Origin of the sequence: Pandoraea sp. B-6 (assembly GCF_000282835.1) — a bacterium.
In the GTDB taxonomy this organism is placed as follows: Bacteria; Pseudomonadota; Gammaproteobacteria; order Burkholderiales; family Burkholderiaceae; genus Pandoraea; species Pandoraea cepalis.
This window is the reverse complement of the sequence record NZ_KB290559.1, coordinates 349-110,059: the sequence shown is the minus strand read 5'-3', so window position 1 is coordinate 110,059 and position 109,711 is coordinate 349. Positions and strand designations below refer to the sequence as shown.

At 63.6% G+C, this 109,711-nt stretch carries 90 protein-coding genes and 1 tRNA gene; 28 read left to right on the top strand and 63 right to left on the bottom strand.

Going from position 1 to position 109,711, the window contains the following annotated elements:
- Window positions 1-1,101, bottom strand: a 1,101-nt coding sequence (locus A985_RS29555) for an AMP-binding protein (protein WP_232424705.1), incomplete at its 3' end; no start/stop codon positions are given.
- Complete coding sequence (locus A985_RS0121535; RefSeq protein ID WP_017235449.1) at window positions 1,098-2,561, bottom strand: aldehyde dehydrogenase family protein; 1,464 nt, start codon at window positions 2,559-2,561, stop codon at window positions 1,098-1,100. The genes A985_RS0121535 and A985_RS29555, both read right to left, overlap by 4 nt.
- A 287-nt stretch (window positions 2,562-2,848) precedes the next feature.
- Here A985_RS0121535 and A985_RS0121530 point away from each other — a divergent pair, with 287 nt between their 5' ends.
- Entirely contained in the window at window positions 2,849-3,613 is a 765-nt protein-coding gene (locus tag A985_RS0121530; RefSeq protein WP_017235448.1) for an IclR family transcriptional regulator, read from the top strand.
- Here A985_RS0121530 and A985_RS0121525 read toward each other — a convergent pair.
- From A985_RS0121525 to A985_RS0121500, 6 genes are all read right to left on the bottom strand, one after another.
- Complete coding sequence (locus A985_RS0121525; protein WP_017235447.1) at window positions 3,603-4,991, bottom strand: four-carbon acid sugar kinase family protein; 1,389 nt, start codon at window positions 4,989-4,991, stop codon at window positions 3,603-3,605. The two genes, A985_RS0121530 and A985_RS0121525, sit on opposite strands and share 11 nt — an antisense overlap.
- 35 nt (window positions 4,992-5,026) lie before the next feature.
- The gene (locus tag A985_RS0121520; RefSeq protein WP_017235446.1) at window positions 5,027-6,307 is read right to left on the bottom strand and encodes a ribulose-bisphosphate carboxylase large subunit family protein; all 1,281 of its coding nucleotides are present in this window, start codon (window positions 6,305-6,307) and stop codon (window positions 5,027-5,029) included.
- A complete protein-coding gene (locus A985_RS0121515) occupies window positions 6,304-6,858 on the bottom strand; it encodes a VOC family protein (protein ID WP_026132269.1) in 555 nt (184 codons plus the stop codon). Before A985_RS0121515 ends, A985_RS0121520 begins: the two co-directional genes overlap by 4 nt.
- Before the next feature lie 172 nt (window positions 6,859-7,030).
- Entirely contained in the window at window positions 7,031-8,950 is a 1,920-nt protein-coding gene (locus A985_RS0121510) for a TRAP transporter large permease subunit (RefSeq protein WP_017235444.1), read from the bottom strand.
- 1 nt (window position 8,951) lies between these two features.
- On the bottom strand, window positions 8,952-10,004 hold the full coding sequence (locus tag A985_RS0121505; RefSeq protein WP_017235443.1) for a TRAP transporter substrate-binding protein: 1,053 nt from the start codon (window positions 10,002-10,004) through the stop codon (window positions 8,952-8,954).
- Window positions 10,005-10,116: 112 nt separating this feature from the next.
- Entirely contained in the window at window positions 10,117-10,932 is an 816-nt protein-coding gene (locus A985_RS0121500; RefSeq protein WP_017235442.1) for an SDR family NAD(P)-dependent oxidoreductase, read from the bottom strand.
- Window positions 10,933-11,147: 215 nt separating this feature from the next.
- Between A985_RS0121500 and A985_RS0121495 the strand changes: the two genes are divergently transcribed.
- Window positions 11,148-12,170 (top strand): LacI family DNA-binding transcriptional regulator, encoded by a 1,023-nt coding sequence (locus tag A985_RS0121495; RefSeq protein WP_017235441.1) that lies wholly within the window; start codon window positions 11,148-11,150, stop codon window positions 12,168-12,170.
- 126 nt (window positions 12,171-12,296) lie between these two features.
- Here the strand turns inward: A985_RS0121495 and galE are convergent, their stop codons facing one another.
- The 11 genes from galE to A985_RS26575 form a co-directional block, all read right to left on the bottom strand.
- Window positions 12,297-13,319: a UDP-glucose 4-epimerase GalE gene (gene galE / locus A985_RS0121490; protein ID WP_017235440.1), complete on the bottom strand. Its 1,023-nt coding sequence runs from the start codon at window positions 13,317-13,319 to the stop codon at window positions 12,297-12,299.
- 30 nt (window positions 13,320-13,349) lie between these two features.
- Window positions 13,350-15,182: a glutamine--fructose-6-phosphate transaminase (isomerizing) gene (glmS, locus tag A985_RS0121485; RefSeq protein WP_017235439.1), complete on the bottom strand. Its 1,833-nt coding sequence runs from the start codon at window positions 15,180-15,182 to the stop codon at window positions 13,350-13,352.
- A 162-nt stretch (window positions 15,183-15,344) separates the two neighbouring features.
- Window positions 15,345-16,244, bottom strand: coding sequence for an endo alpha-1,4 polygalactosaminidase (locus A985_RS0121480; protein WP_157211550.1), 900 nt, complete (start codon window positions 16,242-16,244; stop codon window positions 15,345-15,347).
- Between the two features lie 20 nt (window positions 16,245-16,264).
- Window positions 16,265-17,644 (bottom strand): exopolysaccharide Pel transporter PelG, encoded by a 1,380-nt coding sequence (gene pelG / locus A985_RS0121475; RefSeq protein ID WP_017235437.1) that lies wholly within the window; start codon window positions 17,642-17,644, stop codon window positions 16,265-16,267.
- Window positions 17,644-19,191, bottom strand: coding sequence for a GT4 family glycosyltransferase PelF (gene pelF / locus A985_RS0121470; protein WP_017235436.1), 1,548 nt, complete (start codon window positions 19,189-19,191; stop codon window positions 17,644-17,646). Before pelF ends, pelG begins: the two co-directional genes overlap by 1 nt.
- Window positions 19,191-20,192, bottom strand: a complete 1,002-nt coding sequence (locus A985_RS0121465; RefSeq protein WP_017235435.1) for a lipopolysaccharide assembly protein LapB — start codon at window positions 20,190-20,192, stop codon at window positions 19,191-19,193. Before A985_RS0121465 ends, pelF begins: the two co-directional genes overlap by 1 nt.
- On the bottom strand, window positions 20,185-21,597 hold the full coding sequence (locus tag A985_RS0121460; protein ID WP_017235434.1) for a PelD GGDEF domain-containing protein: 1,413 nt from the start codon (window positions 21,595-21,597) through the stop codon (window positions 20,185-20,187). The genes A985_RS0121465 and A985_RS0121460 overlap by 8 nt, the downstream gene beginning before the upstream one ends.
- Before the next feature lie 11 nt (window positions 21,598-21,608).
- The gene (locus A985_RS0121455; RefSeq protein WP_017235433.1) at window positions 21,609-22,154 is read right to left on the bottom strand and encodes a hypothetical protein; all 546 of its coding nucleotides are present in this window, start codon (window positions 22,152-22,154) and stop codon (window positions 21,609-21,611) included.
- A 30-nt stretch (window positions 22,155-22,184) separates the two neighbouring features.
- Window positions 22,185-26,303 (bottom strand): tetratricopeptide repeat protein, encoded by a 4,119-nt coding sequence (locus A985_RS26580; protein ID WP_017235432.1) that lies wholly within the window; start codon window positions 26,301-26,303, stop codon window positions 22,185-22,187.
- Between the two features lie 37 nt (window positions 26,304-26,340).
- Complete coding sequence (locus A985_RS28370) at window positions 26,341-29,175, bottom strand: sugar ABC transporter (protein WP_157211549.1); 2,835 nt, start codon at window positions 29,173-29,175, stop codon at window positions 26,341-26,343.
- Window positions 29,176-29,770: 595 nt separating this feature from the next.
- Window positions 29,771-30,790: a LysR substrate-binding domain-containing protein gene (locus A985_RS26575; protein WP_017235430.1), complete on the bottom strand. Its 1,020-nt coding sequence runs from the start codon at window positions 30,788-30,790 to the stop codon at window positions 29,771-29,773.
- Between the two features lie 228 nt (window positions 30,791-31,018).
- Here A985_RS26575 and A985_RS0121435 point away from each other — a divergent pair, with 228 nt between their 5' ends.
- Together A985_RS0121435 and A985_RS0121430 are read left to right on the top strand one after the other, a co-directional pair.
- A complete protein-coding gene (locus A985_RS0121435) occupies window positions 31,019-32,242 on the top strand; it encodes an amidohydrolase (protein WP_017235429.1) in 1,224 nt (407 codons plus the stop codon).
- Window positions 32,239-33,555 (top strand): MFS transporter, encoded by a 1,317-nt coding sequence (locus tag A985_RS0121430; RefSeq protein WP_017235428.1) that lies wholly within the window; start codon window positions 32,239-32,241, stop codon window positions 33,553-33,555. Before A985_RS0121435 ends, A985_RS0121430 begins: the two co-directional genes overlap by 4 nt.
- Window positions 33,556-33,582: 27 nt before the next feature.
- Here the strand turns inward: A985_RS0121430 and A985_RS0121425 are convergent, their stop codons facing one another.
- The 9 genes from A985_RS0121425 to A985_RS0121385 form a co-directional block, all read right to left on the bottom strand.
- Complete coding sequence (locus A985_RS0121425) at window positions 33,583-35,163, bottom strand: aldehyde dehydrogenase (NADP(+)) (RefSeq protein WP_026132264.1); 1,581 nt, start codon at window positions 35,161-35,163, stop codon at window positions 33,583-33,585.
- Between the two features lie 17 nt (window positions 35,164-35,180).
- Window positions 35,181-36,161, bottom strand: coding sequence for an amidohydrolase (locus tag A985_RS0121420; protein ID WP_017235426.1), 981 nt, complete (start codon window positions 36,159-36,161; stop codon window positions 35,181-35,183).
- A gap of 94 nt (window positions 36,162-36,255) precedes the next feature.
- Entirely contained in the window at window positions 36,256-37,197 is a 942-nt protein-coding gene (locus A985_RS0121415; protein WP_017235425.1) for an amidohydrolase, read from the bottom strand.
- Between the two features lie 43 nt (window positions 37,198-37,240).
- Window positions 37,241-37,657 (bottom strand): thioesterase family protein, encoded by a 417-nt coding sequence (locus tag A985_RS0121410; protein ID WP_017235424.1) that lies wholly within the window; start codon window positions 37,655-37,657, stop codon window positions 37,241-37,243.
- 45 nt (window positions 37,658-37,702) lie between these two features.
- Entirely contained in the window at window positions 37,703-39,583 is a 1,881-nt protein-coding gene (locus A985_RS0121405) for a TRAP transporter large permease subunit (protein ID WP_026132261.1), read from the bottom strand.
- 31 nt (window positions 39,584-39,614) lie between these two features.
- A complete protein-coding gene (locus A985_RS0121400; RefSeq protein WP_017235422.1) occupies window positions 39,615-40,646 on the bottom strand; it encodes a TRAP transporter substrate-binding protein in 1,032 nt (343 codons plus the stop codon).
- Window positions 40,647-40,731: 85 nt separating this feature from the next.
- Entirely contained in the window at window positions 40,732-41,913 is a 1,182-nt protein-coding gene (locus A985_RS0121395; RefSeq protein ID WP_017235421.1) for a CaiB/BaiF CoA-transferase family protein, read from the bottom strand.
- A 19-nt stretch (window positions 41,914-41,932) separates the two neighbouring features.
- A complete protein-coding gene (locus A985_RS0121390; RefSeq protein ID WP_017235420.1) occupies window positions 41,933-42,712 on the bottom strand; it encodes an enoyl-CoA hydratase/isomerase family protein in 780 nt (259 codons plus the stop codon).
- A 99-nt stretch (window positions 42,713-42,811) separates the two neighbouring features.
- The gene (locus tag A985_RS0121385; protein WP_017235419.1) at window positions 42,812-43,951 is read right to left on the bottom strand and encodes an iron-containing alcohol dehydrogenase; all 1,140 of its coding nucleotides are present in this window, start codon (window positions 43,949-43,951) and stop codon (window positions 42,812-42,814) included.
- 178 nt (window positions 43,952-44,129) lie between these two features.
- Here A985_RS0121385 and A985_RS0121380 point away from each other — a divergent pair, with 178 nt between their 5' ends.
- From A985_RS0121380 to A985_RS29900, 9 genes are all read left to right on the top strand, one after another.
- A complete protein-coding gene (locus A985_RS0121380) occupies window positions 44,130-45,080 on the top strand; it encodes a LysR family transcriptional regulator (RefSeq protein ID WP_017235418.1) in 951 nt (316 codons plus the stop codon).
- A 137-nt stretch (window positions 45,081-45,217) separates the two neighbouring features.
- Window positions 45,218-45,796: a PPC domain-containing DNA-binding protein gene (locus tag A985_RS0121375; protein ID WP_017235417.1), complete on the top strand. Its 579-nt coding sequence runs from the start codon at window positions 45,218-45,220 to the stop codon at window positions 45,794-45,796.
- 235 nt (window positions 45,797-46,031) lie between these two features.
- Window positions 46,032-46,448, top strand: a complete 417-nt coding sequence (locus A985_RS26570; protein WP_017235416.1) for a DUF2946 domain-containing protein — start codon at window positions 46,032-46,034, stop codon at window positions 46,446-46,448.
- 82 nt (window positions 46,449-46,530) lie between these two features.
- Entirely contained in the window at window positions 46,531-48,831 is a 2,301-nt protein-coding gene (locus A985_RS0121365) for a TonB-dependent receptor (RefSeq protein WP_017235415.1), read from the top strand.
- Between the two features lie 26 nt (window positions 48,832-48,857).
- On the top strand, window positions 48,858-50,417 hold the full coding sequence (locus A985_RS0121360; RefSeq protein ID WP_157211548.1) for a PepSY domain-containing protein: 1,560 nt from the start codon (window positions 48,858-48,860) through the stop codon (window positions 50,415-50,417).
- A 309-nt stretch (window positions 50,418-50,726) separates the two neighbouring features.
- Window positions 50,727-52,145: an outer membrane beta-barrel protein gene (locus A985_RS0121355; protein ID WP_026132259.1), complete on the top strand. Its 1,419-nt coding sequence runs from the start codon at window positions 50,727-50,729 to the stop codon at window positions 52,143-52,145.
- Window positions 52,146-52,409: 264 nt separating this feature from the next.
- Window positions 52,410-53,255: a hypothetical protein gene (locus tag A985_RS26565; RefSeq protein ID WP_157211547.1), complete on the top strand. Its 846-nt coding sequence runs from the start codon at window positions 52,410-52,412 to the stop codon at window positions 53,253-53,255.
- 57 nt (window positions 53,256-53,312) lie between these two features.
- On the top strand, window positions 53,313-54,338 hold the full coding sequence (locus tag A985_RS27240) for a hypothetical protein (RefSeq protein WP_017235411.1): 1,026 nt from the start codon (window positions 53,313-53,315) through the stop codon (window positions 54,336-54,338).
- A gap of 205 nt (window positions 54,339-54,543) precedes the next feature.
- On the top strand, window positions 54,544-55,077 hold the full coding sequence (locus A985_RS29900; RefSeq protein ID WP_017235410.1) for a hypothetical protein: 534 nt from the start codon (window positions 54,544-54,546) through the stop codon (window positions 55,075-55,077).
- Window positions 55,078-55,280: 203 nt separating this feature from the next.
- Here A985_RS29900 and A985_RS0121335 read toward each other — a convergent pair whose 3' ends face one another.
- Both A985_RS0121335 and A985_RS0121330 read right to left on the bottom strand, forming a co-directional pair.
- Window positions 55,281-55,730 (bottom strand): DoxX family protein, encoded by a 450-nt coding sequence (locus A985_RS0121335; RefSeq protein WP_026132258.1) that lies wholly within the window; start codon window positions 55,728-55,730, stop codon window positions 55,281-55,283.
- Window positions 55,731-55,774: 44 nt separating this feature from the next.
- Window positions 55,775-56,596: an alpha/beta fold hydrolase gene (locus A985_RS0121330; protein ID WP_017235408.1), complete on the bottom strand. Its 822-nt coding sequence runs from the start codon at window positions 56,594-56,596 to the stop codon at window positions 55,775-55,777.
- Window positions 56,597-57,168: 572 nt separating this feature from the next.
- Between A985_RS0121330 and A985_RS0121325 the strand changes: the two genes are divergently transcribed.
- Window positions 57,169-57,720: an antibiotic biosynthesis monooxygenase gene (locus A985_RS0121325; RefSeq protein WP_017235406.1), complete on the top strand. Its 552-nt coding sequence runs from the start codon at window positions 57,169-57,171 to the stop codon at window positions 57,718-57,720.
- Window positions 57,721-57,829: 109 nt separating this feature from the next.
- Here A985_RS0121325 and A985_RS26550 read toward each other — a convergent pair whose 3' ends face one another.
- A complete protein-coding gene (locus A985_RS26550; protein ID WP_039830649.1) occupies window positions 57,830-58,645 on the bottom strand; it encodes a DNA-binding transcriptional regulator in 816 nt (271 codons plus the stop codon).
- A 287-nt stretch (window positions 58,646-58,932) separates the two neighbouring features.
- Here A985_RS26550 and A985_RS0121315 point away from each other — a divergent pair, with 287 nt between their 5' ends.
- The 5 genes from A985_RS0121315 to A985_RS0121295 all read left to right on the top strand — a co-directional run bounded on the left by A985_RS0121315 (window position 58,933) and on the right by A985_RS0121295 (window position 64,936).
- Window positions 58,933-60,786, top strand: a complete 1,854-nt coding sequence (locus tag A985_RS0121315) for a bifunctional 3-(3-hydroxy-phenyl)propionate/3-hydroxycinnamic acid hydroxylase (RefSeq protein WP_017235404.1) — start codon at window positions 58,933-58,935, stop codon at window positions 60,784-60,786.
- A 3-nt stretch (window positions 60,787-60,789) separates the two neighbouring features.
- Window positions 60,790-61,749 (top strand): 3-carboxyethylcatechol 2,3-dioxygenase, encoded by a 960-nt coding sequence (locus tag A985_RS0121310; RefSeq protein ID WP_017235403.1) that lies wholly within the window; start codon window positions 60,790-60,792, stop codon window positions 61,747-61,749.
- Window positions 61,750-61,764: 15 nt separating this feature from the next.
- Window positions 61,765-62,550, top strand: a complete 786-nt coding sequence (mhpD, locus tag A985_RS0121305) for a 2-keto-4-pentenoate hydratase (protein ID WP_017235402.1) — start codon at window positions 61,765-61,767, stop codon at window positions 62,548-62,550.
- A 109-nt stretch (window positions 62,551-62,659) separates the two neighbouring features.
- On the top strand, window positions 62,660-63,946 hold the full coding sequence (gene mhpT / locus A985_RS0121300; protein ID WP_017235401.1) for a 3-(3-hydroxy-phenyl)propionate transporter MhpT: 1,287 nt from the start codon (window positions 62,660-62,662) through the stop codon (window positions 63,944-63,946).
- 111 nt (window positions 63,947-64,057) lie between these two features.
- The gene (locus A985_RS0121295; RefSeq protein WP_026132256.1) at window positions 64,058-64,936 is read left to right on the top strand and encodes an alpha/beta fold hydrolase; all 879 of its coding nucleotides are present in this window, start codon (window positions 64,058-64,060) and stop codon (window positions 64,934-64,936) included.
- A gap of 270 nt (window positions 64,937-65,206) precedes the next feature.
- On the opposite strand, the gene A985_RS0121290 is transcribed toward A985_RS0121295, so the two are convergent.
- Window positions 65,207-65,497, bottom strand: coding sequence for a YciI family protein (locus A985_RS0121290; protein ID WP_017235399.1), 291 nt, complete (start codon window positions 65,495-65,497; stop codon window positions 65,207-65,209).
- A gap of 21 nt (window positions 65,498-65,518) precedes the next feature.
- Entirely contained in the window at window positions 65,519-66,526 is a 1,008-nt protein-coding gene (locus A985_RS0121285) for a quinone oxidoreductase (protein ID WP_026132254.1), read from the bottom strand.
- A 72-nt stretch (window positions 66,527-66,598) separates the two neighbouring features.
- Here A985_RS0121285 and A985_RS0121280 point away from each other — a divergent pair, with 72 nt between their 5' ends.
- Entirely contained in the window at window positions 66,599-67,525 is a 927-nt protein-coding gene (locus A985_RS0121280) for a LysR family transcriptional regulator (RefSeq protein WP_232424703.1), read from the top strand.
- A gap of 179 nt (window positions 67,526-67,704) precedes the next feature.
- Here A985_RS0121280 and A985_RS0121275 read toward each other — a convergent pair whose 3' ends face one another.
- From A985_RS0121275 to A985_RS26545, 13 genes are all read right to left on the bottom strand, one after another.
- Window positions 67,705-68,766: a pilus assembly protein TadG-related protein gene (locus tag A985_RS0121275; protein WP_083902398.1), complete on the bottom strand. Its 1,062-nt coding sequence runs from the start codon at window positions 68,764-68,766 to the stop codon at window positions 67,705-67,707.
- Window positions 68,766-69,224, bottom strand: a complete 459-nt coding sequence (locus A985_RS0121270) for a TadE/TadG family type IV pilus assembly protein (protein ID WP_017235395.1) — start codon at window positions 69,222-69,224, stop codon at window positions 68,766-68,768. The genes A985_RS0121275 and A985_RS0121270 overlap by 1 nt, the downstream gene beginning before the upstream one ends.
- Window positions 69,221-70,087: a lipopolysaccharide assembly protein LapB gene (locus A985_RS0121265; RefSeq protein ID WP_017235394.1), complete on the bottom strand. Its 867-nt coding sequence runs from the start codon at window positions 70,085-70,087 to the stop codon at window positions 69,221-69,223. The genes A985_RS0121270 and A985_RS0121265 overlap by 4 nt, the downstream gene beginning before the upstream one ends.
- A complete protein-coding gene (locus tag A985_RS0121260; protein ID WP_017235393.1) occupies window positions 70,084-71,034 on the bottom strand; it encodes a type II secretion system F family protein in 951 nt (316 codons plus the stop codon). The genes A985_RS0121265 and A985_RS0121260 overlap by 4 nt, the downstream gene beginning before the upstream one ends.
- Window positions 71,031-72,008: a type II secretion system F family protein gene (locus tag A985_RS0121255; protein WP_017235392.1), complete on the bottom strand. Its 978-nt coding sequence runs from the start codon at window positions 72,006-72,008 to the stop codon at window positions 71,031-71,033. Before A985_RS0121255 ends, A985_RS0121260 begins: the two co-directional genes overlap by 4 nt.
- Window positions 72,005-73,381, bottom strand: coding sequence for a CpaF family protein (locus A985_RS0121250; RefSeq protein WP_039830647.1), 1,377 nt, complete (start codon window positions 73,379-73,381; stop codon window positions 72,005-72,007). Before A985_RS0121250 ends, A985_RS0121255 begins: the two co-directional genes overlap by 4 nt.
- Entirely contained in the window at window positions 73,381-74,598 is a 1,218-nt protein-coding gene (locus A985_RS0121245) for an AAA family ATPase (protein WP_026132251.1), read from the bottom strand. Before A985_RS0121245 ends, A985_RS0121250 begins: the two co-directional genes overlap by 1 nt.
- Window positions 74,599-74,613: 15 nt before the next feature.
- On the bottom strand, window positions 74,614-74,988 hold the full coding sequence (locus tag A985_RS27795) for a CpaD family pilus assembly lipoprotein (protein ID WP_083902397.1): 375 nt from the start codon (window positions 74,986-74,988) through the stop codon (window positions 74,614-74,616).
- Between the two features lie 18 nt (window positions 74,989-75,006).
- Window positions 75,007-76,371: a type II and III secretion system protein family protein gene (locus tag A985_RS0121240; protein ID WP_083902396.1), complete on the bottom strand. Its 1,365-nt coding sequence runs from the start codon at window positions 76,369-76,371 to the stop codon at window positions 75,007-75,009.
- A gap of 49 nt (window positions 76,372-76,420) precedes the next feature.
- Window positions 76,421-77,431 carry a Flp pilus assembly protein CpaB gene (cpaB, locus tag A985_RS0121235; protein WP_026132249.1) on the bottom strand — a complete coding sequence of 337 codons (1,011 nt, stop codon included), beginning with the start codon at window positions 77,429-77,431 and terminating at the stop codon, window positions 76,421-76,423.
- A gap of 25 nt (window positions 77,432-77,456) precedes the next feature.
- Complete coding sequence (locus tag A985_RS0121230; RefSeq protein ID WP_232424707.1) at window positions 77,457-77,921, bottom strand: prepilin peptidase; 465 nt, start codon at window positions 77,919-77,921, stop codon at window positions 77,457-77,459.
- A gap of 93 nt (window positions 77,922-78,014) precedes the next feature.
- Entirely contained in the window at window positions 78,015-78,200 is a 186-nt protein-coding gene (locus tag A985_RS0121225) for a Flp family type IVb pilin (RefSeq protein WP_017235384.1), read from the bottom strand.
- A gap of 321 nt (window positions 78,201-78,521) precedes the next feature.
- Window positions 78,522-78,938 carry a 5,6-dimethylbenzimidazole synthase gene (locus tag A985_RS26545; protein WP_157211546.1) on the bottom strand — a complete coding sequence of 139 codons (417 nt, stop codon included), beginning with the start codon at window positions 78,936-78,938 and terminating at the stop codon, window positions 78,522-78,524.
- 246 nt (window positions 78,939-79,184) lie between these two features.
- Between A985_RS26545 and A985_RS27790 the strand changes: the two genes are divergently transcribed.
- Complete coding sequence (locus A985_RS27790; protein ID WP_157211545.1) at window positions 79,185-79,700, top strand: tyrosine-type recombinase/integrase; 516 nt, start codon at window positions 79,185-79,187, stop codon at window positions 79,698-79,700.
- Here the strand turns inward: A985_RS27790 and A985_RS0121215 are convergent.
- The 5 genes from A985_RS0121215 to A985_RS0121195 all read right to left on the bottom strand — a co-directional run bounded on the left by A985_RS0121215 (window position 79,661) and on the right by A985_RS0121195 (window position 85,860).
- Window positions 79,661-79,751: transfer RNA gene (locus A985_RS0121215), tRNA-Ser, on the bottom strand. The two genes, A985_RS27790 and A985_RS0121215, sit on opposite strands and share 40 nt — an antisense overlap.
- A gap of 103 nt (window positions 79,752-79,854) precedes the next feature.
- Complete coding sequence (serS, locus tag A985_RS0121210) at window positions 79,855-81,159, bottom strand: serine--tRNA ligase (RefSeq protein ID WP_017235382.1); 1,305 nt, start codon at window positions 81,157-81,159, stop codon at window positions 79,855-79,857.
- Window positions 81,160-81,324: 165 nt separating this feature from the next.
- A complete protein-coding gene (locus A985_RS26540; protein ID WP_083902402.1) occupies window positions 81,325-82,731 on the bottom strand; it encodes a replication-associated recombination protein A in 1,407 nt (468 codons plus the stop codon).
- 142 nt (window positions 82,732-82,873) lie between these two features.
- Window positions 82,874-83,524, bottom strand: coding sequence for an outer membrane lipoprotein chaperone LolA (gene lolA / locus A985_RS0121200; protein WP_017235380.1), 651 nt, complete (start codon window positions 83,522-83,524; stop codon window positions 82,874-82,876).
- 5 nt (window positions 83,525-83,529) lie between these two features.
- Complete coding sequence (locus tag A985_RS0121195; protein ID WP_039830646.1) at window positions 83,530-85,860, bottom strand: DNA translocase FtsK; 2,331 nt, start codon at window positions 85,858-85,860, stop codon at window positions 83,530-83,532.
- Window positions 85,861-86,184: 324 nt separating this feature from the next.
- Here A985_RS0121195 and trxB point away from each other — a divergent pair, with 324 nt between their 5' ends.
- The gene (gene trxB / locus A985_RS0121190) at window positions 86,185-87,141 is read left to right on the top strand and encodes a thioredoxin-disulfide reductase (RefSeq protein WP_026132246.1); all 957 of its coding nucleotides are present in this window, start codon (window positions 86,185-86,187) and stop codon (window positions 87,139-87,141) included.
- Between the two features lie 98 nt (window positions 87,142-87,239).
- Window positions 87,240-87,917, top strand: coding sequence for a Smr/MutS family protein (locus A985_RS26535; protein WP_017235377.1), 678 nt, complete (start codon window positions 87,240-87,242; stop codon window positions 87,915-87,917).
- 262 nt (window positions 87,918-88,179) lie between these two features.
- Here A985_RS26535 and A985_RS0121180 read toward each other — a convergent pair whose 3' ends face one another.
- The 5 genes from A985_RS0121180 to A985_RS0121160 all read right to left on the bottom strand — a co-directional run bounded on the left by A985_RS0121180 (window position 88,180) and on the right by A985_RS0121160 (window position 93,987).
- Window positions 88,180-88,518: a P-II family nitrogen regulator gene (locus A985_RS0121180; RefSeq protein ID WP_017235376.1), complete on the bottom strand. Its 339-nt coding sequence runs from the start codon at window positions 88,516-88,518 to the stop codon at window positions 88,180-88,182.
- Between the two features lie 87 nt (window positions 88,519-88,605).
- Window positions 88,606-90,708 (bottom strand): NAD(+) synthase, encoded by a 2,103-nt coding sequence (locus A985_RS0121175; RefSeq protein WP_017235375.1) that lies wholly within the window; start codon window positions 90,706-90,708, stop codon window positions 88,606-88,608.
- A gap of 155 nt (window positions 90,709-90,863) precedes the next feature.
- Window positions 90,864-92,000 (bottom strand): GNAT family N-acetyltransferase, encoded by a 1,137-nt coding sequence (locus A985_RS0121170; RefSeq protein ID WP_026132245.1) that lies wholly within the window; start codon window positions 91,998-92,000, stop codon window positions 90,864-90,866.
- A gap of 172 nt (window positions 92,001-92,172) precedes the next feature.
- Window positions 92,173-92,700: an inorganic diphosphatase gene (gene ppa, locus A985_RS0121165; protein ID WP_017235373.1), complete on the bottom strand. Its 528-nt coding sequence runs from the start codon at window positions 92,698-92,700 to the stop codon at window positions 92,173-92,175.
- 102 nt (window positions 92,701-92,802) lie between these two features.
- Window positions 92,803-93,987: an alpha-hydroxy acid oxidase gene (locus A985_RS0121160; protein ID WP_017235372.1), complete on the bottom strand. Its 1,185-nt coding sequence runs from the start codon at window positions 93,985-93,987 to the stop codon at window positions 92,803-92,805.
- Window positions 93,988-94,137: 150 nt separating this feature from the next.
- Between A985_RS0121160 and A985_RS0121155 the strand changes: the two genes are divergently transcribed.
- Entirely contained in the window at window positions 94,138-95,013 is an 876-nt protein-coding gene (locus A985_RS0121155; protein ID WP_017235371.1) for an IclR family transcriptional regulator, read from the top strand.
- A 38-nt stretch (window positions 95,014-95,051) separates the two neighbouring features.
- On the opposite strand, the gene A985_RS0121150 is transcribed toward A985_RS0121155, so the two are convergent.
- The 5 genes from A985_RS0121150 to A985_RS0121130 all read right to left on the bottom strand — a co-directional run bounded on the left by A985_RS0121150 (window position 95,052) and on the right by A985_RS0121130 (window position 101,702).
- Window positions 95,052-95,963, bottom strand: a complete 912-nt coding sequence (locus A985_RS0121150; protein WP_017235370.1) for a dihydrodipicolinate synthase family protein — start codon at window positions 95,961-95,963, stop codon at window positions 95,052-95,054.
- A gap of 47 nt (window positions 95,964-96,010) precedes the next feature.
- On the bottom strand, window positions 96,011-97,717 hold the full coding sequence (locus tag A985_RS0121145) for an ABC transporter permease subunit (RefSeq protein WP_017235369.1): 1,707 nt from the start codon (window positions 97,715-97,717) through the stop codon (window positions 96,011-96,013).
- Between the two features lie 99 nt (window positions 97,718-97,816).
- Window positions 97,817-98,962, bottom strand: coding sequence for an ABC transporter ATP-binding protein (locus A985_RS0121140; protein WP_017235368.1), 1,146 nt, complete (start codon window positions 98,960-98,962; stop codon window positions 97,817-97,819).
- 45 nt (window positions 98,963-99,007) lie between these two features.
- The gene (locus A985_RS0121135) at window positions 99,008-100,051 is read right to left on the bottom strand and encodes an ABC transporter substrate-binding protein (protein WP_130027752.1); all 1,044 of its coding nucleotides are present in this window, start codon (window positions 100,049-100,051) and stop codon (window positions 99,008-99,010) included.
- A gap of 214 nt (window positions 100,052-100,265) precedes the next feature.
- Window positions 100,266-101,702 (bottom strand): FAD-binding oxidoreductase, encoded by a 1,437-nt coding sequence (locus tag A985_RS0121130; RefSeq protein ID WP_017235366.1) that lies wholly within the window; start codon window positions 101,700-101,702, stop codon window positions 100,266-100,268.
- Between the two features lie 260 nt (window positions 101,703-101,962).
- On the opposite strand from A985_RS0121130, the gene A985_RS0121125 reads away from it, so the two are divergent.
- The 4 genes from A985_RS0121125 (at window position 101,963) to A985_RS0121110 (ending at window position 107,354) form a co-directional block, all read left to right on the top strand.
- Window positions 101,963-103,402 carry an aldehyde dehydrogenase family protein gene (locus tag A985_RS0121125; protein ID WP_017235365.1) on the top strand — a complete coding sequence of 480 codons (1,440 nt, stop codon included), beginning with the start codon at window positions 101,963-101,965 and terminating at the stop codon, window positions 103,400-103,402.
- A gap of 106 nt (window positions 103,403-103,508) precedes the next feature.
- Window positions 103,509-104,267 (top strand): SDR family oxidoreductase, encoded by a 759-nt coding sequence (locus tag A985_RS0121120; RefSeq protein ID WP_017235364.1) that lies wholly within the window; start codon window positions 103,509-103,511, stop codon window positions 104,265-104,267.
- Between the two features lie 93 nt (window positions 104,268-104,360).
- Window positions 104,361-105,677, top strand: a complete 1,317-nt coding sequence (locus A985_RS0121115) for an MFS transporter (RefSeq protein ID WP_039830645.1) — start codon at window positions 104,361-104,363, stop codon at window positions 105,675-105,677.
- Window positions 105,678-105,845: 168 nt separating this feature from the next.
- Complete coding sequence (locus tag A985_RS0121110) at window positions 105,846-107,354, top strand: MDR family MFS transporter (RefSeq protein ID WP_017235362.1); 1,509 nt, start codon at window positions 105,846-105,848, stop codon at window positions 107,352-107,354.
- A 33-nt stretch (window positions 107,355-107,387) separates the two neighbouring features.
- Here the strand turns inward: A985_RS0121110 and A985_RS0121105 are convergent, their stop codons facing one another.
- Together A985_RS0121105 and A985_RS26530 are read right to left on the bottom strand one after the other, a co-directional pair.
- The gene (locus tag A985_RS0121105; protein WP_017235361.1) at window positions 107,388-108,560 is read right to left on the bottom strand and encodes a heme biosynthesis HemY N-terminal domain-containing protein; all 1,173 of its coding nucleotides are present in this window, start codon (window positions 108,558-108,560) and stop codon (window positions 107,388-107,390) included.
- A gap of 9 nt (window positions 108,561-108,569) precedes the next feature.
- Window positions 108,570-109,711 (bottom strand): uroporphyrinogen-III C-methyltransferase (locus A985_RS26530; protein ID WP_017235360.1); only part of this gene is annotated, 1,142 nt, incomplete at its 5' end.

Below are 109,711 nucleotides of genomic sequence, written 5' to 3'. Positions count from 1 at the left end.
CCCCCCCCCCCCCCCCCCAAAAAAAAAGCCGATGCTGCCCACGCGTCGCCGGGTCGCGTCGAGCGGATTGCTGAACACTGGGGCCGCCGTCTCGGTCATGCCCATCGTCTCGATGATGCCGATACCGAAGCGCGCCTCGAAGGCTCGATGGTGATCCGCCGGTAGCGCCGCCGAGGCGCTTCGGCAAAAGCGCAGCGCCGCCAGCGCGGTGCGGTCCGGCACCTCGCCTTCGAGCAGATAGGCCACGATGGTCGGCACCACGTTGATCCACGAGCATTGCGCGGCCGTCACGTCGCGCCAGAACGTGCGCGCCGAAAAGCGCGGCGCCATCGCGACCGAGCCGCCGTGAAACAACGGCGCGAGCAGTGTGACCACGAGTCCGTTGATGTGATAGAGCGGCAGCGACGCGAGCACACGGTCGTGCGGCGTCAGACAATGCTCCGCGCTGATGAACCCCGCATTGGCCAGCAGGTTCCCGTGCGTGAGCATCACCCCTTTCGGCACGCCTGTCGTGCCCGACGTGTACATGAGCAACGCGACGCCGTGCATCTCCGCCGGTACCGGCGCGGCAAGTTGCGTCAGCGGGGCAATCTCGGGCAACGTTGTCGCCTCGGGCGAAGTGCAGACGAGCGCCACGGGTCGCGTCATGCCTTGCGCGCGCAACGCGTCCACCGCTTGCGCGACGGCGGGCAGCATCGCCTCGGACACGAAGATCAGCCGTGTGTCCGAGTGCTCTACGATGTACTCCATCTGCGCAGGCTGGCACAGCAGGTTGATCGGGTTGACGATCAGGCCGCTGTACATCGCCGCGAGAATCAACCGTGCCGTCTGAAGGCCGTTGCCCATGCAGACCGACACGATGTCCCCCTGGCGCAGTCCGGCGGCGGCAAATCGTCGGGCGAGTTCGCGGCAATCGTCGCGCAAGCCGGTAAAGGTGAGCGTGACGGTGTCGTCGCCCGTCTCGCGGGTCGTCAGCAGGTAGGTCTTTTGGCCGAACGCGTCGGCTTGGGTGTCGATGAGCTCGCGCAGCGTGCGCGGCGTCCTCTGGGTTTCGTGGGCTGTGACGTCGGCGACCGACGCCGGATTCATGGGCGCGTTCATCGTCCGACCCTCGCGAAATAGTCGCCCAGCAGATCGTCGACGTCGGGCACGGCCGATGCGATGGGGAACGCCACGCGTGTCACGTTCAGGTACTGACGAAAGCCGAGGTTGTCGGTGAAATTGTTCTTCCCCCAGGTGCCGCAGCCCATCGACAACGAGAACGGCAGGCCGTTGTCGAAATTACCACCCGTTGCGAAGCAATGCGCCTGGTTGACGATCACGCGTGCGACCGGCAACGTCTCGGCCAACGTCACCGCCTGCGCCGGATCCGACCCATGCAGTCCAACGGAATGGCCCGCGCCCATGTAGGCGTAGATCCGCTCGACGAGCGATGCCGCCTCGGCAAAGTTCCCGGCACGATAGACCGTGAGTACCGGCGAGAGTTTTTCGCCCGAGAACGGATGATCGGCGCCCACGCCCGACTCCTCGACCATCAGGAACGCCGGTTGCTGTGCCGCCACGTCGTCGAGCCCGGCCAACTGCGCGATCGTTTGCGCCGCTTTCGCCGTACAGCCGCCCGCCAGCTTGCCATCCACCCACATGACGTCCTGAAGTGCGCGCTTCTGGCTGGCGCTCAGCAGCACGCCGCCGGCGGCACGCAGCGCGTCGATCATGGCGTCGTAGACCGGGCTTTCGATCACGACACTGTTCTCCGACGAACAACTCGTCGCGTTATCGAAGGTCTTGGAGCGCGCAATCTTGCCCGCCGCATCGGTCAAATCGGCGCTGGCCGTCACGATCGACGCCACGTTGCCCGCTCCGACGCCGAACGCCGGCGTGCCGCTCGTATAGGCCATGCGCACGTTCGCCTGCGAGCCGGTGGCGACGATCAGGTCCGCCTGACGCATCAGCGCCGCCGTGGCGGCCTTGGTGATCGGCGCAGGCAGCATCTGCACGAGGTCCGGCGACAACCCGGCCTTGGCGAGTTCCGCGTGAATGAATTCGAGCAATAACGCGCACGCCGAATGTCCCTTGGGCGACGGCGCGACGATCACCGCATTGCCACACTTGAGCGCGTTGACAATCTTGTTCGCGGGGGTGGCCGCGGGGTTGGTGGACGGCGTGATCGCCGCGACGACGCCCACCGGACGCGCAATCTCTACGATGCCTTTCTCTGTGTCCCGCGCGATGACGCCATGCGTCTTGCGCCCGTGCAGATCGCGCAGCAGGCCGAGTGTCTTGCGGAAGTTCTTCTGGAACTTGTCGTCGACGTTGCCGAGTCCGGTGTCGCGCACCGCGAGTTCGGCGAGTTGGCGATTGCGCGACGGCTCCATGATCGCCCACGCCGCCGCGCTGGCCGCCATGTCGAGCGTCTGTTGCCCCGCGCTCGCGAAGTCGCGCTGCGCCGCCTGCGCGCGGGCGACGAGTGCCGCGACCTGAGCGTCGACGTCCTGCTGCGCAAGCGCGTCTGCGCGGGTGCCGGTTGGAGGAACGATGGCTCCGAAGGCCCGTGAATTCATGTGATGTCTCCTGATGCGCAAGGCGCCGGTTGTGGCTTGGGTTCGCGACTCCAATCTAGCCAACCGGGTGGTGTCGCAGGTCTCAAATTCCCGGACAAACCGGACACATTGGACAGGTGTATCGATCGTCTCGATATTCGGGACCGATGCGGTCCGCAAAAGTGATGAAAACGATGCAAAATCACGTTAAACAGCGAAGCCGGAATGAGGGAGTCGCAGGTGCGGCGAGTCGGAACCCGTCGCAGCGGCAGACCGGGACTGCGCGAGGCATGGCATCAGGAGACAACATGACGGCATCGAATCAATCGAACGCAGCCGCGGTGCGGGCGTTCCGCGTGCTCGAGACCCTGGCGACGGCTGGCGGACCGCTCTCGATGATGGATCTCGTCAACGCGCTGGATTTGCCGAAGCAGACGGTGCATCGCATCCTCACCCAGCTCAAGGACGCCTGGCTCATCACGCGCAGCGCCAACGACCGCCGCTACGAATGCTCGCCGCGCGTTCGTGCGCTGGCGATCAACGTGCTGATGCAGACCGGCGCCGCCGCCGCGCGGCATGGCTTGCTCGAGCAACTGGTCACGCGTATCGGCGAGACGTGCAACCTCACGATGCTCTCGGGCAACGACGTGATTTATGTGGATCGTGTGGAGACGGAATGGCCGCTGCGCATGCACCTGCAGCCGGGTTCGCACGTGCCGATGCACTGCTCGGCCAGCGGCAAGCTGCTACTGAGTTTCCTGCCGAAGGAACGGCGCGAACGGTTGATCGAAACCCTGCCGCTGCGCAAATTCTCGGAGCAGACGTTGACCGACCGCGGTGAATTTCGCACCGAACTCGAGCGCACGCGCCGGCGCAAGATGGGTATCAACAATCAGGAACACTTGCAGGGCTTGATTGCGATTGCGGTGCCGGTCATGCTCAACCGCAATCGCGCCTGCGCGGCCATTGCGGTGCAGGCCCCCATCGGACGGCTGACGCTCGACGATCTCCTCGCCTTCGAGCCGGAGCTGAGATTCGCCGCCGAGGAGACGGCGAAAACCTTCAAGAACTGAGTGACTCGGTGCGTGACAATGTGCCGCGCACCAGACGTTCGAACAGATCGACCCCGCCCATCTGCCCGCCTTTGAGCAGGATCTCCATGCCGTCGAGCGCTGGCGCATCGCTGCGAAGGCGGCACAAGGGCGCCCCCGGCGACACCATGCCCGCGTAAGCCAGCCCCCAGGCATCGAGCGCGCGCACGCCGTGGCTCGACGTGTCACCGCCGGCAATCGCCATGCGGGAGACGGGCACCTCCTCCAACACCAGCCTGAGCAGCCGCCCGCCCGCTTGCGCCAATGCCAGCGCAGGGACCGCCCGATTCTGCGTCGACGGTTGGGGGGGTGATTCAGTCGATGCGTCGGCGAACGGCACGGTGCAGGCGAGCGTGTGGCGTCCGGCGCGAAGGTGCGTGGCCAGTTGCGCGGCGGCCTCGCGGCAGTAGCGCCCATCCGGCTCGATCAGTCGGGCGGCGTCGAGGCGCACGACCTCGAACGAGACAGCGGCCGTCACCTGGGCCGCCGTCACCGGCGACAGGCTTCCCGCCAGCACCAGCACTGGACCCTTCGCCGGCGGGACATCGTCATCCACTGCCTCGCCGCTTCGCGACATCGCGCTCGCCAGCGCCTGCGTCACGCTGCTCGGCCCTACGGCCAGCAGCGGTGAGCGCCGCGCCGCGCCCCAGAGCTGCGCGCCGATCTGCGGCAAGTCGCCCTGCCGGGCCACGTCCCAGAGCACGTTGACCACACCCTCGGCCCGTAACGCGTCGACACGCGCCGACACGACATTCGTCGCAGCGGTCTCCCCAGCGTCGTCCCCCGGCGGCGTGTCGTAGCATGTCCAAGGCACGAGACCGATATCGTTCAGGCCCTGCTGCGCCAGATGACGCCGCAGATCGGCTTCATGCATCGGCGTCACCGGATGACGGCTCATCGTCGGATGCCGGTCGATGCGTACGACTTCACCGCCCACGCCGGCCGCAGCGAAGAGATTGCCGAAAAGGCAGTAGCGGCCAAGATTGGGCTGTCCCCCGACGATCGCGACCCATGGGCTCGGCATCGACGACGACAACACACTCACGGCCTCGCCAATACTTCCGACCTCCGGCGCGCTATCGAACGTCGAGCAGGTCTTGTAATGCAGCACCGTGGGTTGCAAGTGCCGGGCCAGCGCCGCAATCGGCGCCAGCTCTTCACGCATGCGGTCCGGCGCGAGCGAGCGCGACACGCCGGCGATTCCCAGGCAATCGAGCGGCCCGAGCGTCGTGAGACGCGCCGCATCCGGGGGCGCGAACAGCAGAATGCTGCGCAAGCCTGCGCGTGCCGCACTCGCCAGGGTATCCGTCGCACCGGTGAAGTCATCGCCGTAATAAAGCAGTTGGGGACGATGTGTCATATCCGCCGGAGATTCGATAGGCATGGCAGCACCGGTCAATGGCCAAAGAATCGCAACGCGGCCGCCAACGCGGGCGCATCGCGAGACGCCTCTTCAAGCGACTGGCCGGCACGCACCGCCGCCCAAGCGTCGCGCAGACTCCGCACGCCCGCCGCCGGGCCATCGGGATGCGCCAGAATGCCGCCGCCCGCCATGAAGAGCAGATCGTCGCGGCCGACGGCGCGCCAGGTCGCCGGCACCGTGCCGGCCCATTGCCCCGACGAGAACGCCGGCATCACCTGGTCTCGCTCGATGTCCTGCTCGGCAGCATCGACGGCCAGCGGCGCATAGCAGTCGTGCGCCGACTCGATCACCTCCTCGTCGGCCTGTGCGAACTTGCCTTGCAGGCCATGCACATGCATGTGATCGACACCGGCCAGTCGCCAGAGGGTTTGATAGGCCTGAAAGCCCATGCCCAGCATCGGATCGCGCGACATCGCACCGTAGCCGTTCCGATGCGCGTGGATTGCCAGATCGGTGTGACGGCGCAGCGTCTGCACGGCAGAGAATCCGCACCAGTTCAGGCTCACCATGACGCAATTGCCGCCTTCGCGCGTCACAAGATCGGCATGGCGTCGCATCGCATCCGTTTCGTCGGTGATATTGAAGGCCACCATCACCTGCTTGCCGGTGCGCGCCCGATGCTCGCGTACGGCAGCCATCACCGCGGGCACCCGCTGCGCGAGCGGCGCGTGCACGGGGTTGGCACACACTTCGTCATCCTTGATGAAGTCCACGCCCGCCGCGCACAGCCGCGCGACCAGCGCCGCCGTTTCCGTGGCGCTCATGCCGACGTTCGGCTTGAGGATCGTGCCGACCAGCGCGCCTTCGCTCACGCCCGTCGCTTCGCGCGTGCCTGCGATGCCATAGCGCGGAAAGTCGAACTGCTGTCGGTAGCTCGCCGGCAACGCAATGCGCTCCAGCCGCATGCCCGTCACTTCGCCAAGGTCATACAGATTGCCCGCAAGCGTGGCGGCAAGCGTTGGCAGATTGACGCCGACGTTGTCATACGGAAACGCTATCCGAACACGGGCCCGATGCCACGGGCCACGGATGCCCTTGCGCTCGAGAAAGGCGTTCGGCAACGACGGCTGCGCAACGTCGCCCACGAGGTCGACCGCTTCGACCACGGCGCGCGCGCGCTCACGCAGCGCATCCGTCTCTCCCGCCACGCGGGTAAATGTGCCGCAGGACTGCTCGCCGGCCATGACTTCGGCGACCTTGCGCGGATCGAGCGGCGTCTCGATCAGATAGGTGGCAGACAGGGTCGCGCTCATAGCGTCGTGAGGTCCGGAAAGGCGCGCACGGGGTCGGTGCCGTCCCAGGCGGCCGCAGCCTCGCGAATCATCGTGAAGAGCTTGCCCTTCGGGCCGGCGACTTCGGACAGCTCGATCGTCGTCCCGGGATGACAGCCGGGGTCGGCGCTGCGGTCCTCGAAATAGACGAAGCGGCCGTTCTCGCCGACTTCACCGCTCATGCAGACTTCGAACCCGGCGTCGCGCGCGCGCGCCAGATCGGCGTCGAAGTCCTCGGTCCAGTACGCCACGTGCTGCGCCCCGCTGCGCCCGGCATTGAGGAAGTCGCGGTACATCGACGGCACGTCGTTGCGGATCTGCAGCAATTCGATCTGCAACCCGCCCGCGTTCGCCAGCGCCACGGCGTTGTGCGGTTCGAAGCGCTCGCCGCGGTAGGTGTAGTTGCGGATCGGCACCTTGGGGTTGTAGTACCACGGCCCGACACCGAGTACATTCGACCAATAGGTCATTGCCGCCTCGATGTCCGGCACAAGGTATGCCACCTGGCGAATCTCGCCGAAGAATCTGCTCATGGTCTTCTCTGTAATCGTCTTTTGCGTAAGGTCCGGATGGGCGGCGCCACGCGAGGCGAATCGACCGCGCCCTCCGCCATCCTTGAATGTGGTGATGCATACCACTGCATGGTTCACTTGCCGCGCCGTGGTGTCGTCGGTGTCGTCGGTGTCGTCGGTGTCGGCGGCTTCGTCAATGAAGGAAGCCGATCGAGATCCAGGGAATTGCCGCCACGCAGATCAAACCGACGATGAGCGCCGCGAGATAGCCCCAGATCGCCCGCATGCCTTTCGCGGGATCGACCTTGCCGATGGCACAGGCGGCGTAATACCCCACGCCGAACGGCGGTGCGAACAGCCCCAGCCCCATCGAGAGCACCACGATCATCGCGTAATGCACCTCGTGCACGCCAACCGCGCGGGCGATCGGAAACATCAGCGGTCCGAACAGCACGATGGCCGGAATGCCCTCGAGCACGCTGCCCAGCACGATGAACGCGACGATGGACACCACGATGAAACCCGCACTTCCACCGGGCACGCGTTCCATCGCAGCCGCGAAGTCCTGCGCGAAGCCCGATTGCGTGAGTCCCCACGCCATGCCGGTCGCCGCACCAATGATGAAGATGATCGCGCCCGACAAGGCTGCCGTCTCGATCAGCATCGGCAGCAGCCGCCGCGTGTCGAACCTGCGATAGAGCAGCAAGCCCGCCACGACCGAATATGCGATGCCGATGGTCGATACCTCGGTGGCCGTTGCAATGCCCTCGACGACCGCCGCACGAATCACGAACGGCAGCGCCACCGCCGGCAATGCGTACACGAAGGCGCGCCACACATCACCCTTCTTCGCCTTCTCCACACCGGACAGATCCTCGTGGCGATAACGCCACCACACCACGCTGCACAGCGCAATGCCGAGCACCACGCCGGGCAGCAAGCCCCCGGTGAACAGCGCCGAAATCGACACCCCCGTCACCGACCCGATGGTGATCAGCACGATCGAGGGCGGAATGGTCTCGGTCTGTGCGCCCGTCGTCGAGAGCAACGCCACGAGATCGCCGGGATCCGCCCCGCGCTTCTTCATCTCGGGGAACAGCACGGGCGCGATGGCCGCCATATCGGCCGCCTTGGAGCCGGAGATGCCCGACACCAGGTACATCCCGCCGATGAGCACATAGCTCAGGCCGCCACGCACATGACCGAGCAGGCTTGCGAGAAACTGCACCATCGCCCGCGCCATGCCCGTCATCTCGATCAGCAACCCGAGGAAGACGAACAGCGGCACCGCCAGCAGGATCAGGTGCGACATGCCTTCGTCCATCCGGCCCACGAGCACGACCATCGGCGTGTGCGTTGTCAGCGCGAGAAAGCCGAAGGTCGCCAGGGCGAACGAGAACGCGATCGGCACGCCCGCGAACACGCACGCCCCGACGACACCCGCGAAGAAGATGACCAGATTCCAGCGCCCGAGCGGCGCCAGCACCGGTCCGAGCAGCCAGAAGCCGACGCACACCACGCCCACCAGCGCTACGGCCTGGATCACCCGCGCGGCGGGTGCGGTGCGCAGCAGCCGCAATACGCTCACCACGAGCATCAAGGCCACGCCAACCGGCAACGCCGCCGCGCGCCAGACGTTGCTGATCTCCATCGCGGGCGTGATCACGAACGCCTCCTCCGACGCGTACTCGTACGCCGGATGCACGATGAGCAGCAGGAACGCGAGCGCGGCGGCGATCGCCAACACGTCGAGGAATGCCCGCGTCGACGGCGATGCCTTGCCGACGAACGCCGTCATGCGCATATGCTCGCCGCGCCGCAACGCGACCACGGCGCCGAGCATCGACATCCAGAGAAAGAGAATGCCGGCGAGTTCGTCGCCCCAGACCAGCGGGGCATGGAACACATAGCGCGCGATGACCCCGGCGAGCATCACGAGGATGTCCGCGAGCACGAGCAGCGCCGCGGGAATCTCCGTGAGCCAACCGATGGCGCGATCAAGGCTGCCGACGAACGCCCGCCAGCCACGCAACGGCAGGTCGGCGGCAGCGCTCGCCGGCAGCGAGTCCCCGGCGGGCGCGCCGTGCGGGGAATGCGCAGGACGGGGAGTCATCTCAGGCCACCTTGCCGGCCGTCGCTTCGAGAAGCGCCCACGCTTCCGGGCCGAATTTCTTCTTCCACTCGGCGTAGTAGCCCGACTTCTGCAACTGGGCGCGGAACGTCTCCGGCGCTGCGGCATTGAACGCGAGCCCCTTGCTCGAGAGCGCGTTCTGCAGGCCCGTGTTGAGCTTGTAGACGTCTTCGCGCTGCTGGATCGCGGCCTCGTTGAAGGCCCGCGCGGCGATGACCTTGAGGTCGTCCGGCAGCGCGCGCCACGAACGGCCATTCACCACGAGGTGATAGCCGTCCCAGCTATGGTTAGTGACCGAGCAGAACTTCTGCACTTCGTAGAGCTTCGCCGTTTCCACAATGGCGAGCGGGTTCTCCTGCGCGTCGACAACATGCGTCTGCAGTGCTGAGTAGACCTCGCTGAACTGAAGGCTCGTCGGCGACGCCTGCAGCGACTTGAACAGCGAAATGCCCATCGGGCTCACCGGCACGCGAATCTTCATGCCGGCAAGATCGGTCGCCTTCGTGATGGGCTTGTTGCCGCTCGTGATCTGACGGAAGCCGTTGTCCCACATCTTCTCAAAGGTGTAGAGCCCCGTCTTCGCGAAGGTCTCGCGAATGCTGTTGCCGAGCTTGCCGTCGACCGCGTGCCACACCTGGTCGTAGTTGGAGAACGCAAAGCCCACCGCCGTAATGGCACTGATCGGCGCGAGCGTCGCAATCACCATCGTGCCGGCGTTGAAAATGTCGATACCGCCGTTGCGCACTTGCGCGAGCATGTCGGTGTCGCCGCCGAGCTGATTGTTCGGGAAGATGCGCAGTTCCATGCGCCCCTTGCTCTCCGAAGCGATGCGCGCCGCGACCTCCTGTGCCCGCACGTTCAGCGGGTGGCTGACCGGCAGATTGTTGCCGTACTTGAATACGTATGCCGGCGCCGCGGCACGCGCCATGCGCGGCAGCGCGCCCGTCACACCGGCAACGCCCGCGACACCCAGTGCGGGCAAGGCGGAAAGCGCGCGCAGAATGTTGCGTCGGCCCTGAGAAGTTGAGTCGGTCATGCGCATGTCTCCTGATTTATGGTTTTTTACACAAGCGTCGGCGCGGCGTTAAGCGCGACGGCGCGAAATGCCGACACCCCGTTCGCCGATTGATCCGCCCGGCGGCGTGGCGTCAGTTGCAGCGAACGTGCATGCCGCCGTCGACGAGCAATTCCACGCCGTTGATGTAGCGCGCCTCGTCCGACGCCAGAAAGACGGCCGCATTTGCCACATCCCAACCATCCCCCATGCGACCGGTCGGGGACAGACGGTTGCGCGCCTCCACCATCGCCTGCGCACTCGGGTAAAAGCCGGAAATTTGTTGATAGATGTGCGGCGTGTCCATCACGCCCGGCAGAATGCAATTCGCCCGGATGCCCTTGGCCGCATACTGCAATGCCACGCTCTGGGTGAGCGAATTCACCGCCCCCTTCGATGCCGCATAGGCGCAATAGGCATAGCCAGTCCAGCGCACGCCGCCGAGCGCGCCGATGTTCACGATCGCGCCGCTGCCCTGGGCCTCCATGAGCGGCAGCACGGCCTTGCACGTGAGGAACATGCTCTTGACGTTGACCGTCATCACGCGATCCCAGACGTCCTCGGTGGTTTCCACGGGCCCGCCCTGGGAGGTAATGCCGACATTGTTGTGCAGAATGTCGACGCGACCGTAGGTCTCGATGGCGGACGCCACGGCACGCTGGACGTCGTCCCAGCGCGTAACATCGGCGGCCAGCGCAACGGCGTCGTTGCCTTCGTCGGCGATCACACGGCGTGTGACGTCAGCCGCTTCCTGCGCTCGGTCCACGGCGACGACCTTGGCGCCGCTGCGGGCATAGGCCACGGCAGCCGCCTTGCCATTGCCCCACCCATCGCCGACCGATCCCGCGCCGAACACCAACGCCACGCGTCCCGCCAACCGACGCGGCGCCGACTCACCGACTGCTGCCATCACAATGTCTCCTGTGCATTCGCGTACCGGCCTGGCGGTACGTTCGTGGATGTCTTGAAGACGTACGATAGGTCGCAACGCCATGATCGACCAACTCTGAATCGTGATGTGATTTGATGTGTTTTGATGAAGTATGCTGTGATCGTCGACGCGACGGCACGTCAAGCAAGACCGCCGCCGCACATCACATCGAGGGGAAGCGAATGAGACGAAACATGCCCAATCTGGCCGACATCGCACGTCTGGCGGGCGTTTCCACGGCAACGGTCGATCGCGTGCTGCATCGCCGCGAGGGCGTGCGGCAGACGACCGTGCAGCGCGTGCTACATGCGGCCGGTGAGCTGCAATACCTGCCTGAGCCGGCACTGGAAGCGGTTCGGGCGGTGCCGCCCACGCAGGTGCTGTTCGTCCTGCCCGGTCGCAGCAGCAAGTTCCTTCGCATGCTGGGCGAATGGGTACAGTGCTCGCAAAACCAATGGGCGCCGTATCACGTGAACTGTCGCGTCCAGTTCATCCAGGGGTTCGATCCGGACGCACTGTCAGCCGCATTGCTGCGACGTGGACGCGGCTGCAACGGGGTGGCCTTCATGCCGCTGGAGCACCCGAAGGTGCGCGAAGCCGTCGACACGCTGGCCGACGAGGGCGTGGCGGCCGTGACTTTGGTGTCCGACCTGTCGCACTCGCGGCGCATTGCCTACGTGGGGCTGGACAACGGATCGGCCGGGCGAACCGCGGCGTATCTGATCGCACGCTTTGTCGGGGCAAAGCGGCACGCGAAAGTCGCGCTCATCGCGGGCTCGCTCAGCTACAAGGCGCACGTCGAACGCGAGGCGGGGTTTCTGCAGCTCTTCTCCGAGCAGTATCCGCAGATGCAGGTCGTGGGGCTTCGCGAAGGCTATGACGACGAGGCGGTCAACTATCGGCAAACGCGCGCGTTGCTCGAGCAGCATCCGGATCTCGCGGCGATCTACAACATCGGTGGCGGATCGGAAGGCGTCGGCCAGGCGCTCAAGGAAGCGGGAATGCAACACAAGGTGGTCTTCATCGGGCACGGTCTGACGCCGGATACCCGCGCACTGCTCATCGACGGATCGATGGATGCCGTCATCACGCAAAGCCCGCAAAGCGCCATCATGAACTGTGTGCGCATCTTCGCCAATCTGCGCGAAAAACGCGATCTGTCCGCCGGCATCGAGGCGAATCGCAGCCAGGTGATCTTTCGCGAGAATCTGCCGTAAGCCATCGCACGGCGGCGAGGCGTTGCGCGCCGTGCCCGCAGGTTTGCGTGAAGCGTACCGACGCGTCGAACCCGTGCCCCTTTCCCCGTGCTCGACACGCCGACCGACCAAGACAAAACACCAGGCTCAGCGATAACCGTTCGGGTTGCGCATCTGCCAGCGCCAGTGATCGGCGCACATGCGATCGATACCGTATTCGGCTTCCCAGCCGATGAGATCGCGCGCCATCGCGGTCGCCGCGTAGCAGCTACCGATGTCGCCGGCGCGTCGCTCGACGATTTCGTACGGCACCGGCTGGCCGCTCGCGGCTTCGAACGCCTTCACAACCTGCAGCACGGTGTAACCGTGCCCGGTGCCCAGGTTGACCGTGAAGCCGCCATCGCGTTGCTTGAGCGCATCGAGTGCGGCCAGGTGCCCGCGCGCGAGATCGACCACGTGAATGTAGTCGCGCATGCCCGTGCCGTCCGGCGTCGGCCAGTCGCCGCCGAACACCCGCAGGCGCTGGAGCTTGCCGACCGCCACTTGCGCCACGAACGGCATCAGGTTGTTCGGCACGCCGGCGGGATCCTCGCCGATGCGCCCGCTCTCGTGTGCGCCCACCGGATTGAAGTAACGCAACAGCGCGATACGCCAGCTCGGGTCCGCCTTGGCCACGTCGTTCAGGATCGTCTCGGCCATGAGCTTGGTCTGACCGTAGGGATTCGTCGCCGACAGCGGGAACGATTCGTCGATGGGTACCGTTGCCGGATTGCCGTACACGGTCGCCGACGAGCTGAACACGAGATCCTTGACGCCATGCGACTGCATGGTCTCGACCAGCGTGAGCAAGCTGTCGATGTTGTTGCGATAGTAGGCGAGCGGCATCTCGACCGACTCCCCCACCGCCTTGAGCGCGGCGAAGTGAATTGCGCCGGTAATGCCGAAGCGCGTGAACAGGTCGTCGAGGTCGGGCTTCGAGCATGCGTCGCCTTCGATAAAGACCGGGGCGCGCCCGGCAATTTCACCGATGCGCCGCACCGCCTCCCGATGGCTGTTGACCAGATTGTCGAGAATGACCACGTCATAGCCGTGCGCGAGCAACTCGACACAGGTATGCGAGCCGATGTAACCGGCACCGCCGGTCACGAGAATGGTTCCGAGTGTATTCATGCTTTGCCCTTGAGGCATCTCATCCGTTGGCTATTCGACGGTCACCGATTTCGCCAGATTGCGGGGCTTGTCGACGTCGGCGCCCCGGGCACACGCCGTATGATAAGCCAGCAATTGCAGAGGCACCACGTGGAGCACCGGCGACAGCTCACCGTAATGCTCGGGCATGCGGATGACACGAATACCGTCCGCGCTGGCAATGCGCATATCGCCGTCGGCCAGCACGTAGAGTTCGCCGCCACGCGCGCGCACTTCCTGCATGTTCGACTTGAGCTTCTCCACCAGCACGTCGTTCGGCGCAACGGTCACCACCGGCATCTGCTCGCTGACCAGCGCGAGCGGGCCGTGCTTGAGTTCCCCTGCGGGGTACGCCTCGGCGTGGATGTACGAAATCTCCTTGAGCTTCAGCGCCCCTTCGAGGGCGATCGGATAGTGCAGCCCGCGCCCGAGAAACAGCGCGCTCGGCACGTCGGCAAATTGCGCCGCCCAGGCAATGAGCTGAGGCTCGAGCGCGAGCACGCTCGTGAGCGCCGCCGGCAGGTGACGCAACTGCGCGAGGTGGCGCGCCGCTTCGTTCGCATCGATGCGCTTGCGCTCGACACCGAGCGTGACGGCCAGCATGAACAGCGACACGAGTTGCGTGGTGAACGCCTTGGTCGACGCCACGCCGATTTCCGTGCCCGCGCGCGTGATGAACGACATCGCCGTCTGCCGCACGAGCGCGCTGGTCGCCACGTTGCAGATCGCCAGCGTGCGATCGTGTCCCAGGCTCTGGGCATGCTTGAGCGCGGCAAGCGTGTCGGCCGTCTCTCCCGACTGCGAGATGGTCACGACGAGCGCTTGCGGATTGGGCACCGACTCGCGATAGCGGTACTCGCTAGCGATCTCGACCTGCGTGGGAATGCCGGCGAGCGCTTCAAGCCAGTATTTAGCGGTGAGCCCCGCGTAGTAGCTGGTGCCGCAAGCGAGAATCAGCACACCGTTCACCTGCGGCAAGACGTCGGCGGCGCCTTCGCCGAACAAGGCCGGAGAAAACTCGGTGATATCGGCAATCGTGTCCGCAATCGCCCGCGGCTGCTCGAAGATTTCCTTCTGCATGTAATGCTGATACGGTCCCAGCGAGACTTCAGACTGGTACGCCGCCATCGCGCGCACCGAACGCTCGACCTCCACGCCCTGCGCGTCGAGCACCGACACGCGCGCGGGTGTGAGCAACGCCACGTCGCCTTCCTCGAGATACATGAACCGGTCGCAGTGACCGGCGAGCGCCATGGCGTCGGAAGCGAGGAAATGCCCATCCGCCGCAAAGCCGATCACGAGCGGCGAACCTTGACGCGCGCACACCATGCGCTCCGGTTCGTCCTTGCTGATGACGGCGATGGCATAGGCGCCCCGCAATTGCGCTACGGCCGAGCGCACGGCGTGCACGAGCGTGCCACCGTCGTTCGCCGCGAAATGCGCATCGACCAGATGGGCGATGACTTCGGTGTCGGTCTGGCTCGTGAACTCGTAGCCCTTGGCCCGCAGCGCTTCGCGCAGCGCCTCATGGTTCTCGATGATGCCGTTGTGCACCAGCCCGATCCTTTCGCGCGAGAAGATCGGATGCGCGTTCTCGGTCGCCGGCGCGCCGTGCGTCGCCCACCGCGTGTGCGCGATGCCCAGTCCCGCGCCCATGGCCGCGTCGGCCAGTTGCGCCTGGAGTTGCGCCACGCGCGACACGCTGCGCACGCGCGTGAGCCGATGCGCTGCGTCGAGTACGGCCACGCCGCACGAATCATAGCCACGATATTCGAGACGGCGCAGTCCTTCGACCAGCACCGGTACCACGTCACGGCGTGCCACGCCGCCCACGATTCCACACATGACTTCCCCTCAACAATCAATTGGATGAGCGCAGCACGACGCCACCGCCCGAATGGCCGGTTGCGTTCGCCTGCGTGTTGACCTGTCTGATGTCCGGCGTGGTGATGACGGCTCGCCGGGATTGTCTTCCGCCTTCTTCGTTGTCTCGCGCGGTGCGCTGCGTCAGTTCTGCGCCGCGGCGGGATTGACCTGCATGAGGTGACCGTCGCCCACGTAAGGAATGAGGCCCTGCGCACGAATCTGCGCCACGGCTTGCCTGGCGCACTCGGTATCCGAGGGGGCGCAGTAATCGATAGCGATCACCGGCAGGTCGTAGCGCTCGCGCACTTCGCGCGCCCGCGCGAGCAACCACGCGCGATCGTCTTCCGGCACCGCCACGTAGCGCTGATTCCCCTCGTCCCAACCGCGATAGAGCGATTCGAACGCCACGGCCGCCACGTCGCCGTGCACCTCGGGCATCAGCACGAAACCGCGATTCAGAATCAGTTCGGCGCGCGGGAAACGGCGCCGAATTCGCTTGATGACCGCGACCAGCCCGGCTTGCTGACGCGCACGCTCGGCATCGGTCTTGGCGACCAGTTCGTACGAATCGAGCGTGTCGAGGAAAAAGCCGCGATAGCCCTTGGCCCATAACGGCGCGATGACCTTCTCCACGAAAAACTGAGGCCAGCCCGGGGCGGCCTGATCGATCACTTCCGATTTCCAGTCGCCATTGCGGCCAATACGCCACGCTTTCGGGATCGCGGCGTAGTAGTCGCGCGTGGACAAGACTTCGCCCACGCTGACGTAAGCGATCCAGCGCCGGCCCTTGGGCTCGGTGGCCGGGTCGACGGCCTTCGGCACGAAGCCGTTGTCGGGCTCGATCACCACCTGATCGTAGCCGGCAAGCGCCTTCGGGTCGAGCGTCGCGCCATAGAAAAACGCAATGCGCCCGAAGACAGGCGGCTGCGCCGATGCGGTGTTGAGGAAGAAGCCGGCAAAGACCCCCACCACGCCGCCCATGAATCGAGCCAGTGGGCGACGCCACCAAGTGGCGTGCGGTTGCGTCGTGATGTCAGACATGGCGATCGGCAGCGGCAGTGTCAGCGCTGCTGTTGCAGCATGTAGGTTTCATATTCGAGCGCATCGAGCCGGCGATCGAGCAAGTGCATCGCCACCATCACGACGACCAGCAGCGCCAGCGCGAAACCGTAGCCGTAGGCATTCGGTCCGAGCATCAGCGTGGCCCACGTGAACAGGCCGTTGGCGACGACCATCGCGGCAGTGAGCGCCAGCACCGTGCCACGCCGGTCCAGATAAAAGAAGATGTTCAGAATTCCGAGGAAAAGCACTTGCAGGCTCGCGGAAATGACGTCGATGTGCAGCAGCGGCAGATACAGCACCGAAATGCCGATCAGCCGCAACAGCTTGTCGCCGAACGCGAAGATCAGCAGCGTAACGACCGCCTGGATCTTCAGGATTTCGTACAGACCGGTGCGGACCGAGCGCACCATCATGTCGCGCGATTCTTCGATGTACTTGAGCGTACCGCCGGTACGCACCGCGTTGAAGAACTGATCGTAGTACTCGACGAAATCCGTCTCGATACGCAGCAGAAACACCGCCATGCCCGGAATCACGCACAGGTACGAGAGGAACACCGGCAGATCGTAGATCACCGACGCGCGCAGCGGGCCGATCACGTCCTGCCCGGTGACCGGATAGAACCAGAACATCAGCTTGTCGAGCCAGATGCCCAGATTGAACAGCAAACCCACGAACATCAACGACGGATACGAGAAGCGACGCGCAAAGACCTGCCAAAGCAGATATTCGTCCGTGCGGTAGTTGCGGTGAATCAGACAGACCATGCCGAGCAACAGGATCAGGTGACCGATGACGAAACCGCCGAGCAGCCCTTCGAGTCCGTAGCGGTTGAGCAGCACCGCACTCACCACCGTCACCGTGTAGCCGACGAAGAAGATCGCCAGCACGGCACGGTATTGCTTCACGCTCGTGAGAAACAACACGCCGATCCAGATATTGCTCACGATCACGAAGCCCGTGAGCATCAACAGCCGATAGCCCGTCGACTGGCCGCGGAACACGGTCAGCGCGAGGATGAGACCGATGATGCCCGTGCCGACCGTCGTGACCAGTGCGACCGCGTTGTAGTTCGGCAGCACCAGATCGGGACGCCGCTCGAACAGCCGGTCGCTCAGAAAACGCGTGAACGAGAGTTGAAGTATGCCCGTGATGATGAGGCTGAACGCGATCAGATACGTCACCGACACCTGGAACTGCACGATGAGGCCCGGCGGTTGCACGACCGCGAGGCTCATCAGGCCGATGAGCAGAATACCGAGAATCGAGAGAATCAGCGGGCCCGCGCTGATGACCCCGGCGTAGCCATAGGCCGCCAGCGTGCTGGTCAGCGTGTCGCGCCGGAGAATCTTGCGAAGTTCAAAGCCAATACCGGCCATCAGTGGTCTCCCGCAACCACCCCGGCGGCGGGACGCGCCAGCAGTGTCTCGTACAGACTGCGATAGGCGTCCTGCATCTGGGTGATCGTGTAATAGCGTTCGACGCGCGCGATCGCCGCGCGCTGGGCCGCATGCCAGGTGGTGGGCTCGAGCACGTCGAGCAGCGCCTGGGCGAATTGCTCCGGGTTGGCGATCTGCACGACCTTGCCGGCAGGCCCAAGGGCGCGATCCTCATTGCCCAGGCCTTCGACCAGTTGGCGGCACGAGCCGACGTCGGTCGTCACCACGGGCACGCCGGCCGCATAGGCCTCCAGCACCACCAGCGGCAACGCTTCGGAAATCGACGACAGCGCCATGACGCCGACCTGCGGCAGGATGTCGGACACCTTCTGAAAGCCCATGAACCGAAGGCTGTCTTCCAACCCCAGGCTCGCCGCAATGTCACGACACTCCTGCGCGTAGGCCGGATCTTCTTCCTCGGGGCCGACCACCCACCCCTGCAGCCCCGGCATGTGGCGGCTGGCGATGAAGATCGCCCGAATGAACGTCTTGATGTCCTTGATGGGCACCACCCGGCCGATCAGCGCCACCACCGGCGGGATGTCGGCCGGACGCTGCTCGCGCAGCGGCGCAAACTGCGCCACCGAGATGCCATTGGGCGTGTTGCGGGTCTTGTGCTCGGGCGCGCCGTCGGCGATCTGGCGCAGACGATTGCCCTCGAAGAGCGCGGTGATCTCGTCAGCCGCCTCGTAGCACACGCGTCCCATCGCTTCGAAGAAGCGCACCCACAGGTTCTGGAAATAACCGACCTGCGAGATGTCGCGCTCGAACAGGCCCCGGTTGTCTCGAATCCACTGGCTCTGCAGCAGATCGATCTTGCGCTCCTTGGTATAAATGCCGTGCTCCGAGACCAGCAGCGGACGCTGGTGCTTGAAGCGCAGCAACGCGCCCAGGAAGCCTGCGTACCCCGTGGAAACGGTGTGGTACACCTTGGCCGGGATCAACTGGTCGCAAATGCGCGCGAGTTGCCACAGCGGCTTGTGCATGATCCGGATCGTCCAGAAATAGTCCGTGAACGACGGATCCAGGCAGTACTTCTTGTAGCGATCGGTGATCGTGTCCCACGAGCGCCGGCTGTGCAGGAAATTGGCCTCGCTGATCTCGCCGTCTTCGGCGAGCATCGGAATCACGTCGTGAATCAGCTTGCCGATGCCTTGCAGGTCGTCGCGCCGACGCAGCATGTCATGCATCTTCTCCATCTTCTCGAACGCCTGCGTGTCGCCTTCGGCGGCGCGCATCGGCGCAGGCGCCTCGAATTCGTACAGATAATGCGCCTCGAAATGCACGATGTTGTCGTACATCGGATAGACCATGTCGCCGTAGTCTTCGCGACGGCTACCGATGAACACGACGGCAAACGTCAGGTCCGGGAATGCGCGGATCATCTGATCCACCCACGACGACACGCCGCCCCGCACATACGGGAAGGTGCCTTCGAGCAGCAAAGCGATGTCGGCCGAGTCAGCGCGACGTTCGTTGGTACGCATTAGCGGGTCCAGAAACGCATGACGGGCTGCAGCATCGGGGTGGCCGTGCCATTCCCGAGGCCGGCGAGCATCTGCCCGACCCGTCCATATTGATGTTTGAGGAACGCGACTTCGGCAAGCCAGGGCACGAGTCGGTCCGCAGGAAATTGATGGAACTCGGCACGCTGCAGACACTGTTCCGCTTGCTCCGGATCGTGACGCATCAGCGCGCAACGGCCCAGCAGGTACCACATGACCGCATCGCTCTCGCGATGGGCGAGCGCCTCGCGGGCAAATCGCTCCACGCGCTCCATCGTGAATCGGTACACCTCGCCGCGCACGAGGTTCTGATAAATCAGCTCCCAGTACAACTCGGCGAGCCGATGGTTCGCGTCGGCACGATCATCGTCGTTCTCTGCACGATCGCGCTGGGTGCGCGCGTCGAAAATACGCTGCATGATCTGCTTTTCCACGCCGTCGATAATCCCGTAGGCGAGCAACCGGATCTCTTCCACCGGATCGGCCAGCAGGTCACGCATGATCTCGCCGGTGGCCCGCGACGGCAGGGCCTGCACCGACACCAGTGCGGCCACGCGGTCTTCGCTGGTGCCTTGCGTGTTGCGCAAGCGCGCACGCAGGCGCGCACCGGCGCCGTGCGTGACGCGCGAGACCAGATACGTCACGAACTCGGGGCGGTCAACCGCCCCGGAGCGGGCGAGCTCTTTCGGCGCGGGGAACAGCACGCTGATCGCCATCACGCCGAGGAACAGCAGCAAACCGCCCACCGGCATGAACAAGCTGATCGCCAGGCTGTGCCAAAACGCCCCGGTACGCCCGTGGTAATGCTCTGGCAGTACCGAACGAACGAAGGTCGCGGTGAGCACTGCCGTGAGCAGTTGCCATCCAAAGAAGACCACGAGCGGGTCGATCCGCCAGGCCGGCTCGAAAAGCGTGCGCACCGCCTGGGCCTGCGCGAGCAGGGCCAGGATACCGAGCGTGATCGCCAGCAGTTTTTTAAGCATGATCGCGGCAGCGCTCCAGCAATTTGCTCAGCCCCTCGCCCGGGGCGCGCTCATCCACGCTCGCCGAGTGCACCGCCACGTGACCGGTTTGGAAATCCAGCCCGTATTGCTGACGCAGCGCGCTCTCGATGCGGATGAGGTACCCGTCGATGCCATTCTCATCGGTGATCGGCATCAGGGCGATGGCGATTTGCTGACGAGGGCCTGACTGAATCCACAAGGCGTCGAGCGCCCGGCGCGAACGCACGGTCTGCTCGAACAGCGAATCGCCGCTCGCGCCGCGCGGGAAAACGAGCGCCACGAGCGACGACTGGATGCCGCTCTGGCGCTTCATGCGAGCAAGGCGTCCCAACTCCAGCGCGAAGTCGTAGGGCACGCTTGGCACCTCGTCGCGCACGCTCGCCACCACGCCCTGCTGCGCCACGCCGTCGGCGTAATAGGCCAGCAGCACCAGCAGCAATTGCAGGTTGTCGTGATTGAGCGCGAGGAACGACATGCGGCGCACGATCAGCATGCCGTTGATGTTGCCGTCCGTGTCGGTGAGCGGTGCGCACACAATATACGCACTCCCCTCGCCGACCGTCACGTCGTCGCGCACATGCGAGAGCGTGCCTTCGCGCAGGCAAGTCTGCACGAGCGGATCGCTCTCCACGGGCGTGAACGCCTCGCCCACGCACGCCACCGCCGTGGGCACCAGCCGCCCGAGGTGCACCGGGAAGACCGACGCCACTTCGATCTGGCACGTCAGCGCGGCAAACTCGAGCATCGGCTGTGCGTTGGGCAACGTTTGCGCCGCGGCGCCCGCCTCGTTGGAGGTCGTCAGTTCTCGCAATCGCATGATGGCATCGCGCATGGTGCTCGGCTTGGTGAGCAAATCGCGCTCGAGCCGTTCGTGCGAGACACGCAGCAGGTAGTGATTGTTCGTAATGGCGACGAGGCGATCGTTCAGATACGTGTTGATGCCCCGAGCCCGGGTCGCGCGGTTGCCCCAGATGTCGCAGAAGTGCCCGCCAACGACGATCATCGTGAAGCCGCCGACGAAGAACATCGCCGGGAACGGCTCGCCATGCAAGCCATACAAGCCGTACCAGACGGCGGCGAGCACGAGACCCGCCACCACGCCGAGCAGCGCGCCGTAGCGCAGCGCCATGACCAGGGCGACGAGCCACATCCATGGAAAGCCCAGCCCGATGAGCAGCGGATCGCCGGGTCGCAGCAGCCAGGCAATCGCCACGGCGAGCGCCATGCCGGTGACCACCTCGAAGACCGCTACCGGGCGCGCCACGGCCGGCGCGATCAGTCGGCCATAGGTGCTCACGTTGCCGAACGGCTCCGAGCGTCGCACCTGTTCCGGGCCGACGGGCTTCGCGTCGATGGCAGCGTCCTGTTGAGTCGCGGTTTTCACGATGCGGCCCGTTACCGTTGCGCCAGCGGTGCCAGCAGATTGCGAATCAACGTCTGACCGACGCCGGCCAGGCTCGAACGGCTCCAGCCGCTGCGGCTGCCGGTCGCGCTCCAGACGATGCTGCCGTTCGAGACATCGATGACATCGAACGTCACGCCGGCCACCGGTTCACCATCGACGCCGACCTTGTAGCGCCATTCGGTCACCGCCCCCGAGAGCGCATACTTCGCCCCGGTCTTGCGCGCCCATTCCAGGGCACGCATGCGCGCTTGTGCGTTGTTGCCGCCGACGAGCGAATCGCCGCCGTCCGGATCGCCGACATAGCGATGCAGATCGGTAAAGCCGTTCTGGACCAGAATGCTTTGGGCAATACTCTCGGCGCGCTGGCCGGCGTCCGGCGTTTCCGTCGTATTGGCGATCGGCAGAATCGCCCAGGCGGCCGTCTTGGGCAGATTCGGCGCGTCGCCGACGTTCATCGTCGAACAGCCCGCCACCAGCGCGGTCAGGACGGCAGCGCCGGCCAGGCGGCGCCACAGCTTACTCACGATTGTCTTCATGGTCTTGCTCTCCCTTGCGGATGCGAAATTTCAGTAGAACAGCCGGTACGCGATGCCGACCTGCGTCGTGGCAACACCGGTGCCGTTGGTGATGTCGTGCGAGTAATACACGCGAGCGTGATCGTTGCCGAGCACCGACCCCGCGATGCCCAGGTTGACCTGCGGCCCCCAGCCCTGCTGACTGTCGTGAATGTAGCCCACGTCGAGATACGGCCGCCAGGCACGCCGGTAAGCATTCTGGTAGTCCTGCCCGAAGCCTGCCATGACACCGTACTGGGTCGTCGTGATCGGCATGAACTCCGAGGCCACCGGCGCGGTGCCGGTCGGCAGCAGCACGGCGAGCGACGGGATGGTGGCTGTGCCCGGCGTATAAATGCCGCGCTCGGCCACGAGCCTGATGTTCAGGTCCGGGTAGTCGATGCGCAGCTTGTACCCCAATTCGCCGCCGAAGCGCCAGCCACGTCCCAGATACGTGCGGTCCTGCGCGTGAAAACGGTCGTACTCGGCGTTCGCCTGACCGTACCAGCGACCATCGCCGGCCCACAGCATCTGCACACTGCCGAAGTCGCGCGTTCCGGCGACCTGCGTGTTCGGCGCAATGTCGGTGAACTGGTTATAGCCCGCCTGGAAAGTCGTGGTCAGGGGCGTATTGCGGTTGAATGCGGCCGACGCAAGTCCGGTGAAGAAGCTGTTCAACTCGCTGCGATGCCCGACGGTGAGCGCCAGATCCCGCGCCACGGTGCGATCGCGTACGGTGAAGTTGAAGATCCGGTCATGCGACGGCACCCAGGCAAGCTGCGACGTGTCGATGGTTCGCTGATTGCGCTGGATCGCCTCGACCGTCACACCGATGCGGCTGGTGAGGTTGAGACTGCCGACCAGCGAACTCTCCAGATAGCTCAGCGGCGCCTGACGCGAATAGAAGAGATCGAAGCCCGCATTCGATCGATCGCGCAGGATCGTGTCCGTGAATGTCGTGTGCACGGCGTCGTTGTTCGGTGCACCGTCAGCCGCACGCCACGCGAGCGTCTCGGCCTGGGTCGAGCGTCCGAGCCGTTCGTTCGCATCGACCTCGCTTTCGATCGGCATGCGACCTTGGCGGCGGTCGAGCAGTTGCGCCATCTTGTCGCGGTCGTTGTTCTCGAGCGCGAGGGCAATTTCCGCATCGGCCGGACGCAGCAGTCGATTTGCGTATTCGCGTGCCAGCCAGGCACGGGCCAGATCGAAGTGTTCGCCGGACAGCGCCCAAGCCAGTCCGACGTCGCGCGTGGTCGCGCTGATCACCGCCTTTCGCGAGAGCAACGCGGGGTCGCGCGTCGCCGGCGAGTCGGTCGCGTCGCCGGCGGGTTTGAGCGGCGCCAGCTCGGCCGATTCTCCCAGCAGCGAGTCGCCGACCTTGGCGCTGTCGGCCGAACGACGGTCATCGCGCAGCAGATTTGCCAACAGTTGGCGCGACGTGTCGCCATTCGAGAACACTTGCGCGAGCGTGACACGCGCGGCTTGCGCTTCGAGCACGCCGTCGTTATCCGAGGTCTGCGCCGCAAGGCGTTGCACCACCGCGCCCGGCCGCCGGCGCGGGGCGATGCGCAGTTGTCCGGTCTGGGCACGCGTTTGCAGATCGCGCCAGGCGCCGCGACGAATGCGCCACGCGGTATGGGCATCGCCGGCCGCCTCTTCGGCGTCGGCGAGCGAGAGCATCCACAGCGGGTCGTCGTCCGAGAGCGACGCCTGTTGGCGCAAGTACGTCAACGCCTCACGCGCATTGCCCAGGCGCAGCAGACCGGCCCCGTAAGCCCCCCAGTATTCGGCGTTTCCGGCCACGAGCGGACGATAGTCATGCAGCGCCATGCCGAGCGCGTCGTCGCTGCCATAGTCGACCAGCGCCCACAGGTAGGCAACCCGCACTTCGTCACCCGCATTGTCCAGGCGGGATGCCGCGCGCAGATCGGCCAGCGCCGCGTCCCAACGCTGAATCTGCTGATAATAGGTCGCGCGGGTGGAAAGCAGTTCGCTCGACTTGGCGAAGCGATCGCGCTGCTCGGCGTCGAGACCGTCGAGCAGGGCCTGCACCCGATCATAGGCGCGGGCCGTCGTGTAGAAGTAGATGGCCGACTGGAGCGCAAGATCCGAATCGTTCTGCCGGAATTCCGCTTCGGCCGTGCGGCCGGCATCGAGCGGATACCCCTGATAGAAGTAGGTCATCGCATTGAGGTCGAGCGCCTCGGCCTTGCCTGTGCGCAACAGACGCGGATACGCGTAGTTGGCATCTTCGTCGCTTTGCGCCAGGCGTGCCACTTCGGCGTACGTGCGCCAGTAGCGCGCGTCGTCCGGCAGCGTTCCGGCGATGTCGCGCACCTTGCGCAGCTCGGCCAGCGCCGGCTTCACCTGGCCCTTTTGATACATCAGGCTGGCAATGCGCAGCGCATAGTCCGGCGACGGACCGAATTCCTTTTGCAGCGTCTCGAACGTCGCCAGCGCCTCGGCGTCCTGCCCAACGCGCTGGGCGACGTCGCCCTCGCGCTCCAGCAGCGCGCGGCGCTGATTGCCCGCCGCGTGACGCTTGAGATACGTCAGCGCCTCGTCGGGGCGACCGAGACGTTCGTAGGTATTGACGATATCGTCCTTGAGCTTGAGATCGCTCGGCTGGCGCTCGGCTTCGAAGATCTGCGCCGCGAGATAGGCCTGATCATCATTGAGCTGCGGCGCGAGCTGATAGACGTTCTGCCATGCTTCGGCGTTACCCGTGGCGTCCGCGTACTTGCGCCAGTAAGTGAGCGCGACCGAGGGATGCCCGTTCCATTGCGCGACCTGCGCGAGACGGCGAGTCCAGATGAGCGGATCGAGCTTGCGCTGCAGCGCCTGCTGCGCGAGTTTCTCGGCGTCGTCGAGCTGACCCGCTTCGACAAACGCCTTGAAGGCCACGTCGTAATCGTTCGCCGTCACGCTGTTGGCATTGGCACCGCTCTCGGCCGACTTCACGGCTGCCGTACCGGCGTCCCAATCGAATTTCCCAGGAGCGTCCGGCTTGAACGTCTTGTCCGCGTTCGCCGCCTTCGTCGCTTTCGTGGATGCGTCCGATGCGGCATCCGCCGCACTCGCGCCACGGGCCAAGCCCACATCGGCGACACGAACGATGCGATACGCGCCCATGCGCTCGCGTGCGCGCACGCCTTCCGGGCCATCGAGATAGCGCAGTTGCGCACGACCGGCGCCGTCTAGCCCGCGGCCGTCGGCGGTCACCCCCGGCAACCAGCCGGCGAGCTGCACATGCGCCCCACGCGACTGCGGCACCAGGCTCGACAGTTGCGTGAGTGCCCGCGCGTACTTCGTCATCAGGTCCGGGCGGCCCGCCTGACGAGCGACCTCGAGCAGATATCGCAGGGTTACCGGATCGTTGGCCAGTTCACCCACGCGTTTCTCGCCTTCCGCGCATGCGCGCGAAATCTGATTCGCCGACACGAGCACGCGGATGCCCGCGAGAAACAGGCGACGGCGATCGTCGCGCGTGGTTGCCGCGTCTTGCGCGGCGAAATAGGCATTGGCGGCATCGTCATAGGCGGCGTGAGCGAAGGCGGCGTCCGCCAGCTTCTCCTGCCATTGCGCGGCGTTCTTGGCATCGGCGGCCGCCAGCAGGCGGTAGTCGCGCAGCATCAAATTCTGGGCACCCGCCAGCCGGGCCTTTTCCGCCAGCATGCGCAGCGTCGGCACGTCCCACTGGTACTGCGACGTTGCGTCAAGCAGTTCCACGTATCGCGCCATGCGCTCGGCGCGACGCGGATCGTCGGCGGGCACTTCGTACGCCCGCTGCTCCGTGGCCGCCAGCGCGAGCAGAATGCCGCGACGGCGGTCTGGCTCGTCGGACATGCCGCGCAGCGTCTTCGCAACGCCCATCGCGTCGTCCCAACGGCCCAGCCCCAGATATTGTTGGCCGAGCAGATCGAGATAACGGGGCGCGCCGGGTTCAATGCGCAGCCACGCTTCGAGATAGGCCACCGACAATTCGCTCGGCGGTTGCGCGGCGAGCGCGCGCGTCTGGTCGTCGTCGCTCGGGTGGGCAGCGGCAAGCGCGAGCACGATGCCTGCGCCGATTGCGACCGTCAGCCACGGCGCGCTCAGCCGTTCGCGCTTGTCGAACGGCTTTCCAGTCACTGCGTCGGCAATCCTGTCGGGATCGGGGCGAGCGGCGTCAGTCACAGTCGACCCCCACGGTATGCATGACGACCGGCTTCTCGGCAACGCCGGAGACCTCGGCGCGCAGGCGACCCGCGCCATCGGCACGCCCCTTGGCCACACCGTCGACGCTGATGCGGCAACCGGCGGCATTGACCACGCTCACGAACGGCTTGTAGTAGCCGCCAAAGCGGAACGACAGATTGCGCCCGGTGCGCTGGAAGTCGCGGATGAACCCGGCGGCTTCGTCGATGTGCGGCGTGCGCTCGGCGCCCTTCGGGGCGATCGAGAACTCGGCGGTGTCGCCCCCCATGTGGATGTACAGCCCGCCCGGCCCCGGCAGATAACCCGCGACGTCATCGGACGTCCCCATGACCGGCACACCCTCGCCCGGCCAGCGCATTTCGCGCAAATCGGCACCGCTGCGCACGCGCCAGCGCGTGGCGCCGTCCGCGGCTACCTCGCGCGCCACGGCCACGCGACGCCAGTCCAGCACGCGGCGGATGTATTCCGTGGTGAAGATCGGGAACACGGGCTGCTTGAGCACCGCGTTATAGACTTCCTTGAGCGCATTGAGCGATGCGACCTTCGTGCCCGAGTACATGTGGTAGTAGAGGTTCACCGCCTTGAAGCGAATGGGCTTGTCGGTCATGGCGAACGTTTCGAGCACGCGCGTGTAGCCGTAGTAAGGCCCGAGCCAGTCGTTCGTGTAGACGTTTTCGTCCATCACGGCGGCATACACCTGGAACTCGGTCGGCAGGCTGCCCTTCTCTACGCCGTACGGTGCGATGTTGGTCCAGCTGTTGTTCGTCTTCGTGATGATCGTGTCGCCGCCGTTGATCGACAGCACGCCCGCGGCCCATGCCTTGCGAATCGCAATCGCGGGGGCCTGTGCATCGCCCGGCCATTGCAGCACCACGACCTTCTTGCCCGGGGGCGCAAGGCGCCCGTTGATATAGTCGATCGAGCCCTGGATCTCACGATCGAGGTTGAACTTGTAGTTGGGGATGTCGAGCGAGAAGGCATCGTCTCCGCCCCACTCCTTGTTCGCCTTGCCGGTGATACGCTCGCCGGTGGTCTGGTTGATCTGCTCCAGATTAAACGGGTGCGAGAAGGTGTGCGAGCCGATCTCGACGTTCGGCAGTGCGAACATCTTGCGAGCAATCTCTTCGAGACGCGGCGAAATCTTCGGATACATCCCCTTCGCACCGACCTCGCCCTCGATCACCGACAGCGTCGTGGGCACAGGATACTTCGTGTAGATCTGTTCATACAGCGCCATCGCGCCATAGTCGACGCCCGGGAATTCCGCGCGCGAGGCAAAGCCGTCGCCGTCGACGTGCACGAACATCAGTCGGCGGCCGTTCTCGGTGGTCACGTCGGGCACCGGCATCTGCGGCAGCGCCAGCGCCTGACGCAGGAAGTCGATCGGCTGGATCGCCCAGCGCTCCTGCCCGATGCCGGACAGCGACGTCACCCCATAGGGGTTGAGCGTATAGCCGCCCCACGGCAACATGCCGGCCATGTCGTAGGTGTAGGTGCCCGCTTGCAGACGCAGCAGCGGCTGGCCGGACGGCCCCACGCGCACACCGAGGGCGTCGCGCACGTCGGGCGTCGGCATGATCTCGAAGCCCATCATCGGCGCCTTGCTCACCACGCTCGGCACCACCGAACCGGGCACGGTGCCCGCCACACGTTCGAGGCCCAGCACCTGAGCCGTCTGCTGATCGATCGGGAAACCGAACTGTCCGATCACCGCCACGCGCATGCCGTCATGAATTCGGGCCAGCAGCCAGCGTCGCCACGCGCCGGCATTGTTCACATTGCGATCGATGGATACGACAATGCCCGCATAGCGGTCGCTGCGCACATTGGCCGGCATCGGGCCCTTGTTCACATTGACGTATTGCACGTCGTAACCGAGGTAGTTCAGCGGCATGGAAATATCGCGCGCACCCGTCGTCAGGTCGATCGGTTCGCCGTCGCCCGGCGCCTGCACCATCAGCACTTTGCGCGGCATCACTTCGATGCGGCCAACACCGACCGTCTCAACGTCCGGATCGGTGACGAACGCACGCACGCCTGTCTGATTGAGCGTGCGCGCCGTGTCGCGGCGGCAGGCCACATCCGCGCTCGCGCAGTAGTCCATCGCAAACGTCGGAAGATGGGATTGCTCGCGCAACGCTTTCAGTTGATCGAGCGCGGATTGGCGCGCGTCTGCCGGTGTGTCGACGAAAATCATCGCCCGCGCGTCGTATCGATGCAACAGTCCGTCGGCAAGCACACCGGCAAGTTCCGGCGCCAGCGACGACGCCACGCCCAAGTGGTTTCGCAGTACGAGACGCGCGTCAGCATAACGGGCGCGAACGGCTTTCACGCGCGCGGCGATGCGCGCGTCGCTATCGGCGTCGGCCACGAGCGGTGCACCGTCGTCGACCAGGAAGTTGCGATAGCCTTGCGCCCAGAGCGGCGCCACGCGCGCATCGACGAACGCCTCCGGCGTTTGCGCGGTGTCGCGCGCGTCCAGGCGGGCGAACCAGGTGGTATGTGGGGTTAGCGATGCGTCGGGTAACGAAGCTTGTGTTGGATCGACGACCACCCAATCGAAGGACTGCAACGCATCGACCGGTAGGTCGCGTCCGTAGTACAGCGCAATGTCGGGAACGGCGGACGGCATCGGTGCCATGGCCGTCGCCAGGGTCGCCGGGGCCAGTGACGCGGGCATGCTCGGCGTCACCGATGTCCCTGCGGCTAGGGCCATGCCGGCCGGGATCATCGTCGTCAGCATGACGAACGACCGCAGCGAACCGGTGACCATGCCGCGCGTGCGGCGCAACCAACGGCCGAACACGTCACGACTTCCCCGATTCCCCAAAACGCCGCGGAAATTCCGTGTCTCCGCCGCGAATGCTTGTCCCTTCGATGCCATTAGCGTGTGTGCAATCAATGATTTGCGTTCGACCCTATCACGCGTCTCACGCACTGATCAATCTTCGGAGTCTCCCCGCCGCACGGCGAAACCGTCGGACAGGAAAGTTCGTGGTGGTACGTTGGCCGCAGTTCCCCCCCCGGGGCGGTGACCGATGTCGCACGTACGCGTCAATAGCGCAATCTACGACGGGATGATGTCTGATACACGCACTCAAGCACGATGTCTGCGATTCGCAGCCTGGACGATCATGCGGCTTGAACTGAGCGCCGGAGTTCGAGATGACCCAATTCGTCCTTCCCGCGAAGGTCTGTGCGCATGCCGATTGTGGCATTTGGACTGCCCAGCGCTCCGAAATCCGGTGTCACCTCATCACAGCCACGGACTTTAAAGGGCAACCGTCCCATAAGCGTCCCCCAGACAGTTATGGGAGGATTGACGAAATCGAGCGGTTGGGCATCCCCATTTGTCCGCGACGGCTGCCGTCGTCGATCCGCCGGATGGAGATGCCGGCTTGTCATTCGGATGGGTCGATGGCATATCGAGCGCTCGCTGGCCCGCCGACACCGCGCTCGGCCTCATCGGCCGGGTCCACCATGCTCAAGATCCGGCGCGTGGGGCCGTCGGGCGAATCAGCCAACGCCCTGGCCACACGCCAGAACGTCTCCAGAAACGCCAGGGCCGCACCTTGCAGCGGTTCATAGCGGCGTGTGATCAGGCACGTTGTACTTTCGTCGGTAATGGCATCGAAATCCAGTGCGACGAACCGGTCGCGCATGTCCGGCGTCTCGATCAACGGCCAGGGAACGGCGCTCAGCATATCGGTCGAGCGCACGATAGCCAGCGCCGCATTCACGGATCGCGCAAAGTGGCAGCGCTGCACGGCGCCGTCGCGCTGGTTTTCCATGAGTGCCCGGATGGCCTGCGCGGTGCGCTCCATCGAGCGGCTGAGCAGCCAGTCGTAGCCGGCGAGGTCGTCGATCGACCGCGCGTTTGCCCCCGGATGCCCCGGGCGGCAGACCACGGCGAAAGAATACTTATAGATCGGCCGGACGTCGAGGGCGCGCTTCTGGCCGGCGTCCGGCGTCGGGCCGAACGCGAAATCCAGATGGCCGTTGCGCACGGCCGGGTAGTCTCCGCCAAGATGCTCGGCAATGTCGAGTTGGACGTCCGGACGCTGCTCCCGGAAGGTGCTCACGACCGCCGGAATCACGCCATGCATCAACCAGGGGGTGACGGCCATGCGGATCGTGCCCCCGAGTTTGGCGCCCGCCAGCGCCACATCTTCGCTCGCCCGGCGCAACTGGCCGAGGATCAGACGGGCGTGAGACAGCAGCGCCGTGCCTGACGGGGTGAGGACCACGCCATCGGCGCGCCGCTCCATCAACACACTATCCATCGACAGCTCCATTTCCCGCAACGCCTTGCTGACAGCGGTCGGCGAGCGGCCCAGCCGGCTCGCGGCCGCGCGCACGCTACCGTGATCGGCCACGGCCACGAGACATTCCAGTTGATGCAGCTTCAAATCTGACGACATGGTTCAGCAGCCGGTGAGACCGGCGTCCCCCGGGAGGGCGGAGCCAGCGATGGCGACGACACCGCATCATCGGCTGGCTTGGCAGGGGCGTCAACCCTGGGTTGACACGAAAATTTGGCGTTGCCTACCGGGCGCCCGACGATCTGGCTACGATGCGTCGACATTCCATGTGCCGTACACGTGCGATTCACAAACACGGCCGCCCCGACGGCCCGCCCTGGAGAAACCATGCCCCACGACACCACTGCGTACGCCTTTCCGGCGACGATCGAGGCCGACATTCCGGCCGACATTCTTGAGCACGACGCCGACATGCGCGCGCTGCGTCATCAGATTCATGCGCATCCGGAACTGGCCTACGAGGAGTTCCGGACAAGCGATCTGGTGGCGGACAAGTTGACCGAGTGGGGCTACACCGTCACACGCGGCATTGGCGAGACCGGGCTGGTCGGTACGCTCAAGGTGGGCGACAGCCCGCGCACCGTGGGTGTGCGCGCGGACATGGACGCGCTGCCGATCCAGGAAGCCACGGGCAAGTCGTACGCCAGCCGGCAGGCGGGCAAAATGCACGCCTGCGGCCACGACGGCCACACCGCGACGTTGCTGGCGGCGGCGCGCCATCTGGCCAGGACTCGCGATTTCGACGGCACGCTGCATCTGATCTTCCAGCCAGCCGAAGAGGGCCTGGCCGGTGCGCGCAAGATGATCGAAGACGGCCTGTTCGAGCGTTTCCCGTGCGACGCCGTGTTCGCCTATCACAACATGCCGGGGTTTCCGGTCGGCAAGATCGGCTTCCGCGCGGGGCCGGCGATGGCCTCGTCGGATACGGTGGTCATCACGGTGCACGGGCGCGGTGGCCATGGATCGATGCCGCACGAGAGCGTCGATCCGGTGCTGGTGGCTTCGCACATCGTGGTGGCGTTGCAGTCGATCGTGTCGCGCAACGTCGATCCGCGCCGCATGGCCGTGGTGACGGTCGGGGCGATTCACGGCGGCGATGCGCCCAATGTGATTCCGGACAGCGTCGAACTGCGTCTGTCGGTGCGCGCACATACGCCGCAGGTGCGCGAGCAGTTGCGCGATCGCATCATCGAACTGGTCAATGCGCAGGCCGGCGTGTTCGATGCGCATGTCGACATCGACTACCGCTGGCGCTATCCGGCGCTCATCAACGACGTCGAGATGACCGAGTTCGCGCGTCAGGTGGCGCTGGAGTGGGTGGGTCAGCAGGGCCTGATGGACGACTTCGAGCCGCTCACCGGCAGCGAGGACTTCTCGTTCATGTTGGAGCAGTGCGCGGGCAGTTACCTGATCATCGGGAATGGCGAGGGCGCCGGGGGATGCATGGTGCACAACCCGCATTACGACTTCAACGATGCGCTGCTGCCCATCGGGGCAACGTACTGGACGCGTCTGGTCGAGCGCTTCCTGAGCATGGAGAACCCGGCATGACGACGCGTCTCGACACCCCCGCGGCGCAGGCCACGCCGAGCGCTGCAAATGTGCGGCCTGCGTCGCTCGCGAAGAAAATCGCGGCGATCACGATCGGCAACGGACTGGAGTTCTTCGACTTCGCGATCTACACGTACTTCGCGACGATACTGGGCAAGCTGTTCTTCCCGTCGGCGTCGCCATTCACGCAGTTGTTGCTATCGCTGGCGACGTTCGGCGTGGGGTTCGTCGTGCGTCCGCTGGGCGGCATCGTGCTCGGCAGCTACGCCGACCGACGCGGTCGCAAGGCAGCCATGACGCTGACGCTGTGGCTGATGGCCGCAGGCTCGGCCGTGTTCGTGGTGGCGCCGACGCATGCGCAGATCGGCATGGCTGCGCCGGTGCTGTTGATTCTGGGACGGCTGGTGCAGGGCTTCGCAGTGGGCGGTGAAGTGGGTGCGTCGACGTCGATGCTGCTCGAATACGCCAACGCCAACAACCGCGGGCTGTTCGCCAGTTGGCAGTTGTTCAGCCAGGCGTTCTCGACGCTGCTCGGATCGCTGGTCGGTCTGGCGCTGACCACGTCGCTCTCGCACGACCAATTGCTGGCATGGGGCTGGCGTGTGCCGTTCCTGATCGGCATGGCGCTGATTCCGGTGGGCACTTACATTCGCAGGCATCTGGACGAGACGCATGACGCCAAGCCGGCCAAGCTCGGCGTGCGCAGCCCGTTGGCTGAAGTGCTCGGCACCCATCGCCGAGCGTTGGTGCTGGGCGTCCTGATGACGGCGGGTGCGACCTCGTCGAACTACATATCGCTGCACTACCTGACCAACTACGGCGTGGGTGTGCTCAAGTTGTCGCTGTCGAGCGGGCTGTGGGCGTCGTTCGTGGCGGGCGGTCTGCAAATGGCCCTGGCCGCCGTCGCGGGCGTAGCCTGTGACCACTGGGGACGCAAGAGCGGCGTTACGATTGCCCGGGTCGTGCAACTGGTTTCGATCGTGCCGGTGTTTGCCTGGCTAACGGCAGCGCCGGACACCGGGCGACTGCTCGTCGTGGCGGCGGTGCTGACGATTCCGACGGTCTTCATTTCGGTAACGACGGTCACGATGATCACCGAAGTGTTTCCACGCAGGATTCGCGCGACGGGGCTGGCCATCGTCTACGGCTTGGGCGTGTCCGTGTTCGGGGGATTCGCACAGTTCATCGCGACATGGCTCATTGATGTCACCGGCTCCAAGCTCGCGCCCGCCGGCTACGTCGTCGCGGTCAGTCTGGTCTCGATGGTCGCGGTGTTCATGAGCCGCGAAATGAAGGGGGTGGCGCTGGAGTGAGCGCCCCCCTGAACCTGACAGACACCTTCAATTTTTCATCAACTGCCCGTCGCGCACGCGCCACAGTGCGAGCGGGTTATCGTCCTGCACCGACGCAGGCAGCAACTCGGCGGGCAGATCCTGATAACACACCGGGCGCAGGAAACGTTCCATCGCACTCGCACCCACCGACGTGCTCCTTGAATCCGAAGTCGCTGGATACGGCCCGCCATGCACCATTGCATGGGAGACTTCGACGCCAGTCGGAAACCCGTTCGCAAGAATACGGCCCGCTTTGCGCTCCAGAATTGGCATGAGCCTGCCGGCAAGCGCATAGTCGTCAGGCTCCATCTGCAACGTGCACGTCAGTTGCCCCTCCACGTGACGCGCCACTTCCACCAACTGAACCTCGTTCATACAGAGAACGACCAGCGACGTCGGGCCGAAAATCTCCTCTCCCAGTTCATGTTTCGTCAGAAACTCTGACGCCGACGTCACAAACAAGGCGGGGAGCCCGCCAGCCTGCCCTTCCGGCCCGCTACCCGCGGCTGCAAGCCGCACCCCCTTAGTGCCCGCGCGCTTGTCCACTGAGCGGTCATACTCACCGGCAATACCTGAGGTGAGCATCGTCTGGCCTCCCTTCTTCGCCATTTCCGCACCGACGATGTCGACGAATTGGCGCGACTTCGCACCGTCGATCATCACAATCAACCCGGGATTCGTGCAGAACTGCCCTGCGCCCAACGTCACGGAATCCGCCAGCCCGGCAGCCAGCGCATCCGATCGACGCTCGAGAGCCCCTGGCAAGACGAAGAACGGGTTGATGCTACTCATCTCCGCATAGACCGGAATGGGCTCCCAACGCTTGGCAGCAATGTCGACCAGCGCGAGCCCACCGCTGCGAGATCCGGTGAAACCCACCGCCCGGATGGCTGGATGCGACACAAGTGCCGCGCCAGTCTCATTACCCGCGCCAATCAACAGCGAAAATACACCCTCGGGCAATCCGCATTCGTGAACGGCGTGCTGGATGGCGCGCGCCATCAACTCGGACGTGCCGAGATGCGCAGGGTGCGCTTTTACGACGACGGGACATCCCGCCGCCAGCGCGGACGCCGTGTCCCCTCCCGCCACCGAAAATGCGAGCGGGAAATTGCTTGCCCCAAAAACCGCAACCGGCCCCAGCGGCACCTTCTGAAGCCGGAGGTCGGGGCGAGGTAGCGGTGTCCGCTCAGGCATCGCGCTGTCGAGCGTCGCACTCAGCCAACGGCCATCACGCACGAGTGACGCAAAAAAACGCAACTGCCCGACGGTTCGCCCTCGCTCTCCCTCCAGCCGCGCCTTAGGCAACGCCGACTCCAGATGCGCTCGCTCGATGAGCACGTCGCCGAGCGCTAGAATGTTTTCCGCGATCTGTTCCAGAAACGCCGCGCGAGCCTCGAGTGGCACGATTCGGTATGCATCGAAAGCGCTCTCCGCCAATGTGCAGGCGCGATTGACCAGCCCAACGTCCGCGGCGCCGAACACCGGCTCAAGGTCGACACCGCGTACCGGATCGAAGGCACGCAACCGAGCCGCAGTACCAAATATCGCCCTCCCACCTATCAGCATTTCTCCCGTCAATTTCACCATTGCATGCTCCCATGTCAGAGGTCATAGACCCTGGCTGTGTTGTCATAAAAAAGCCTTAGCCGATCTTCGACGGAATACGCTCGCGCGATCGCCTTGAAGCCATCGAAGATGTCGGTCATATCGTCCACCACCGTATCGACCGGAAAATTACTTGCGAATGAACAGCGATGCGTACCGAACACGTCGATCGCCGTGCGGACGACTGGTCCGTTGCCCTCGACGCTCCACCGCTGACCTGGCATACAAATGCCTGAAATCTTCAGATGCACATTCCGCTCGCGGGCGACCGTCTCCAATGCCAGTCGCCACGCGCGCAACCCGTCGTCCGAACGATCGGCTGGCAGACCGGCGTGATTGATGACGATCTGCGTCTCCGGGAAATCGCGCGCAAGCTCGGCCGCCTCGCCGAAATGCCACCAGTTCACCTGAAGCTCGAAAAGTAACGCTCGCGGCCCGAGTCCAGCGTAGCCGTCGCGCCATGCTGGATCGCGCATCGATCCCGGTGCGGTGAAGCCGGACGAGTACTCATGGCGCGAGACGGCCGTCGGCTTGTGACGGATTCCCTTGACGAGCGGATGGCGGGCGTACGTGTCGAGCACCTGATTCACATCATCCCTGTCAAGCCACGCCTGTGCGGACATGGCGTGCGGGTAACCTTGCTCGTGCGCGAGCGCTTCCACCCACTGTAATTCGCCCAGGGGATCTGCCGGATTCCACTCCGCTTCGATAAGTACTGTCTTCACGACCCGATGACGCCCCGTTGCGCGAAAGTAATCGTCTGGCAGGAAGGTTCGCCGTATCTTGTCGTAGTTGCCATAGCGAAAGTTGCCGACCGGCTTGTCCGAGAGCCACGGGTAGTAGTTCCGGTCGACGTCAAAAAAATGCTGATGGGCATCTGCGATGGGTAAGTCATCGTCAGCGCCTGTTTCGAGGAAGCGACGTCGTAGTGCTGACGCACCCAGCACCGCGTCCGAGTCGTGAAGGTCGTCTGACATGGGCGTCGCTATCCTCGAAGGTCTTGTGTGCAAATTCCGGCGTCACCTGCTGCCGAATCATGGGAAACGTCAAAACGAAGCGGATTACGCAAGATCAGCGCAGATCGATCCGATAGAATCGCAACGCGTTCCGAAAAAAGATCTTCTCCTGGGCGTCTCGCCCCAGCGGTTCGAGCATGGCGCGCATGCTCCCGACGAGCACGTCGTAACGCACGCGCAGGCCAGCTACTGGAAAATTGCTCGCGAACATGCATCGTTCGGCACCAAATATCGACACGGTATCGAGCACGATCTGCCGGTTGTCCTCGTAGCGCCAAGGTGCATCCCGGAGACCAAACTCCGAAAGTTTCACGAAAACGTTCGGTTGCTTCGCAAGTTGCTCCATCCAGCCACGCCAATGCGCCAACCCCTCTGGACTCCGATCCCAGGGGAACCCCGTATGATTCAGCGCGATCATGGTCTTCGGGAACTGACGCGCGACTTCCGCTGCATCGGGAAGATGCCAAGGCGGCACACGTAAATCCCATGACAGGCCAAATCTCTCCAGAAGGGAGAAGCCACGCAGCCAGGCCGGATCCTGCATCGTCCCGGGCACCCCCTTGACCGACTCGCTTGGCCGGTGTGACGTCACCGGCTTGGAGCGAATGCCGCGAACCAGCGAAAACGCGGCGTGGCGCGCGAGAATCTCTTCCGTATCGGGCCGGTCGAACCACGCATGTGCGACGACTGCATTCGGAAACATGTGCTTCGCGTGCACTTCGTGCAACCACCGTGTCTCGGCGATCTGCTCGTCGCGCGCGCGTTCGGCTTCGACATGGACAGTCGCGATAACCGGCTGTGTGCCAACATTTTCCAGAAAGTGCTGCGGTAGAAAGTCACGACAGATAGCGCGATAGTCACCCAGGAAAAAGTCGTCGTTATACGCGTCCTGCAACCAGGGATAGCGTCCCGAGGATAAATTCCACAGATGGTGATGCGCATCGACGATGGGTATCTCGTTCTCGTCAATTGGCGTCGTCTCGTCGATATGATTCATTGCCGTATGCGCTCCGGGCGCGCGACTGTCGGTCTGCCGCCTCTCATAAGCCAACCGTTCCCGCATGACTTGCCTTTTCCGCTACCCGCGACTTGAGCTTCTCGACGTTAATCACGAAGCGCGAATGGCTTCCGGTACAAACCTGTTCAATGTCGTCGAATACCGAGATATCGAACGTGACGCTGCGTCCTTCGATTTTGGCAACCGTCACATCAATGCGCACGCGCATGCCGAGCAGCGTCGCCCCCGTGTGTGCGATATCGACGGCAGTGCCAACTGAGTTCTCACCGATGTCAATATGACCAAGCAATCCGTCAAGACAGACCTGCTCAAGATCATTGACCAGCTGCGGTGTCGCGTAGACGCGCAGCGCCTCGCCGAGAAATGAAATGGTGCGAGCGCGGTCGACTTCAAGCGTGCGCGAGAACACCGCGCCAACGCGCAGGGAATCTTTGATCATCTGCGAAATTATCCAATCAGGCAGTCAATGAGAATGCATCGAACGTCACGATACGGGCAGGAAGCCCGTCGACACCCAAGGCACGGCAACAAGCACAAGCAACGCCACTGCGAGCGCACCGAGGTAGGGCCATACGCGCTTCATCGCACCATCCGGATCGACTTTCGCGATCGCACACGCAGCGTAGAATCCGACACCAAACGGAGGCGCGAACAACCCCAGACCCATGGCGAAAATTGCGACCATGGCGTACTGCACCTCATTAATGCCCAGTGCTCGTGCGACAGGGAACAGTAAGGGACCAAAGAGCACAATGGCCGGAATTCCCTCAAGAAAACTCCCCAGCACAACGAATGCGATCGCCGAGATCAGAAGGAACCCGGTGGCGCCACCTGGCGCATGGGCCATGAGATCGGTCAGTTGGCGAGAAAATCCCGACTGGGTCAACGCCCACGCCATCGCCGTCGCACATCCGATAATGATGAGGATCGCCCCCGAGAGCGACGCCGTGCTGACGATGATCGGATAGAGCCGCTTCCAATCAAACGACCGATAAAACGCCAGCCCGACGACGAACGTGTAAGCCACACCGACGGAGGCGACCTCCGTAGCCGTCGCAATTCCTTCGACGACCGCCGCGCGAATCACGAATGGCAGCGCAAGTGCAGGCAAAGCAATGAGAAACGCCTTGCCAACGTCGCGCGGCCTGGAGCGCTCCACCTCCTTGAGATCGCGCTTTCGATTCTTCAGCCAGATGACGACAATCATGGCGATCGCGCCAACGACGGCAGGCATAAACCCGCCTGTGAATAGCGAGGATATCGATACTCCCGTGACCGATCCGATCGTGATCAGCACGAGGCTGGGTGGGATGGTTTCCGACATGGCACCGGACGCGCTCAGCATCGCGACCAACTCGTTCTCGTCCTCTCCTCGCGCCTTCATCTCGGGGAACAACGCGGGAGCGACGGCCGCCATATCCGCCGCCTTCGACCCGGAAATCCCACTCACCAGATAGATCGCACCGATCAGCACGTAGGACAGTCCGCCCTTGAAGTGCCCGATCAGCGACGCGAGGAAGCGGATCATCGCCTGGGCCATTCCCATCGCCTCGATCAGTGCGCCCAGAAACACGAAAAGCGGAATGGCGAGAAGGATGAGGCTCGACATACCTTCGTCGATTCGCCCCATCACGACGAGCATGGGCGTCGACGTCACGGTGCAGAGATATGCCACGGTGGACAGACCGAATGCGGCCATGATCGGCACGCCGATCACGATCATGAAAACGACGGCCACCACAAAGAAAATTACGAGGTTCCAGTTGCCTAGCGCGATCATCTCCGTCCTCAGGGTCAGGAGCGCGAGCGTGATGCCGGCCGCGATCCCCGCCGACACGAAGAAGTGCAGCGCACGAGCCTGCTCCATGAGACGCGCCACGGAGATGGCGAGCATCAGCGTCAGCCCAATCGCCAGCGCCGCGACGCGATATCCATTGGAGATTTCAAGCGCCGCACTTGTGATCGCCCACTCCTCTGAAACATACGCCCACGCGGGAGAGAGAAGCGCGAGCATGAAAGCAATTACGATGACGGAGCCAAAGGTATCGACAAACGCGCGTCGAGCAGGCGGCAAATGCGCAATGAACGTCGTCAATCGCATGTGTTCGTTGCGGCGCAATGCAATGACCGCTCCCAGCATGGCAAGCCAGATGAACAGCAGCGTCGCCAGTTCGTCACCCCAGATAAGCGGATCATGCAGCACGTACCGGTAGAACACGTTTGCGAACAGCAGAACAACCTCGCTCACAACCAGCGCTGCCGCGCAAAGCTCGGTTGACCAGCGGATGCACACATCGAGAACATGCCCAGCCTTTCCCACTGGCCCCAGTGGCTTGCTCGCCCCCGTCAACGGAAAGTTTCCCATAGAAATATCAGTGCTCATGATCCGTCCTTCCTCAGGAAAGCTGCCCGGAGTACTTCTCCAGCAGGGCCCACGCCGCGTCACCATACTTCTTCTTCCATTCCGCGTAGAAACCTTTTCTCTGCAATTCGGAACGGAATAGCTGCTGGTCGACTGTGTTGAAAATGATGCCCTTGGCGCTCAACGTGGGTTCCAGGCTTTGATTGAGTGCAATGACTTCCTCGCGTTGCTTCATGGCGGCGGCATTGATATGCCTCGCGATGATCTCCTGCAGGTCCTTCGGAACCTTTGGCCAGGTCTTCCCACTCGCCAGCAGCCAGAAGCCATTCCAGATGTGTCCGGTCAAAGAGCAGTATTTCTGGACCTCATAAAGGCGCGTGGACTGTACTACCACCAGCGGATTCTCCTGCCCTTCGACCACCTTGGTCTGAAGAGCGGAATAGGTCTCATTGATGCTGATACCGGTCGGGGCCGCACCGAACGCCTTGAACATGGATGTCCATAGCGGACTCACAAGCACGCGAATCTTGAAGCCCTTGAGGTCGGCCGGCGTCGTGATGGGACGCGTGGAACTGGTAATCTCCCGAAAGCCGTTGTTCCATACCTTGTCCATCGCGATGAGGCCCGCTTTCGCTGCATCTTCCCTCACGTGCTTGCCGAGATCGCCGTCCATCGCGGCCCACACTTCGTCGTATTTCTTGAATGCGAACGGCACGCTTTCGATCGAGGCGACGGGAATGAGCGTCGAGAGAATCGCCCCGGGCAACGGAATGAAATCCACCCCGCCCGCACGAACCTGCGAAAGCATGTCGGTATCACCGCCCATCTGCGCATTCGCATAGATCTGCAGGTCGACCCGACCGTTCGTTTCTTTCTTGATCGCCGCCGACGCATTACGCATGTGGGCGTTAAGCGGATGGCTATCTGGCAGGCTGCTCGCGTACTTGAGTACGATAGGCGCCCCCTGTCCAAACGCGAGCTTTGACTGCACCAAGCCGGTCGCCGTTGCGGCAACGGCCACGCCTGCCGTCGTCAGGAAATTCCGACGGGATATCGTTCCACTCATATTCGTCTCCTAATCTTTTCGTCATGCGCGATGTGTCGCGTCTTTGACCACGTAAGGACCCCGCTTTCACACGCCCTGTTCACCGTTACTTTGCCAATGCAATCACTGCCTTTTCTTCGATCAGTCGGTCGACCTCGTCGGCCGTGTAGCCCGCTTCCCTGAGTACCTCCAGCGTGTGTTGACCGAGCAGCGGCGCCGGGCGGCTGCCCGTGCGCTCCCGCTCGGAAAAATGGATGGGCAACCCGAGGCCCCGGACCTTCCCGGCCACCGGGTGCTCAGTCTCGACGATCATGTCCCGGGCAATTGTCTGCGGGTGCGCCAGCGCGGCGGCGATATCGAGCACGGGGCCGGCGGGCAAACCAATCGCATCGAAGCGCGTCATCCAATCCGCAGTGGTGCGCCGAACGAGGATTTCGTTGAGGATTGCAACGAGTTCGTCTCGATGCGCGAGTCGAAGCGCGTTGGTCTCGAACCGGGAATCCGATGCGAGCTGCGGTGCGTTCAACACTTCGAGCAAACGCTCGTAATTGCTTTGGTTGGCGGCACCAATGTTGATCCAGCCGTCACTGGTTTTAAACACCTGATAAGGCGCGCTTGTGGAGTTTGCGGAGCCCATCTTTGGCAGCAATGTACCGTCGGCGAGATAGCTCGCTGCCGGCCAGTACATCTGCTGCAAGCCCGCCTCGAACAGAGACGTGTCGACCATCTGGCCTCTTCCCGTGCGGAGCTTGTGCGCATACGCCGCCGCAATACCGAGTGCGGCGAGAATGCCTGAGTTGATATCGGCGACAGGGGAGCCCGCCTTGACCGGTTCACGCCCTTCCTCGCCCGTCATGCTCATCATCCCGCTCATGCCCTGCGCGATCAAATCGAAGCCGCCCTTTTCGCCGAACGGGCCGGTACGCCCGAAGCCGGATATCGCGCAATAGATGAGTCCGGGATTGATCACTTTCAGCGTGTCGTAGCCGAGGCCAAACTTCTCCATCGTCCCCGCCCGATAGTTTTCGGTGACCACATCGGCGTCAGCGAGCAAACGTTTAAGCACGCCTCGCCCGCTCTCACTTTTTAGATTGAGACCGATTCCCCGCTTGTTGCGATTGACGATCATGAACGATGCGGACTCGCCACCCGGCAGGATGGGCGAGAAGCGCCGCGAGTCGTCCCCGTCTGGCACCTTCTCGACTTTGACGACGTCCGCCCCCATGTCGGCCAGCATCATGCCGCACACCGGGCCGGACATGATGTGTGCCAGCTCGACGACTTTCATTCCACTCAACGGACCCATTTCACTTTCCCTTGAAGATTGGTTTCTGTTTGGCGCTGAATGCCTCAGCGCCGATGCGAAAGTCCTCGGTATCGAAGCAGTCGAGCGCGGATTCGATCTCGACACGCGACAACTCGGGCGAACGCGTGAGCCGATTGGCCGCATGTTTGTGCCATCGGGCAACGAGCGGCGCACCATGCGCGATACGGCGAGCCGCCGACATGGCCTCACATTCCACCTCGCTGTCGGGCACCACGCGCGAGACGATGCCGTTGGCAAGCGCCGCGGGCGCGTCGAAAATGCGCCCTTCGAGCACAATCTCCATCGCCACCGAGCGACCGACCAGTCTGATCAGTGCAGCGAGTTCGCCATAGGACATCGTCAGGCCAAGCCGCCCGACCGGCGCGCCGAACCGGCTTGACTCGCCGCAAATGCGAATGTCGCAAAGCGACGCAATTTCGAGCCCGCCCCCTACGCATACGCCATGAACCATGGCCACGACCGGGTGCCTGCATTGCTCGATCGCCGTCATCGCCGCAGTTGTGACCTCGGCGTAGGCGTGCGCCTGTTCCCGATTCGCTCGACAAGTCGCGAATTCGTTGATGTCGGCACCCGCTGCGAATGCCTGAGTTCCCGCGCCACGTAAAACGACACAGCGAACCCCGCCTTCGTCCGAGAGCGCGTTCATGGTCGCGCCCAGTTCGCGCCACATCGACAACGTGAGCGCATTGAGTCGCCCCGGATTGTCGAGCGAGACGATCGCGATATCACCGTCTCGCTCAACACTTACTTTGTCACCCATGCTTTCCTCTACGAGTTGCAAACGTATTGCGGTACAGGTGCGATGAGGACGTGCAATTCGCCGTTTCACACCCCGCCGCCCGAAATTCCCCTGTGTTGGCTAGAACGAAGCTTCCAGGAGATGCTCGTAATCGCGCTCCGACGCGACGCGCGGATTCGTCTTGTGGCTGTGGTCTTTCAAGGCGCCCTGTACGATCGCGGCAAACATGTCGCGCGTGACGCCAATATCGGAGAGCGTCGTTGGCAAACCGAGCCGGCGCGTCATCTCACGGATCGATGTACCGACACTTGACGTGTCGGCCAGCCCCATCGCCTGCGCGAGCCGATCCAGCTTTCCCTCTTGCTCAACGGTTGGCGCACTGCGGTTGAAGTCGATCACCGCCGGCAGGAAAATCGCGTTCAACGTGCCATGGTGCAATCGCGGGTTGATGCCACCCAGCGAATGGCTCAGGCTGTGCACACACCCCAGCCCCTTCTGAAAGGCAAGTGCGCCCTCCATCGAGGCGCTCATCATGTTCATGCGCGCAATTTTGTCGTCCGGGTGTGATGTGGCGCGCTCGATGTGCCTCCATGCACGCCACAGTCCGTCGAGCGCGATGCCATCGGCGGCTGGATTGAATGCTGGCGACATGAACGTTTCCACGCAATGTGCGATGGCGTCCATACCGGTGGCTGCGGTCAATGCGGCAGGAAGTCCCATCGTCAAATCCGGGTCACAGATGGCAGCGCGCGGCACAACAAAAGGCGAGATGACGCCGACCTTTCGGCCGTCATCGAGAATGAGGATAGCGCCCCGGCCAACTTCACTGCCGGTACCTGCGGTGGTCGGAATCGCGATGACGGGTGCAGTAGCCGACGTGATCCGCGTCGCCCCTCCCTCGATCACGGCAAAGCTTTGCAAGGGACCTTCATGTGTGGCACAGACGGCTACCCCTTTCGCCAAATCGATCGACGATCCCCCTCCTACGGCAATGACACCGTCGCAATCGTTCTCGACAAACACTGCCACCGCCTCGCGCACGGCACGTTCGTTCGGATTGGGGGGAGTGCCATCGTACATAGGCACTTCGTCATCGCTTGCCAGGGCCCCAAGTACCTGATCGATGATGCCAGCAACGCGAATGCCCTTGTCGGTCACGATCATCGGCCGGCGCACGCCGACCCGCTCGCACTCACTCCGCAGCAAACGAATGGCACCGAACTCGAACTGAATCTGGGTGACGTAGTTAATGAGCGACATTGACTTGCCCTGAAGTTATATTAGACATGTTTCACAATCACCTGACCCCGGAATCCGCTCGGGTTTACGTTACGGCCAATCCTTTGCCAACCGGGTGTTCATGAGGCAGTATAGGCATCACTCCTTTCCTCCGAAACTGAGAGGATTTGATACTGATATAACTTTTCCTCATTCAAGAATGGCTCCACCGCTCAACTCGATCATCTCTCGGCTGCACCTGAAGCAGTTGCGTCTGCTCATTGCCCTGGCGGACCACGGCTCGTTACAGAGCGCCGCCAAACAGGTCTCGCTTACACAGCCTGGGGCAAGCAAGGCACTGCAGGAAATCGAAACGACGTTTGGCACGGCGCTGTTCAATCGCACCAATCGAGGGCTCGAGCCCAATGAAATCGGGCACTGCGTGATTCGTTACGCGCGATTGATCCATACCGACCTCGCCCATCTACGCGAGGAAATCGTCGGCATCATGCGCGGGCACGGTGGACGGGTATCGGTCGGCGTCATCATGGGAGCGGTTCCACGGGTTACGGAAGCGGTATCGGCATTGATTGCGCAGCACTCGGAGATGTCGGTCGAGATTGTGGAGGACACGAGCGCAGCGCTGCTGAACCTGATCGATACGGGCCGACTCGATCTCGCTGTGTGTAGAACGACGATCAGTCAGACCCCATCGCTGTATGACAGCGTCAAGTTGCAGGAGGAAACGTTGGCCGTCATCGCCAATGTGAATCATCCGCTTCACACGCCTGAGCGAATCACCCTGAGGGAGCTCGCTGATTACCGATGGGTGGTGTACCGCGCCAATATGCCAATGCGAATGCTGCTTGAGCGCGAGTTCCGGGAATCTGAAATCCGATTCCCGTCGAATCTTCTGGAGACCACGTCGGCGTTCGCCACACTTTCACTGCTGCAAGGCAACCCATCTTTCGTCGCACTCGTCTCTATCGACGTTGCACAATTCTTCACTCGACACGGCATTACCCGCATTCTTCCCTTGACCTTGTCGTCACGAAGCGAACCCTATGAATTAGTGACGCGCAAGGGCGCACCTGCCTCACCAGGCGCGAAGCTGCTGATCGAGAAGCTCCTGAACCCAGCATCAGACGTGGCCGCAGCCGCGCCGACTTAATCGGGGGCGGCGTGCCTGAAACATGAGCGTCGGTTATAACGCCAGTCTCAACTCTCAGTATTCAGGCCGACATGCGTTGACTACACTCCGAGCCAGCCGATTTGCCAGTCGGCCACAACATCAAACGGAGACACACCATGGACGAGACCCATCTGCGCCGGCACTTCTTCAAGAACGTGGCCTTCCTCTCGGTTGGCGCCATCGCCACGTCGATCATGCCGACGGGGGCGCTAGCACAAGCCAAATCGCCGGCCGAATGCGAGGCGGAGGTCATCACGGCCGGCGGTCCCGACGTGCAGCGCAGGTACATCAAGACCCCGACCGGCTATTTCATGGTTTTGCGCATGGGCGACAATGTGTTCGAGCAGTTGACGAAGTTCGCCATCGCGGAGAACATTCCGGCGGCCAGCGTCGCAGCCATCGGCTTCGGACACGCCACGTTCGGGTCCTGGAACGCGGCCAAGAAGGACTTCGATTCCAAGACGTTTCGCAACGTGGAGATGGCAAGCATCGTCGGGTCGGTCGCATGGAAGGAAGGTAAGCCATCGATCCACATTCACGGCATTGCAGGCGATAGCACTTTCAGTGCCTACGGCGGGCATTTGCTGGATCTCGAGGTTGGAACCGGCTCGATGGAAATCACACTGAACGTGCATCAGAAGCGCCTCGAACGCGCCATCGATCCCTGCATTGGCGCCAACGTCCTCGGGATCTAGGCACGAACCGCTTACCGATAGCGTGCCGCGCCCGCCTCGCTTTTCGCGACCGGGCGTTCGACGCCCTCCCCCCCCCGCTCTCGATCTCTACTTGGCGCAACCCGCCTGCGCAAAAGCCAACGCGCTTCATGTTGGATACCCGCGCCGCTTAGCGAATGCGACGCATTCGTGATACGATCCGGGCGAATTCCAGATTCGGCCATCCCGGCGGACCGAAAATCGGCCTTTCACAACGATGCTCACTCGCTCACGCAAACGTTTCAGCGCATGGCTTGGCTTGACCGCCATGTGCCTGGCGCTTTGCGCACCGATCGTGAGCCAGTGGCTGGCCGCGCATCGCACGAGCGTTTCGCAGATCGACGCAACCTTCTGTACCGCAGACGGATTGACGCCGTCGGCCGTGCCAACCATCGCGCACGACGATTCGCACGCGGACATGCGCCACGCACCGGCCGCCGATCATGGCGGGAACGGTGACGCCTGCGGCTATTGCTCGTTACTTGCGAACCATCCGCCGCTGGTCATGCCGCCGCACGCCAGTGCGGTGTCATTTGTCTGGATCGCCCGGGCCGGTCCGACGTCGACCGTCTCGCCGCAACTCCGTCCGCTCGTCTACATTCCGCCCGCCCGGGCCCCGCCGCACCGTTCCTGATTGACGCCTTTTCGTGCCCAGCAAGCCATTGCACTGCATTGGCCTGCCGGTCGTCATTCGCTCATCGCAGTCAGGAAAATCCATGCTCTCCCCCTTTGCGCGCAAGACGCCGCTGGCGCTCGCGCTGGCCGCCGTGTTGCCGGCCGTCGCGTACGCCGACGACACCACTCAACCGTCCGCCGTCGAACTCGCGCCGACGTCCGTCGCCGTCTCCGCCGAGCGCACGCCCAAGCACGTGCTCGATCCGAACTTGCCCGCCTCGAGCGCCACGGTCACCGCGGACCAACTGCAGTACCAGAACGTCGAGACGACCGAAGACGCCTTGCGATATGCCCCCGGCATGGCCGTTCGACGCCGTTTCATCGGCGATCTGAATTCCACCATCGCCGTGCGTGGGACGAGCAACTCGCAAACGGCTCGCGGCCTTGTCTACGCCGACGGTCTGCTGCTGAGCAACTTCCTTGGCAACACCTGGACATTCGCGCCACGTTGGTCGATGGTGTTTCCGGAGGAGATCGATCAAGTCGATGTCATTTACGGGCCGTTCTCGGCGCTCTATCCGGGCAATGCCATCGGCGCGACAGTGCTCATCACGACCCGCATGCCGGAGCAGTTCGTGACCGACGCGAAGGTTCAGGGATTCACCCAGCACTTTGACCTGTTCGGAGTGAACCGAAGCTTCAACGGCAGCAACGTGAGTGCGAGCGTTGGCGACAAGTTCGGCAATCTGTCGCTGCTGGTGGGCGTCGACCACATGGAGAACACGGGACAACCGCTCCAGTTCTACACGGCGTCCCAATCGACCACGCCTGCCACGGCAAGCGCCAAGGTCGTGAGCGGCGCGTATTCCTATCGCGACCAGAGCGGCGTGCCGGGTGTGGTGATGGGAGTGAACGGAGAAGGCATCGAGCGTGTGACGCAAGACCAGCTCAAGCTCAAGGCCACCTACGATTTCACGCCGACGCTGCAAGGCGGCTTCAGCTTTGGCTACTGGCATCAGAACTACAACAGTCAGACGAGCACGTTCCTGCGCGACGCGAACGGCAATCCGGTGTATTCGGGGACGGTCAACATCAATGGCTACCAATATGTCATTCCGGCATCGGCATTTGCGCCAAGCCAGGGCGTGAGCGAGAACCTGCTTTACGGCCTGTCGCTCAAGACACGCCACAAATCCGGCTGGAATTGGGAAGCCATCGCGTCGTACTTCGATATTTCGCAAAGCGAGGCCCGCACGGCCAGCACCGGAGCGCCCGGCAACGGACCGGGGACGGTAACGTATGGCGACGGTACGGGCTGGAAGTCGATTGACCTGCGCAGCACCTATACGCCCGCCCAGGTCGGGGCGGGCGCGCATTGGCTGGCGTTCGGTTATCACTTCGACACGTATTTCCTCGATAACCGCACGTTCAATACGGCGGCGTGGGTGAACGGAAGCGATACGTCGCTCGCCAATGCGTTCGGCGGCAATACGCTCACGCAAGCACTGTACGCCCAGGATGCATGGCAGTTCCTGCCGCGCTGGAAACTCACAACCGGCCTGCGTTACGAAGATTGGCGCGCCTATTCGGGCGCACGCACACTCGGCGGCGTGACGCTGCCGTATGCGCGATCGGCCGACAGCCACTTTTCGCCGAAGCTGTCGCTAGCGTTCGCGGCGACGCAAGACCTGACGCTGCGCGCATCCATCGCACGCGCCTACCGGTTCCCGACCGTCTCCGAGCTCTTCCAGGGCTCGATCACCGGCACGAACATCGTCAACAACAACCCGGGACTGCGCCCAGAAGACGATCTCGCGAAGGAGTTGAGCGCCGAGTGGCAACTAGAGGTCGGCAAGGTGCGCGTTTCGCTGTTCCAGGACGACGTGAAAAACACAATCTTCAGTCAGACAAATACGACCGTGTTCCCCAACGTCACGAACTTCCAGAACATCGACAAGGTTCGCTCGCGTGGTATCGATGCGGCTTTCGACGGTCAGGACGTCCTCTTTCAAGGCCTCGACATCGCAGCCGGCCTGACGTACACGCAGTCAAAGATCATGGCGAACACGAATAATCCGGCTTCCGTCGGCAAGTATTTCTATCGGATTCCGCTGTGGCGCGCGAATCTGGTGGCGACCTACCGCTTCAATGCGAAGACGGCAGTGACCGGCGCGATTCGTTACTCGGGCCGTCAGTACAACACGCTGACCAATACCGACAACAATCCGAACACGTTCGGCGGCACGAGCACCTACACCGTCGTCGATGCGAAGTTCACCTACAAGCCGACTGCGCGCACGCAGATCGGTATCGGCGTGGATAACCTGTTCGACACGCGCTACTTCGTCTATCACCCCTACGCTGGCCGCACTTTCTTCATCGAAGGCAAGTTCGCCATCTGAATCGCAGGCCAAGGAGATCACGAATCATGGGGATACCTTTCACGCCGATGCGCGACGTGCCGCCCAATCAGGCCGCCGGCCGCTATCGCACGCTGTGGCGCTGGCACTTCTATGCCGGGCTGTTCGTCATGCCCTGGCTCATGGTGTTGGCCGTCACTGGGACGATCTACGTCTTTCAACCACAGATTGAACCGTGGCTGTATCACGACCGTATGGTCGTTGCCGCGTCGCAGGCACCTCGTATGACAGAGCAAGCGCTGATGAACCGTGCCGCGGCATCGCTGCCGCGGGGCGCCACGATCAGTTCGGTCGAGGTGAATCGCGACCCGGCACGAAGCGCGGAATTCATTTTCCGCCTACCCGACGGCGAGCGCGAGAGTGTGTACGTCAACCCGTATTCTGGCGAGGTGCTGGGCACGCTCAGCGTCGAGCATCGGCTGATGAAGCAGGTGCGCCAGTTGCATCGCGCGATGATGTTAGGCAAACCCGGGGAACTGCTCATGGAGCTGGCCGGGTGCTGGACACTGGTCATGCTGGTGACCGGCGTGGCGCTGTGGTGGCCGCGCGGCAACGCGACATGGGCGGGTGCGCTCAAACCGCGGCTTCAGTTGCGTGGCCGGCCTCTGCTGCGCAATCTGCATGGCGTCGCGGGCCTTTGGCTCGCGGCTGGCGGACTGGCATTCGTGCTCACCGGGTTGCCTTGGTCGGGCTCGTGGGGCAAGCAGTTCAAGGCGATCGCGACGCAAGCGGGCATGGGCTATCCTGCCGGCGCGTGGGGAGAAGCGCCGGTACGCTCGCGCATGCCGACAAAGATGGATGATCTACCGATCGCTCAAATGCCGTGGGCCGTGGGCGACACGACGGTGCCCAATTCGAAGGTGCCAGCGCACGAGATGAGCGACATGCACGGCGATCACGGCGATCCAGAGCGGGCCGAAATGAAAGGCATGAGGGCCTCGTCTCAAGCCGGCGGCGCAAGCGCCGCCGACGAACATGCCGCGCACGGTGGCGGTGGCGGCACGAAGGGGCTGACGATCGCTCAACTTGACGCTCAGGGTGCGCTGCCCATCGACCGCGTGATGGAAATTGCGGCAAGCAAGGGCGTGAGCACCGGATACAGCCTGGTCGTTCCGTCGCGCGCCGATGGCGTCTACACCATTTCTTACTTCCCACCTGATCCGCGCGACGAACGCACCCTGCACATCGACCAGTACAGCGGTACGGTGCTGCGCGACATCGATTACGACGCCTATGGTGGCGTCGCGCAGGCGATCTCGTATGGCACGTCGCTGCACATGGGCCGATACTTCGGCGCCGCAAATCAATGGCTATGCGCGCTGATGTCGATGGGGCTCTTCGCCATGGCGGCCACAGGCGCCGCGATGTGGTGGATACGCCGCCCGTCTCGCTCGCTGGGCGCGCCCGCGCGAATGCCGACGCGCGTTCCCATGCGTGGCTGGATCGTGTCCCTGGTCGCGTTGGGCGTCGTGTTTCCGCTGATGGGCGCGACGATGCTCGCGGTCTGGGCGCTTGACCGGATGTGGGTCAGGCGGGCCACGAAGCCGCTGCGGCAGACGGCACAATGAATGCCGTTGATGGGGCCCCGCTCTGCAGGAGGCCCTCCAACACGTATGCGTATGCATCAGCGCAGGGACACCAAGAGTCCAGCGGAGAACGACCATTGAGGCCACTACGCAACACGCATGAATATGTCAAAACTATTTGAATAATGTCAAAGTCCCTCGCCAGAGCCATGGTTATGCTCAATCAAGCGTCGAATTCGACATGCGCATGCTGGATGGCGCACATGACCATAACATGGCTTCAGAGAGGCGAACATGCAATTTGGCCGAGCAAGAACAAGGGCCGGCAGGCCATCAAGGCACGGCGATGTCGTGCGGCGAGCCGAGGTGCCGACGCGGCTGCGCTTGCGGCACGGCAATCTGCTGTCTCTGATTGCCACGGCTCTGGTGTGGTCATCCCCGGTGCTTGCCCAGGACAAATTGGCGCAATCGCCCACCGCCGAGCCGCCATCGCCCACGGCTCAGGTGCCCAGCCTGCCACCGCAAGCCCCCAGCGACAACGCTGTTCCGGGCAAGGCACCGGATCGCATTCCCACACCGGCCAGCCCGGCGAGTGCCACTGGCGCACCGTTCTCGCTCGGATCGTTCCTGATCTATCCAGAGCTCGCCACCTCGTGGATGTATGACAGTAATGTCTACTTTTCGCCGAACGACACTCGCCTGAGCGACCGGGCCTGGATCTTCTCTCCGGCGATCCGGGCCGAATCGAACTGGGCCAAGCATGAACTGGATTTTCACGCGTCCGTCGACAGTACGCGCTACTCGACCTACACGTCGGAAAATTCGAATGATTTCCATTTAAGCACTGAAGGCCGCTACGACTTCAGCGCGAATACCAACGTCTACGGTGGCGTGCATTTCTCACAAGAGCACGAAGACCGCGAGTCGCCCTCGGCGCGTAACGGTTTGACGCCCACCCAATACCATCAATTGCGCCTGTATGGCGGTGTGTTTCATCAGTTCGGGCGGGTCTCGGTGCGTGTGGCCGGTACGGCACAGCAGCTCACTTATAACAACGTCAACTTCCTCACCAGCAGCGGCGCCGTCAACATCATCAACAACAGCGACCGCGACCGCTGGCAGTACACCGGCGGCGTGCGCGTCGGATACGAGGTCACGCCGCGCATCGAGCCCTACATTCAGATCGCCTTCGATAACCGGTACTACAACAGCACGGTCGACGATCTCGGCTATGAGCGCGACTCGACCGGGATGCGCTATCTGGCCGGCGTCCGATGGAACATTCCTCGCGTATTGAAGCTCGATGCATTCGCCGGATGGCTGCGACAGGATTATCGAGATCCGCGATTCGCCGACGTCACGGCGCCCGTGGTAGGCGCCGCGCTGCAATGGGTACCGACCGATCGCACCACTGTGTCGGCCTATCTCGATCGAACGGTCGAGGAAACCACCGTCACGTCAACACCGTCGCCCAGCGTGTTGCTAGTGTCGTCGAGCTACTTGAACACTTACGCATCGCTCGGTGTCGAGCAACGCTTGACGGAAAAGCTGACCGTCAGGGGCACCGGCTCGCTGTCCCACGTCGCTTATAAAGGCATTCCCCGCAGCGACGACTACTACGGCGCCACGTTAGGGATGAGCTACCGCTTCCATCGGAATCTATTGCTCGACCTGAGCGTTACCGCACGACGACTCAATTCAAGCGTCCCGACCGAGAATTTCAATCAGTACACGGTGATGGCCCGCGTGGTCATCCCCTTTTCGCACTGACCCTCCCCCACCCGATATGCGTCGCCGGCAATGAATCTGCCGGCGCGCTACCGCATGGATGCGACGCTGCACATCGGACCTCGGGATGCCGCAGACAAACGCCATCCGCTCAGCCCGGCTGCATGCAATGCCCTTGATGCGCATCAATATTCGCAGCGCGCAAGCTGCAAAAATGTAATCGAACAATACAGGTCGACTTGAGTGCGTTCAGGCCGGATCACGTTAATCAGCTTACTTCCATATCCATGCGACGAGAGGAATGTCATGTCCACCCAACCCCTATCGATGACCAGAATCGCCATTGCCACCGCAGCGTCGCTCGGCATGGCCATGAGTATCAGCAGCACCGCGCCGAATTGGCTGGCTTCACTAGCGCCGATCTCATCCGCGCATGCGCAAAGCGGCACGCCGAAAGGCGCGGGCGGGCCAAGCGCGGAGCGCGGCAACAAAGGCAAGCGCGGCGCGTCATCCGATGCGGGTTCAAGCGGTTCCGGCCAAGGCGGCCCGAGCGCCGACAGTGATGCGAAAGGGCCGAAGTACGGCGGCGGTGGCTCCAAGCCCGCCCCGGGCACTCAAGGAGGCAAACCGGCTTGGGCGCAGGAAGGCATTCCTTCGGATCTTGAACTGGGTCGCCTGAACGTAGCCCGCGCGCCGTCTCATGTGCTGGACCGTTCGCTGGCCGATGCGCTCTCCAGCATGCAACCGGCGTTCTATAACCAGGTTCTGGCGATCGCAGACAACACCGCGCTCACCATGGATCAGAAAGTCGCGGCGCTGCAAACGTTAGTCAAGCAGACGTTCACCGATACGTCGGTTGTCATGGTCGATTCGCCACTACAAAACCTGGCGCTCTATAAAAATCTGCTGACCACCGGTCAGATCGTCAGCAGTTCGGGAACTTACGACGCGAGCACATCGGCGACCCGGGCGCTCCTTCTTGCTGCGGTGTTCATTGGCACGGCTTCCGACAAGACATTGCCGGTCAGTACTGCAACCGTCGACGCCATCAACAAGATCATGACGCTGACGCTACCCGCCGGTGTGTCGGATGCCGAACTTGGTGCCATTGCAGAAGCCGTGCGCGCAGCGATTGCGGAAGCGCATGGCTGATCGCCGCCGCGCGCAGTTGATCACGTCACTCGCCGTAGAACGTTCGAGCCACGAGATATGGGCGCCATCATGAAACTTAAGGTCCGAGTCGCGGTGCTTGCCATGGCGGCCATCGGCACGTCGCTGATCGCGCCGGGGCGCATTGGCACGCCAATCGGCTCTGTTGTGATCGGGGTCGCCAATGCGCAAGACGCGGGCGGAGGTGGCGGCCACGACAGTGGCGGCAGCAGCGGTGGGCACGACAGCGGCGGCGGTGCCAGTGGACATAACGGTGGCAGCGGTGCCAGTGGCCATAGCGGCGGCGGTGGGCGTGGCGGTGGCAGTGACGGTGGCGGACATGATGCAGGCGGGGAAACCGGGGGGATGGTGGAAAAAGGCCACGGCACGCGCTTCGGACACGAGGGTCACGAAAGCGGCCAACACCAGGGCGCCACGTCTCATCCCTCGCCGGGTGCTGAGCGCTTCGGCGGCGGCAGCGGCATACGTGGCAATGGGCAGGTGCCCGAGGGGGTCGGCCGCTACGGCAGTGGAGCAACCCGCCTGGAGGACGTGGGCCGCACGCGCCTGCGTTACTGGGGCGGGTGGTCCAACCCGGATGATCCATTGACGCCGCCCGACTCGGGAACCGAGACAACCGCCCCGACGACCGGGGACACGTCCGACTTCATACCGGGCCCCGGGGGGGGGCCGGCGGTCAACGTGCGCAATTCGCTCGACAGTTCACCGCGCTGCCAAGGCGTGTCGCTGGGTATGACAGCCGCGCAGCAATTCAGTGGCAGCAATCTGTTGCGCTTGAACACGGCGCGCGGCGAGGTCGATCCGGCGCTGGCCGCCAGCGGCAAGATCGCCGCGCCATATTTGATGGGTAACCTGCAAAACGAACTGATCAAGCCCGCACCGAATCCGGAACTGGCCGGCACGTTGCTGGGCCTGGTGGCCAAGGCACCAGTCACCGCCGGAGCCGTCATGAAAATCGGATTCCTTCTGTGCGCCAGAATGAACGACGCACAGGCGGACCAGATTGCCCAGATTGCAGAGCAACAACGAATGGCGCTCGCCGCCACGCCCGCGCCGAGGAAGTAAACATGCCACGTCTGGCCGACGAAAAAATGGGCGTCGAATCGCTTTGCGCGCATGCCATTGCGGCCGTCGCGCAAGCGCAGAGGGGTGAGCGGCTATCACGTTCGGAAGCGTCAGACGTGGTTGGAAGGCCGTCGCTCGTCGCCATCGCATGAGTAGTTTCGTAACCCCGCGGGAATTGCCCTGCATACAACGATTGGAGAACACCATGAAATCGCGCAAACTGATTGCCTCGTTGGCCTTGTCCTCAACCCTCGCCCTGCTACTGGGCGGAACCGTGGGAGTCGCCGTAGCTCAGGACCAGACAAAAGACCAGTTGCGGGACAAGGATCGTCTGCAAGACAAGGATCAGCTTCAGGACAGAGACCGTCTGAAAGACAAAGACCTGCTTCAAGACAGAACCCGAGACCGGACACAAACGCAGTCGCGAGACACCATCTACGGCAGCCAGTTGATGACGCCGAGCGAGCGTAACGAGTATCGCGCCAAGATGCGCGCCGCCAAGACGGTGCGCGAGCGCGAAGCCCTGAGACTGGAACACCACCGCCAGATGCAGGAGCGCGCGCGCGAGCGCGGCGTGACGTTGCCGGATATGCCTCCGGCGCGCGGTAGCGGTACCGGCGGCCGAGGTGGTATGGGCGGCGGTATGGGCGGCGGTATGGGCGGTGGCATGGGCGGTGGGGTAGGTGGCGGCGCAGGGGGTGCAGGCGGCGCGGGTGGTGCAGGCGGCGGTGGCCGATAAGCGGGCTTGCCGGCGCTCGTAGGACGCATCGCGTCGGCGAGGCCACCTCGTAACGACCGCATGGACGGCATCAGGATACGGCGTTCGCCTTGCTTGGCCCCCCGAAAGTCGGTGGCTTTGGTGGAGGCGCGCATACCGGGATCACCCTACATGCCCCTCCGACGAGACGCCTCACGTCAAGCGAGACGAGCGAGAGCGTGTCATCACGAGCGTCGGCAAACGTTTGCGCTCAGGTCATACCAAGCGACGGCGACGAATCCGCCCACCAGTCCGAGATGCTCGAAAAAGCCGTTGGCAAGCATCAGCCGCGCCTCGGGAGGCGCGGCCCAGAACCGGTTGGCGAGACACGACGCCGCCAGCGTAAAGCCGGCCAACGCCAACGCCCCCAACCACCGCCACCGGCCCGTCAGGATCAACAGTGACGCGCCGATTTCAAGCACGATAACGGCCAGTGCCATCGGCGCGGCTGGCGACAAGCCGAAGTGCCGCATCTCGGCGATGGCGCCCGGGAAATCCATCGCCTTGTCGATGCCGCCTTGCAAGTAAGCGCTACACAATAGCAACAGCGCGAGCCAGTAGATCCAGCTTGGTAGCGAACGCGTCTTGCGAGCGACCGCAGATGAAACATCCGGCGACGACGGGAGGGGAGTCATGGAGCACCTCGGTTATCACATGCTGATGAAAACGTTCAGCATGCTCACGGGTTGATGAAGGCCAGCAGGTCGGCGTTGACCTGATCGGCGTTGATCACGCACATACCGTGGGAAGCCCCCTTGTACACCTTGAGCTTGGCGTTGGGGGCGATCTTGACCGACAGCTCGGCGGCATTGCCGATCGGGACGATCTGGTCGTCGTCGCCGTGCAGGATCAGCGTCGGGATCGTCATTTTCTTCAGATCTTCCGTGTAGTCGACTTCCGAGAATTCCTTGACGCACAGATACTGGCCCAGAATGCTGCCGGTCATGCCCTGCGCCCAGAACGCGTCGACGGTGCCCTGCGAAACTTTGGCATCCGGACGGTTGAAACCGAAGAACGGCACTGCCAGGTCCTTGTAGAACTGCGAGCGATTGTCTGCCACGCTCTTGCGGATGTTGTCGAACACCTCAAGCGGCAAGCCGTTCGGATAGGCTGCGGACTTGGCCATGATCGGCGGCACCGCGCCGATCAATACCGCGCGCGCAACGCGCTGGGTGCCGTGGCGGCCAATGTAGTGCGCGACTTCTCCGCCGCCCGTCGAGTGACCGACCAGCGTAGCGCCCTGAATGTCGAGCGAGTCCAGCAGCGACGCCAAGTCGTCTGCGTAGGTATCCATATCGTTGCCATGCGCCGACTGGCTGGAACGCCCATGGCCCCGGCGGTCGTGCGCGATGACACGACAGCCGTGCTGCACCAGGAAGAGCATCTGCGCGTCCCAGGCGTCGGCGTTAAGCGGCCAGCCGTGCGAGAAGACCACGGGCTTGCCGCTGCCCCAGTCCTTGTAGAAGATTTGCGTGCCGTCTTGGGTGGTGATCGTATTCATCGTCTGAGCTCCGAGGAAGGAAGGGCGGACTGGCGAGAGCAACTTCGAATTGAAACCAGTGTGGGCTGCATTTGCATCAAAGGCCGCCACAGCGGCGGCCGCACCAAGTGTCTCGGTACTGCGGGCCATCTGCGACGGAAGTGTCGACGGTGCTGGCGGGCGTCTGGTGTTGTACCTCAACGCCTGACGGCCGATCACAAAGCAGACTAATGGCTCCGTGCCGGCGCCGCCATCGTCACTTGGTATTAACCGCCCGGGCCGCGCGTCTCGGACGACTCGTTAGAATGCGCCCTCCCCCGATTGAGCGTCAACCGGCGATTCACGGCTGCCGATATGTATGTCTATCGCACGCGCGCCGGGCACGAACTGGTGGTCCACCTCGTGCGAGGGTCGCTGCCGGTGTTTGCGCGAGCCGACGAAGCCAACAGGTTGTTCGGCACCCCAATTGGCGGGGTGCTTGGCGGGGTGCTTGGCGGCGAGCCGGCGCGGCACACCTTTGTACTATTGGTGAGCGCGCCGGAATGTGATCTGATGATCGCGTTCTCCCCATCACGCCCTGCGCGTTGTCCATCATGACCGGCGAGCCCAACGACATCGTCACGAGCATCATTACCCACGAGATCATTCCAGAAGCGACGCATCGCTACGAGCAATGGCTCGCCGATATCCGAAAGGCTTGTGAGCGCTTCGAGGGCTATCTTTCCACCGATGTGATCCGGCCGCTCGGTAAGCAGCATACCTATGTAGTGATCATTCGCTTTGATGGTTTCGAAAACCTCACGCGCTGGATGGAGTCTGCCGAACGTCGCGATTTCCTGAAGCGCATGCAGCCCTTTTTGCCGAAAGGCGATCGCTATCAGATCCGCACGGGACTCGAGTTCTGGTTCGAGCCTCCTGCTCACAAGCCCGCCACGCCATGGAAGCAGTGGCTGGTGACGTGGTCGGCGATCTTTCCCTTGTCGGTCCTGGTGCCTTGGATACTCGGGCCGGTATTCGCCCTGTGGCCCTTCCCCGGCGAGTCGATCGTCGCCCGGATGGGCGCTACCGCGGTGATCGTGTTGCTGATGGTCTACGTGGTCATGCCGCGCTACACCAAGGCTGTCGCCGGTTGGCTGTTCCGCTGAGGTGAATCGAACCGGTGGAGCCAACACAGGCTAACCGGACGGGCCCTGCGCCGGGCGGGGGTGTATTGCTCGACGTCCAGACCCAGGCCGTCACGGCGAGCAGCGGCGCTTAATCGTCAGCGGACGCCGCATGCACCGGGGCGGACGGCGCCACGGCTGCCGCCATCTGCGCCGCTGCCTCCTGAAGCGGCGGCACGAACCGCCGCACGGCCTCGGCCGCGCTCACGGCCTGATCGAGATAGATCACGTTAAGACTCGCCAGCACACGGCCCTCCGACGCAATGGCGACCGCGACCGCGCCGATCTTGCGCTGGTCGAGCCAGTCGCCATGATTCGAACCGAAGCCATTCTCGCGTGTCTGGCGCACGAGATTGCGGATGAACGCGTCGTCGCAGGCGAACCGCTGCTGCAACTCCCCGCCCGCGCCCGTACGCAGCAAATCGAGAATGTCCTCGCGCTCCGCCTCCGGGCACATGCCGAAGTACGCCCGTCCGGCAGCCGTGAACAGCATCGGCAGGCGCCGCCCAACCATGGCGCGGTGGAACGACAACGGGCTGAAACGATGCGTCGTCTCGCGGATGATCATGGCGTCGCCGTCGGGGGTGGTCAAATCGGAGGGCCACACCACACGTTGCATCAACTTCCCCATGATCGGCGGTGCGATGGTCGCTACGCGTTCGTCGTCCGTGAAACCCTCACTGAGCGAGCGCACCGCGAGCGCCAGACGAAAGGTGTCGTCGGAGGTGCTGCGTCGCACGAATCCGTCTTCCTGCAATGTCTCCAACAGTCTGCGCACGGTGGTGCGGTGAAGTCCCGTCGCTTCGCTCAACTGCTGCGGCGTCGCGCGTCCCCGCGCCATCGCGTTGAGCGCCCGCAATACCAGCAGGCCGCGCGACAAACCGCGCACGTTCGGATATTTGCTCATGAAATCGTATTTAAAATCAATGATGTGCATTCTATGCACATTTCGGCGAAATTGTTGAGCGCTTTTCGCGACCTGCCTAGACTCATCGAAAAATCAGAGCGCTAGCGGAGACACCTTCTTTTCGGTGTGAGCGAGTGTCGTCGAAGACGCCTCGCTCGACGACCGACCCCGGCCCAACGATTAGCGGACAACACGAGCCGCGACGGAATCAACGAACGCAGCACGCCATTCGAACGCGCTAGACCGGCGTGCGGGGCGCGCTCGCGCTCAAAAAAGGAGCGAGACACATGAGTACATTCGACAAAGCCGCCAGTGCCGTGGCTGACACCACTGCCGAGATCACGACGGACGTGGCCATCGTCGGGGCCGGCCCGGTTGGGTTGATGATCGCGAATATCCTTGGCTTGCAAGGCGTGCGCGTCACGATCCTGGAAAAGCTGGATCAACTCATCGATTATCCGCGCGCCATCGGTCTGGACGACGAGGCCTTGCGTGTGTTCCAGGCCGTCGGCCTTGCCGATGCCCTGCTTCCGCACACGACCCCCGACCACTGGATGCGGTTTCTCACGAGCGATGGTCACTGCTTCGCGTCGATCGAGCCGCGCACCGACGAATTCGGCTGGTCGCGCCGAAACGCCTTCATTCAACCGCTCGCCGATCGGGTGCTGTTCGAGGGGCTAGAGCGCTTCGCCCATGTGGACGTGCGCTTCGGGCACAGCGTCGAGGCGTTCGCGCAGGATGCTCGGGGGGTGACGCTGAGCACGCGAACGAGCGATGGCGAAGTCCGTACGATTCGCGCGGATTACGTTGTCGGCGCCGACGGCGGCAACAGTGTGATTCGTCGCCTGCTTCAGGTGCCGTTCGAAGGGCGCACGAAGCCTAACCAGTGGATCGTGGTCGACGTGCGTAACGACCCGGTGGGCGCGCCTCACGTTTATCTGCACTGCGATCACGAGCGCCCGTATGTTTCGGCGGCCCTGCCGCACGGCATTCGCCGTTTCGAATTCATGGTCATGCCGGGCGAGACGGAAGAGGAACTCTCCAGGCCAGAGAACATGGCGGCGCTGATTCGCAAGGTGGTCGCGCATCCGGACCGGGTCGATTACATTCGCAAGCGGGTCTACACGCACAACGCGCGTCTGGCGGAAACGTTCCGCGTGGATCGCGTGCTGCTGGCGGGCGACGCGGCGCACATCATGCCCGTATGGCAAGGTCAAGGCTACAACAGCGGCATTCGCGACGCCAACAACCTTGGCTGGAAGCTTGCGATGGTCCTCAAGGGGCAGAGTCTCCCGAGCCTGCTCGACACATACACCGCCGAGCGCCGGCCGCATGCGCGCTCGATGATCCACCTCTCCGAGGTCGCGGGCGACATCTTTGCACCGACCACGCGCTTTGGCGTGCGCTTCCGGGACGCCTTCGTGCGCAGCTTCAACTGGTTTCCGTCGGTCAGGCGCTACTTCGTGGAAATGCGGTTCAAGCCGATGCCGCGCTACGAAGCGGGCGTGGTGCTGCTTCCCCCCTCGAAATCCAGCGGCGGCTGGCTGGCGCGCCTGCTAAAGCGCTCGGGCAACTCAGCACCGGGCCGCCTGCTGGGCCTGATGAGTGAGAAGCGGGATTCGTGGCTCGGTCGCCGGGTGTATGGCCGCGACCCATTTGCCAGTTCGCCGGTTGGCCGTCTGTTCATTCAGCCCAATGTCCGCACACGGACCGGCGAGCTTCAGCGCCTCGACGACGTCATCGGCAATCACTTCGCCGTGCTCGGTTGGGGAGCGGACCCGACGTTCGGCCTGACGGTGCGTGCGCGCGCCGTTGCCCAGAAGCTGGGCGTGCGCTTCGTGCTGGCCAAGCCCGATGTCCAGATGGCGCACACCGACGATGTGCCGGAGGGCGTGATCGCGATCGGGGATCCGCTCAATCGATTGAAGGACTGGTTCGGCGCGCGTTCGCAATCCGTGGTCTTGCTGCGCCCCGATCGATTCGTTGCGGGTGTCTGCGCTCCGCAGGAAGTGTCGGAAGCGCTGACCGAACTCGCCGGCAAGGTAGCGCTCTGCGACGATCCGGTGCGGCAGGTGACGCCGCTGCGTGCGCCAACGAACCCCGCCCACGCCGTCGTAATGCAGCAAGTTGCCGGAGCCTGAGTGATGCCGATTCATCTCGAATGCATTTCGCACACGCCATTGCATGGCTATTTCGATCCGCCCGACGACATCGTGTCCGAAGTGAAGCGGGTGCAGGCGCAGGCACGCGAGCGCGTGCGAGCGTTTGATCCCGAACTGGTTGTCGTATTCGCGCCGGATCACTTCAACGGCTTCTTCTACGACGTCATGCCGCCGTTCTGCATCGGCGCGGCGGCCACGGCCATCGGCGACTTCAACAGCCTGGCCGGCAAGTTGCCGGTCCCGTCAGACATCGCGCATGCGCTTGCCGAGCACGTGCTGGCGTCGGAGGTCGATGTCGCGCTGTCGTACCGCATGCAGGTCGATCACGGCTGCGCCTATGCGTTGGAAGTGCTCACAGGCGGGCTCGATGCCTACCCGGTCGTGCCGGTGTTCATCAACTCCGTCGCGCCGCCGATGGCGACGCTGCGCCGGTCTCGCCTGCTGGGCGATGCCATCGGCCGGCACCTGGCCCGCACGGACAAGCGCGTGCTGGTGGTGGGATCGGGCGGTATCTCGCACGAGCCGCCCGTGCCCGAGCTGATCGGTGCGACCGAGGAAGTCGCCGAGCGTCTGATCGCCGGTCGCAACCCGTCCGCCGAGTCGCGCGCGGCGCGCCAGGCACGCACGGTGGCCGCCGCCGAAGCGTTCACGTTGGGAACGAGTCATCTGCATCCGCTCAATCCGCAGTGGGACCACGCGTTTCTCACGCTTCTCTGCGACGGGCATCTGAGCGCTGTCGATGACATCAGCAACGACGCAATCACACGCGAAGGCGGCAAATCGGCCCACGAAATCCGTACGTGGGTCGCAGCGTTCGCGGCGCTCGCCGCTTATGGCGAGTACGGCGCGTCCCTCGATTACTACCGTGCGATTCCCGAATGGATCGCCGGCTTTGCCGCGATGCACGCCACGCCGCAAACGGCGCTGGCCGCGGCCGCCTGATAGAAGGAGTCCCCAATGTCGAATTCCCCGTTGATCCAGACCCTCGCCGAGCGACTTCGCCGGGCCGAGGCCACGCGCCAGCCCATTGCACCGGTTCGCGGCGAGATCGCACCCGACGACATGGCGAGCGCCTATGCAGTGCAGCAGTGCAACGTCGCCGCGCGCGCCGCCAGGGGCGAGCGCATCGTCGGCCGGAAGATCGGCCTGACATCGCTCGCGGTGCAGCGCCAGCTCGGCGTGGATCAGCCAGACTTCGGCGCGCTGTTTGCCGGCATGGCCTACGGCGACGCGCAGCCGATGCCGCTCGCGAGCCTCATCCAGCCCAAGGTTGAAGCCGAGATCGCGCTTGTGATCGAGCGTGACCTCACGTGCGAGAAACACACGTTCGCCGACATTCTGCGCGCCACCGCCTATGCGGTCGCGGCCGTGGAAGTCGTCGACAGCCGCATCGAGCAGTGGAATATCCGCTTCGTCGACACCGTGGCCGACAACGCGTCGAGCGCGCTGTTCGTGCTGGGCAGCCGGCCGGTCACGCTCGCCGACATTGACTTGACCGCCTGCGCGATGACGCTTTCGCACAACGGCGAAGTGCGCTCGCGCGGCAACGGCGCGGCCTGTCTGGGCAACCCGCTGAATGCCGCGGTCTGGCTTGCCGATCGCATGGCGCAACTCGGCACGCCGCTGCGCGCGGGGGACGTGGTGCTCACCGGCGCGCTCGGACCGATGGTCCCCGTTACCGAGGCAGGCACGTTCGTCACGGAAATCGAAGGTCTGGGCAGCGTACGCGCGACGTTCGCGTAAGAAAGCCCAGGCTTTGCGCCGTCGGGCATCGAGAGGTAAGGCGCGTAGCTCCCAAGATTCAACCTGACCGCCGAGAAGAGCGGATTTTCCTGCAACTGGAGACAAAGCAATGCAAGCATCATCACCGCAAGGCGCGGCGCCCGCCAAGGGTCGCCTCGCGACTATCGGACTGTGTTTGGCCATCGCCCTGCTAGAAGGCCTCGATCTGCAGTCGGCGGGTGTGGCGGCGCCACGCATCGCCAAGGAGTTCGCGCTTTCCGTGGCGCAGATGGGATGGGCGTTCAGCGCCGGTGCCATCGGCTTGTTGCCCGGCGCCGCACTTGGCGGGCGTCTGGCCGACCGTTGGGGACGCAAACGGGTGCTGATGTTGTCCGTCGCCCTGTTCGGCATTTTCTCGCTCGCCACGGCACACACCTGGAATTTCGAATCGCTGCTGACGGCGCGCTTTCTGACCGGTCTCGGTCTCGGTGCCGCCATGCCCAATCTGATCGCGCTGTGCGCTGAAGCCGCACCGGAAGGCCAGCGAAGCACGGCTGTCGGCGCCATGTATTGCGGCATGCCGTTCGGCGCAGCATTCGCTGCCGTGATCGGCATCATGAGTCCTGGCGACGAAGGCTGGCGTCACGTGTTTTACGTCGGCGGCTTCGGTCCGATGTTGATGGTGCCGCTGCTGGGGCTTTACCTGCGTGAGTCTGCCCAGTTTGTCGCCACGCGTGTGACGCGTGACTCCGGCGTCGGCGGCACCACGGCGCCGCACGACGCGCCCGGCGCGACACCGAGCATCACGCACGCGCTATGGAAGGAGGGCCGCACGCGCACGACGATCGCACTGTGGACGAGCTACCTCGGCACGCTCATCGTCCTGTACTTCCTGATGAACTGGCTGCCGTCGATGGTCGTGGCCAACGGGCTGTCGCGCGCACAGGCAGGCATGGCCATCATGATGTTCAACGTGGGGGGCGGCATCGGGGCGACCGGCATTGCGAACGTGATGGATCGTTGCTCACCGCGCCTGACCGTGATCGGCATGTACCTCGGCATTGCGTTGTCACTGGCCGGGTTGTCGGGGGCCAACGGTGCGGTGACGATGGCCTGCGGCGCCTTCTTCTGCGGATTGTTCCTGGTCGGGGGGCAGTCGGTGCTGTATTCGATGGCCGGTCAGGCGTATGCCACAGAAGTGCGGGGCACGGGCGTGGGGGCGGCAGTAGCCGTCGGGCGTCTCGGTTCGATCCTGGGGCCGCTGATCGCCGGTCAGTTGTTCGCGCTGGGGCAAAGTGCGTCGATGCTGGTGTCCTCGAGCATTCCGTTGATTGTGATCGCAGCCGTTGCCGCGCTGAGCGTGGTGAGCACGTTCGCACCGCGCATGGTCGCCGGCGTCGCTCAGCCGGGGCGATGACCGGGTGGCGTCGAGCATCTCCGAGCGCTTGAGAAAGTCTTTGGGAGGGTGGCGCGTTTCATCGCGACGCGCGCCATCCTCAACGATTCAATATTGGTAGAGGGAGTCATCATGACGACAACGCAATCGGCCGGCATAGCGCTCACGGAGGCGTCCACGAGCCGTTTCGTGACGATCCGCGACGCGGACGCGGAATTTCGCATTCACTACAACGATGCCGGCAGTGGTGCCGAAACGGTCGTGATGCTGCATGGTTCTGGACCCGGCGCGACCGGCTGGGCCAATTTCAACCGCAACGTCGAGCCGATGGTCGACGCCGGCTACCGCGTGCTGCTGGTCGATTGCCCTGGCTGGGGAAAAAGCGATCCGGTCGTCAACACCGGGTCGCGCTCCGAACTGAACGCACGCGTGCTCAAGGCTGTGCTCGATGCGCTCGACATCGAGCGCGTGCACATTATCGGCAACTCGATGGGGGGACACAGTACCGTCGCGTTCGCCCTGTCGAATCCCGCGCGTGTCGGCAAGCTGATCCTGATGGGCGGCGGCACCGGCGGGCCGAGCCAATTCGTGGCCATGCCGACGGAAGGCATCAAACTGCTCAATGGTCTGTACAAGGAGCCGACCATCGAGAACCTGACGCGCATGATGAACGTGTTCGTCTTCGACGCGAGTTCGATCACCGAGGATCTGATGCAGGCCCGGCTCGACAACATGCTCGCGAATCGCGACCACCTCGACAATTTCGTGAAGAGTCTTGCCGCGAATCCGAAACAGTTCACGGACTATGGCGCACGATTGGGCGAGGTCGCGGCGCCGACGCTGATCGTCTGGGGGCGTGACGACCGGTTCGTGCCGATGGACGTCGGCCTGCGACTGCTGGCCGGCTTGCCGAATGCGCAATTGCATGTGTTCAACCGTTGTGGACACTGGGTGCAGTGGGAGCACGCGGACGCGTTCAATCGCATGGTCATCGACTTTCTGGCGCACTAGACGCAAAGCCCGCGTCGGCTTCCCTGTCATAGGGTCGTCGCATGACAGGGAGGCTTCGCGGATCGGTAAAACGCTTTTTTTCGCGTCGTGCTTGGCGGGAATGCAGAGGTCAGCGCATTCGAGCATCGGCAAATCAGTCGCCGACTTCAAGACAGGAAACCGTATCGTCTGCACGGCACTTTCTCACGGCTAAACGTCTGCTTGGCGAACTCGCCCGGATGATTTGATGGCACTGTTCGCGGCGCTGCCGTTTAGGCATGGAGTGCGACACTACACTCGGAAGTCGGGCATGCCCGGAGCGGCCATCGTCGGTTCCCAGGCAATGATTTGGTAGCTGGCGACCCCGGCCTGATGAAAGGGGTCTTCGGCAATCCATTGCGAGACTTCGTCAAGCGCGTTGGCTCTGGCGAGAATTACGCCACCGGTTCGCGGCGCCTTCCGGCCCGAAAGCAGGAAGTGCCCCGCCGCGTAATGGCGATTCAGAAAGGCGCGATGGTCGTCCATGTAGACGTCCACTTCGGACAGCGGGCGCAGATAGTCGAGAAGGATGAGAAACAGCATGATGATCCTCGTTGTTTTTGCTCAGGGACGCAGGAGAATGGCACCGACAGTTTGCCCGGCTTCGAGCCGGCGATGTGCCTCCGCCGCTTTGCTCAACGGGAGGATGTCGCCGATCGTCGGCCGCAGCCCAGCCTGCAGCTGCCGGATCGTAGCCAGCGCACCTTCGCGGTAACGTTCCAGATCCGTCATGAAGCGAAAGACGCCGGGCCGGGAGAGCGCCACCGAACGCGCCGGGCCGAGCAGCGACAGATCGAGCGGTCCGGGGTCACCCGCCACCTGGCCGACATTGGCGACCATACCGTAAGGACGAACGCAGCCGAGGGTATCGAGCAGGGTCTTTCCACCGATGCCGTCGATAGCGTAATCGACGCCCTGGCCGTCCGTCAGCCGCATGACCCCTGCCACGAAGTCCTGATCGCGGTAATTGATGGCGTGGTCCAATCCGTGTGCGATGGCCAGCTCCGCCTTGGCCGATGAACTGACGGTGCCGATGACGCGAGCGCCCATGGCCTTTGCCCACTGCACGAGCACCAGCCCGAGACCTCCGGCCGCGGCGTGCACGAGCACCGTTTCGCCGGCCTTCAGCGAATAGACGTAAGTCAGCAGCATGTGAGTGGTGATGCCGCGCAACAGCAGACTGGCCACCGCATCGTCGGGTACGTCGTCGGGCAATGCGATGGCCCGGTCGGCCGGCAGGTTGCGGGCGCTGGCATAGCCGCCGGTGGGTAAGCCGGCGTAGGCAATGCGTTGGCCCAGGCGCACCGTGTGGACATCCGGCCCGAGCGCCTCGACGACTCCAGCGGCCTCGACGCCAAGCACTGCGGGAAGCGACGGCAGCCGGTAAAGGCCGGTGCGGTGATAGATGTCGACATAGTTGACACCGATCGCCGTGTGCCGGACGCGGATCTCGCCGGCCGCCGGCGGAGGCAACGGTTCGTCTACGGTGGTCATTGCCGACGCGTCGCCATATTGACCGATAACGATCCGGGACGCTGCTGATGAAGCGTGAAATGATTCGCGCTGTGTCATGGTGTTCTCCTGATGGATGAGCTTGCAAGCGCAGCTTACGTCTAGCAAAATTACCCATCAATTCTCAAAAACTTGACATCGACTGTGCAAAAAAACACAGACATTGCTGGCGTTGACAAGCGTGGCCTCCAATGGGATGACGTCCGTTATTTTCTGGAACTGGCGCGCACGGGCAGCCTGTCGGGCGCGGCTCGTCGGCTCGGCGTCGAGCACTCGACCGTGGCAAGGCGCGTCGAGGCACTGGAACAGTCGCTGGGGATCAGGCTCTTCGACCGCTTGCCCAAAGCCTGGTCATTGACGGCGGAAGGAGAGACGCTGATCGCCCAGGCCGGCCGACTTGATGACGAAGCCCAGGCATTTTCGCGAGTAGCACTCGGCGTTTCATCCTTGCAGGGAACGGTCCGACTTTCGGCCCCGCCTGCCTTGGCTGGCCATTTCCTGGTGCCTCGCCTGGCCGCCATGCGCTCCAGGTGGCGGAACATCGAGCTTGAGGTTATTGGTGAAGCGCGGGATGCCAATCTGGCGCGGGGCGAGGCCGATCTGGCGATCAGAATGTCGCGGCCCACTGCGGCGGGCCTGGCGGCACGTGCGCTTGGGGACATGGGGTACGGACTTTACGCCGCCCATGGTTATACTCGCCGGCCGGCTGATGCGTGGGAGTTTCTGGGTTACGACGACAGTCTTGACCAGGTACCTCAGCAGCGCTGGCTGAGCCAGGTTGCCGGCAATCGGCGTTTTGTCTTCAAGAGCAACGATCTCACTGCGTTACTCAACGCTACCCGTGTGGGTCTTGGAATCGCGGTACTCCCTCATTTCCTGGCAGCCAACGACGATGCATTGTCGTTGGTCCAAGACCCCGTCTGCACCACGATAAGAAAGCTATGGCTGGTGATGCATCCCGATGTCAAACGCTCACCACGTGTGCGGCTGCTTGCCGATCTACTGGTGGAGGTGGTCGTCGAGGCGCAAGCGCTACTGTTGGGAAATGCCCCCGAGTGATCTGCCAAGGGCTTTTCCATCTTGCTGTCGCTGCAAAAGATTAATTCTCCAAAAAGCTCGCATCGCGGCTGGTCCGGATTTAGCCGACCAGATCACTGGACGAATTTGAGCCTTCGCTGTGCGCGCGGCAACCGGACGACGACTGCACATTAACGCCCATCAGGCAAAAGGTGGCCTTGTCACTGTGCGAGGCGTGGCGCAACATACGCCCCATAATTCGGTCCAACACCGCTCGACGATGTCGGTATTTTGTAACCGCCGACGAAATGCCCCTGAATATACTTGCCGCTACCTCCAACCGATGCGTCGATATAGAACGCAGCGAACGCAACGATCGGAACATACGTCTTGCTGTCGATCTGTGTTGCGACCGGCATGACTACCGTGATATTCGTCGGTACCGACTGGTAAATGGTCGTTTTCGCGCCTGGTTCGATCCAAATGTTATCGCCTATGCTCAACGGAGACGGATTGCCGTCCGCAATCAGCGTGCGAATGGTCGGCACGTTGTTCGCGTTAATCAGGAACGATGTCCATTGACCCGCCGAGCAGGCGCTACCATAGGTCTGACCGTTCGTAATCCGAAATTCATAAGGTTGACCTGTCGATGGATCGGTCAATGGCTGATTGGTCTTCGCGTTCCAGTACTGGTCGAAGATGCACTGATCAAGCACCACGGGAAACAGCCCGCCCGTGCCGACCGTGCCCGGCGGCGCGGTTACCGCCACGGCCATGGCACTGCCGGGCGTTCTCAGCAAGTTGAGCAGGCCGCCAAGCAATAGGTCGATAGCGCCACCATTCTGGTTTGCCGTGCGCGCCACAGCCACTTGAACAGCGGGCGCGTCATCAATACCTGGTGAAATCGTCGTCGGCTGTATCCCTGCTGGACCGCCTGACAGATTCCAGTAGCCGGTCTGAACGGTAGCCGTCGTCAGTGTTTGCCCGTCTGAGCCGTTCATCGCAACACCGTTGCTCGCTGCTGTTCTTGCCTGCGGCCAATTCGGACCGCTACTGTCAGCGTTCATGAGCGCGGAAGCGCCGGCCAGCGCTGCGGCGTCTGCCGCGTTTTGCAGTTCGCTGCGCACGAAGCTCACACGTGCAAGGTCGACGGCGAATGCGCCAAAGCTCAGCAGCGCTATGAGAAATAGCAGGAATAAGAGCGCCACGGAACCGCCCTGCCCGCTGCCCCGGCTGGATGGCCGATCTCGTGACGCGGCTGCAAGGCGGAATACGGCTGGCATCACTCGTACTCCATCACTGTCGCGGCCCGCAGCGTGACGGGCCCAGTCAGTGAACTGAAAGCCGAGCCTAGAACCAGGCCCTGATATCGATAAGTCACAGTGACCGTCAATGGACTGCCTGGAGACGTTCCGCTTGATTGGTCTACCGCCACGCTAGGTGTGGTCGGCGTGCCTCCCGTAACCAGATTGTTCTGTGTGTAGTTCAGTGCAACACTGCTGATCTGGCTAGCCGACAACTGAGGAACCCGCACCACCACGCCAGCGCGCGCCGCTTCTCGACTGGCATTGGTAATAACGGCCTTGTCGCACAGCAGCAAGCTGACGTCGACAATGCCAAACAACACCAGCATGAGGAACGGGAACACGAGCACGAATTCGAGCGCGACCGCGCCGCGAGTCGCCCGTTGCGCTCCAGCCGGTCCACGCGCCCCATTGAAGGCGAACGCCCGCCGATTCATTTCGGTGCCTTGATGTAGCGTGGCAACGCACTCGCCGTTGTAGCGTTGCCATCGTTATGAACTGCATCCGCGTGATTCCCGGCTAGTCTGTCGCGCAGTGTCCGATAGAACCGCAGATTATCGTCTGCCGAAGACGGCGGCAGGTCAACGAGCAGTATCTTCCTCGCAGCATCCGAATTGCCCAGCAGCCCGTATGCGAGGGCGAGGTTCTGGCGCGCCTGAACCGGTGAGTCTGACAAGCCGGCAACGTCGAGCAGCGTGTTTGCCGCTTCGCGTAGCTTGTTGTCCAGGATGAGTGACAGGCCAAGGTTCACGCGTAATCCCTGTACCTCCGGATGCGAGGCCAGCGCCGCGCGATAGACTACTTGTGCATCTGCGTGGCGGCCCTGCAGGTCAAGCACGGTGCCCAGACCTTCGCAAAACACTGGATTGTCAGGCTGAGCGACAAGCAATCCACGATATAGCGCCAAGGCAGTGTCGAGCCGGCGCTGCCTCAACGCTACACGAGCAAGACCGAGTTTCGCTGCCGGGTTCATTGGCGTCTGCTGTGCAGCACGCTGATATAGCGCCCGGGCCTTCTCCATGTCACCGGCAAGGTACATGGCGTCACCCAGGCCGAGTTGCGCTGCGAGCGAGTCGGGATTCGCCGTTAAGGCGCGTTCATATAGCGTGGTCGCGAGCTCAACGTCTCCGGCTTTCAATGCACTGTCGGCGATGCGCAGGTCGCTCGTCCCGTCCATGTTGCGTTGCTGAGAGACGGGGCGTGGGTTGAAGCTACCACCGCTGACGCAGCCGGCCAGCAGGCCGGTGCCAAGTAGCAGTGCGATCGAGAGCGTGCGGGGCAGGGCTGGAAATTTGTTCATCTGAAGACCGCTATTAGGCGAATCACGGCAGGACCGGCCGCTATCAGGCCGACCGTCGGCAAAATAAACAGCATCATCGGCAGCGTCATCTTGGTCGCGAGTTTCGCCGCCTTCTCTTCGAGGGCCATCATCTGCGCGGTCCGCTCAGCTCGTGACAGCATTCGGAGCGACTGGGTGATGGGAGTTCCGTATTGTTGCGACTGAATCAGGGTAGTGACGAGGGCGCGCACCGAGGGCAGGCCAATTCGCGCAGCCAGGTTGCGCAAGACAACCGCACTATCGCCGCCGATCTGTAATTCGTCGCCGGTCACGGCGAACTCGTCGGCCAGCGGCGGACAGATAGTCTTCAGCTCACGAGCGACGCGCGTTACGCCGACCACCAGACTATTGCCGGCGTTGGTGCAAATCACTAGCAGATCAAGCGCATCTGGTAGACATGAAGCTATTACCTTTTGCCTTCGGCCGATCACGACGCTGAGCGCGAACTCAGGCAGCATCATCCCTACAACGAGCGTACCTCCCATCATCAACGCACGAAAGATGAAGTAATCGCCGAAGCGTGGGACATATGGACCCAGAACGATCGCGATTAATGCGAGCAGCGCACCTACCAGAAGCTTGAGACCAATCATGACCGAAATCGCGCGACGCTCTCGAAAGCCGGCCTTGACCAGCTGTTTGCCGAGCTTGCTTCGCTGCGCAGCATCGCCCAACGGCACACGCTCGCCAAGCGATGCAAAACGCCTCAATAGTCGCTGCCACATATGCGCCACGTGCTCTTCAGCACGCAACGCTTGTTGAGTTTCCGCTCGCATCGCTTCGTGACGCATGCGATGAGCGATCCGACGGCGAATGCTGTACGGCGACTTAAGCGTGACTAGCAGTCCACCGCACAGCAGGAGCAGCAGCAGCAGGTCGCGAACCGTTCCGATGTCAATAAGATTCATCGCGATGTGTCCAGCTTCGAGATTTTCTGAATGAGAGCGAGGCCGACGAGCATAAGCACCGCCGCTAGCGTCAGCATCTTGTGCCCAGCGCGGGTATGGAACAGCAAGTTGACGTAGGGACGGTTGACGATATAAAGGAACCCCGTAACAACGAATGGCACCGCGGCGATAATTTTGCTCGCGATGCGTCCCTCCGCTGTTAGGGCTCGGGTTTTCAGTCGAATGTCCCTGCGGGTGCGAATGATTGCAGAAAGGTTCTCGAGCGTTTCTCCGAGATTTCCGCCTGTTTCACGTTGCAGCAGCAAGCACACGGCGAAAAAGGAAAAATCGGCAATCTGTAGGCTTGCGACGGCCTTGTCGAGCACTTCTTTCAGGTCTACGCCCAGCCGCAGACTGTCACCCATCGTCCGGAAAGTCGACCGAACGGGTTCCTCCGCTTCTTGGCCAGCGGTACTGATTGCCTGCACGACCGGTATGCCGGCCCGTACTGCGCGGATGATAAGGTCGAGCGTATCCGGAAATACGAGAAGAAACCGCGCGCGAAAGCGACCGATCAGAAATCGGTAAGTGACTCTTATCGCTACCATTGGCGCACCGGCATAGATCAAAGGATGCGACCACCCGGGAAGCGGTGCAAGCCGTATGACGATGAACGCAAGCACAGCACTACCAAAACCGCTCATGCAGATGAGGCGAATACCGGCCGTGCCACTCACGGCCTTGACCCGCTGCACGCGTCGCTGGAACCACCGCTGGAACACGCCGTAGTCGTTCGGCCGTTCGAAGAGCTCGCCGATCGAGTCCGCACTCGCAGGCTGCTGGGTTGCAACCCGCATCCGATGGAGCTGGGTCATGCGGTCCCGGATGCGGCGCTGTGGTCGATGCCGAGCCATATCGCGCAACGACGACACGATGCTGCCTGCCAGAACAATGGCGACAAACGCGGCTACCGCGACGATGTCCGGTGGCGTCATGGCCGCAGCGCCTCCATCAGCGCCGCTTCGAAACCATAGTAGGCTGCGCGTGTCGCGAACACCGGTCGCAGCGAGGACGATTCAAACGTTCCTCTGACGTCTTCGTGGTAAGCGGCAGCATCGTAGCGGAACGCGAACAGATCCTGCGTGATTATCACATCACCTTCCATTCCGGCAAGCTCGGTCACTCGTGTGACGCGGCGCACTCCGTCGCGCATGCGTTCGATTTGCAGGATCAGGTGTACGGCACTCGCAATCTGGCGCCGAATGGCTGTAAGCGGCAGATTTCCATTCGCCATCATGACCATGCTTTCGAGCCGGGTGATCGCGTCGCGCGGCGTGTTCGCATGAATCGTCGTCATCGAGCCGTCGTGGCCCGTATTCATCGCCTGCAGCACATCGAAGGCCTCGGTCCCCCGTGTTTCGCCCAAGATGATGCGGTCAGGGCGCATCCGCAATGCATTCCGCACCAGATCTCTCTGATTTACCGCGCCGAGTCCTTCGCTGTTTTCGGGGCGCGTCTCAAGGCTTACGACGTGTGGCTGCTGTAATTGCAGTTCGGCAGCGTCCTCGATTGTCACGATGCGTTCGTGTTCGTCGATGTGGTGCGACAGTGCATTGAGCAGTGTTGTCTTGCCGGAACCGGTGCCGCCCGAGACGATAATGTTGAGGCGGCAGGCGCTGGCGATCTTCAGCACATGGACCATCTCCGTGGAAATGTTGCCTTGTTGAGCCATGCGCGCAAGCGTGATGTTGCGTCTGGAGAACTTGCGGATAGAGATCGATGCGCCGCGCAGCGCGATCGGCGGCAACACAACGTTGACGCGGCTACCGTCAGCGAGCCGCGCATCGACCATCGGACTGCTTTCGTCGACGCGCCGGCCTATTGCTGCCGCGATTCGCTGGGCCACGTTGATCACGTGTGCATTGTCGCGGAACTTCAGTGGCGTGAGTTCAAGTTTGCCGTGCCGCTCAGCGTAGATTTGATCCGGACCGTTGACCAGAATATCCGTGACCGCGTCGTCGGCAAGCAGCGGTTCGATGGGGCCGACACCGAACATGTCATTGAGAATTTCGCTGACAATCAGCGCCTGCTCGCCCGGCGTGACGTTCAGTTGCTCACGCGCAACCGCGTCCACAGAAATTTCCTCAATACCGGCACGGACCTGGTCGCGCGTCTTCATCAGCGCGGCCGACATGTTCATTGATGCAAAGACGACGGCGCGGATCTTCTTAAAGTTATCCGAGCGAATCAGTGCTTCATGACCGTCCGCCAATGTGCGTGAGGGCGCAGGCGCGGGTACCGCGGGTTGCGCGAGTTCCTGCTCTGCGCGCGGCAAAGGTGCTGGTGCGTGCTTCCTCGTTCCGAACATTACGACGACCTCCCCAACTTTGTGAACCGCGAATACCAGCGAACAGGAGGTGGGGAATCGCGGCCGGTGAGTTCGTTTGAAATGCGTTTGATAGCAGCGGCAAACCCGAGAGGCTTCTTGTGAGTGGGAAGCGCCTCTCCGAGATTTTCGGCTCGCGCAAGGGACTTCGGATCGTAAGGCAACTCATGCAGCGATGCACGTCCGAGCGCGCGCTTGAAGTCCAGTGGTTGGACGCGGCCCGAAACGGGTTCGAGCGGATTGTTCAAAAGCACCGAGACAACCGGTTCGCTTGAGCGCTCCGCAGTAAACCGGAGCAGACGTACGCACTCGCGCGCCGCATATACAGAGGGATCGGCAACGATGCAGACCACCTGCGACGCATCGAGGGCTTCTTCCACGCTCCGCCCGCCCCGACAGGGCAAATCGACTAGAACATAGTGGAAGCGTCGCTTGAGTGTGTTGATAAGGTTGGTGACCGCGCTCGGACGCACAGCGAACTCGGTGTCATACGGAAGCTCTGACGACAGGGTGCAGAGGCGGTCGCCAGCTGTTGCCAAGGCGCGATCGAGCGACTGCGGATCGACACCCTGCGTATCCTGCAACAGCTCGGCGAGGCCGTTGCTGCTGCGCAAACCGAGCATCGAGTCACCGGCTCCACCATGCAGATTGAGATCGACGTAGACCACGTGTCTGAGCGTCTCCCCAGTCAGATGGCGCGCGAGCGAAACAGCAATGGTCGTGACGCCTACCCCGCCCCTTGCGCCGACAAAGCTGATCACCTTGCCCGTACGAGCTTGCGCTGCTGGATCCCTTGCCGCGAGCGCACGTCGCAACAGTTCTACCGTCACCGGTTTGACGAGGTAGTCCTGTATCCCAATTTCGAGCAAACTGCGAAACAGACCAACGTCGTTGCGATCACCGATAACCACCACGGCAACCGACGGAGCGCACACTTCGGCGAGACGCGCGAGGTCTGAAATCGGCATTTCCGAACCGGACACATCCACGAGCAGTTGTCGCGGCGGCCGTTCGAGTTCCCGCAGGAGCCGTATTGCGTCGTCGATACTGCCAGTTTGTGCGTGTGCATCCTGCATCGCATGATCGACGATCAGGTTTTTGATGGCGTCGACGCTTGTTGCATCGGAGAAGACTGCAAGCAATTCAGCCGCACGAACTGCGGCTGAATTGCCAGGGCGAAGGATTTCCAAGGCACTCATGGAGGTTTACGCCCGTTAGTGTGTCAATTGGGTCGTAGTCGACGTAACGTTAGGCTGCTTCACGCGCCCCTCCTCAAACCGGCGTACCGCGCTTGACGCCGTCGCAGCATCGACGCCGCCGTATGGGATTGGATCAACGAGATCAGCCGGCCGTGCGAGCATCACCGCAAGATTTGTGTATGTGGCGCAGCCGAATGGCACGCCGGGACGTGCAATACCCGCATCGATCAGATGCGATGGCTGAACCAACGCGACGCAGTCCGGTGGTATGGCCTCGCGGCCGTCGAAGCTGACTATCGATGCGTCCGGCAGACCGAGTGGTGGGTGCGCAGACATGCACCCAGACACCAAAAATGGCAGTAGGCAAAATCCGGTTAGCCCAAGGCGCATGATGTGACTCCCGGTTGATCAGTAGACGAAGCCCGCAGCGCCGACGAGGCGTGGCACGGTGCCGGAAAGTGGGTCGAGCCCCAGCGTACGTTGCAGCACATACTCGATATCGCTGCTTGGATGCATGATCGTATCGATTGGTTGACGCAGTCGGCCGGGATCCACAGGCTGCACGATGTAGGGCGTAACGATGACCACCACTTCTGACTTGTTGTTCAGATAGTTCTTTGAGGAAAACAGTTTACCCAGCACCGGCAGGCGTCCGAGACCTGGCAGTTCGGCCAGCACGTCACTGGTATTGCTTTGCAGCAGTCCACCGATCGCGAAGCTTTGCCCGCTCGACAATTCGACTGTCGTCTCGACACGACGCACGGTAAGTGCAGGCACCTTGATACTGTTGACCGTCACGCTGTTGGTTGGATCGATCTCGCTGACTTCCGGGCGGACCTTCAGGCTGATCCGGTTGTCCGCAAGTACCGTGGGCGTGAAATCGAGCGACACGCCATAAGGCTTGAATTCAATCGTGATGGCATTGTTCTGGCCTTGCGGGACGGGAATCGGGAACTCGCCGCCAGCAAGGAAGCTGGCAGTTTCTCCGGACATCGCAGTGAGGTTCGGTTCGGCAAGCATCGTGATCAGGCCTTCCTGATCAAGCGCCTCGAGTACTCCGTCAATGGCCCATTTGCCGGCGTGGAACGCCCCGAGGATCGAAAACGCACCCGTTGACGATAGGGTCGTTTCGGCTGCAGCCCCACGACCGCTAAACAGGCCCCCGACGAAATTACCACTTTGACCGAGCGCATTCCAGTTGATGCCGAGCTGCTGGGTAATATTGCGATCCACTTCGGTGATGCGAACCCGCAAATTAACCTGGATTGGCCTCGTCAACGTCAACCTGTTGACCAGCGTTTCCTTGTCGTGAAGATAGGGAGTGAGGGACTGCATTACAGCGTCCGCGTCCGCCGCATCCGGCACGCGCCCTGTCACCATCAGCGAGCCGGGAGCGCCTGTCACGTTCACATGAAATCGGGGAAACCGGGCCTCGAGCATGCGCTGCATGGAAAGCGTATCAGCGCTCACCACCACGGTCTCGCGCAGGATGGTGCGATTGTTGGCGCCGAGCGCGAACAATGTCGTGGTACCGGCCTTTTTGCCGAGTACGAATACGGTCTGCGAGGTTGGCACGTGCACGTCAGCAACGTTCGGATCGGCGACGAACACCGCGACGGCCGGTTCCGACAGGTGCAGCATTTCCCCGCCGCCCGCCGGGAGTGCCAGCAATGGGGCAGCGTTGGCGGCGAATGCGCCATGAATCAACACAGCCCAAAGCCCCAGTACGACTATTAATCGCACCCGGACTGCCGAATAGACACCATGCAACATGAATCCCTCCTGTCAGATCCCGGCCATGCCCTGGCTGAGGCCCAAAGTGTCAGCGTTGGGTTGTGGACTGCTCAGGCAACGAAGGCTGTCCGGCGACCGTCGTCGATGGATTCGGCGGCAGCAGGGGAAGTCCAGCTACGCTCGTCGGGCCGCCCTGCAGTCGAGAACTCTGCTGCGCGTCCGATACCTTTGAGCCGCGGTAAACAATCACTGGGTGTGGCCCCGTCGACACGGTTGCCGCTTTATCGTGCGCGGCCACCCGTGCTGTCGAAAATGCCCGCGAGACATCACCAGCCCACACGGGTGGAGTCTGAGACAGCGTCTCGTTGCCACTGATGGCAGGATTGCGATCGCTCGTCGCAAAACTGCGAAGCGCCAGTGAAAGTGAGCCCAGGTGTGTCGCGACGGCGATCACTTCTGCGGTATGCGATGTCACTTCGAACGTGACGGTTCGGGCACGGGTATTCGCGTCAGGTGTTTCGGCCTTGGGTCGTTGGAAGACGGAGCCGACTGCCAGGACACGGACCCGGCTGACCACGGTCTCGCTCTCTACTGCGCGAGCCATCGCACCCGGCACGCCGGCGGGACCGCCGAGTTGTTGCGTCAACAGCACGTCAACATAGTCGCCGGGTTGAATCAAGCCTGCGTTACCTGATACATCATCGATCGCGACCGAAATCGCACGCATCCCGGGCTTCAACGCAGCAGCGAGAAAACCCGGTGCACTGGGCGTGATTACGTCGGCCGTCCCTAGTGGCGTGCCGGCTCGGGCCGCATGGCGCAGGACATCACCTTTCAAGTCGGCCCCGTCTGCCTCACTGCCCTGACTTTTGACAAGCGCGCCTTGCGGTACCTGCTTGTGAGGCAGGTCTTTCCATGCAAGATCGCTGTCGCGCAACAACATGCCTTCCGGTAGATCAGCGGCTGCGACGCGCACGCGATCCATCACTGGCGGGCGCGCAGGGCCTGGCTGCGAAGCTGCAATGAACAGTGCACGGAAAACAACCGCGCCGATCACAGCGAAAATCAAGAGGATTACGGTCTTTAAGAGGCTGGGCATGGTCGCGGCAGTGGATCTGTATTAACTACAGCGAGTTCAGCACGGGGAACCAGATGGCAGCCATGCCTCCAAGCGCCAAGGGAACACCGTATGGCACACCGAGTTTTGATCGAGGCTGCACCGGTGAGCGCGCAACGCGCGTCGCATTGTCCCGGCACCGTTCAATCACAAGTGTGCTCAGAGCGAGGACAAGACCGCATATCGATACAATGAAGAACACCGGCCATGCAAACGCTGGGCCCGCCCAAAGAAAAACTGCGGCGGCAAGCTTGACATCCCCCCCTCCCATCCACCCGCCGCGGAACAACACCGCGAATAGTGCGAAAGCCGTTGTGGCGGCAGCCAGGTGAGCCGCCAGCGAGGCAACGCTAGCGCCCGCGACTTCGGCATCAACCCAATAAAGAATGACAACCAGCAATACTGCACGCGTGGACAAGCATCGGGAGCGAACGTCTTGAACTGCTAGTGATGTCAATGCAACGCACGCCATCGATTTCGCCGCATACAGCATAAGGTGCATTATCTTGAATTGCCCGCCGTCTGGCGGGCTGTCTACGGGCCTAGCATCTCAAGACGACTTCTATCAGCCGTTCTGCGCGTTCGTAACTTTCGTCACCATGTTCTGGAACAGAGCGGGCAGACCGCCGGTGCCACTGAAGATCGCGCCGGCCGCCACCACTGCGATGACCACAATGCCGGCAAGCACTGCGTATTCGAGTGCACTAACGCCGCGCTCGTCGCGTAACAGAAACTTGATATGTTGCAGCATAAGAACTCCGTATATCGCGTGGACTTTAAATAAACGAAAAAGGCTAAGCCGCATTGGAAATACGGCATGCCGGACTTCCGTTCCAAGTGTTGAGGCGGGTCCCTGTCCGTATCCCAAAAGACGATTGGATTGGCAATCACAGGCTTTTCACAAGGGCGACACGTTTTCTCGCGCAAAGACCTGGAGATACAGAGCCATCAACAGGGCTTGATGATAGTCACTGCTTAATACTGGCAAACGGCGGAGATGAGGCTAAAAGTGCCACCTATTCATTATCTTTTGGGCTAGCCTCAGGCAGGCCATAGGGTGATGGCCTGTCCCTTATTCTGGATGTTGCCAATGGTTCTCAAACAGCAGCGTTTCCAGTGGCTGCCGGTGAGCCCAGTCTTCCTGTTCCCGCTTTGGCTTGGCATGGAATAGCGTTACGTGCCGAAGGCAAAGAATGGTCACGGCTTTGGCGCCAGACGGTAGTCGCAGTCGCTTGCCCAGTGCCACAGGCTCGAACGATGAGACCCGGCCCAAGCCGACGCCTGCAGCACACGCCGCGAGCCACATGTTCCGGATGGCGCAGGCCACCGAGGCCAGATCCATGCCCGGCAACGTGCATCTGCCGAATACATGGCGCTCCCGGTTGTCCATCAGCGCTGCGACCAGTGCGTTTCCACAACCGGGCAGGCGCTCTACATCAAGCCTCATGAAGTCGCCCTCACGCTCACCGGGCGCCTCGTCGGTACGCAAGCTATCAGCCTCCCCCCGCGTGCACATGTCACGGCGCAGTCGAGCATCGCTGATCCGAAAGAAACGTCATGGCTGCATCGACGTCTCCTCCGACATCCTACAAGTGCATGTCGCTACGCTTGGCGTCGTCGCGACATCGGGGACGACGACCCGGCAGCACGTGTGGGAATGCCGAGCGTCAGGAACGAACGGCAACACTATGTCACTCAGGATCAAATGCTGCGACTTGCGGGGGCCCGCCCTCACGTGGACGCGCGCAAAGCAATTCGCATCGCGTTTTATTCGGGAATGCGGCTTGAGGAAATTCTTCGGTTTCAGATCCGGGAGGCGGCTTTCTGGCTTGCTGACACCAAGAACGGGATGCCGCGTCTTGTGCCAATACAGCCTCGCATTGCAGCCCGCGCGCGAAGTCTCAAGCAAGCAACGCCAAAGATCGCAATTCAACGAGCGTTCGAGCGAGCGCGGCGAGATATGGAAATGCCGCATCTGTACTTCCGTGACTTGCGGCATAGTGCGGCGAGTGCGTCGGTGAATGCGGAAGTCGATTTATTCACGGCCGGACGTATCCTCGGGCATCGGGATACGCGTAGCACGCAACGGTATGCCCACCTAGCCGTCGCCTCGCTGGCAAGCGCGGTGAAAAAGACAGAACAAAAAATTCCCACCGCAAAAACAAAAATGCCCGCTAGGTTAGCGGGCACTTCTTTACAAAGCAAGATGCTTGGCGGAGAGGGTGGGATTCGAACCCACGGTACGGTATAACCGTACACCGGATTTCGAGTCCGGCGCATTCGACCACTCTGCCACCTCTCCAAGCGTTCTTTTTGCTTTGGTTCGCTGCCCAAGTGGCCTCAAGCAGCGAGAAAGAGATTATAGCCGAATTTCGTCAGCCGCCAACCCCCTTTCTCCAATTTTTTTACGCAGCCGGCGCGAGGCGCTCGATGCCGCCCATATACGGACGCAGCACATCGGGCACCGTCACCGAGCCGTCCGCGTTCTGGTAGTTCTCCAGCACCGCTACCAGCGCGCGCCCCACGGCCAACCCCGAACCGTTGAGCGTGTGCACCAACTCCGGCTTGCCCTGCGCATTGCGGAAACGCGCCTGCATCCGTCGGGCCTGGAAGCTCTCCATGTTCGAACACGACGAAATCTCGCGGTACGTGTTCTGCGCCGGAATCCAGACTTCCATGTCGTACGTCTTCGCGCTGCCGAAGCCCATGTCGCCCGTACACAGCACAATTGTGCGGAACGGTAGTTCAAGCTTCTTCAGAATCGTTTCCGCATGCCCCACCAGCATCTCCAGCGCGTCGTACGACTCCTCCGGACGCACCACATGCACCAACTCGACCTTGTCAAACTGATGCTGGCGAATCATGCCGCGCGTGTCCTTGCCATAGCTGCCCGCTTCCGAACGGAAACACGGCGTATGCGCCACCATGCGCAGGGGCAACGCATCGCCCGCCAGCAATTCGTCGCGCACAAGGTTCGTCAGCGACACTTCCGCCGTCGGAATCAGATAGAAGTTCTCGATGCGCTCGCCGTCCTCACCGCCCACCTTGCGCGGCACCTTGAACAGATCGTCCTCAAACTTCGGAAGCTGCCCCGTGCCACGCATCGACGCCGCATTCACGATGTACGGCACGTACGTTTCCGTATAGCCATGCTCGCTCGTGTGCGTATCGAGCATGAACTGCGCCAACGCACGATGCAGACGGGCAATACCGCCCTTCATCACCGAAAAGCGCGCACCGGCGAGCTTCGCCGCCGCGTCAAAGTCCAGACCCAGCGCAGCGCCCAGATCGACGTGATCGCGCGGCGTGAAGTCGAACGCGCGCGGCGTGCCCCAGCGGCGCACTTCCACGTTCTGCGTTTCGTCCGAGCCGAGAGGCACGCTCTCGTGCGGCAAGTTCGGCACGCCCAGCAATACGTCCGACAGACGCGTCTGAATCTCCTCCAGACGCACCGACGACGCCTTGAGCGTGTCCGCAATGCCGCCGACTTCAGCGATTTCCGCCGAGGCGTCCTCGCCCTTGCCCTTTTTCATGCCGACCTGCTTCGAGAGCGCATTGCGGCGGGCCTGCAGCTCCTCGGTTTGCGTCTGAATCTGCTTGCGCTCCGCCTCGAGCGCAGCAAACGTCGCCACGTCCAGCGTGTAGCCGCGCGCCTTGAGTCGCGCCGCAACGCCGTCGAGATCCTTGCGAAGAAGTTGAATGTCGAGCATGGTGGGGTGTCTGTCGTTAGCGGCCCATCGTCGTGGGCCAAAAAATTCGTTCTGGCTGCCCGCTTGCCCATCAAGGCACCGGAGGCAGCATCAAGCCAGGGATTTTACCAAACGCACACGGCGATTTCGCCATTTGGCGTGTTGGCGACGGCAGGCGCGTCCGCGTCAGGCCGATTCATCGTCGGAAGGCTCGGCCGGCGCAGGCTTTCCGGAAGGCATCGCCCCCGCACCCGACGACTTCGCCGGGGCATCGGCACCACGCCCCTTGGTGTTCGCGCGCCGCCACTCGGCATCGAGCGACTTCAACCAGTTGAGCTTCTCCCCAATCTTGCCCTCCAGCCCCCGCGGCACCGGACGGTACCAATGCTGGGCGCGCAGATCGTCGGGGAAATACGTCTCGCCCGCCGCGTAGGCATCGGGCTCGTCATGCGCATAGCGGTACTCGTGGCCGTAGCCAAGTTCCTTCATCAACTTCGTGGGCGCGTTGCGCAGATGGATCGGCACCGCCCGCGACTTGTCCTTGCCGACGAATGCCCGCGCCTGGTTGTAAGCGTTATAGCCGGCGTTCGACTTCGGCGCCGCCGCAAGATACAAGATGGCCTGCGCGAGGGCGAGTTCGCCTTCAGGCGTGCCGAGGCGCTCGTAAGTCTCTGCCGCGTCGAGCGCGATGCGCGCCGCGCGCGGATCGGCCAGACCGATGTCCTCCCACGCCATGCGCACAATCCGGCGCGCGAGATAGCGCGGATCGGCGCCGCCGTCGAGCATGCGGCAGAACCAGTAAAGCGCACCGTCCGGCGAGCTGCCCCGCACCGACTTGTGCAACGCGCTGATCTGGTCGTAGAACGCATCGCCGCCCTTGTCGAAGCGCCGCAGATTCTCGGCAAGCACGCTGGCGAGCAACGCTTCGTCAATCGTCGTGACGTTCTGCATCGCCGCTGCCTGCGCGACGATCTCCACGTTGTTGAGCAGCTTCCGGCCATCGCCGTCCGCCGAATCGATCAGGCCCTGGCGCGCTTCGTCCGTAAATCCGATGTCGCCCAGTTCATGCGCCGCGCGCACGATCATCTCGCCGAGTTCGTCGTCGTTCAGGCTCTTGAGGACATACACCGCCGCGCGTGAGAGCAACGCTCCATTCACCTCGAACGACGGATTCTCCGTCGTCGCCCCCACGAAAATGAAGAGCCCCGATTCGACGTGCGGCAGGAACGCGTCCTGCTGCGCCTTGTTGAAGCGATGCACCTCGTCGACGAACACCACGGTTTGCTTGCCCTGTCCGCGCTGGATCTGCGCGGCTTCGACAGCGTCGCGAATATCCTTGACCCCGGAGAGCACCGCCGACAGGGCGATGAAGTATGCCTTGAACGCATCCGCCATCAGGCGCGCCAGCGTGGTCTTGCCCACGCCCGGCGGCCCCCACAGAATCATCGAGTGCGGACGTCCCGCTTCGAACGCCACGCGCAAAGGCTTCCCCTTGCCCAGCAAATGGCGCTGGCCAATCACGTCGTCGATGGTACGGGGGCGCAGGCGCTCGGCCAAAGGCACCGAAGCCGACAGAGGGGCGTCGTTTGACATGTTCTCAAGCAGCGCGGCCGGGGAATCCCCGGCCGCTTTCAGATCGTCAGATGTCCCCATTATGCCAGCCCGGACACCACCCCGCCGGCAAGTAACGCCACCGAGGACGGGCACAGCGCGGACTGACGCGGACGAAGTGCGTTCAACCCTTGATCAGATCCGCCCCCTTGGGCATCGTGAACTTGAAGCTGTCCGCCGGCATCGGCGGATTCTTCTGCATCTTGTCGAATGTCAACAACGTGACGTTGCCGAACGCATCGTAGAGTTCCATCGCCGCCAGATTCCCGTCGCGAAACCCGATACCCACGCGCTGGAACTGCGTGTCTTTCGCCTTCGGTTTCAGCTCCACCCAGTCGATGCCATTCTTCACGCCGGCATCCTTGAGGGTGAAATTCTTCTCGATGTCGTTGCTGCCGAACAGGATCGCCGCCGGGCTCGCGCCCAACGAAGCGCCCAGCTTGCGCTCGGTCACCTGGTTCAGATCCTTGTCATAGATGTAGAGCGTCTCGCCGTCGGCCTGCAGCAGTTGGTCGTAAGGCTTGACGTAGCGCCAGATGAAGCGGCCCGGGCGCGCAAACTCGAAGGTCCCCGAGGCTGCGTTCGACACCTTCACGGCCCCATCCTGCTGGCCCTTGACCTGCTTCTGCTCAAACTCGCCACGCGCCGACTTCACTTGCGCGACAAACGCCTTGAGCTGCGCCGTGCCGCTGGCATAGGCGGGGGCAACCAGCGCCGCCAGCGACACACCAACAGCACCCGCGATAAGCGGCAAGCCGCGCTTGAATCCCAACATATTCCTTACTCTCCTTCGCGATTCGGCACCAGAATATCCCGGTTACCGTTGCTCGCCATCGCCGACACAACGCCGGACTGTTCCATCTGTTCGAGCAGTCGCGCCGCCCGGTTGTAGCCGATGCGCAGATGCCGCTGTACCAACGAAATCGACGCACGGCGCTGTTTGAGCACCACGGCCACGGCCTGATCGTACAGCGGGTCGGACTCGCCACCGCCCTCGCCGGTTCCGCCGCCGGCGCCACCGGCACCGTCGATGCCGCCGTCTTCACCGTCGACAACGCCGTCCAGAATGCCCTCGACGTAATTCGCCTCGCCCTGCTCGCGCAGGCGCTCGACCACGCGATGCACTTCGTCATCGGCCACGAACGCCCCGTGCACCCGCAACGGCAATCCCGTGCCCGGCGGCATGTAAAGCATGTCGCCCATGCCCAGCAGCGTCTCGGCCCCCTGCTGGTCGAGAATGGTGCGCGAATCGATCTTCGACGACACCTGGAACGCCACGCGCGTCGGCACGTTCGCCTTGATCAACCCGGTAATGACATCGACCGACGGACGCTGCGTTGCCAGAATCAGGTGAATACCCGCCGCACGCGCCTTCTGCGCGATGCGCGCGATCAGCTCTTCGACCTTCTTGCCGACGACCATCATCAGGTCGGCCAACTCGTCGATCACCACGACGATATACGGCAGGCGCTGCAACGGCTCCGGCGCGTCGGGCGTGAGCGAGAACGGATTCGGGATGTGCTCTTCGCGCTTGGCGGCGTCGTCGATCTTGTTGTTGTAACCGGCGAGGTTGCGCACGCCGAGCTTGCTCATAAGCTTGTAACGGCGCTCCATCTCGGCCACGACCCAATTCAGCGCATGGCCCGCCTGACGCATGTCCGTGACTACCGGGCACAGCAGATGCTGAATGCCTTCGTACATGCTCATTTCGAGCATCTTCGGATCGATCAGAATCAGCCGCACCTGCTCGGCAGTCGCCTTGTAGAGCAGCGACAGGATCATCGCGTTGATCCCCACCGACTTGCCCGAGCCCGTAGTACCGGCCACCAGCAAGTGAGGCATTTTCGCCAGATCGGCCACCACGGGCTTGCCGCTGATGTCCTTGCCCAGCGCGAGCGTGAGCAGCGACGCCGAGTCGTTGTATATCTCGGAGCCGAGAATCTCCGTCAACCGCACCGTCTGACGACGCGGATTCGGCAGTTCCAGCCCCATGAAGTTCTTGCCGGGAATGGTTTCGACCACGCGAATCGATACGAGCGAAAGCGAGCGCGCCAGATCCTTCGCCAGGTTGACGATCTGGCTGCCCTTCACGCCGGTGGCCGGTTCGATTTCGTAGCGCGTGATGACCGGCCCCGGATATGCGGCCACGACGCTCACGTCGACCCCGAAATCCTTGAGCTTCTTCTCGATGAGGCGTGATGTGAATTCGAGCGTCTCGGCCGAGACGGTCTCCTGTGCGGCCGGGGCGGCGTCGAGCAACGCGAGCGGCGGAAGGATCGAATCGGGCAAATCGGCAAACAGCGGCGCCTGCTTTTCCTTCTCGACACGCTCGCTGCGAGCCACGACCTTGACGGGCGGCACGATCTGCACCGGTTCGTGCACTTCCGCACGCACGCGGTTCTGCACGATGGCGCCTTCGCGTGCGATTGCGGCCTCCTCGCCCAGCCGACGGTCCTGGCGCGCCTCGCGGCGGCGGCGGATCACGGTGCCGGTATCGAGAATCAACGCGCCGAACTGCTCGGCAACGCTCAGCCACGAGAAATGGAACAGCAGCGACAGGCCGAAAACGAAGATGAGCAGCAATGCCAGCGTGCCGCCGGTGAACCCGAACGCGTGCTGGAAGAAGCCGCCGACAGTCTCGCCGATCACGCCGCCCGAGGCGCGCGGCAATTGGGCTTTGAGGCGATATAGACGCAGCGATTCGATGCCGGCACTGGAGAGCAACAGCATCAGGGACGAAACGATCTCGACCCATCCGCCGCTGGCCAGCCGTTCGCGCAGCGGGGGCGCTTCGCGCTTGGCCGAGATCCGGCGATAGCCGGAAATCACGCGCCGGGCGATGAACACCACCAGCCAATACGCGGAAAGGCCCAGCATGAGCAGCAGCATATCGGCCACCCAGGCCCCCACGCGCCCCGCCCAATTGGCGATGCGCTCCACGTGCGCCGCATGCGTCCAGCTGGGGTCCAGACGGCTGTACGAGAGCAACGCCATCAGCAAGAACACCATCAGCGCGACCTGCGCCATCCAGCGAATTTCATGGAAGAGGTGCGTCACCCGGTTGGGTAACGACGATCCGGCACCAGCAGAGTAGGAAGATTTCGTCGTCATCAAGCCATGCGGTTGGGCGGGCAGACGGGCGGCCTGCCGCGCGGCAAGGCTCCATTGTAAACAACTATTCCCCCACTTAATGCACGAATACGTGACAAGCCGTAACGCCGGGCCTCCCGGCGGCCTTCGGCAGACCGCCGCGACCGGGCGCTCACCCGTCACACTCCGGTGGCGCGCGTGCTATCGCGTCGATTGCAAGACTCGATCAACGAAACGACGTCGGCCCCTTATAATGGCGGTTTGCGCCAATCCCCGCGCCGCGCCATCGCGGTGCAGGATCGGATCGGGCGCCAGCCCCCATCCCTTTCCGGTGAGTCCTCGTTCATGTCCGTTGCCAAGCACGCCAAAGTCCTGATTCTCGGTTCCGGCCCCGCCGGTTACAGCGCCGCCGTCTATGCCGCGCGCGCCAACCTCAAGCCCGTGCTGATCACAGGCATCGCCCAGGGCGGCCAGTTGATGACCACGACGGATGTCGAGAACTGGCCCGGCGACCCGACCGGCGTGCAAGGCCCCGAACTCATGGCGCGCATGCAGGCCCACGCCGAGCACTTCAACACCGAGATGATCTTCGATCACATTCACACGGTGCATCTGAATGAGCGTCCGCTGCGTCTGATCGGCGATTCCGGCGAATACACCGCCGATGCCCTGATCATCGCCACGGGTGCCTCGGCACAATATCTCGGCCTGCCGTCGGAAGACGCCTTCTCCGGCCGCGGCGTGTCGGCCTGCGCCACGTGCGACGGGTTCTTCTACAAGGGCAAGGAAGTCTGCGTGGTCGGCGGCGGCAATACGGCCGTCGAGGAAGCGCTGTACCTCTCGAACATCGCCAGCAAGGTCACCGTGATCCATCGTCGCGACAAGTTCCGCGCCGAGCCGATCCTGATCGACCGTCTGCTGGAAAAGGCCAAGCAAGGCGCAGTCGAACTCAAGTACGACACTGTGCTCGACGAAGTCACCGGCGACGACTCGGGCGTGACCGGCATTCGCATCAAGAACGTGAAGACCGGCGCCAGCGAAGCCATCGCGCTGCATGGCGTGTTCATCGCCATTGGCCACAAGCCGAACACCGACATCTTCGAAGGGCAGCTCGAGATGAAGAACGGCTACATCGTCACGCACAGCGGCCTGAACGGCAACGCCACGGCCACCAGCGTGCCGGGCGTGTTCGCGGCAGGCGACGTGCAGGATCACGTCTACCGTCAAGCCATTACCAGCGCCGGCACGGGCTGCATGGCCGCGCTCGACGCCCAGCGTTACCTCGAAAACCTCGACCAGTAACCGCTGAATGACCTGCGACGGCGCCCTCGCCACGTGAAATTTCACACGCTGGGGGCGCCGTTGTCGTTTGATCTCCCACCGTCCTTGTTCGCACGACCATGAGCAAGAAGCCTCCCAGACTCGGCCTCGGCGATCTCGCCGGCCTGCGCGACGCGATCGCCAAGGATTCGGCCGCGCGCGAAGCCGAACGCCTGGCCGCAGCCAAACGCGCTGCGCAAGCCAAGCGCGACGCCAACGTGTTCCGCGACAGCGTGGGCGACATCGCCCCGATCGCGCGCAAGGGCGCGACCGATCGCGTGGAGCATCCGCGCCAGCCGCCCGAGCCGGTGGCCCGTCAGACGCAGGAAGACGAAGCGGCCGTCCTGCACGAGTCGCTGTCGGACGAGTTCGACCCCGAAGCCCTGCTCGACACCGACGATCGCCTGTCCTATCGCCGCCCCGGCATCAGTCACGACGCCCTGCTCAAGCTGCAGCGCGGCGAATGGGTAGTTCAGGCGCAGATCGACTTGCATGGCATGCGTCGCGACGAAGCCCGCGAGGCGCTGTCCGCCTTCCTGAACGACGCCGTGAAGCGCGGACTGCGTTGCGTGCGCGTAATCCACGGCAAGGGACTCGGTTCGGTGAACCGCGAACCGGTACTCAAGGACAAGGTCCGCGGCTGGCTGGCGCAAAAGGACCAAGTGCTGGCCTGGGCGCAAGCCCAAGGACGCGATGGCGGCAGTGGCGCGTTGGTCGTCCTGCTCCAGGGTGCGCAGACGCGAGCGCCGCGCGGGTAGTCCACACGCGCCCGGGCGCGCGACGTCTTGCGCGAACGCGCGCCGCAGACACCACGTCGCATGCCGCTGTAGGCATCGCACCGTGGCAAGCGACATCGCCGTCACCTAGCCGTCATCGCGGCATTAAGCAGCATTAAGCGGCATCAAGCGCCATGAACGCCGAAGGGCGACGCCGCCTGCGCAGTCGTCGCCCTCCTCCGTCCAGCCCTTTGCGTCTCGCCCCGCTCGCCGCCGCAACCTCGCGACGACGCCCGAACCGGCGTCAGACCGCTTGCTCGCCCTCTTCGCCCGTACGAATGCGGATCACGCGCTCGACATCGGTCACAAAGATCTTGCCGTCACCGATCTTTCCGGTGCGCGCCGCGCCCAGTACCGCGTCAATGACCTGATCGGCCTGTGCCGAGCCGACCACCACTTCGATCTTGATCTTCGGCAGGAAGTCGACCACGTATTCGGCGCCGCGATACAGTTCCGTGTGACCCTTTTGACGGCCGAAGCCCTTCACTTCCGTGACGGTCAGGCCGGTCACGCCGACTTCGGCCAGCGCTTCGCGGACTTCGTCGAGCTTGAAGGGTTTGATGATGGCAGTTACGCGTTTCATTGTCGCCTCGATATCTTGGTTGGATTGTTCTGAGAATTCGCCGGGCTATTGTACCGGTCCGCGCAAGGCGCGCCGATCACAGTAGGCTCAGGCATGCGGGTCGTCGGGCACGGTGTCCAGGTCAGCGAGCCACACCACCGACTCCGAATCGCTCGGTGCCCGCCAGTCGCCGCGCGGTGAAAGCGACCCGCCCGTGCCGACCTTTGGCGCGTTCGGAATGCACGACCGCTTGAACTGACTGGTGCGGAAGAACCGATCCAGGAAAATGCGCAGGTTTCGCTTGATCGCCACCAGATCGTAAGCGTGATGCGCGACGTGTCCCTCGTCAGGCCAGCGTCCCGTCGACGCGTCGTGCCACGCGCTCCACGACAGAAACGCCACCTTGCGTGGCGCGTAGCCGAAACGCAGCGTGTAGTAGAGATTGAAGTCCTGCAACTCATAGGGACCGATGAAATGCTCGGTGCGCTGTTCCGGCGCGCCGTTGGCCTTGCCCGGTACGAGTTCCGGGCTGATTTCGGTCTCCAGGATATCGATGAGCACGTTGCGACGCGATTCGGCGTCCTTGCCTGTCTTGCTCGCGGGCTTGGCCGACGCCGCGCCGCCCAACTGCCCGGTTTCCGCCACCCATCGCACGAGGTGCATGATGAGCGTCTTGGGCACGCTGGCGTTCACGTTGTAGTGCGACATATGGTCGCCAACGCCGTACGTGCACCACCCCAGCGCCAGTTCGCTCAGATCGCCGGTGCCGATCACGATCGCCCCGAGGTGATTCGCGAGCCTGAACAGATGATTGGTACGCTCGCCGGCCTGCACGTTCTCGAACGTGACGTCGTAGACTTCCTCACCCCGAGAAAACGGATGGTCGAGGTCTGCCAGCATCTGCATGCAACTCGGGCGGATGTCGATCTCACGCGCCGTGCAGCCGACCGCCGCCATCAGCTCGCGCGCCTGGCGCAGCGTTCGCTCGCTCGTGGCGAAACCGGGCATGGTGTAGGCCAGGATGTTCGCGCGTGGCAGCCCGAGCCGATCCATGACCTTCGCGCACACGAGCAGCGCATGCGTCGAATCCAGGCCACCGGACACCCCGATCACGACCTTCTGAATCTTCGACGCGGCCAGACGCTGCATCAGCGCCTGCACCTGGATGTTGTAGACCTCGTGGCAACGCTCGTCGCGGCGGCGCGGGTCGGACGGCACGTACGGGAAGCGTTCAATGGCCCGCGCGAGCGGCAGCTCGGCATTGCGCGGCATCGCGACGTCGACCTTGATCGTGCGGAAGCGCGCCACCTCGTCGGCATGGCGGCGCACCGACACCCCGAACGTCGTCTGATGCATACGCTCGCGCGCGAGCCGCTCCAGATCAACGTCCGCATAAATCAGGTGCGATTCACTGGCGAAGCGCGCCGACTCGGCCAGCAGGTCGCCGTTTTCATAGATGAGCGCCTGGCCATCCCACGCGAGATCGGTCGTCGATTCGCCCTGCCCGGCCGACGTATACAGATACGCCGCGAGGCATCGCGCCGACTGTTGTCCGACCAGTTGATGGCGATACGCCGACTTGCCGACGACGACGTTGGATGCCGACAGGTTGACGAGTACCGTCGCGCCCGCCAGTGCGGCAAACGACGACGGCGGCACGGGCACCCAGACGTCCTCGCAAATCTCGCAGTGAAAGCGCAGCAACGGCTGGTCGGCAGCCTCGAAGACGAGCGCGCCGAACGGCACCTCATTGCCGAGCAGCATCACCGTGTCGACGCCCGCGTCATCGGCCGCGTTGAACTGACGCGCTTCGTAGAACTCGCTGTAGTTCGGCAGGTAGGTCTTGGGAACCACCCCATGCACGCGTCCGCGCGCGACAACCACTGCGCAGTTGAACAAGCGTTGCTGCACGCGCACCGGCATGCCGACGATCAGTGCGGCGCCCAGTTCGCGGCTCGCCGCCACGATGTCGGCCAGCGCCACGTTGCAGGCGTCGAGCAATGCACGTTGCTGGAACAGGTCTTCGCAGCTATAGGCGGGGATACCGAGTTCGGGGAAGGCGACGAGCGCGGCGCCCGCGGCATCGGCCTGCTTCGCGAGGGCAATGGTCTGCGCGGCGTTGTAGGCAGGATCGGCGACACGGCATTGCGGCACTCCGACGGCCACACGCGCGAAATCGTGATTGTAGAGATTGAGAAATCGGTTGGTCATGTCGGCGGCTACGAGGCATCGTCCCTGAGCCGATACGCCGGCAGGCGAAGCGGCTAGGGGCCGACGCCCGCCCGACGCGAGCGGCGGACGTGAGAATCGCCAGTATATTACGCGCGACGCTGCCCTGCCCGGCGCGCACCCGCGTCGCTACGGCGTCAGGACGCCGAGCGTTTGAACGGCGTATGGGCCTCCAGCTCACCGATATGCTCGTCCATCGCCGAGGTCTCCGCGTCGAGAAACTCGGCAATGGCGTCGGCGAAGCGTGCATCGGCAATCCAGTGGGCCGACCAGGTAGGTGTGGGCAGCAGGCCTCGCGACATCTTGTGTACCCCCTGTGCCCCGCCCTCGAAGCTGCGTAATCCATGCGCGATGCAATACTCGATGCCCTGCGCGTAGCACGTCTCGAAGTGCATGCCAGAGACGAACGCTGTCGTGCCCCAGTACCGCCCGTACATCGTGTCGCCGCTCACCACGTTGAGCGCGCACGCCAACGGCTCGCCCTCGCGCTCGGCCACGACGAGCAGCAGCGTGTCGGGCATCGCCGCATGCCACTGGCCAAAGAAGGCGCGGGTCAGATACGGCGCATTCCAGTGCTCTCGATAGGTGTTGTCATAGCACTGATAGAAGAAATCGAGCGCGGCTTCGTCGATGTCGGCACCGCGCAGCCACCGGTACGTTACCCCGGCATCGCGCACACGCCGGCGATCCTGTTTGAGCTTCTTGCGCTTTTCCTGATTCATCTGCGCGAGGAAGTCGTCGAACGAGGCGACGCCAGGGTTCTCCCAATGGAACTGCACGCCTTCACGCAGCGCATAGCCCGCCTCGGTGAGCGCCGCCAGATCGTCGTCGTGCGCGAACAGCACGTGAATCGACGACAACTCGAGCTGCTTCGCGAACGCGATCGCGCCGCGCGCGAGCGCGACCCGGTCGGCGTGGGTGCGCGCCAGCAGGCGCGGCCCCGTCACGGGCGAGAACGGCACCGCGCACAGCAGCTTCGGGTAGTAGTTCAGGCCATGACGCGCAAACGCCTCGGCCCACGCGTGATCGAACACGTACTCGCCGCGCGAATGTGATTTGACATAGAGCGGCATGGCGCCCACGAGGCTGTCGCCGGCCTGCATGAGCAAATAGGCCGGCTGCCAGCCGGTGCGCTTCGACGCGCACCCGCTCGTATGCATCGCATGCAGGAACGCGTGCTGCACGAACGGGTTGCCGCGCGCGAGCGCATTCCACGCGTCGGCCGGCACGTCTTCAATCGATTGCACTACACGGATGACTACGTCGCTGCTCACCGCTCACCTCGTCTGCGAACCTGCGAGCCGACATCGCGGCCGTCGGCATTGATCCATGGAACTGGTAGCCATTGTCGCCGAACTTGGCGAGGCTTTCAGCGGGCAACAAAAAAGCCCGGCACACGGCCGGGCTTCTCTGGCGTCGACGAGCGACGCCGCAGGCGAAAATCGCTTACTTCTTGGCGTTGGCCACGCCGTCAACGATTTCCTTGTGGGCGGCTTCGATGCCTTCCCAGCCTTCGATCTTCACCCACTTGCCCTTCTCGAGCGCCTTGTAGTTCTCGAAGAAGTGCTTGATCTGGTCCTTCAGGTAACCCGGCACGTCGTCGATCGACTTCATGTGCGCCGTCATCGGGCAGATCTTGTCGACCGGCACGACCACCAGCTTCGCGTCAACACCCGACTCGTCGGTCATGTTGAGCAGACCCAGCGCGCGGCAGCGCACGATCGAGCCAGCCAGCAGCGGGAACGGCGTGACGACCAGCGCATCGACGGGGTCGCCGTCACCGGACAGCGTTTGCGGAATGAAACCGTAATTGGCCGGGTAACGCATGCCCGTACCGATGAAGCGGTCGACGACCAGCAGGCCCAGTTCCTTGTCCGCCTCGTACTTCACCGGGTCGCTTTGCGCCGGGATCTCGATGATGACGTTGAAATCGTTGGGGATGTCCTTGCCGGCAGGCACGTGGTTGAAGCTCATGATGGCATTCCTGTGTTTGAAAAGGGGCACGCCGCCGCACGGCGTGCACGCCCGCCAACCCGCCGGATGCCACGCCGCCCGACGGCAATCGGGCGCGGAACATTATAGCGGGTTTGCCTGATTCGCCTGTATTGACGGCAGCCGGACCAGTCGCTGCGACGTGACGTCGCCCATGTTTGCACAGCCCAGCAGTTGCATCGTCGTGCGCAACTCGCCCAGCAACAGCGCGAGCACCCCGGCCACGCCCTCGCCGCCGCATGCCGCCACGCCGTACAGCGGCGCACGGCCGAGCAACACCCCCTTGGCTCCCAGCGCAACGGCCTTGGCCACGTCGGCGCCGCGCCGCACGCCACCATCGAGAAACACGGCCATCGCGGGCCCGCGAGCGCTCAATGCCTCGACGATCGGCGGCAGCGCCTCGAGCGGCGCAAGCGTGCTGCCCAGTTGTCGCCCGCCGTGATTGGACACGACGATGCCATCCGCGCCGTGCGCCTGCGCCAGTCGGGCGTCCTCCACCGTCTGGATCCCCTTGACGAGCACTTCACCGGGCCAGTGGCGGCGCACCCAGGCCAGATCGTCCCAACCGAGCGACAGGTCCATCTGACGGCTCAGCACTGCCGCGTGACGGGCCAGATCGGCACGCTCGCCCACACTCCTGGCGATGTTGCGCAGTTGCGGCGCGCCGTGGGCCAGCATCTGCCAGCTCCAGTGCGGGTGCCGCATGCAGTCGGCGATGAGCCGCGGCGTCATGCGCAACGGCAGTTTGAAGCCGTTGCGCGTGTCGTGATCGCGCTTGCCATGCACCGGCGTGTCGACCGTCAGCAGCAGCGTGCGGAAACCCGCCTCACGCGCGCGGCGCATCATGCTCTCGGCAATACGCCGGTCTTGCTGCACATAGAGCTGGAGCCACATCTCGCCATCGGGCACCGCCGCGCGAACGTCTTCCAGCAGCGACGTCGACGCCGTCGACAACACGAACGGCAGCCCGGCGTCGGCCGCCGCGCGGGCAAGCCGCTCATCGGCACGTGGCCAGAACAACCCGTTGAGTCCGGTCGGCCCCACGGCCATGGGGGCGGCGGCGTCACGCCCCCAGAACGTCGTCGCACTCGAACATTGCGACGTATCGATCATCACGCGCGGCGCAAAGCCCCACTGTGCGAACGCATCGCGGTTGCGACGCAGCGCGTCGCCGTCTTCCGCCCCGCCCTCCAGGTAATCGAACGCCAGCTTCGCCAGACGACGCCGGGCAGCCCGACGGTAATCCTCCACGCAGGAAAACGCGTGCATTGCTCCCCCTATTCTCATGTTCCCCCGTGGCGCTCGCCACGCAGCCTCATTCCTCGCCCAACGACGCGCTCTCCCGGTAATTCGTCACTTGCACACAAACAATTGCATTACAATCACAATCGTTACAATCCGAACATATTGGTACATTCCATGCCGCGCTTGCCCGCCCGGTCATCCGGCCGCACTGAAGACGCGCCGGCCACCGCGTCAGCCAAATCCGCCAGCGTGTCGGACGCTGCGCCGTCGACGCCCCGCTCGTCGCTCTTCGTCGGATCCACCGAAAAGACGTTTCAGGTGCTGCACGCCTTCGACGGCCCGGCGCGCTATATGACGCTTGGCGACATCGCCAAGGCGGCAGGGCTCGATCGCAGCGCGACGCAACGGCTCGTGCACACCCTCGAAGTGCTCGGCTATTTGTTTCGCGTGCCCGAGACCCGCACCTACGGTCTGACCACCAAGGTGCTTCAGTTCTCCTACAACTACATTCGCGCGAACGATCTCGTCGAGAAGGCCGCGCCGTATCTCCTGGACATCTTCCGCCGCGTTGGCGAGACGACCAACCTGCAGGAGCTGGACGGCCACGAGATCGTGTACGTCGCGCGCTTTCCCGGTCAGCATCTCGTGAATATCGGCATCGTCGTCGGCGCCCGCCTGCCGGCAATGTTCACCGCCTCCGGCATCGCCATGCTGTCGCGCCTGCCCGACGCACGCGTACGGGAAATCCTCGCGAATACCTCGCTTGAACCAATGACGCCATACACCACGACGGACGAGAAGAAGCTTCTCGAACGCATCCAGACGGCTGCGCGGCGCGGCTATGCCATCGTCGAAAGCGAAACCGTGATGGGGGACATCTCGGTCGCCGCCCCTATCACCGATCACGATGGATACGCCGTCGCGGCCATCAACATCTCGGTGCCGACCTCGCGCTGGACACGCGAGCGCGTTGAGGCCGAACTCGCGCCGCACGTGCAGGTCGCCGCCACCTCGATCTCGAAGTCGCGAATCTCCACCTTCCGCCGCTAAATCGCGCCAGCGGCGGCAGGTCCAGACCGCGCCCGGCCTCAGCGGCCCTCGAAGATCGCCAGTTGCCTGGCCAGTTCCTCGCGCAATTGGGCCGACAGCGCCGGTGCCGGCGGCACCAGCGGGGCGAGCATCGCCGGCGCGTCCACGCCGATCAGGTCCATCACCGACTTCATCGGCCCCGGGTTGGTCTCGGCAAACGCCAGGTTCATCAGCGGAATCAGCGAGCGATGCAACTCAAGCGCGTCGGCCGTCCGGCCTTCTGACGCGAGCGTGTAGATGCGCTGCCATGCGCTCGGCAATAGCGACGCTGTCACCACGATGCCGCCTCGCGCGCCCGCGGCCACATGCAGCGGGAACAGCGTGTCTTCGCCGCTCAGCACGGCGAACGACGCATCGACGCCCGCGATCGTGCGCAGGAAATGCCACATGTCGGTATTGCACGCCTTCATGCCCACGATATTCTCGTGGTGCGACAGCTCGTGCAGCACTTCCGGGGCAATCGCGATGCGCGTGCGATAGGGAATCTCGTAGATCAGGATGGGCACCGGTGACTCGTCGGCATAGCGCAGGAAGTAGTCGCGGATACCGGCTTGCGTCGGGTTGGTGTAGTACGGGGTGAGCACGAGCAGGCCGTCGGCACCTGCTGCCGCGAAGTCGCGACCGGCTTCGATGGCGTCGTGATAGCCCGGGTCGAGCACGCCGGCGATCACCGGCACGTCGCGGCCGTGCGCTTTCACTTCCTGCGCCGTGAGTTCGGCCATGCGCACGCGCTCGGCGCGCGAGAGCGCCCCGTACTCGCCGGTGCCGCCGAGCGGCACCACGCCGTCGATGCCCTGCCCCAGCAGATACCGCATCAGCGCGCGCGCCGCATCGGTGTGAATCGTGTCGTCGGCGTTCACCGGCGTGGGAATCGCCGGCAGAATGCCCTTCAGTTGTGCAGAGCGAAGCATGTGTTAAACGTCCGTGAATCGTGAGTTCGGTGAAATCGGATACCGCATCAGGTCGCGAGGCTGCGCCGGCGCAAGCGCTCGGCCACCCAGATGAGTGCGGCGATAAAAAGGAACAGGCAGGGGGAGACCGCGGCGATCACCGGCGAGATCTGCATCGTGATCTCGTCCCAGAACTGCTTGGGCAGGGTGGTCGACAGACCGCCCGACGTGAACAGCGCAATCGTGAGTTCGTCGAACGACGTGGCGAACGCGAACAGGAACGACGACAACAGGCCCGCACCGAGAATCGGGAACGTCACGCGGCGCAGCGTCGCCCACGGACGCGCCCCCAGGCTGTAGGCCGCCAGGTCGAGGCGCGTGTCGTAGTTGCGCAGCACCGCCATCATCGTGATGACGACATACGGCACGGCCACGACGGTATGCGCGAGGGTCAGCCCGACGCTGGAGCCCACCAGCCCGATCTTGGCGAAGAAATAGAACACGCCCACGGCCAGAATCATGCGCGGCACCACGATAGGGGCGAGCACGAAGGCGAGCATCGCCGACTTGCCGCGCATGCCGCCGCGCACCAGCAAGAACGCGGCCGGCGTACCGATCAGCATCGACAGCAATCCCGCTCCGATGCCGACAAGCATCGAGCGCGTGACCGCCTGCATCCACAACGGCGACTCCCAGATCTGCTGATACCACTGCAGCGAGAAACCTTTCGGCGGCCAGGCCAGGCCCGAGGCCGAGTCGAACGACATCGGAATCATGAGCAGGGCCGGTGCGGCAAGAAACACCACCAGCAGGACCACGATCGTGCGCAGCACGCGCCCATCGCCCTGCTCGCCCTTGTGGCGGGGCATCGCACGCAACAGCAGATCGGTGGCACTGCCCAGCGCCGAGAGCACGCTCTCGCCAAGCGCCCGGCTCCACCCGCCGCGCCGCTTGCCGGTCTTGATGTCGCCCGCGCCGCCGGCCATCGTCGACAGTCCGACCAGGCGGTCGTAGACGAAGAACACCACCAGCACCACGGCAAGCAGCAGCACCGAGATCGCGCCCGCGAAGCCCCAGTTCAATGCCTGCATCACCTGATCGATGATGAGCTGCGTAATCATCGTGTCGTGACGACCGCCGAGCAGCGTCGGCGTGATGAAGAAGCCGATCGATGTGACGAACACCATCAACGCGCCGGCGGCCACGCCCGGCAGCGACAAGGGGAAATACACCCGCCAGAACACGGTGCCGGGGCGCGCGCCCAGCGTCGATGCCGCGCTCGGCAGACGACGGTCGATGTTCTCCATGACGGAGAGCATGGTGAGCACCGCCAACGGCATGAGCGCATGCACCATGCCGATCAACACGGCCGGAAAGCTGTAGAGCAGCGAGAGCGGCGCATCGATCAGACCCAGATCGAGCAATGTTCGATTGATCACGCCGTTGCGCCCGAGCAGGACCACCCAGGCAAACGTACGCACGAGAAAACTCGTCCAGAACGACAGCAGGAGCCAGAACAACAACCGCTGCTTGCGCGCGCCGCTCAGTGTCGAGAGCCGATACGCAATCGGATAGCCCGTGAGCACCGCGAAGAAGGTCGTGTATAGCGAGACCTTGAGTGTGATGAGCAACACCTCGACGTACACCGACGAGGCGAACAAGCGCTGATATTCGGCGAGCGTGAAGCCGCTCTCGCCGCGAATGCTCAACAGCAAGAGTTGACCGACCGGATAAATCAGCATCACCGCCAGCAGAATGACGATGGGCGCGGCCATGAGCAGCGGGCGCAGGCGCGCACGCCAGCGCGCCCGGCGCGGCGCAGGCTGGGCGGGACGGGACGACGAAGGACGAGCCACGGCGGATGAACTCATCGCTTACCCCGCGATCGCCACGGCGTCGTCGGCACGCCATGCGAGACCGAGCGTCTGCCCGATCTCGAAACGGTTGCCACGACGATGTGTCGGAAACGACACCACGAGCGACTTGCCCACCTCGCCCCCCTCGCTCACCGCCCCGCCCATCACCGACGACTGCAGGTACAGCTTCGTCATGCCGCCCGTGACCATGATGTCGGTGAGCTTCGCCGAGATCGTTGCCACGCCATCGCGGTGCGCGCCATCGCCCCCGTCGGCGCCCTCGTGGATGTGCAGGTTCTGCGGACGCAGCAGCAGCTTGACCGCACGGCCCGGCTCGACCTTCGGGTCATAGACCATCGCACCGGCACCCTGCGCGCCTTCCACGCCCGGCATCGCCACGCGCACCTGATCGCCCGCGCGCGTCAGCACGGTGGCATCGAGCAGGTTGGACTCCCCGAGGAAATCGGCCACGAACACGCTCGACGGACGGAAATACAGATCGTCCGGCGTGCCCAGTTGCGCGATTTCCCCGGCGTTCATCAGGCAGATGCGATCGGACATCGTCATCGCTTCCTCCTGATCGTGCGTCACGTACACGATGGTGGTACCGAGTTCGCGGTGAATCCGCTTGATCTCGAGCTGCATGTGATCGCGCAACTTCTTGTCGAGCGCGCCCAGCGGCTCGTCCATCAAAATGATCGACGGCCGGTAGACCATGCAACGCGCGAGGGCGATGCGCTGCTGCTGCCCGCCTGAGAGTTCACGCGGATAGCGCTCCGCCACATGCGGCAGATGCACCATCTCCAGCGCGTTCATGACCATCTTGCGAGCGGCCTGTGCGTCGGTGCGACGCATTTGCAACGGGAATGCGATGTTCTCCGCCACGGTCATGTGCGGGAACAGCGCGTAGTTCTGAAACACCATACCGATGTCGCGCTCGTACGGCGCGCCGTACGTGACATCGGCCCCATTGATGCGGATGGCGCCCGCATCGGGCTGCGACAGACCCGCGATGAGCGAGAGCAAGGTGGTCTTGCCCGAGCCGCTTGGGCCGAGCAAGGTCAGGAATTCGCCCTGGGCGACATCGAGGTCGGTCGGGGCAAGCGCGACGAAATCGCCGTAGCGCTTGGACAGACCCGACACTTGGAGATTGGCAACGGTCATGAGATCAGCACCCTAGAATGCATGAAACGGAACAGCAGGTGAGGATCAGGTCAGGATCCAACGGTTGAAACGCTCGAGCGCCACGCTCTGGTTCTGCTGCCAGAACTTCGCGTTGATCTGCACGCCACTCTTCATGTTCGCGGGGAATGTCGGGCAGTGCTTCGCAATCTCGGGCTTGACGTAGTTGAACGCCTCGGGCTGCGTCATCCCGGCCGGGAAGAACTTGGTCAGTTCGGCCTGTCGCTTCGGATCGCTCACGAACTTGATGAACTCGCGGCAAGCACCGGCGTTCGGCGTGCCCTTGAGGATCGACCAGTTGTCGCACCCCCAGATGTTCTGGTTCCACACGATCTCCACGGGCGCGCCGTTGGCCTGCGCCGACTGCGCGCGCGAAGCCCACGTGGCGACCATGTCGACCTCGCCCGAGCCGAGCATCTGTTCGAGCTGTGCGCCGGTGGTCCACCATACGTCCACATGCTTCGCAATCTTGTCCAGACTCTTGAATGCGCGATCGAAGTCGCACGGATACACCGCGCCGGACGCCACGCCGTCGGCCAGCAGTGCTTCTTCGATGGTGTCGAACGGGTACTTGCGGATGGAGCGACGGCCCGGAAAGTCCTTCACGTTCCACAGATCGGCCCACGACGCCGGCGCCTTGCGGCCCTTGAACGCATCGGTACGATAGGCGAGCACCGTCGAGTAAATGTTGGTTCCCACGCCGAACGGCGACATGTACTGCGAGGGGATCTTGGCGATGACGGGGTCCGACTCGAGACCGTGGCGCTCGAGGTACTCCTTGCCGCCCCCCGTCAGCAGCAGGATCGCGGGCTGGCTGATCTTGGCCATGTCCCACGTGTAGCTGCCCGCCTCGACCATGCTCTTGATCTGCGCCGTCGGCTCGGCGTTGGCCTGCACGCCCACGACTTCGATGCCGGTCGCCTTGGCGAACGGCTTGTAGAACACGGCGTCGTACGCCTTGTTGTAGATCCCGCCATCGTCGCGCACGACGATGCGCTTGGTGGCGGCGCGCGAGGACGTCCACACGAACGGGAACGCCACGGCTGCGGCACCGACGAGCGCCGTCTTCATGGCCGTGCGGCGGCCCGGCTGTGCGAGCGATGCGGCGTCGTTGTCGGCGTGGGTGTCAGCGATGTCAGCAGTATCGAGCGGGCTTGCGAAGGGCTTGCGTTTCATCTTGGTCTCCGGTCTTGACTGGGAGGGTGGGCGCGGCGACGGTGTGCGACTTCGGCACAGCCGCCGCGCGCGCGGTTATGGCACAACAAACAGCAATGCGTGAAATGACTCAGGGAACGAGACGTCCCGGATTGAACAACTGGTTAGGGTCGAGTGCCGCCTTCACGGTGCGCATGAGGGCGAGTTCGGCCGGCGCCTTGTAGCGCTGCATGAGCGGCAAGCCCGTCTGGCCAACGCCATGCTCGGCGCTGAACGTGCCGGACAGCCGTGCGGCCACGTCGTTCACGCACGCGCGCATGATGCCGGCCATCGACGCACTGTCGGCCAGCGCCGCCCAGGCGGCAAACGAGAACATCGGGATGAAGTGCACGTTGCCGTCGCCCATATGGCCGACGATGGCGATGTCGAGCCCCGGCACGACGGCGTGCACGGCGCGCGTGGCGGCGTCGATGAATTCGGGCACGCTCGACACCGGCACCGCGCAATCGGTCGTGAGCCCGACGGCGGCCTTCTTGTTGGCTTCGCTCACGCTGTGGCGCACTTCCCAGAAATCGGCGCGCTGCGTGTCGTTCGCCGCGATGACGGCGTCTTCGACGAGCCCTTGCTCGATGGCCTCGCCCAGCGTCTGCGTCAGCACGGCTTCGAGCCCTTCGGCGTCGCGCGTGTCGCTCAGCTCGACCAGCACATGCCAGGCATGCGCGTGCGCGAGCGGATTGCGGCGATTCGGCACATTGGCCAGCACCAGATCGAGCTGGTGACGGTTCATGATCTCGAAAGCCGACAGGCGCGCGCCGCAGGCGTTCTGAAACCTACCGAGAATCTGTTGCGCGGCGGCGGGATCGCGCGGCGCAAACCACGCGAGCGCATGCTGCGTGGGCAACGGATGCAGCTTGAGCGCGGCGGCCGTGATGATGCCCAGCGTGCCCTCCGCCCCGATGAACAGATGCTTGAGATCGATACCGGTGTTGTCTTTGCGAAGTGCGCGCAGACCGTCCCAGATCGTGCCGTCGGCCAGCACGACTTCCAGGCCCAGCACGTTCTCACGCGTGTTGCCATAGCACAGTACGCTGGTGCCGCCCGCGTTGGTCGAGAGCGTGCCGCCGATCTGACACGACCCCTCGGCACCAAGACTCACCGGATACAGCCGTCCAACGCCGGCCGCCGTCTCCTGCACGGTTTTCAGGATGCACCCGGCCTCGACGACCATCGACCCGTTGGCCGCATCGACCTGCCGAACGCGACGCATGCGCGCCAGGTTCAGAATGACGGGCGCCGGGCCGTCGGTCGGCGGCACCGCCCCGCCGCACAGGCTCGTGTTGCCGCCCTGCGGCAAGATCGGCACGCCCGCGGCAGCGCATAGCCTGACGACATCGCTCACCTGCGCGGTGGTCGAGGGCAGCACGACACACAGCGCCTCGCCCCGATAACGTCCCCGCCAGTCCTCGGTGTAACCGACGGTATCGGGCGCATCGCTGAGCACGGCTTGGGCGCCCAGCGCGTCTCGCAACCGGGGAATCAGTGTTTCACGCGTCACTGCGTCGTTCATTGCCTGCGGACTCCTGAATACTTCCGTTCGACGTTGTCGCCACGGCGCGGATAGCCGTATGCGACGAGCGGTGGGGCTACGCCAGATGTCCGTCTGGCGATTCATTACGATCAAGGATAGGTGATAAAAAATTGCAATAAAATCTCTTTAATTACAATGCGATCAATTTAGGTGTTTGTGCGGATGTGACGCATGTGACGGTCAACGCCCTCACGAGTTAAGTGATAATGAGGGCCACCCCCACACGAGGTGACGTCGTCATGCCCGAAGCTACACACCTCATCGGCAACCAATGGGTCGCTCCCGCGAAGAGCCCGACGATTCCCGTTGTTGACCCTTCCGACGGACAAGTCTTTACCCAGATCGCCCGCGGCGACGCCGAGGATATCGACCGCGCCGTGAAGGCCGCACGTTCGGCCTTCGAAGGCGACTGGGGACGCATCGGCGCCGCCGAGCGCGGCCGCGTACTCTACGCAATGGCGAACGTGCTCGCTCAACATCACGAGGCGTTGGCGCAGCTCGAAGCACGCGACACCGGCAAGCCGCTCAAGCAGGCACGCGCCGATGCCGCCGCCATCGTGCGCTATTTCGAGTTCTATGCCGGGGCCGCCGACAAGCTGCACGGCGAGACGATCCCCTACCAGCCCGGCTTCACCGTGTTCACCGTGAGAGAGCCGCACGGCGTGACCGGTCACATCATTCCGTGGAATTACCCGCTGCAGATCTTCGGGCGCAGTGTCGCCGCGGCCCTTGCGAGCGGCAACGCCTGCGTCGTGAAGCCGGCGGAAGACGCCTGTCTGTCGTTGCTGCGCGTGGCCGAGCTGTCGATCGAAGCCGGGCTGCCGCCGGGCGCGCTCAATATTGTGACCGGCTACGGCGCCGAGGCGGGTGCGTCACTCGCGCGGCATCCGGGCATCGATCACATCTCGTTTACCGGCTCGCCCGCGACCGGCACGCTGATCTCGCAGATGGCCGCGGAAAACCATACGCCCGTCACGCTCGAACTCGGCGGCAAATCGCCGCAGATCGTTTTCGCCGACGCGGACATGGACGCCGTGCTGCCCGTGGTGGTCAATGCGATCGTGCAGAACGCCGGACAAACGTGCTCCGCCGGCAGCCGTCTGCTCATCGAGCGCGACGCCTACGAGCGCCTGCTCGCGCGTCTGGCCGAGGCGTTTGCGCATCTGCGCGTGGGACCGTCGCAGGACGATCTCGATCTCGGCCCGCTGATCAGTGCGCGCCAGCAGCAACGCGTGTGGGACTTCCTGTCCGAAGCGCAGCACGATGGCATTGCGGTGATGTCGCAGGGTGAAGTCGTCGGCAGCGCACCGGAAACCGGGTTCTATCAGGCCCCCACGCTCCTGCGCGACGTTCCCGCCACCCATCGTCTCGCCCGCGAGGAAGTGTTCGGCCCGGTGCTCGCCGCCATGCCGTTTATTGACGAGGCCGACGCCGTGCGGCTGGCCAATGGCACGCCCTACGGTCTGGCCGCCGGGGTCTGGACGCACGATGGCGCACGCCAGATGCGCCTGGCACGCGACATTCGCGCGGGACAGGTCTTCATCAACAACTACGGCGCGGGCGGCGGCGTGGAGCTGCCTTTCGGCGGGCGCAAGCACTCCGGCCACGGACGCGAAAAGGGCTTCGAAGCCCTCTACGGCTTCACGACACTCAAGACCGTGGCCATCCGGCACGGTTGATTCGCAGGACCGGCGGCACACTCCCTGATCTAGATCGCGGCGAAGCATCGAACGCACGCCCTGTGTCCGACGCTTCGCCATCCCCAGGCACTTCAGGAGACAAGGCATGCGTTTGCAAGAGAAAGTGGCCATCGTCACGGGCGCCGGTTCCGGCTTCGGCGAGGGCATCGCCAAGACGTTTGCGCACGAAGGCGCCGCCGTCATCGTGAACGATCTGAACCGCGAGGCCGGCGAGCGCGTGGCCGAGGACATCGCCAAGGCCGGTGGGCGAGCGGCGTTCGTATGCGGCGATGTGTCCCGGGAGGACGATCACGTCACCCTGCTGGACGAAGCCGTCACGCGCTTCGGCCATCTCGATATCGTGGTCAATAATGCGGGCACCACGCATCGCAACAAGCCACTGCTCGAAGTCACCGAAGCCGAGTTCGATCGCGTCTATGCCGTGAACGTCAAGAGCATTTTCTGGAGTGCGCGCGCGGTCATGCCGTACTTCCTGCAGCGCGGCGCCGGTGTGATGATCAACATCGCGTCGACGGCGGGTGTGCGCCCACGCCCGGGGCTCGTCTGGTACAACGGCAGCAAAGGGGCCGTGATTACGGCGAGCAAGGCCATGGCCGCCGAATTCGGCCCGAAGAACATCCGCGTGAACTGCGTCAACCCGGTCATCGGCGATACCGGATTGACCGCCGAATTCATGGGCGTGCCGAACACCCCCGAGAACCGCGCCAAATTCCTCGCAGGCATTCCGCTCGGGCGCTTCTCCACGCCGCAGGACATTGCCAACGCCTGCCTCTACCTCGCCAGCGACGACGCCGCATTCATCACCGGCGTGTGCCTGGAGGTCGACGGCGGACGCTGCATCTGATCGACCCATCGTTTTTGCAGTCGGTAATCCCGTAGTTGTCGCACTCACACCATAACGACAGACAACACCACGTCAAACCGGAGGAGCTTTCGTATGAACAGCGTTCCCACGCCCCCCTCGCCCATGACCGATGCGTCGTCGGCCGACTTTGAAGCGGCCACCTACCGCAAGGTCGGCTGGCGGCTGATTCCGTTTCTACTGCTGTGCTATGTGGTCGCGTATCTCGACCGGGTCAACGTCGGCTTCGCCAAGTTGCAGATGGTCGGCGACCTGCAATTCTCCGAGACCGTGTTCGGTCTCGGCGCGGGTATCTTCTTCTTCGGCTACTTCCTCTTCGAAGTGCCAAGCAACGTGATCCTGCATCGCGTAGGCGCCCGCGTGTGGATTGCGCGCATCATGATCTCGTGGGGCATCATCTCGGGCGCGACGATGTACGTCACGTCGCCACAGATGTTCTACATCATGCGATTCCTGCTCGGCGTGGCCGAGGCGGGCTTCTTCCCCGGCATCATCCTGTACATCACCTACTGGTATCCGGCCTCGCGGCGCGGACGCATGACCGCCTGGTTCATGACGGCCGTGGCGTTGTCCGGCCTGATCGGCGGGCCGCTCTCAGGCTGGATCCTCAAGGACATGAGCGGCGTGAATGGCCTTGCCGGTTGGCAATGGATGTTCCTGATCGAAGCGATTCCGTCGGTGGTGATCGGGCTGATCGTGCTGGTCGTGCTCGACGACCGCATTCGCGATGCCAAGTGGCTCAACGATGCCGAGAAGTCGATGCTCGAGCGCAACATCGCCAGCGATGTGCTCAGCAAGGAAGACCTGCCGCTGCGCCGGGTGTTCTCCAGCCCCCGCGTGTGGATGATGAGCCTGATCTACTTCTCGTTCGTGATCGGCCTGTACGGTGTGGGCTTCTGGCTGCCGACGATCATCAAAGGCACGGGCGTGACCGATCCGCTGCAAATCGGCCTGCTTACGGCCATTCCGTATTTCTTCTCGGTGATCGCGATGGTCGTGGTCGGGCGTCGCTCCGATCTGCGCGGCGAGCGTCGCTGGCACATTGCGATACCCGCTTTCGTCGGCGCCATCGGCCTGTTCCTGTCGACGACCTGGAGCCACAACACCCAGCTCGCCATGGTCGCCCTGACGCTGGCCACGATGGGCATCATGATCGTGCTGCCGCTGTTCTGGAGCCTGCCCACGGCCTTTCTGGGCGGCACCGCCGCCGCGGCCGGTATCGCGATGATCAACTCGCTGGGCAATCTGGCCGGTTTCGTGGGCCCATACCTGATCGGCTTTCTCAAAGACGCCACGCACAGCACCAACAGCGGCATGTTCCTGCTCACGATCTTCATGATTCTGGGCGGACTGCTTACGCTGGCCGTGCCCGCGCGGCTCGTCAACCAGTGACGGCTACGGCGGGATCGGCTGACGAAACCGCATCTCGCCGGGCAAGACCGTCCCGCCATGGGACCGCTGGCCGGGTCGCCACCGTGGCCATCCGTTGGGAGTAATATATTTCGCATCGAGAAGGCCGTCCTTGCCGGGACGGCCTGTTTTTTGCCCCCAAAGATCCGCATGCCCGCCAACGACTCTCAGACGACGCCGGCCGGCGTCTCGCTCACCCCCACCGAGGTCAAGTCGATCCTCTCGGGCCTGCTGCTCATCATGTTTCTGGGCTCGCTCGACCAGACCATCGTCGCGCCCGCCCTGCCGACCATCGCCCGAGACCTCGGTAGCTTCGACGCCGTGTCGTGGGTCGTCACCGCTTATCTGCTCTCGTCCACGGCCATCACTCCCATCGTCGGCAAGCTCTCCGATCTGTTCGGACGGCGCGTCGTCATCGCCGTGAGCGTGGCCGTTTTCCTCGTGGGGTCGGTGCTGTGCGCGCTGGCGCCGAGCATGCTCGCGCTGATCGTGGCGCGCGGCGTGCAGGGGCTGGGCGGCGGCGGCCTCATCGCGCTGTCCAATACCGTGATCGCGGATATCGTCTCGCCGCGCGAGCGCGGCCGATATCAGGGATATATCTCCGGCATGTTCGCCGTCTCCGGCGTGGCGGGGCCCATCACCGGCGGAGTATTCGCCCAGTACCTGAACTGGACCCTCATCTTCTGGATCAATCTCCCGCTCGGTCTGCTCGCCATCTACCTGAGCGACCGCGCGCTGCGCCACCTGCCCGGTCGCGAGGGCAAGCCGAGCATCGACTATCTCGGGTCGGCGCTGCTCATCGCCGCGACCGTCTGCCTGCTGCTGGCGCTCACCTGGGGCGGACATCGCTACGACTGGGTGTCGATGCCCATTGCAGGCCTGCTCGCCGCGAGCGTGATCGTGGGGGCGATCTTCCTGCGTCACCAGCGTGCGGTGCGCGAGCCATTGCTACCGGTGGCGTTGCTTGCCAACCCGGTGTTCCGGATGACATCGACGATGGCCGTGCTCGTGATGATGGTCAACATCAGCATCGGGATCTACGTGCCGCTTTATCTTCAGTTGCAGCGCGGCGAATCGGCTAGCCGTTCGGGGCTGATGCTGATCCTGCCGCTGCTGGGCATCGTGGTGGGGGCGCTCAGCGCGGGGCATTACATGCGCGCGACGGGGCATTACAAGCGCCCGCCACAGATTGGCCTGCCGGTGGCGTTGCTGGGACTGACGACGATTGCGCTCGGCGTGCAGTCACTGCCGCTCTGGGTCGTGGGGCTGTGTCTCGGACTGGTGGGGATCGGCTTCGGCTCGGCCATGCCGGTGATGACCGTGGCGACGCAAAATGCCGTCGCGCCGCGCGACATCGGCATTGCGACGGCCGCACACGCATTCTTCCGGGCGCTCGGCGGGATGATCGGCGTCGCAATGTTCGGCGCGCTCATCGTCGGGCTGTTGGTCTCGGCAGACGGCGGCGCACCGCGCGAACTGACCGACTTCCTTCGCCCAGGCGGCGCACCGCCCGGGATGGAAGATCATGTACGGCTCGCCTTCGGTGCGTTCTTCGGCGGAAGCGCCCTCATTGCCGCGCTGGCCATCGTCGCGCTCGGCCGCTTGCCGGAACTGCCATTGCGCCAGAGTTCGGGGAACGAAGCAACGGCCATCGAATGACGATGCGAGCCTGACGGCTCGCTCGCCAGCCATTTACGCGCTCGCGCAGGCCCGATAGTGACGGTTGGCCAGTTCCATCTGCTCGAGCCCCTCGAAGAGTTGCGCCAGCGCGAGATGCACGCGCTGCTGCAGATGCCGGTCGTCGGTATGACGCAGCGCCCCTTCGAGGAACGTCTGCGCCTTGCCCCACAGCCGCTGGTGCTGGCACAGCTTGCCCAGTGCGAAGAGCAGATCGGGATCGTTCGGATGTCGCTGCTGCCACGCCTCGGCCTTCTGGATGAGCGGCAGGGCATCGCCGCCGGCACAATCGGCATAGCGGCGCAGCAGACGTGGGTCCCAGTGCTCGGCCAGCGCGGCCTCGACGATATCGCGCGCCTCGCGCAGGCGGTCGAGCGAAATCAGCAACTCCGCCGCGACATCGGCAATCCGCGCCGACGTGCGCGCATCGGCCGGCAATTCGTTCCAGCACTTGAGCAGCGCGTCGGCATCGTGGCGGTGATCGCGCAGAATGCCCTCGCTGGCCGTCTGCTTGAGCTTGGCCGCCAACGCCGGATGCAGCGCTTCGCGCTTTTCCAGCACCTTGAGCAGCGCCAGGACCTCGGGCCAATGCTTCAGGTGTTGATGTGCCCGCAAGGCGACCAACTGCGCCTGCATGCGGCGCGCGCCCTGCGCCCGCATCTCGGTCAGGGCTTCGAGCGCCCCTTCCGCATCACGGGTATCGACGCGCAACTCCGCCGTCTGCAACAGACGCGCCTCTTCGAGGTTCGCCCCCTGCGCCTCGGCCAGCCAGCTGTCGCGACGCGCAAACTCGCGCATACGATGCGCCGCGCGCGCCCCGATGATCGCCGCCACGCCACGATTGTCCTCTTGCTCGGCGGCTTCGCGCGCCGCTTTCTCCGCTCGCGTGTAGCGACCCGCGAAGAGATTCGCCACGGCATCGCGCAATGCGATGTTCGCGCGACGGCTGCGTTGGCGATTGCGGTAAGCGGCCACGCGCTCCGGCATCTTGTAGATGTTGCGCAAAATACGAATGACGACGTACAGCGCAACGAACAAGGCCAGCAACGCCAGCACAAAAAGATTCAGCGATACGTCAACACGGTACGGTGGCACGAGCATCACCACCTGCCCGTGATTGAACGTCGCCAGCACGGCAAAGCCGGCCGCGACCGCGAACAGGAGCGTCAACCAGATCAGTCCTCGCATGCCGGCTCCTTAGGGCTTGTCCTTGACGTCCTTGACCTGACCGATGGCGGTCAGGCTGGCGTCAAGGGTCGGCAGTTCGATCGTGCGCGAGCCCGCGTCGACCTGGTCGAGCAACGTTTTCACGGCGGCGATGCGACGCGACTTGGCGTCGAAATACTTGTCCAGCGCGGCCTCCGCGACCACCACGTCGCTATGCACAGCAGACGCGTTGCGCGCAAGCAGCGCCAGACGCGCATTGAGCAGGCGCAGCTTGAGATTCGCCCGCAGGAACGCGCCCTGCTCCGGCGCCACGAGCATGACGTCCGGGTCGTCCAACCGGCGGACCTGCACCAGTTGCTTGAGGCTGCCCAGCATTTCCGAGGACAGGCGATGCCACGTCGCGATCCAGCCCGCTTCGCTCACACTGCCCGCACCGGCCGCGCCCCCCGCCGCCGACGTCGGGTCGACGCGCCGCTCCTCGGCCTGCAACGGCAACGTGTCGACCATGGCAATCGCCTGATCGAGCTTGCCGGTCAGTTGCGGCAAATCGGCCGCCGGCACGGCCTTGAGCCGGTCGATGTCCTTCTTCAACGCGTCGCGCACGCCTGCGAGCTGCGGTGCGCCGGAGCGTGCCAGGCGAGCATCGGCACCCTCGAGCGCAATCAGCGCGCCGCGAACGTTGCCGGTGAGCTGCAATTGTTGATTCGCACTCGTGACGATCTGCTCGGTCTCGGCGAGCACCCATTCGTCTCGGTTGTGCGCCAGATCCTGATAGAGCTGTTCGAGTGCGGCCTGCTGGCTGCGCGAATCGGACACTCGCCCTTCGAGCGCCGTGAGCCGGTTTTGCAGATCGCGCTGATTATCGAGCGCCTGCGCCGTTCGCACCTGCGCCTGCATGACCTGTGCATCGCCCGTCTGCTGACGGCGCGCCATTTCCTGCTGCACGCGGTCGAGCTTCTGGTTCAGCGACCAGCCACCGATGCCGGCCCCGGCGGACACGAGCACGAAGAGCAGCCAGGGCAGCGCGGCCCCCGACCCTCGACGCCGAGGCGGCGGCTCGGGCGGCTGCCATGCAGGCGGGCTACCCGTCGTGCCATAGGGAGCACCGCCGGCCGTGGTTGCATTCGACGCCGCCGGGCCGGTCGATGCCGACGGGTTCTGGGAAGACTCGG

What these genes read in the sequence shown, in the direction of transcription:
- A985_RS0121500 (WP_017235442.1), bottom strand. Translation starts at nt 10,932, where the DNA reads ATGGCAGCAGTCGGTGAGTCGGCGCCGCGTCGGTTGGCGGGACGCGTG.
- A985_RS0121150 (WP_017235370.1), bottom strand. Translation starts at nt 95,963, where the DNA reads ATGCTTCGCTCTGCACAACTGAAGGGCATTCTGCCGGCGATTCCCACG.
- A985_RS0121275 (WP_083902398.1), bottom strand. Translation starts at nt 68,766, where the DNA reads ATGCCAGCCGTATTCCGCCTTGCAGCCGCGTCACGAGATCGGCCATCC.
- A985_RS29900 (WP_017235410.1), top strand. Translation starts at nt 54,544, where the DNA reads ATGAAATCGCGCAAACTGATTGCCTCGTTGGCCTTGTCCTCAACCCTC.
- A985_RS0121435 (WP_017235429.1), top strand. Translation starts at nt 31,019, where the DNA reads ATGCCCCACGACACCACTGCGTACGCCTTTCCGGCGACGATCGAGGCC.
- A985_RS26565 (WP_157211547.1), top strand. Translation starts at nt 52,410, where the DNA reads ATGTCCACCCAACCCCTATCGATGACCAGAATCGCCATTGCCACCGCA.
- A985_RS0121245 (WP_026132251.1), bottom strand. Translation starts at nt 74,598, where the DNA reads ATGAGTGCCTTGGAAATCCTTCGCCCTGGCAATTCAGCCGCAGTTCGT.
- A985_RS0121420 (WP_017235426.1), bottom strand. Translation starts at nt 36,161, where the DNA reads ATGTCAGACGACCTTCACGACTCGGACGCGGTGCTGGGTGCGTCAGCA.
- A985_RS0121135 (WP_130027752.1), bottom strand. Translation starts at nt 100,051, where the DNA reads ATGAAGACGGCGCTCGTCGGTGCCGCAGCCGTGGCGTTCCCGTTCGTG.
- A985_RS0121365 (WP_017235415.1), top strand. Translation starts at nt 46,531, where the DNA reads ATGCTCTCCCCCTTTGCGCGCAAGACGCCGCTGGCGCTCGCGCTGGCC.
- A985_RS0121535 (WP_017235449.1), bottom strand. Translation starts at nt 2,561, where the DNA reads ATGAATTCACGGGCCTTCGGAGCCATCGTTCCTCCAACCGGCACCCGC.
- A985_RS0121265 (WP_017235394.1), bottom strand. Translation starts at nt 70,087, where the DNA reads ATGAACAAATTTCCAGCCCTGCCCCGCACGCTCTCGATCGCACTGCTA.
- A985_RS0121395 (WP_017235421.1), bottom strand. Translation starts at nt 41,913, where the DNA reads ATGAAAGTCGTCGAGCTGGCACACATCATGTCCGGCCCGGTGTGCGGC.
- A985_RS0121335 (WP_026132258.1), bottom strand. Translation starts at nt 55,730, where the DNA reads ATGACTCCCCTCCCGTCGTCGCCGGATGTTTCATCTGCGGTCGCTCGC.
- A985_RS0121255 (WP_017235392.1), bottom strand. Translation starts at nt 72,008, where the DNA reads ATGACGCCACCGGACATCGTCGCGGTAGCCGCGTTTGTCGCCATTGTT.
- A985_RS0121405 (WP_026132261.1), bottom strand. Translation starts at nt 39,583, where the DNA reads ATGGGAAACTTTCCGTTGACGGGGGCGAGCAAGCCACTGGGGCCAGTG.
- A985_RS0121430 (WP_017235428.1), top strand. Translation starts at nt 32,239, where the DNA reads ATGACGACGCGTCTCGACACCCCCGCGGCGCAGGCCACGCCGAGCGCT.
- A985_RS27795 (WP_083902397.1), bottom strand. Translation starts at nt 74,988, where the DNA reads ATGCGCCTTGGGCTAACCGGATTTTGCCTACTGCCATTTTTGGTGTCT.
- A985_RS0121410 (WP_017235424.1), bottom strand. Translation starts at nt 37,657, where the DNA reads ATGATCAAAGATTCCCTGCGCGTTGGCGCGGTGTTCTCGCGCACGCTT.
- A985_RS26575 (WP_017235430.1), bottom strand. Translation starts at nt 30,790, where the DNA reads ATGTCGTCAGATTTGAAGCTGCATCAACTGGAATGTCTCGTGGCCGTG.
- A985_RS0121380 (WP_017235418.1), top strand. Translation starts at nt 44,130, where the DNA reads ATGGCTCCACCGCTCAACTCGATCATCTCTCGGCTGCACCTGAAGCAG.
- A985_RS0121125 (WP_017235365.1), top strand. Translation starts at nt 101,963, where the DNA reads ATGCCCGAAGCTACACACCTCATCGGCAACCAATGGGTCGCTCCCGCG.
- A985_RS0121505 (WP_017235443.1), bottom strand. Translation starts at nt 10,004, where the DNA reads ATGACCGACTCAACTTCTCAGGGCCGACGCAACATTCTGCGCGCGCTT.
- A985_RS0121295 (WP_026132256.1), top strand. Translation starts at nt 64,058, where the DNA reads ATGACGACAACGCAATCGGCCGGCATAGCGCTCACGGAGGCGTCCACG.
- A985_RS0121225 (WP_017235384.1), bottom strand. Translation starts at nt 78,200, where the DNA reads ATGCTGCAACATATCAAGTTTCTGTTACGCGACGAGCGCGGCGTTAGT.
- A985_RS26540 (WP_083902402.1), bottom strand. Translation starts at nt 82,731, where the DNA reads ATGTCAAACGACGCCCCTCTGTCGGCTTCGGTGCCTTTGGCCGAGCGC.
- serS (WP_017235382.1), bottom strand. Translation starts at nt 81,159, where the DNA reads ATGCTCGACATTCAACTTCTTCGCAAGGATCTCGACGGCGTTGCGGCG.
- A985_RS0121520 (WP_017235446.1), bottom strand. Translation starts at nt 6,307, where the DNA reads ATGAGCGCGACCCTGTCTGCCACCTATCTGATCGAGACGCCGCTCGAT.
- A985_RS0121195 (WP_039830646.1), bottom strand. Translation starts at nt 85,860, where the DNA reads ATGACGACGAAATCTTCCTACTCTGCTGGTGCCGGATCGTCGTTACCC.
- cpaB (WP_026132249.1), bottom strand. Translation starts at nt 77,431, where the DNA reads ATGCCCAGCCTCTTAAAGACCGTAATCCTCTTGATTTTCGCTGTGATC.
- A985_RS0121360 (WP_157211548.1), top strand. Translation starts at nt 48,858, where the DNA reads ATGGGGATACCTTTCACGCCGATGCGCGACGTGCCGCCCAATCAGGCC.
- A985_RS0121385 (WP_017235419.1), bottom strand. Translation starts at nt 43,951, where the DNA reads ATGTCGCTCATTAACTACGTCACCCAGATTCAGTTCGAGTTCGGTGCC.
- ppa (WP_017235373.1), bottom strand. Translation starts at nt 92,700, where the DNA reads ATGAGCTTCAACCACGTGCCTGCCGGCAAGGACATCCCCAACGATTTC.
- A985_RS0121495 (WP_017235441.1), top strand. Translation starts at nt 11,148, where the DNA reads ATGCCCAATCTGGCCGACATCGCACGTCTGGCGGGCGTTTCCACGGCA.
- A985_RS0121260 (WP_017235393.1), bottom strand. Translation starts at nt 71,034, where the DNA reads ATGAATCTTATTGACATCGGAACGGTTCGCGACCTGCTGCTGCTGCTC.
- lolA (WP_017235380.1), bottom strand. Translation starts at nt 83,524, where the DNA reads ATGTTGGGATTCAAGCGCGGCTTGCCGCTTATCGCGGGTGCTGTTGGT.
- A985_RS0121140 (WP_017235368.1), bottom strand. Translation starts at nt 98,962, where the DNA reads ATGACCGTTGCCAATCTCCAAGTGTCGGGTCTGTCCAAGCGCTACGGC.
- A985_RS26535 (WP_017235377.1), top strand. Translation starts at nt 87,240, where the DNA reads ATGAGCAAGAAGCCTCCCAGACTCGGCCTCGGCGATCTCGCCGGCCTG.
- A985_RS0121480 (WP_157211550.1), bottom strand. Translation starts at nt 16,244, where the DNA reads ATGTCTGACATCACGACGCAACCGCACGCCACTTGGTGGCGTCGCCCA.
- A985_RS0121465 (WP_017235435.1), bottom strand. Translation starts at nt 20,192, where the DNA reads ATGCTTAAAAAACTGCTGGCGATCACGCTCGGTATCCTGGCCCTGCTC.
- A985_RS0121530 (WP_017235448.1), top strand. Translation starts at nt 2,849, where the DNA reads ATGACGGCATCGAATCAATCGAACGCAGCCGCGGTGCGGGCGTTCCGC.
- A985_RS0121180 (WP_017235376.1), bottom strand. Translation starts at nt 88,518, where the DNA reads ATGAAACGCGTAACTGCCATCATCAAACCCTTCAAGCTCGACGAAGTC.
- A985_RS0121325 (WP_017235406.1), top strand. Translation starts at nt 57,169, where the DNA reads ATGACCGGCGAGCCCAACGACATCGTCACGAGCATCATTACCCACGAG.
- pelG (WP_017235437.1), bottom strand. Translation starts at nt 17,644, where the DNA reads ATGGCCGGTATTGGCTTTGAACTTCGCAAGATTCTCCGGCGCGACACG.
- A985_RS0121375 (WP_017235417.1), top strand. Translation starts at nt 45,218, where the DNA reads ATGGACGAGACCCATCTGCGCCGGCACTTCTTCAAGAACGTGGCCTTC.
- A985_RS0121525 (WP_017235447.1), bottom strand. Translation starts at nt 4,991, where the DNA reads ATGACACATCGTCCCCAACTGCTTTATTACGGCGATGACTTCACCGGT.
- trxB (WP_026132246.1), top strand. Translation starts at nt 86,185, where the DNA reads ATGTCCGTTGCCAAGCACGCCAAAGTCCTGATTCTCGGTTCCGGCCCC.
- A985_RS26550 (WP_039830649.1), bottom strand. Translation starts at nt 58,645, where the DNA reads ATGAGCAAATATCCGAACGTGCGCGGTTTGTCGCGCGGCCTGCTGGTA.
- A985_RS0121270 (WP_017235395.1), bottom strand. Translation starts at nt 69,224, where the DNA reads ATGAATCGGCGGGCGTTCGCCTTCAATGGGGCGCGTGGACCGGCTGGA.
- galE (WP_017235440.1), bottom strand. Translation starts at nt 13,319, where the DNA reads ATGAATACACTCGGAACCATTCTCGTGACCGGCGGTGCCGGTTACATC.
- A985_RS0121515 (WP_026132269.1), bottom strand. Translation starts at nt 6,858, where the DNA reads ATGAGCAGATTCTTCGGCGAGATTCGCCAGGTGGCATACCTTGTGCCG.
- A985_RS26570 (WP_017235416.1), top strand. Translation starts at nt 46,032, where the DNA reads ATGCTCACTCGCTCACGCAAACGTTTCAGCGCATGGCTTGGCTTGACC.
- pelF (WP_017235436.1), bottom strand. Translation starts at nt 19,191, where the DNA reads ATGCGTACCAACGAACGTCGCGCTGACTCGGCCGACATCGCTTTGCTG.
- A985_RS0121250 (WP_039830647.1), bottom strand. Translation starts at nt 73,381, where the DNA reads ATGTTCGGAACGAGGAAGCACGCACCAGCACCTTTGCCGCGCGCAGAG.
- A985_RS0121230 (WP_232424707.1), bottom strand. Translation starts at nt 77,921, where the DNA reads ATGGCGTGCGTTGCATTGACATCACTAGCAGTTCAAGACGTTCGCTCC.
- A985_RS0121330 (WP_017235408.1), bottom strand. Translation starts at nt 56,596, where the DNA reads ATGAATACGATCACCACCCAAGACGGCACGCAAATCTTCTACAAGGAC.
- A985_RS0121390 (WP_017235420.1), bottom strand. Translation starts at nt 42,712, where the DNA reads ATGGGTGACAAAGTAAGTGTTGAGCGAGACGGTGATATCGCGATCGTC.
- A985_RS0121130 (WP_017235366.1), bottom strand. Translation starts at nt 101,702, where the DNA reads ATGAACGACGCAGTGACGCGTGAAACACTGATTCCCCGGTTGCGAGAC.
- A985_RS0121110 (WP_017235362.1), top strand. Translation starts at nt 105,846, where the DNA reads ATGCCCGCCAACGACTCTCAGACGACGCCGGCCGGCGTCTCGCTCACC.
- A985_RS0121120 (WP_017235364.1), top strand. Translation starts at nt 103,509, where the DNA reads ATGCGTTTGCAAGAGAAAGTGGCCATCGTCACGGGCGCCGGTTCCGGC.
- A985_RS0121115 (WP_039830645.1), top strand. Translation starts at nt 104,361, where the DNA reads ATGAACAGCGTTCCCACGCCCCCCTCGCCCATGACCGATGCGTCGTCG.
- A985_RS0121240 (WP_083902396.1), bottom strand. Translation starts at nt 76,371, where the DNA reads ATGTTGCATGGTGTCTATTCGGCAGTCCGGGTGCGATTAATAGTCGTA.
- mhpT (WP_017235401.1), top strand. Translation starts at nt 62,660, where the DNA reads ATGCAAGCATCATCACCGCAAGGCGCGGCGCCCGCCAAGGGTCGCCTC.
- A985_RS0121310 (WP_017235403.1), top strand. Translation starts at nt 60,790, where the DNA reads ATGCCGATTCATCTCGAATGCATTTCGCACACGCCATTGCATGGCTAT.
- A985_RS0121155 (WP_017235371.1), top strand. Translation starts at nt 94,138, where the DNA reads ATGCCGCGCTTGCCCGCCCGGTCATCCGGCCGCACTGAAGACGCGCCG.
- mhpD (WP_017235402.1), top strand. Translation starts at nt 61,765, where the DNA reads ATGTCGAATTCCCCGTTGATCCAGACCCTCGCCGAGCGACTTCGCCGG.
- A985_RS0121160 (WP_017235372.1), bottom strand. Translation starts at nt 93,987, where the DNA reads ATGCACGCGTTTTCCTGCGTGGAGGATTACCGTCGGGCTGCCCGGCGT.
- A985_RS27240 (WP_017235411.1), top strand. Translation starts at nt 53,313, where the DNA reads ATGGGCGCCATCATGAAACTTAAGGTCCGAGTCGCGGTGCTTGCCATG.
- A985_RS0121400 (WP_017235422.1), bottom strand. Translation starts at nt 40,646, where the DNA reads ATGAGTGGAACGATATCCCGTCGGAATTTCCTGACGACGGCAGGCGTG.
- glmS (WP_017235439.1), bottom strand. Translation starts at nt 15,182, where the DNA reads ATGTGTGGAATCGTGGGCGGCGTGGCACGCCGTGACGTGGTACCGGTG.
- A985_RS0121175 (WP_017235375.1), bottom strand. Translation starts at nt 90,708, where the DNA reads ATGACCAACCGATTTCTCAATCTCTACAATCACGATTTCGCGCGTGTG.
- A985_RS0121415 (WP_017235425.1), bottom strand. Translation starts at nt 37,197, where the DNA reads ATGAATCATATCGACGAGACGACGCCAATTGACGAGAACGAGATACCC.
- A985_RS0121510 (WP_017235444.1), bottom strand. Translation starts at nt 8,950, where the DNA reads ATGACTCCCCGTCCTGCGCATTCCCCGCACGGCGCGCCCGCCGGGGAC.
- A985_RS0121290 (WP_017235399.1), bottom strand. Translation starts at nt 65,497, where the DNA reads ATGCTGTTTCTCATCCTTCTCGACTATCTGCGCCCGCTGTCCGAAGTG.
- A985_RS0121285 (WP_026132254.1), bottom strand. Translation starts at nt 66,526, where the DNA reads ATGACACAGCGCGAATCATTTCACGCTTCATCAGCAGCGTCCCGGATC.
- A985_RS0121105 (WP_017235361.1), bottom strand. Translation starts at nt 108,560, where the DNA reads ATGCGAGGACTGATCTGGTTGACGCTCCTGTTCGCGGTCGCGGCCGGC.
- A985_RS0121315 (WP_017235404.1), top strand. Translation starts at nt 58,933, where the DNA reads ATGAGTACATTCGACAAAGCCGCCAGTGCCGTGGCTGACACCACTGCC.
- A985_RS0121455 (WP_017235433.1), bottom strand. Translation starts at nt 22,154, where the DNA reads ATGAAGACAATCGTGAGTAAGCTGTGGCGCCGCCTGGCCGGCGCTGCC.
- A985_RS0121145 (WP_017235369.1), bottom strand. Translation starts at nt 97,717, where the DNA reads ATGGCCGCGCCCATCGTCATTCTGCTGGCGGTGATGCTGATTTATCCG.